At 67.8% G+C, this 81332-nt stretch carries 86 protein-coding genes, 1 tRNA gene and 1 pseudogene; 54 read left to right on the top strand and 34 right to left on the bottom strand.

Features of this window, described 5'->3' with window-relative positions:
* Window positions 1-71 precede the first annotated feature (71 nt).
* Window positions 72-350 (top strand): annotated as a pseudogene (locus tag BM113_RS22610) (carboxypeptidase-like regulatory domain-containing protein); the annotation flags it as partial.
* 12 nt (window positions 351-362) lie between these two features.
* On the opposite strand, the gene BM113_RS22605 reads toward BM113_RS22610, so the two are convergent.
* On the bottom strand, window positions 363-500 hold the full coding sequence (locus tag BM113_RS22605) for a hypothetical protein (RefSeq protein ID WP_245757989.1): 138 nt from the start codon (window positions 498-500) through the stop codon (window positions 363-365).
* A gap of 123 nt (window positions 501-623) precedes the next feature.
* Here BM113_RS22605 and BM113_RS22600 point away from each other — a divergent pair, with 123 nt between their 5' ends.
* The 9 genes from BM113_RS22600 to BM113_RS06580 all read left to right on the top strand — a co-directional run bounded on the left by BM113_RS22600 (window position 624) and on the right by BM113_RS06580 (window position 8261).
* Window positions 624-1052: a carboxypeptidase-like regulatory domain-containing protein gene (locus BM113_RS22600; RefSeq protein ID WP_245757988.1), complete on the top strand. Its 429-nt coding sequence runs from the start codon at window positions 624-626 to the stop codon at window positions 1050-1052.
* Window positions 1053-1119: 67 nt separating this feature from the next.
* Complete coding sequence (locus BM113_RS06615; protein ID WP_089786424.1) at window positions 1120-2100, top strand: isocitrate/isopropylmalate dehydrogenase family protein; 981 nt, start codon at window positions 1120-1122, stop codon at window positions 2098-2100.
* Between the two features lie 238 nt (window positions 2101-2338).
* Window positions 2339-3112, top strand: coding sequence for an HTH-type transcriptional regulator GlpR (gene glpR, locus BM113_RS06610; RefSeq protein ID WP_089786422.1), 774 nt, complete (start codon window positions 2339-2341; stop codon window positions 3110-3112).
* The gene (gene pfkB, locus BM113_RS06605) at window positions 3102-4028 is read left to right on the top strand and encodes a 1-phosphofructokinase (protein ID WP_089786421.1); all 927 of its coding nucleotides are present in this window, start codon (window positions 3102-3104) and stop codon (window positions 4026-4028) included. The genes glpR and pfkB overlap by 11 nt, the downstream gene beginning before the upstream one ends.
* A gap of 106 nt (window positions 4029-4134) precedes the next feature.
* A complete protein-coding gene (locus BM113_RS06600; protein ID WP_089786418.1) occupies window positions 4135-5289 on the top strand; it encodes a PTS fructose transporter subunit IIC in 1155 nt (384 codons plus the stop codon).
* 72 nt (window positions 5290-5361) lie between these two features.
* Window positions 5362-5826 carry a PTS sugar transporter subunit IIA gene (locus BM113_RS06595; protein WP_089786416.1) on the top strand — a complete coding sequence of 155 codons (465 nt, stop codon included), beginning with the start codon at window positions 5362-5364 and terminating at the stop codon, window positions 5824-5826.
* Entirely contained in the window at window positions 5826-6098 is a 273-nt protein-coding gene (gene ptsH1, locus BM113_RS06590; RefSeq protein WP_089786415.1) for a phosphocarrier protein HPr, read from the top strand. The genes BM113_RS06595 and ptsH1 overlap by 1 nt, the downstream gene beginning before the upstream one ends.
* Window positions 6099-6102: 4 nt before the next feature.
* Window positions 6103-7833, top strand: coding sequence for a phosphoenolpyruvate--protein phosphotransferase (gene ptsP / locus BM113_RS06585; protein WP_089786413.1), 1731 nt, complete (start codon window positions 6103-6105; stop codon window positions 7831-7833).
* Window positions 7830-8261 carry a PTS fructose transporter subunit IIB gene (locus BM113_RS06580; RefSeq protein WP_089786412.1) on the top strand — a complete coding sequence of 144 codons (432 nt, stop codon included), beginning with the start codon at window positions 7830-7832 and terminating at the stop codon, window positions 8259-8261. The genes ptsP and BM113_RS06580 overlap by 4 nt, the downstream gene beginning before the upstream one ends.
* A gap of 168 nt (window positions 8262-8429) precedes the next feature.
* Here BM113_RS06580 and BM113_RS06575 read toward each other — a convergent pair whose 3' ends face one another.
* Together BM113_RS06575 and BM113_RS06570 are read right to left on the bottom strand one after the other, a co-directional pair.
* A complete protein-coding gene (locus BM113_RS06575) occupies window positions 8430-9428 on the bottom strand; it encodes an FIG domain-containing protein (RefSeq protein WP_089786410.1) in 999 nt (332 codons plus the stop codon).
* Window positions 9425-10207, bottom strand: a complete 783-nt coding sequence (locus BM113_RS06570) for a class I fructose-bisphosphate aldolase (RefSeq protein ID WP_089786408.1) — start codon at window positions 10205-10207, stop codon at window positions 9425-9427. Before BM113_RS06570 ends, BM113_RS06575 begins: the two co-directional genes overlap by 4 nt.
* Before the next feature lie 175 nt (window positions 10208-10382).
* Between BM113_RS06570 and BM113_RS06565 the strand changes: the two genes are divergently transcribed.
* The gene (locus tag BM113_RS06565; protein WP_089786407.1) at window positions 10383-11453 is read left to right on the top strand and encodes an alpha/beta hydrolase; all 1071 of its coding nucleotides are present in this window, start codon (window positions 10383-10385) and stop codon (window positions 11451-11453) included.
* Here BM113_RS06565 and dph5 read toward each other — a convergent pair.
* Both dph5 and BM113_RS06555 read right to left on the bottom strand, forming a co-directional pair.
* Complete coding sequence (gene dph5, locus BM113_RS06560) at window positions 11450-12238, bottom strand: diphthine synthase (RefSeq protein ID WP_089786405.1); 789 nt, start codon at window positions 12236-12238, stop codon at window positions 11450-11452. The two genes, BM113_RS06565 and dph5, sit on opposite strands and share 4 nt — an antisense overlap.
* 57 nt (window positions 12239-12295) lie before the next feature.
* Window positions 12296-12721, bottom strand: a complete 426-nt coding sequence (locus BM113_RS06555; RefSeq protein ID WP_089786403.1) for a Rieske (2Fe-2S) protein — start codon at window positions 12719-12721, stop codon at window positions 12296-12298.
* A gap of 136 nt (window positions 12722-12857) precedes the next feature.
* On the opposite strand from BM113_RS06555, the gene BM113_RS06550 reads away from it, so the two are divergent.
* From BM113_RS06550 to BM113_RS06540, 3 genes are all read left to right on the top strand, one after another.
* Window positions 12858-13844, top strand: a complete 987-nt coding sequence (locus tag BM113_RS06550; protein ID WP_089786402.1) for a class I SAM-dependent methyltransferase — start codon at window positions 12858-12860, stop codon at window positions 13842-13844.
* 84 nt (window positions 13845-13928) lie between these two features.
* A tRNA-Thr gene (locus tag BM113_RS06545) sits at window positions 13929-14002 on the top strand.
* Window positions 14003-14681: 679 nt separating this feature from the next.
* Complete coding sequence (locus BM113_RS06540) at window positions 14682-14948, top strand: hypothetical protein (RefSeq protein WP_089786401.1); 267 nt, start codon at window positions 14682-14684, stop codon at window positions 14946-14948.
* A gap of 682 nt (window positions 14949-15630) precedes the next feature.
* Here BM113_RS06540 and BM113_RS06535 read toward each other — a convergent pair.
* Window positions 15631-16080 carry a universal stress protein gene (locus BM113_RS06535; RefSeq protein WP_089786399.1) on the bottom strand — a complete coding sequence of 150 codons (450 nt, stop codon included), beginning with the start codon at window positions 16078-16080 and terminating at the stop codon, window positions 15631-15633.
* 584 nt (window positions 16081-16664) lie between these two features.
* Between BM113_RS06535 and BM113_RS06530 the strand changes: the two genes are divergently transcribed.
* Together BM113_RS06530 and BM113_RS06525 are read left to right on the top strand one after the other, a co-directional pair.
* Window positions 16665-17063: a DUF5789 family protein gene (locus BM113_RS06530; RefSeq protein WP_089786397.1), complete on the top strand. Its 399-nt coding sequence runs from the start codon at window positions 16665-16667 to the stop codon at window positions 17061-17063.
* 132 nt (window positions 17064-17195) lie between these two features.
* On the top strand, window positions 17196-17807 hold the full coding sequence (locus BM113_RS06525; protein ID WP_089786395.1) for a translation initiation factor IF-2 subunit beta: 612 nt from the start codon (window positions 17196-17198) through the stop codon (window positions 17805-17807).
* Between the two features lie 132 nt (window positions 17808-17939).
* Here BM113_RS06525 and BM113_RS06520 read toward each other — a convergent pair whose 3' ends face one another.
* Complete coding sequence (locus BM113_RS06520; protein WP_089786393.1) at window positions 17940-18488, bottom strand: helix-turn-helix transcriptional regulator; 549 nt, start codon at window positions 18486-18488, stop codon at window positions 17940-17942.
* A 148-nt stretch (window positions 18489-18636) separates the two neighbouring features.
* Here BM113_RS06520 and BM113_RS06515 point away from each other — a divergent pair, with 148 nt between their 5' ends.
* From BM113_RS06515 to BM113_RS06470, 10 genes are all read left to right on the top strand, one after another.
* Window positions 18637-19842 (top strand): M24 family metallopeptidase, encoded by a 1206-nt coding sequence (locus BM113_RS06515; RefSeq protein ID WP_089786392.1) that lies wholly within the window; start codon window positions 18637-18639, stop codon window positions 19840-19842.
* 82 nt (window positions 19843-19924) lie between these two features.
* Window positions 19925-20575 (top strand): HAD family hydrolase, encoded by a 651-nt coding sequence (locus tag BM113_RS06510; RefSeq protein ID WP_089786390.1) that lies wholly within the window; start codon window positions 19925-19927, stop codon window positions 20573-20575.
* Window positions 20550-21581 (top strand): adenosylcobinamide-phosphate synthase CbiB, encoded by a 1032-nt coding sequence (cbiB, locus tag BM113_RS06505; RefSeq protein WP_089786388.1) that lies wholly within the window; start codon window positions 20550-20552, stop codon window positions 21579-21581. The genes BM113_RS06510 and cbiB overlap by 26 nt, the downstream gene beginning before the upstream one ends.
* Entirely contained in the window at window positions 21578-22336 is a 759-nt protein-coding gene (cobS, locus tag BM113_RS06500) for an adenosylcobinamide-GDP ribazoletransferase (RefSeq protein WP_089786386.1), read from the top strand. Before cbiB ends, cobS begins: the two co-directional genes overlap by 4 nt.
* The gene (locus BM113_RS06495) at window positions 22336-22962 is read left to right on the top strand and encodes an NTP transferase domain-containing protein (RefSeq protein WP_089786385.1); all 627 of its coding nucleotides are present in this window, start codon (window positions 22336-22338) and stop codon (window positions 22960-22962) included. The genes cobS and BM113_RS06495 overlap by 1 nt, the downstream gene beginning before the upstream one ends.
* 1 nt (window position 22963) lies before the next feature.
* The gene (gene cobT, locus BM113_RS06490) at window positions 22964-24157 is read left to right on the top strand and encodes a nicotinate mononucleotide-dependent phosphoribosyltransferase CobT (RefSeq protein ID WP_089786383.1); all 1194 of its coding nucleotides are present in this window, start codon (window positions 22964-22966) and stop codon (window positions 24155-24157) included.
* Window positions 24154-25200: a threonine-phosphate decarboxylase CobD gene (gene cobD, locus BM113_RS06485; protein ID WP_177209109.1), complete on the top strand. Its 1047-nt coding sequence runs from the start codon at window positions 24154-24156 to the stop codon at window positions 25198-25200. Before cobT ends, cobD begins: the two co-directional genes overlap by 4 nt.
* Window positions 25197-26054 (top strand): adenosylcobinamide amidohydrolase, encoded by an 858-nt coding sequence (locus BM113_RS06480; RefSeq protein WP_089786379.1) that lies wholly within the window; start codon window positions 25197-25199, stop codon window positions 26052-26054. Before cobD ends, BM113_RS06480 begins: the two co-directional genes overlap by 4 nt.
* Window positions 26055-26117: 63 nt before the next feature.
* Window positions 26118-26531, top strand: coding sequence for a DUF8009 family protein (locus tag BM113_RS06475; RefSeq protein ID WP_089786377.1), 414 nt, complete (start codon window positions 26118-26120; stop codon window positions 26529-26531).
* A 99-nt stretch (window positions 26532-26630) separates the two neighbouring features.
* On the top strand, window positions 26631-26843 hold the full coding sequence (locus BM113_RS06470) for a hypothetical protein (RefSeq protein ID WP_089786376.1): 213 nt from the start codon (window positions 26631-26633) through the stop codon (window positions 26841-26843).
* 15 nt (window positions 26844-26858) lie between these two features.
* On the opposite strand, the gene BM113_RS06465 is transcribed toward BM113_RS06470, so the two are convergent.
* Complete coding sequence (locus BM113_RS06465; protein ID WP_089786374.1) at window positions 26859-27392, bottom strand: nucleoside-triphosphatase; 534 nt, start codon at window positions 27390-27392, stop codon at window positions 26859-26861.
* A gap of 107 nt (window positions 27393-27499) precedes the next feature.
* On the opposite strand from BM113_RS06465, the gene BM113_RS06460 reads away from it, so the two are divergent.
* Complete coding sequence (locus BM113_RS06460; RefSeq protein ID WP_089786372.1) at window positions 27500-28543, top strand: amidohydrolase family protein; 1044 nt, start codon at window positions 27500-27502, stop codon at window positions 28541-28543.
* A gap of 64 nt (window positions 28544-28607) precedes the next feature.
* Here the strand turns inward: BM113_RS06460 and BM113_RS06455 are convergent, their stop codons facing one another.
* Together BM113_RS06455 and BM113_RS06450 are read right to left on the bottom strand one after the other, a co-directional pair.
* Entirely contained in the window at window positions 28608-28811 is a 204-nt protein-coding gene (locus BM113_RS06455) for a hypothetical protein (protein ID WP_089786371.1), read from the bottom strand.
* Window positions 28812-28990: 179 nt separating this feature from the next.
* Window positions 28991-29881, bottom strand: a complete 891-nt coding sequence (locus BM113_RS06450) for a sulfurtransferase (RefSeq protein WP_089786369.1) — start codon at window positions 29879-29881, stop codon at window positions 28991-28993.
* 109 nt (window positions 29882-29990) lie between these two features.
* On the opposite strand from BM113_RS06450, the gene BM113_RS06445 reads away from it, so the two are divergent.
* Complete coding sequence (locus BM113_RS06445) at window positions 29991-30719, top strand: fumarylacetoacetate hydrolase family protein (RefSeq protein ID WP_089786367.1); 729 nt, start codon at window positions 29991-29993, stop codon at window positions 30717-30719.
* A 64-nt stretch (window positions 30720-30783) separates the two neighbouring features.
* Here BM113_RS06445 and BM113_RS06440 read toward each other — a convergent pair whose 3' ends face one another.
* Complete coding sequence (locus BM113_RS06440; RefSeq protein WP_089786365.1) at window positions 30784-32259, bottom strand: glutamate-cysteine ligase family protein; 1476 nt, start codon at window positions 32257-32259, stop codon at window positions 30784-30786.
* A gap of 712 nt (window positions 32260-32971) precedes the next feature.
* On the opposite strand from BM113_RS06440, the gene BM113_RS06430 reads away from it, so the two are divergent.
* From BM113_RS06430 to BM113_RS06415, 4 genes are all read left to right on the top strand, one after another.
* Complete coding sequence (locus BM113_RS06430) at window positions 32972-34315, top strand: YncE family protein (protein WP_089786363.1); 1344 nt, start codon at window positions 32972-32974, stop codon at window positions 34313-34315.
* 82 nt (window positions 34316-34397) lie between these two features.
* Entirely contained in the window at window positions 34398-34910 is a 513-nt protein-coding gene (locus tag BM113_RS06425; RefSeq protein ID WP_029601533.1) for a YkgJ family cysteine cluster protein, read from the top strand.
* A gap of 83 nt (window positions 34911-34993) precedes the next feature.
* On the top strand, window positions 34994-35278 hold the full coding sequence (locus BM113_RS06420) for a translation initiation factor eIF-1A (RefSeq protein ID WP_076738713.1): 285 nt from the start codon (window positions 34994-34996) through the stop codon (window positions 35276-35278).
* 157 nt (window positions 35279-35435) lie between these two features.
* A complete protein-coding gene (locus tag BM113_RS06415; RefSeq protein WP_089786361.1) occupies window positions 35436-37346 on the top strand; it encodes a DUF2339 domain-containing protein in 1911 nt (636 codons plus the stop codon).
* A 16-nt stretch (window positions 37347-37362) separates the two neighbouring features.
* Here the strand turns inward: BM113_RS06415 and BM113_RS06410 are convergent, their stop codons facing one another.
* Together BM113_RS06410 and BM113_RS06405 are read right to left on the bottom strand one after the other, a co-directional pair.
* A complete protein-coding gene (locus tag BM113_RS06410) occupies window positions 37363-38088 on the bottom strand; it encodes an SDR family oxidoreductase (protein ID WP_089786359.1) in 726 nt (241 codons plus the stop codon).
* Between the two features lie 140 nt (window positions 38089-38228).
* Entirely contained in the window at window positions 38229-40103 is a 1875-nt protein-coding gene (locus BM113_RS06405; protein WP_089786357.1) for a formate/nitrite transporter family protein, read from the bottom strand.
* A 201-nt stretch (window positions 40104-40304) separates the two neighbouring features.
* On the opposite strand from BM113_RS06405, the gene BM113_RS06400 reads away from it, so the two are divergent.
* From BM113_RS06400 to cruF, 3 genes are read left to right on the top strand one after another with little or no spacing between them, the layout of a single operon-like run.
* Entirely contained in the window at window positions 40305-41840 is a 1536-nt protein-coding gene (locus tag BM113_RS06400) for a phytoene desaturase family protein (RefSeq protein WP_089786355.1), read from the top strand.
* A gap of 14 nt (window positions 41841-41854) precedes the next feature.
* Entirely contained in the window at window positions 41855-42775 is a 921-nt protein-coding gene (locus tag BM113_RS06395; protein ID WP_089786353.1) for a prenyltransferase, read from the top strand.
* Window positions 42768-43712, top strand: a complete 945-nt coding sequence (gene cruF / locus BM113_RS06390) for a bisanhydrobacterioruberin hydratase (protein WP_089786351.1) — start codon at window positions 42768-42770, stop codon at window positions 43710-43712. Before BM113_RS06395 ends, cruF begins: the two co-directional genes overlap by 8 nt.
* A 54-nt stretch (window positions 43713-43766) precedes the next feature.
* On the opposite strand, the gene BM113_RS06385 is transcribed toward cruF, so the two are convergent.
* Both BM113_RS06385 and BM113_RS06380 read right to left on the bottom strand, forming a co-directional pair.
* A complete protein-coding gene (locus BM113_RS06385; protein ID WP_089786349.1) occupies window positions 43767-44729 on the bottom strand; it encodes a phytoene/squalene synthase family protein in 963 nt (320 codons plus the stop codon).
* A gap of 63 nt (window positions 44730-44792) precedes the next feature.
* On the bottom strand, window positions 44793-46427 hold the full coding sequence (locus tag BM113_RS06380) for a bacterio-opsin activator domain-containing protein (RefSeq protein WP_089786348.1): 1635 nt from the start codon (window positions 46425-46427) through the stop codon (window positions 44793-44795).
* Between the two features lie 226 nt (window positions 46428-46653).
* Here BM113_RS06380 and BM113_RS06375 point away from each other — a divergent pair, with 226 nt between their 5' ends.
* On the top strand, window positions 46654-47412 hold the full coding sequence (locus BM113_RS06375; RefSeq protein WP_089786346.1) for a glucose 1-dehydrogenase: 759 nt from the start codon (window positions 46654-46656) through the stop codon (window positions 47410-47412).
* 45 nt (window positions 47413-47457) lie between these two features.
* Here BM113_RS06375 and BM113_RS06370 read toward each other — a convergent pair whose 3' ends face one another.
* Complete coding sequence (locus tag BM113_RS06370; RefSeq protein ID WP_007143140.1) at window positions 47458-48690, bottom strand: ornithine cyclodeaminase, nickel-pincer nucleotide-dependent; 1233 nt, start codon at window positions 48688-48690, stop codon at window positions 47458-47460.
* A 234-nt stretch (window positions 48691-48924) separates the two neighbouring features.
* Between BM113_RS06370 and BM113_RS06365 the strand changes: the two genes are divergently transcribed.
* The 5 genes from BM113_RS06365 (at window position 48925) to BM113_RS06350 (ending at window position 51644) form a co-directional block, all read left to right on the top strand.
* A complete protein-coding gene (locus tag BM113_RS06365; RefSeq protein ID WP_029601532.1) occupies window positions 48925-49557 on the top strand; it encodes an HTH domain-containing protein in 633 nt (210 codons plus the stop codon).
* Between the two features lie 118 nt (window positions 49558-49675).
* Window positions 49676-49843: a hypothetical protein gene (locus BM113_RS22240; protein WP_007143138.1), complete on the top strand. Its 168-nt coding sequence runs from the start codon at window positions 49676-49678 to the stop codon at window positions 49841-49843.
* A 150-nt stretch (window positions 49844-49993) separates the two neighbouring features.
* A complete protein-coding gene (msrB, locus tag BM113_RS06360) occupies window positions 49994-50425 on the top strand; it encodes a peptide-methionine (R)-S-oxide reductase MsrB (RefSeq protein ID WP_007143137.1) in 432 nt (143 codons plus the stop codon).
* Between the two features lie 66 nt (window positions 50426-50491).
* On the top strand, window positions 50492-50698 hold the full coding sequence (locus tag BM113_RS06355) for a DUF2196 domain-containing protein (RefSeq protein ID WP_007143136.1): 207 nt from the start codon (window positions 50492-50494) through the stop codon (window positions 50696-50698).
* A gap of 79 nt (window positions 50699-50777) precedes the next feature.
* Entirely contained in the window at window positions 50778-51644 is an 867-nt protein-coding gene (locus tag BM113_RS06350; protein WP_089786344.1) for a YihY/virulence factor BrkB family protein, read from the top strand.
* A 99-nt stretch (window positions 51645-51743) separates the two neighbouring features.
* On the opposite strand, the gene BM113_RS06345 is transcribed toward BM113_RS06350, so the two are convergent.
* The 4 genes from BM113_RS06345 to BM113_RS06330 all read right to left on the bottom strand — a co-directional run bounded on the left by BM113_RS06345 (window position 51744) and on the right by BM113_RS06330 (window position 55375).
* The gene (locus tag BM113_RS06345; protein WP_089786342.1) at window positions 51744-52616 is read right to left on the bottom strand and encodes an ABC transporter permease; all 873 of its coding nucleotides are present in this window, start codon (window positions 52614-52616) and stop codon (window positions 51744-51746) included.
* On the bottom strand, window positions 52613-53545 hold the full coding sequence (locus tag BM113_RS06340) for an ABC transporter ATP-binding protein (RefSeq protein ID WP_089786340.1): 933 nt from the start codon (window positions 53543-53545) through the stop codon (window positions 52613-52615). Before BM113_RS06340 ends, BM113_RS06345 begins: the two co-directional genes overlap by 4 nt.
* A 115-nt stretch (window positions 53546-53660) precedes the next feature.
* Window positions 53661-54563, bottom strand: a complete 903-nt coding sequence (locus tag BM113_RS06335; protein WP_089786338.1) for an ArsR/SmtB family transcription factor — start codon at window positions 54561-54563, stop codon at window positions 53661-53663.
* Between the two features lie 155 nt (window positions 54564-54718).
* Complete coding sequence (locus BM113_RS06330) at window positions 54719-55375, bottom strand: helix-hairpin-helix domain-containing protein (protein ID WP_089786336.1); 657 nt, start codon at window positions 55373-55375, stop codon at window positions 54719-54721.
* A 97-nt stretch (window positions 55376-55472) separates the two neighbouring features.
* Here BM113_RS06330 and BM113_RS06325 point away from each other — a divergent pair, with 97 nt between their 5' ends.
* Together BM113_RS06325 and BM113_RS21810 are read left to right on the top strand one after the other, a co-directional pair.
* On the top strand, window positions 55473-58370 hold the full coding sequence (locus tag BM113_RS06325) for a bacterio-opsin activator domain-containing protein (protein WP_089786334.1): 2898 nt from the start codon (window positions 55473-55475) through the stop codon (window positions 58368-58370).
* Between the two features lie 101 nt (window positions 58371-58471).
* Window positions 58472-58612 (top strand): rubrerythrin-like domain-containing protein, encoded by a 141-nt coding sequence (locus BM113_RS21810; protein ID WP_007139951.1) that lies wholly within the window; start codon window positions 58472-58474, stop codon window positions 58610-58612.
* Between the two features lie 96 nt (window positions 58613-58708).
* Here the strand turns inward: BM113_RS21810 and BM113_RS06320 are convergent, their stop codons facing one another.
* A complete protein-coding gene (locus BM113_RS06320) occupies window positions 58709-59344 on the bottom strand; it encodes a phosphoribosyltransferase (RefSeq protein ID WP_089786333.1) in 636 nt (211 codons plus the stop codon).
* A gap of 108 nt (window positions 59345-59452) precedes the next feature.
* Between BM113_RS06320 and BM113_RS06315 the strand changes: the two genes are divergently transcribed.
* The 3 genes from BM113_RS06315 to BM113_RS06305 all read left to right on the top strand — a co-directional run bounded on the left by BM113_RS06315 (window position 59453) and on the right by BM113_RS06305 (window position 61796).
* Window positions 59453-60229, top strand: a complete 777-nt coding sequence (locus BM113_RS06315; protein WP_089786331.1) for an NAD(P)H-hydrate dehydratase — start codon at window positions 59453-59455, stop codon at window positions 60227-60229.
* Window positions 60230-60295: 66 nt separating this feature from the next.
* Window positions 60296-61417 carry a pyridoxal-phosphate-dependent aminotransferase family protein gene (locus BM113_RS06310; RefSeq protein ID WP_089786329.1) on the top strand — a complete coding sequence of 374 codons (1122 nt, stop codon included), beginning with the start codon at window positions 60296-60298 and terminating at the stop codon, window positions 61415-61417.
* Between the two features lie 91 nt (window positions 61418-61508).
* The gene (locus tag BM113_RS06305; RefSeq protein ID WP_089786327.1) at window positions 61509-61796 is read left to right on the top strand and encodes a hypothetical protein; all 288 of its coding nucleotides are present in this window, start codon (window positions 61509-61511) and stop codon (window positions 61794-61796) included.
* Between the two features lie 214 nt (window positions 61797-62010).
* Here BM113_RS06305 and BM113_RS06300 read toward each other — a convergent pair whose 3' ends face one another.
* The 3 genes from BM113_RS06300 to BM113_RS06295 form a co-directional block, all read right to left on the bottom strand.
* Window positions 62011-62829, bottom strand: a complete 819-nt coding sequence (locus BM113_RS06300) for a TrmB family transcriptional regulator (RefSeq protein WP_089786325.1) — start codon at window positions 62827-62829, stop codon at window positions 62011-62013.
* A 308-nt stretch (window positions 62830-63137) separates the two neighbouring features.
* A complete protein-coding gene (locus BM113_RS22940; RefSeq protein WP_177209108.1) occupies window positions 63138-63284 on the bottom strand; it encodes a hypothetical protein in 147 nt (48 codons plus the stop codon).
* A gap of 301 nt (window positions 63285-63585) precedes the next feature.
* Window positions 63586-64356 carry a class I SAM-dependent methyltransferase gene (locus BM113_RS06295; protein WP_089786324.1) on the bottom strand — a complete coding sequence of 257 codons (771 nt, stop codon included), beginning with the start codon at window positions 64354-64356 and terminating at the stop codon, window positions 63586-63588.
* A gap of 231 nt (window positions 64357-64587) precedes the next feature.
* On the opposite strand from BM113_RS06295, the gene BM113_RS06290 reads away from it, so the two are divergent.
* Window positions 64588-65784: a redox-regulated ATPase YchF gene (locus BM113_RS06290; RefSeq protein ID WP_089786322.1), complete on the top strand. Its 1197-nt coding sequence runs from the start codon at window positions 64588-64590 to the stop codon at window positions 65782-65784.
* 61 nt (window positions 65785-65845) lie between these two features.
* On the opposite strand, the gene BM113_RS06285 is transcribed toward BM113_RS06290, so the two are convergent.
* Window positions 65846-66064 carry a DUF8007 family protein gene (locus tag BM113_RS06285; protein WP_089786320.1) on the bottom strand — a complete coding sequence of 73 codons (219 nt, stop codon included), beginning with the start codon at window positions 66062-66064 and terminating at the stop codon, window positions 65846-65848.
* Between the two features lie 138 nt (window positions 66065-66202).
* Complete coding sequence (locus BM113_RS06280) at window positions 66203-67495, bottom strand: MFS transporter (RefSeq protein WP_089786318.1); 1293 nt, start codon at window positions 67493-67495, stop codon at window positions 66203-66205.
* Between the two features lie 758 nt (window positions 67496-68253).
* Here BM113_RS06280 and BM113_RS06275 point away from each other — a divergent pair.
* Together BM113_RS06275 and BM113_RS06270 are read left to right on the top strand one after the other, a co-directional pair.
* Complete coding sequence (locus BM113_RS06275) at window positions 68254-68679, top strand: hypothetical protein (protein WP_245757986.1); 426 nt, start codon at window positions 68254-68256, stop codon at window positions 68677-68679.
* A 182-nt stretch (window positions 68680-68861) separates the two neighbouring features.
* Window positions 68862-69629, top strand: a complete 768-nt coding sequence (locus BM113_RS06270) for a DUF8052 family protein (protein ID WP_089786317.1) — start codon at window positions 68862-68864, stop codon at window positions 69627-69629.
* A gap of 36 nt (window positions 69630-69665) precedes the next feature.
* Here BM113_RS06270 and BM113_RS06265 read toward each other — a convergent pair whose 3' ends face one another.
* From BM113_RS06265 to BM113_RS06255, 3 genes are all read right to left on the bottom strand, one after another.
* Complete coding sequence (locus tag BM113_RS06265; protein ID WP_089786315.1) at window positions 69666-71510, bottom strand: carbon starvation CstA family protein; 1845 nt, start codon at window positions 71508-71510, stop codon at window positions 69666-69668.
* Window positions 71511-71631: 121 nt separating this feature from the next.
* Window positions 71632-72594 carry an ArsA family ATPase gene (locus BM113_RS06260; RefSeq protein WP_089786313.1) on the bottom strand — a complete coding sequence of 321 codons (963 nt, stop codon included), beginning with the start codon at window positions 72592-72594 and terminating at the stop codon, window positions 71632-71634.
* Window positions 72594-72890, bottom strand: a complete 297-nt coding sequence (locus tag BM113_RS06255; protein ID WP_007139966.1) for a DUF7990 family protein — start codon at window positions 72888-72890, stop codon at window positions 72594-72596. Before BM113_RS06255 ends, BM113_RS06260 begins: the two co-directional genes overlap by 1 nt.
* A 357-nt stretch (window positions 72891-73247) precedes the next feature.
* Between BM113_RS06255 and BM113_RS06250 the strand changes: the two genes are divergently transcribed.
* Window positions 73248-74015 (top strand): bacteriorhodopsin, encoded by a 768-nt coding sequence (locus BM113_RS06250; protein ID WP_089786312.1) that lies wholly within the window; start codon window positions 73248-73250, stop codon window positions 74013-74015.
* Between the two features lie 50 nt (window positions 74016-74065).
* Window positions 74066-75334: a CobW family GTP-binding protein gene (locus BM113_RS06245; RefSeq protein ID WP_089786310.1), complete on the top strand. Its 1269-nt coding sequence runs from the start codon at window positions 74066-74068 to the stop codon at window positions 75332-75334.
* A 35-nt stretch (window positions 75335-75369) separates the two neighbouring features.
* Here BM113_RS06245 and BM113_RS06240 read toward each other — a convergent pair whose 3' ends face one another.
* Window positions 75370-75831, bottom strand: a complete 462-nt coding sequence (locus BM113_RS06240; RefSeq protein ID WP_089786308.1) for a polyketide cyclase — start codon at window positions 75829-75831, stop codon at window positions 75370-75372.
* A gap of 108 nt (window positions 75832-75939) precedes the next feature.
* Between BM113_RS06240 and BM113_RS06235 the strand changes: the two genes are divergently transcribed.
* Together BM113_RS06235 and BM113_RS06230 are read left to right on the top strand one after the other, a co-directional pair.
* Window positions 75940-76182: a DUF8107 family protein gene (locus tag BM113_RS06235; protein ID WP_089786306.1), complete on the top strand. Its 243-nt coding sequence runs from the start codon at window positions 75940-75942 to the stop codon at window positions 76180-76182.
* 84 nt (window positions 76183-76266) lie between these two features.
* Window positions 76267-77928: a spermidine synthase gene (locus BM113_RS06230; RefSeq protein ID WP_089786304.1), complete on the top strand. Its 1662-nt coding sequence runs from the start codon at window positions 76267-76269 to the stop codon at window positions 77926-77928.
* Here the strand turns inward: BM113_RS06230 and BM113_RS06225 are convergent.
* Both BM113_RS06225 and BM113_RS06220 read right to left on the bottom strand, forming a co-directional pair.
* Window positions 77925-78140, bottom strand: coding sequence for a hypothetical protein (locus BM113_RS06225; protein ID WP_089786302.1), 216 nt, complete (start codon window positions 78138-78140; stop codon window positions 77925-77927). The genes BM113_RS06230 and BM113_RS06225 overlap by 4 nt on opposite strands.
* Window positions 78141-78224: 84 nt before the next feature.
* Window positions 78225-78647: a universal stress protein gene (locus BM113_RS06220; RefSeq protein WP_089786300.1), complete on the bottom strand. Its 423-nt coding sequence runs from the start codon at window positions 78645-78647 to the stop codon at window positions 78225-78227.
* A 244-nt stretch (window positions 78648-78891) separates the two neighbouring features.
* Here BM113_RS06220 and BM113_RS06215 point away from each other — a divergent pair, with 244 nt between their 5' ends.
* On the top strand, window positions 78892-79395 hold the full coding sequence (locus BM113_RS06215; RefSeq protein ID WP_089786465.1) for a hypothetical protein: 504 nt from the start codon (window positions 78892-78894) through the stop codon (window positions 79393-79395).
* 92 nt (window positions 79396-79487) lie between these two features.
* Here the strand turns inward: BM113_RS06215 and BM113_RS06210 are convergent, their stop codons facing one another.
* Together BM113_RS06210 and BM113_RS06205 are read right to left on the bottom strand one after the other, a co-directional pair.
* Window positions 79488-80063 carry a gamma carbonic anhydrase family protein gene (locus BM113_RS06210; RefSeq protein ID WP_089786298.1) on the bottom strand — a complete coding sequence of 192 codons (576 nt, stop codon included), beginning with the start codon at window positions 80061-80063 and terminating at the stop codon, window positions 79488-79490.
* Between the two features lie 69 nt (window positions 80064-80132).
* Window positions 80133-81095, bottom strand: a complete 963-nt coding sequence (locus BM113_RS06205; protein ID WP_089786297.1) for a TIGR03885 family FMN-dependent LLM class oxidoreductase — start codon at window positions 81093-81095, stop codon at window positions 80133-80135.
* Window positions 81096-81332: the final 237 nt, after the last annotated feature.

Raw genomic sequence — 81332 nt, 5'->3', positions numbered from 1 at the left:
CGAGGATATCGATTTCCATAGACAGAATCGAATTCCTCGGCTTCATCCTTCTAAGCTAGTGATATCGGCGGATTAGATCGCTATTCAACAGAGCAGACGAAACCGACACTCGCTTCGGATCGGGGTTCGTCGACGCGCTCGCGGCGGTCGACGCGGCCGGCGACCACGCCCGCGTTTCCGGAACCGTCGCGGACGCGACCACGGGCGACGCCCTCGAGGGCGCGACCGTCGAACTCGTCGCCGGGGACGGGACGACCGTCGAGACGAAAACGGACGCCGAGGGACGCTTCGAGCGGTACGGCCTCGAGCCAGGCGAGTACGAGGTCGCGGTCGAGAAGTCCGGGTACGAGAGCGCACGACAGTCACTCACCCTCGCGGCCGACGAGCGGGCCGACCTCGAGATCGACCTGGCGGGCGCGGGCGCGATCGACGCCCGTCTCGCGGACGCCCACTTCGAGACCGGGATCGGGAACGCGACGGTTCGCGCGAACGGGAGCCACGGAGCGTATCCGGGAGCGCACCTCGAGAGCAGTAACGGCACCTACCGGATCGCGGACGTCCCGGCGGGCGAGTCCTACGCGGTCGACCTCCGCGCGGAGGGATACGAGGACGCGACGCTGACAGTGTCGGTTCCCGAGAGCGGACCGGGAAAGGAGACGACGGTCGAGGAGTCGGTCACCCTGCAGGGTGACGCGACCCTCGAGGTGACCGTCGAACGCGAGGAGGGCGGGCCGATCCCGGACGCTACGGTCGTCCTCGAGCGCGACGACGGCGCGACGTTCGAACTCGACGAGCGGACGGACGAGGACGGTACGGTGGCGACGCCGATCCCGGGCACCCGCGACGCCTACACGGTCGAAGCCGCCGCGGAGGGGTTCGTGACGACCGCCGTCGAGACCGAACCCCTCGAGAGCGGCGCGAGTGCGTCCGTGACCGTGACACTCTCCGAGTCGCTCCTCGCGGTTCCCGGCTTCGGTGGCGTCACAGCGGCGGTCGCGCTCGCGGTCGCGACGGTCGCCCTTCTGGCGAGGGGCCACCTCGGGCGGAAATAGCGCCGCGCGCACACGCAAAGATGACGCGACCGATACCCTCTTTTCAGCGCCGCGTCGATGGGTGGGTATGACTCACGATATCGCCGTCATCCCGGGCGACGGGATCGGCAAAGAGGTGACGCCCGCGGCCGTCGAGGTACTCGAGGCCCTCGAGATCGACTTCGAGTTTCACGAGGCCGAAGCGGGCGACGCAGTGCAGGCGGAGACCGGAGAGGCACTGCCCGAGGAGACCTACGACCTCGCGGCGTCGGCCGACGCGACGCTGTTCGGCGCGGCCGGGGACACCGCCGCGGACGTGATCCTCCCGCTTCGGGAGGCCGTCGACTCGTTCGTCAACGTGCGTCCGGCGACGGCCTACCCCGGCGTCGACGCGGTGCGACCCGAGACCGACCTGGTTTTCCTGCGGGAGAACACGGAGGGCGTCTACGCGGGCCACGAGGATCGGTTGAGCGACGACGTGTCGACGCTGACCCGCGTCGTCACGGAGTCGGCCTCGCGACGGCTCGCCGAGTTCGCCTGCGACTTCGTCGCTGACCGCGACGCCGACGGGTTCACCGTCGTCCACAAGGCCAACGTCATGCGGGAGACGGACGGCCGTTTCCGGGACGCCATCGCGGACGTCGCCGACGAACACGGCGTCGAAACCGACGAGGTGCTGATGGACGCCTTCGCGACGCGGGTCTGTCTGGACCCCGATCAGTTCGACGTCGTCGTCTGTCCCAACCTCGCCGGCGACGTGCTCTCGGACCTCGCTGCAGGACTGGTGGGTGGACTCGGGCTGTTGCCTTCGGCCAATATCGGGCCCGAGCGCGCGCTGTTCGAACCCGTCCACGGCACCGCACCCGACATCGCCGGCGAGGGGGTCGCCAACCCGGCCGCGACCATCCTCTCCGCGGCGATGCTCGTCGAGTACCTCGGCTACGACGAGGCAGGGATGGCCATCCGAGAGGCCGTCGAGACGACCCTCGAGGAGGGTCCCAGAACTCCCGACCTGGGCGGCGACGCCTCGACCGAAGACGTGACGGCGGCGATCGTCGACCGCCTGTAGTGCTCGATCGCTCCGCGAGGCTTTCGTTTTCGTCGTCGGCTCCGTTCTCGTGTGCGGGTTCGTTCGCGGCGGCTGAGCGTCCGAAATCGTCCGACAGAACCCGGTGCCGACCGACAGTCCGGGCGGCTCTGAGCGATCGGCTACAAATCCGGTGGTGTTCGATCAGAAACGATCAAAAAGGGCCGGATAAACAAATAAAAGCGATCAGAACACATGCTGTAACGAAGGAGACCACCCCATGTTACCGGAACAGCGGAAGCGAACGATCGTCGAACTCGTCTCGGATCGGGACGGCTGCTCGGTCGAGGAGTTAGCCGAGGAACTCGACGTCTCGAAGGCCACGATCCGGCGGGACCTCGACGACCTCGAGGAGGAACGACTCGTCGAACGCTCCCACGGCGGCGCGGTGCCCGTCACCGCGGTCGGCCGCGAGGAGACGTACGTCCAGAAGGAAGTCCAGAACCTGGATTCGAAGGTCGCTATCGGGTCCCGGGCCGCGACGGAGATCCACGACGGACAGGTCGTGTTCTTCGACTCCGGAACCACGACGATGCAGGTCGCCAGACAGGCACCGACCGACGCGTCGTTCATTCCGGTGACGAACTCGCCGTTGCTCGCGCTCGAGTTGGGAACCGAGGGCACCGAGGTCAAACTCACCGGCGGCACGCTCCGTCACCGGACCCGTGCGCTCGTCGGCCCGAGCGCGGAACAGTTCCTGGAACGGACGAACTTCGATCTCCTCTTTCTGGGGACGAACGCGATCGACGCCGACGGCGCGCTGACGACGCCGAACGAGGACGAGGCGAGCATGAAAGAACGCATGGTCGAACGGGCCGAACGGGTCGTGCTCGTCGCCGACCGGACCAAGTTCGGCGAGCGGAGTTTCGTCCAGTTCGCCTCCCTGGAGGACGTCGACGTCCTGGTGACCGACGCCGAGCCGACCGGCGACCTCGCGGAGGCGTGTACGGCCGCGGACGTGACCGTCGGCGTGGAGGTACCCGATGATCGCTAGCGTCACCCTCAACCCGGCGATCGACTACACGGTCGCCCTCTCGGAGCCGTTGACGTCCGGCGAGGTGGCCAGGGCGTCGGACCATCGCTACGACGCGGGAGGCAAGGGGATCAACGTCTCGAAGTACCTGGTCGAACTCGACGTCGGGACCGTCGCGACCGGCATCGCGGGCGGTTTCCTCGGCCGCTATCTGCTCGACGAACTCTCGAGCCAGGGGATCAGGGCCGATTTCGTCGAGATCGACGGGCAGACGCGACTGAACACGACGATTCTCGACGGCAGCGGGACCGAGAACGGCAACGGCGAGTACAAGATCAACCAGAACGGGCCGGAGGTGCCCGGCTTCGCCATCGACGAGGTCGTCGACGTCCTCCGCGCACACGAACCGGAGACGGTCGTCGTCGCGGGGAGCCTCCCCGTCGGACTCGGCCCCGAGACGATCGACCTCCTCGCCGAGGCCGGGCCCTGGGAGACGGTCGTCGACGTCGACGGGCCGACGCTCAGGGCGCTCGAGGAACCGTACGCACTCTGCAAGCCGAACGCGGAGGAACTCGCGGCCGCGACCGATCGGCGGATCGACGGGCCACGGTCCGCACTGACGGCCGCTCAAGAGCTTCGCGATACCGGGTTCGAGCGCGTGGTCGCGTCGCTGGGCGGCGACGGGGCGGTGATGGTGACTCCGGAACGGGAACTCTACGCGCCCGCACCGGACACCGAGGTCGTCGACACGGTCGGCGCGGGCGACGCACTCCTATCCGGCGTCCTCGCCTCGCGCGCCGCGGGCGAGCCGGACGCGGAGGCGCTCCGGTCGGGGATCGCCGTCGCGTCACGCGTCGTCTCGGTCTCGGGGACGCGTGCCCCCTCGCTGACCGGCGTTCGTGACGATCGCGAATCGATCTCGGTCTCGGCGTACTAGGCGGTTTTCGTTCGGACGAAAATACTGCGTCGAATATGCAGAAACAAACATATTCAAAAATATTTTTGCACTATGCTGTGATAGCTTCTCACAGGGGCAGACACCAATGAAAGACAATGCGGAAAGCCGACTGCGCACACACGTGACGTCGGTGAAGGAGGACCTGATGACCGGCGTATCGTTCATGATCCCGTTCGTGACGATCGGGGGGATCTTCCTCGCGCTGGGGTTCATGATCGCCGAACTCCCGTTCACCGCGGGTGATACGGAGACAGTCTTCGAGGAAACCGGGTCGCTCGCCTGGTACATGGCCGAGATCGGCGTCCTCGGGTTGACGATCATGATCCCCATACTGGGGGCGTACATCGCGTACGCGATCGCGGACAAACCCGGACTCGCACCCGGTTTCATCCTCTCGTACGCGATTCAGCAGGAACAGATCATCGAGGCAGCGGGGCAGATCGTCGGCTTCCAGGCCGACGGTGCCGTCGCCGGCTTCCTGGGAGCGATCGTCGCCGGTCTGCTGGCCGGGTACGTCGCACGCTGGATGAAGAACTGGTCGGTGCCGTCGTTCATCAAGCCGATGATGCCGGTGCTCGTCATCCCGGTGGTGACGACCGCGCTTCTCGCGCCGCTGGTCATCCTCGGACTCGGCGTGCCGATCGCCATCCTCGACGACGCGCTGACGACCATGCTGGAAGGCATGGAGGGATCGAACGCCATCCTGCTCGGACTCGTCCTGGGTGCGATGATGGCCTTCGACATGGGCGGTCCGGTCAACAAGGTCGCCTACGTCTTCGGCGTCGCGCTGATCGGCGAGGGCATCTACGAGCCGATGGCCGCGATCATGATCGCCGGTATGGTCCCGCCGCTGGGACTCGCGCTGTCGAACTTCATCGCGCCGCACAAGTACTCCGAGGAGATGTACGAGAACGCGAAAGCGGCCGTCCCGCTCGGTCTCTCCTTTATTACGGAGGGGGCCATTCCCTACGCCGCGGCCGATCCGCTGCGGGTCATTCCGTCGATCATGGCCGGTAGTGCGACCGCCGCCGCGACCGCCCTCTGGCTGGGCGTCACCATGCCCGCACCACACGGCGGCATCTTCGTGGTGATCCTCTCGAACCAGGCGCTGCTTTTCCTGGCCTGTCTCGCGCTCGGGACCCTGGTCACCGCGACGATCGTGACGCTGCTCAAGCCGGACTACGAGGACGCCGCGGTCACGACCGATACGGACACGGAGACCACCCAGCCAACCGACTGATCGACGACTCACCATCTATCCGACGATCGGCAACAGACAACTGACTCATACCTACCCACGTAATCCATGAATATGGACGAACCTTCCATCGACGCCGTACTGTCGCCCGAACTGATTACTCTCGAGGAGCCGCCCGCCGAGAAAGACGCCTGTATCGAGTTCATGCTCGACCGGGCCGTCGAGGCCGGACGGGTATCCGACCGCGAAACCGCGCTCGAGGCGCTGTTCGAACGCGAAGCCGAGACGACGACCGGCGTCGGGAAGGGGATCGGCATCCCGCACGCGAAAACCGACGCCGTCTCCCGGCCGACGATCGTGTTCGCGCGGTCGTCCGAGGGCGTCGACTTCGACGCGATGGACGGCGAGCCCGCAACCTTGCTGTTCATGCTGCTCGTCCCCGCCGAGGGCGGCGAGGAGCACCTCGAGTTGCTGAGCTCCCTCTCGCGGGCGCTGATGCACGACGAGGTCCGCGAGGACCTCCACGAGGCGGAGTCGAAGGCGGCGATCGAGGAGACGATAACGGAGGCGGTCGCGTGATGGATCGCGTCGTCACCGTCGTTCCCGAGGACGGCCTGCACGCGCGGCCGGCCGCGGAGTTCGTCGAGACGGCCGGCGAGTACGACGCCGACGTCCAGGTCGGCCCCGTCGACGGCGACCCGGTCGACGCCGCGAGCATGCTCGCGGTCACGAGCCTCGGCGTCGCCAGCGGCGACGACGTCGAACTCGTCGCGGAGGGGGAAGACGCCGAAGCGGCGCTCGACGCCCTCGAGGAGGTCCTCTCGACGCCGGAAGCCGAATCAGCGACCTGAGACCATGGGCACGAACGAAACCACGACGCGGACGTTCGACGGGACGGGGGTCGTGCCGCTGGCCGGCGTCGGAACCGTGATCTGGTACGATCCCGGCGCCGAACTGGAGCTCGGCGAGCCGCCGGAAGCCGAGGACGTCGATCCGTCGGCGGAACGCGAACGGTTCGCGGACGCCCGCGATAGCGCGCGGACGGAACTCGAGCGCGAGCGCGACCAGATCGCGGAGCGAGTCGGCGAGGAGGAGGCCGCCGTCTTCGACGCGCACCTCCAGTTCGTCGACGATCCGCAGATCACCGACGGCGTCGAGGACGCGATCGACGACGGGTTCCCCGCCGAACACGCGGTCGAGCGGGCCTTCGAGGAGCCGATCGAGCGGTTCGAAGGGATGGACGGCATGATGGCCGAGCGGGCCGACGACCTGCGGGACGTCCGCGACCGCCTCCTGCGGCTGCTGACCGGCGGCGACCGCGTCGACCTCGCGGCGCTGCCGGAGGGGTCGGTGTTGCTCGCCGACCGCCTCACCCCCAGCGACACCGCGCAACTCGATCCCGAGCGGGTGGCCGGGTTCGCGACCGCCGAGGGGGGCCGGACCTCCCACGCGGCGATCTTCGCCCGGTCGCTCGGCATTCCTGCGGTCGTCGGCGTCGGCGACGACCTCCGCTCGATCGACGCGGAGGCGTCCGTCCTCGTCGACGGCACCGAGGGCACGGTCGTCGTCGACCCCGACGAGGAGCAGCGCGAACGTGCCGCCGAGGGACGGGCCGTCGAGATCCGCGAGGACGCGGTGACCACCGCCGACGGCGAGCCGGTGGAAGTCGCCGCCAACGTCGGCACGCTGGCGGAACTGGACGGTGCGGTCCGCCAGGGGGCCGACGGGATCGGCCTCTTCCGGACCGAGTTCCTCTTTCTCGACCGGGAAGCGCCGCCGGACGAGGACGAACAGCTCGAGGTCTACGCGGAGGCGCTCGACGCCTTCCCCGACGGTCGAGTCGTCGTCCGGACGCTCGACATCGGCGGCGACAAACCGATCCCGTACCTCGACCTGCCCGAGGAGGAGAACCCGTTCCTCGGCGAACGGGGGATCCGCCGGTCGCTCGGGCCGGACAGGGACCTCTTCGAGACGCAACTCAGGGCCCTGCTCCGTGCGGGGGCCGTCGGCGAGGGGACGCTGTCGGTCATGTTCCCCATGATCGCGACGGTTCCCGAACTCGAGGCGGCGCTCGACCGGGTCGACGCGGTCGCCGACGACCTCGAGTCGGAGGGGGTCGCCTACGAGAAACCGGAACTCGGCCTGATGATCGAGACACCAAGCGCCGCGTTCCTGGCGGGCGAACTCGCCGAACGGGTCGACTTCCTCAGCATCGGGACGAACGACCTCACGCAGTACGTGATGGCGGCCGACCGCCAGAACGACCGCGACTCGGTCGCGGGCCTCCACGACCCGTGCGAGCCGGGCGTACTCCGGGCGATCGAACGGACGGTGGAGGCCGGCCACGCGGGCGACGCGTGGGTCGGGATGTGCGGCGAGATGGCCGGCGACCCCGACCTGACGGCACTGCTCGTCGGTCTCGGGCTAGACGAACTCAGCCTGAGCGCGGTCACGATCCCCGAGGTGAAAGCGACCGTCGCCGAACTCGAGACCGACGACGCGGAAGCGCTCGCCGACCGTGCCACGGAGGCGACCACGAGAACTACGGTCAGCGAACTCGTAGCCGACACCGATACAGACACATGAAATTCGTCGCAGTCACCGCATGTCCGACGGGTATCGCACACAGCCAGATGGCAGCCGAGAACTTAGAGCAGGTGGCCGAGGAGAACGGCCACGAGATCAAGGTCGAGGTCCAGGGCGCCATGGGCCAGGAGAACGAACTCTCGAGCGACGACGTCGCGGCGGCCGACGCCGCGATCATCGCCGCGGACACATCCGTCAGCCGGGATCGGTTCGAAGGTGTACCGGTCGTCAAGGGGACGGTGAAAGACGCCGTCAACGACGGGGGCGGCCTGCTGGAACGGGCGATCGAGGAGGCCGGCGGCGACGCGGACGTGACCGACGCTTCCACCGACGCCGCCGACTCGGAATCCCCCTCGAGTCAACCGGCGAAACGCGGCGGCGATCCGTCGAAGGGACTGTTCGCTCGTCTCAAACGGCTCTTCTCCTGAACCGCCCGGTCCGGAGATCCCTTTCGAACGCGAACCGTCGACCGCCGTTTTCGAACCGATAGCACAGCGACCACGGTCGACCCGGGCCCCGGTCGACGATCGAAGACGGGACTCGGCGGACTCGAACCCGAACCGACACTCGGCGTCGCAAGCGGTGAGGGGAGGAAACTACTGTTCCGAAAGCGTCGCCGCCACGCGGTCGATCGGCTCCGGGGAGCCCACGAAGACGGGAACCCGTTCGTGGAGCCCGTCCGGCGATCGCTCGAGCAGGGGGCCCTCGTCGTCGATCGCCCGGCCGCCGGCGGCTTCGACGACGTGGGCGATCGGGTTCGCCTCGTACTGGAGCCGCAGGACGCCGTCCGGGCGACGATCCGAACCCGGGTAACAGAGCACGCCGCCGTGTTCGAGCAACGCTGCGACGTCGGCGACGGCGGCACCGGAGTACCGGAGCCGTCGGGTCGCCCGCAGATCGTCGAGGCGTTCAAGCAGGGACGGCGGGAGGTCGGCTCGGCGACCCGAGAAGCCACAGATCTCCGCGTGTTCGTCAGCCTCGCCTTCGTCGCCGGTCTCGTGGGACGGTCCGTCGCCCTCCTCGAGACCAGCGTCGTCGGTTCCAGCCTCGTCCGCGGCGGGGAGCGAGACCGGACGCGGATCGGTCCGTTCCCCGTCGGCGACGGTGTACCTCGCCACGTCGTCGTCCGCCGCGACCGTCATCGCGACGTACGGCCCGAAGACGACGATGACGCTCGCCACCAGCTCCGTCCCAGGTGCCGGAAGCGTCGCGTCGGCGTCGTAGATCCCGAGCACCGCACCGACGGCGTTGTTCGAGGCGAGGTTTCCGGAGCCGTCGAGCGGATCGATCGCGATCCCGTATCCCGTCCCGCAGTCGCGCACCGCGGACCGTTCCTCGCTCGCGTACGCACCGACGGCCTCGAGGGGCTCGAGGGCCTCGCGGAACCGGTCGTCGAGCCAGCGGTCGGCCGTCGACTGGTCGTCGCCGGTCGGGTTCGCGGCGTTGGCCTCGGCCCCTGTCGTCGATCGGAACTCGCGTCGGTACAACTCCGGAAGGGCCGCGGCCGCGTCGGACGCGACGGTCGCCACCCGGTCCAGAACCCGCTCACAGTCGGGTCCGAGCCCGAGCGCGGCGGACGGCTCCCCGCCGGTCATAGCGCCCCGTCGGCCGAGGCCCCCTCGAAGATCACCTGCTCGAGGGCGTCGAGGATCCGCTCGGGGTCGTCGCGCTGCCAGACGTTTCGGCCGACGGCGAGGCCGCCGGCGCCCGCATCGATCGCCGCCTCGACGGTCGACAGGAACTCGTAGTCGCTCGTCTTCGAGCCGCCGCTGAGGACGACCCGGACGTCACCGGCGGCCTCGACCGCGTGTGCCAGCGCCTCGGGGCTGCGGGGATACTTCACCTTCACGAGGTCCGAGCCCAGCTCGAGGCCGATGCGTGCGGCGTAGGCGATGACCTCGGGTTTCCGATGTGCCTTGATCGCCTGCCCGCGCGGGTACGACCACATGGCCACCGGGAGGTCGTGGTCGCGCGCTCGCTCCTGGACCGCGCGGAACTCCTCGAACATCTCCGGCTCGCGGTTCGTACCGGGGTAGACCGTGTAGCCGATCGCGTCCGCGCCGACCTCGACCGCGCTTTCGACGGACCAGGTCCGGGGCGAGTACGGTTCGCCCTCCCACAGGCTCGAGGTGCCGTTACACTTCGCGAGCAGCGGGACGTCGTCTTCGTAGGACGGGTAGTAGGTCTCGGCTAGCCCCTTCTGGACCGCCAGCGCGGTGACCGCGTCGTGGGTCGCCATCTCGAAGACGGTCTCCGGATCGAGCCGCTCCTCGACGCCGTCGAACGCCGACGGCCCGTGCTCGAGGCCGTGGTCGTGGGCGAGAATCAGCGATTTGCCGTCCCGATCGATCGCGGTGTCGTCGAACGGTTGCATGGTTCGTGGTTTCCGGTGGCGTGATGAATTACTTTCGAATATGTTTGTTTCTGATCGTATTGTCTGGTTACTACTTCGGTTTACGCACAAACGTAAACGAGACGGGGGGCCGGCGGGACGTCAGCGACTGCAGTCACCACTGAAAGCTATTTTCGACGACGTGATAGGGAGTGGTATGGCTCGCGACGATACCCTCGCCGGCGTCGAGTCGCGGACGATCGAGACCGACCGCCTCGAGACCCACCTCCTCGAGTCGGGGTCGCCCGACGGCGACGGCGAACCGATCGTCTTCCTGCACGGTAACGTCTCCTCCTCACGCTTTTTCGAGGACGTACTCGTCGACCTCCCGAGCCGTCACTACGCGGTCGCACCCGACCTGCGCGGCTACGGCGACACCGAGACGAAACCCGTCGACGCGACGAACGGGCTTGGCGACTTCGAGGCCGACCTGCGGGCGCTGTTGCCGGAACTGGACCTCGAGCCCCCGCTGACGCTCGTCGGCTGGTCGAACGGCGGCGGGATCGCGATGCGGTACGCGATCGACAACCCCGAAGCGGTCCGACGGCTTGTCCTCGTCAACCCGCTGTCGCCGTACGGGTTCGGCGGCACGAAGGACCTCGAGGGGACGCCCTGTTTCGACGACTACGCGGGCTCGGGCGGCGGGATCGGCAACGACGAGTTCGTGGCCGGCCTCGCGAACCGCGACCGCGGGGAGGAAGGCGAGGCCAGCCCGCGGAAGATCCTCCGGACCTACTACGTCGACCCGACCCACGAGTTCGACGAGGAACGCGAGGAGTCGTACCTGACGGGGATGCTCGATACGGCCACCGGCGAGAAGAACTACCCGGGATCGGCGGTCGAGAGCGACAACTGGCCGGGGGTCGCCCCCGGCGAGACGGGCGTGAACAACGCGATCTCGCCGAAGTACTGCGATCTCTCGGCGATCACGGAGGTCGATCCCGAGGAGAAACCGCCCGTGCTGTGGATCCGCGGCGACTCGGACCAGATCGTCTCCAACGAGTCGCTTTTCGACCTCGGCACGCTCGGACGGATGGGACAGGTCCCCGACTGGCCCGGCGAGGACGTCTTCCCGCCGCAACCGATGGTCGACCAGACCCGTGCGGTCCTCGAGGAGTACGCGGACGTCGGCGGCGAGTTCGAGGAAGTCGTCTTCGACAACACCGGCCACGCCCCGCACGTCGAGGTCCCCAGCGACTTCATGCGGGAACTCCAGTCGGTGCTTTAGGCGATCTCGAGGTCTTCGCGGTCCGCGCCGGCGAGTTCGACCAGCGCGTCGGCCTCGAGCGGGTGACAGTCGCCGGGTACGACGAGCAGGTGCAACGGATCGCCGAACTCGCGGTCGGCGAGTTCGGTCATCGTGCCCGCCTCGACGAGCGGATCGGGGCTGCCGGCGCGGGCGACGACCACGCCCACCGTGTCGGGGTACTCCTCGGAGAGCAAGTCAGCGCCGACGTCGGCGGTCATGTACTCGTCGTCGTCGGTGAGTTCGTGGCCGACCTTGATGTCGAGGTAGACCACCGTGTGGAGGCCGTCCTCGCGGTTCGCCTCGAGCGTGTCCGTGACGCTCCCCGGGAGGCCGTCGGCCCCGTGGGCGTACGGGAACGGAAGGGTCGTCGCCTTGCCGAACCGGTAGTTCTGCAGCCCCGTGAGCGAACTGGCGGCCGTCTGGGCGGTGATCCCGTGGATCACGCGCGTCTCGATCCCGCGGTCGCGGGCCCGCAGGCGGAGGTCGACGTGTGTCGTCGAGATCATCGTATCGCCCGCCGTGAGGAAGGCGACGTCCTCGCTCGCGGCCGCCTCGAGCACGTCGTCGGGCTCCTGCTCGACGCCCGCGCGGTCCCGGACCTCGATCTCGACGCCGTGGTGGGCCTCGAGGTCCTCGATCGTCGTGCCGATCAGCTCGCTGGTGTAGAACTCGGCGTAGACGCGGTCGGCGTTTCGCAGCGCCTCCCGGCCCTCGACGGTGATCGAGCGTTCGTCGTAGAGGCCGAGGCCGATGAACGTGAGCATACCGGTGACTGGGGGCCGCGGTACTTCAGGTGACGGATTCGGTCCGTCGCCGGCCGGTCAAAACGAGATGTGGGAGGTCGAGTCCGGCCCGTCGTCCCCGTCTTCGCCGCCCCCGCCGGTCCCTCCCTTACGGAGGTAATCGAAGCCGTCGTCGGTCAGGTAGACCGTGCCGTCCTCGACCTCGACGTCGACGGAGGGCAGCGTCGTGTCCGCTGCGGGGCCGTTGTCGCAGTCGCCCGAACAGGTGTCGAACATCGAGCCGTGGCGGGGACAGATGAGTTCGCCGTTCCGGATCGGCGCGCCCCGTCCGGTGTCGAACGGCTGTGCCTCGTGGGTACAGCGGTTGATCCAGGCCGCCACGCCGTCCTCGCAGGGGACGAGGATGACCTCCTCGTCCTCGCCGTTCCGATCGCGTGCCGTGAACAGCCACGACCCCTCCTCGTGGACCGTCTCCACCGACGTGAGTCGCATCCGAGCGCCCATAGCGGTAGCTTCCGCTCGAGGCAAGAAAACGTTCCGCCGGGGCACCTCTCGAGTCGGGACCGCGGTGTATAGCGAACCCGGCGAAGCGGACCGGCCGAAACGTCACCGTTACGGCGTCCCGCCGGCGACTACCGGTATGGAAGTCCCGTGCGTCCGCGTGCCCCGCGAGGAGGGCGAGGAGACGCGTCACCGGCTCGCCGAGGAGGACCTGATCGACGACGACTACGAGATCGACGTCGAGGACGGCTCGCTGTACATTCCGGTTACCGATCCTGGAGCGGTCGACGACGACCTCGAGGTCGTCGCCCGGGCCGCCGAGGAACGCGACGATCAGGTCATGCCCGCCGACCTCCTCGAGTTCGATCCCTCCTACGAGCGCCTGGGGAAGGCCGTCCTGCTGGACGAGGACGACCCCGACCGCGCCGAGGCGATCGCGGACGCCGTCCTCGAGTCGGACCTGCCGGTCGAGACGGTGCTGAACAAGGCCTCGAAAGTCAAAGGCGAGACCCGCGTCCGGGACTGGGAACTGTTGGCCGGCGAGGACACCCAGGTCGTCCACCGCGAGTACGGTTGCGAGTTCGCCCTCGACCTCGCGGAGGTCTACTTCTCGCCGCGGCTCGCGACCGAACGGCACCGCGTCGTCGAACAAGTCGTCGCGGGCGAGCACGCGTTCGACATGTTCGCCGGCGTCGGCCCCTTCGTCGTCCCGTTCGCGAACCGCGGCGCGGAGGTCGTCGGCGTCGACGTCAACCCCGACGCGATCGAGTACCTCGAGGAGAACGCGCGGCGCAACGGGGTCGCGGACCGCGTGACCGCGATCAACGGCGACGTCCGCGAGGTGGCCGCCGGCGGGGAGTACGCGGACTGGGCCGACCGGATCGTCATGAACCTCCCCCACAGCGCCGACGAGTTCCTCGAGTCGGCGGTCCGGCTCGCGGGCGACGACTGCGTCCTCCACTACTACGACATCCAGCACGAGGACGACCCCTTCGGCCCGGGCGAGCGAGCGATCCGCGAGGCCGCCGAGCCGGAGTACGACGTGACCGTCGAAACCCGGCATACGGTCCGGTCGTACGCCCCACACGAGCTGAACGTCTGTCTGGACGTGCGACTCGAGCGGTAGCCCGGCAACCACGTAACGACGTCCCACGACGGATTCGATTCGCAACCCTTATTGCCCGTATCGGTCCTACGAATGAGTGCACGCGCCGGTGTAGCTCAGACTGGCAGAGCGAATCCTTCGTAAGGATTAGGTCGAGGGTTCAAATCCCTCCACCGGCTTGCTTTTGTGACGTATTTTCAGCAGGAGCGAAGCAACCCGTGACGGATTTGAACCAGACCACGAGTGAGCAACGCGACTAAAGTAGGCGTAGTTCACTCCCTCAACAGAGTTCGATCACATTCCGTCCGACTGGTCAGGCTATTGGGAGTGAGACGGGTTACTGTCCGTCAGTTCCGGCCCAACCTCCGCCCGAGTCGCGGTTGCGCCAGTACATCGGGACAGCAATCCGTTTGAGTTTGTGAAAGAGGGTGTTTCCAATGGTAGCAAGGAACTTCTGAACCTGAATACGCTGATAGTGTTTTACGTTCGCTGCGACGGATAGTCCACCCAAGAGAGGGTAGAGGATGGAAGAAGCGACCCACGAAGACGTCAAGCAAGCGATCCAGCAACTCGAGCGGGAGAAAGAAAGCGAAGAGACGGGCTTCGATTACGCTGACGATATCATCGTTGCGGACGGGTAGTGGCTCCGACCGCGAATAGCCGATCGAACTCATAGCCGAGGGAGATAGCCACAGGGCCCGCTTGGTGGGCTTCCGATGACCGGGGCAACGTAGTCCTGCTCAAGGAGCAAGCCGAGAGAGTCACCGTTCGTCATTCCTGTACGCGACAGTTATCCGCCCCAGCTATTCGGAGTTGCAAGGGGTGTTTAAGCTACTTCCGTTCCAACCTCCAGTTGTCATGTCGACATCCAACTATCGCCGAATCGACATCGACCTCGAGAGCGACCTCGGGATGGACGTTCCCCCCGGGGAGCCAGCCCGAGCGAGCCTGGAACTCGCCTACGAGGAGGACGGCGGCCGAACGGTCACGCTCGAGCACGGCGAAGACGAGTGGATCCTCGAGTTCGACGAAAACGGTCGGTGTGTCGATCGTGACCCGCCTGCCCGCCAGATGCCCGGCTGGGTGTCGGAAGCCGTCGAACTGGTCAAAGGCGAGCTTCGGTGACCACGATCTCACTCCTCGACGCCCGCGACCGTTTCGAGTTCACCCGCGGCGAGTGCTTCGTCGAGGAGTGCTCTCCGCTGTCGGTGATCTCGAGTCGCTCGCACACCTCGAGAACCCGATATTCGCCGTCGCTCGAGGCGACTCAGGAAAGGGGTGCCCGTAATGGAGTGGGTGATCGGGAAGCGTGGTGGTGGACGGGCACGTAATGGCAGGGTGTCACGTAGCGGACGGCATCAATCGGGAAACGAGTGATACCCCCAATCCCTGCCTGTTCGGCAATTACCCTGCTGTTGTAGTAAGTTTATTGGCCATTTGGGGGCCGCTCGCGACGACTGTCGGCGGTGAACCGTGGCCGAACCGTACGCTCGAGTACCGGCCCGTGTTCGGGAGGAAAGCCGCCGGCCGAATCCGGCGGCCGGTCGAACGATCTCGAACATCGTCACAGGGTAACGAGGAATCCGTGGTGGGCGTGTGACGGGTGTGGGCAGGGGTGGTCACGTCATGTGTCGGACGGATCGGTCACGCTGACTGAACCCCCAATCTCCCTGCCGGTTGTTGGTTGGAACCATCCGGTGGTAAAGCTACTGGCCAACGTGTACGAACGCTTCCGGGGAATCACCGTGCGTGGCGGTTGTGACTCGAACAATCGGATCGACACAGTGGTCGACCGCGAACCGACGGTCTACTCGTCGTCCATCAGGGTGACCACGGGGCAGTCGGCGTTCAACAGCACCTGCTGTGTCGTGTTTCCGAACAGTGCTTTACCCGTCGGCGAGAGCCGGCGGCCGCCGATGACCAGATACCGAGGCTCGAGCGACTCCGCCCGGGAGAGGATACTTTCGGTGACGTCCCCGACGCGCCCCTCCGGCTGGATCCTGTCGAGGTCGACGTCGTCGACGCTCTCGAGGACGATCTTCCTCGCGAACTCCTTGGCGCTGTCTTCCTCCTGGCTGATAGAGAGGCCCTGCATACCGGGAATTCCCTCCAGTGATTCTTTGTGTGCGGTATATTCCTCGTTCGGGATCGCGTGGAACGGGACGAGCGTGTCGTCGTAGGCCGCAGCGAGGTCGTAGGCGGTTTCGGCGACGTCTTTCGCGCGTTCGCTTTCGTCTACGGCAGCAAGTATTACCATATCGAGATACTGTCTTGCCTCCTACAAGTAGCTGTACCCTGTTCTCGTCGCCCTGGAAGCGGCCGAGGGACGTGATCGGACGAGAACGGGCAGTTGCAGGGCCGAGACATGGCAGCGCCGCTCTCGAGCGACCGGAGCGACCCTGGGAAAGAGGTAGCCGTCGGGCAACGCGCCACCTACCAGGGTCGGTGTTCAGTTGGTACTCCGGACACAAAAACTGTCGCTGGACAGTGTGCAAGCCAGTCAAAGGGCTGTGGGGACGGATCACGGGCTGACGTGGCGGGATCGGCCCTCGAGTTCGGCTGTCGACTCCCGTAGCCGTCGCCGGACGAACCTGCGTCTCCACTCGAGAACGCGGGAGAAACGAGGCCAGCGGTAGCTGGTAGGAGGATGGTGATGGTGATGGTGTGGTGGTTCCGCTACCGCCGGCAGCCGTATATCCCCGTCCGTCCGGATAAGTCAGTGGACGGGGGCAAACGACGGATACGGCGCTTCGAGGTCGAAGGCCGGCAGGCGACCGACGTCGGCGACTCCCGGCAAGCGCCGGCCAGTTCCTTTTCCGCCGGGTCAGGGAACTCACGCCCATGAGCGGTAACGATTCAGGTCGCGAGCGGGACCGAGACCGAGCACAGGACCGTGCCGAGCAGCGGAAATCGGCCCGTGCCGAACAGACCGAATCGATCCTCGAGGAGGTCGAGTCCCACCTCGGCGAACTCGAGTATCCGATCACCAGCGAGGAGATCGCCGCCGAGTACGGCAACGAGCCGATCGACATGCCAAACGAGACGGAGTCGCTGGGCAGCGTCTTCGACCGGCTCGCCGGCGAACAGTACGACTCGCCCGAAGAAGTACGTGAGGCGGTCTACGGCGAGATCACGGGCGAGGCCGGCGACCACCACGAGGCCAACCCCGAACGCGACCTGGGAGAACTCGACGAGGAAAAGCAGGGGTCGCTGGGCGAGAGCGGCAGCAGTACGTACTGACCGTTCGGACGACGGGGCGGTTTCCGCCCTCGAGTCAGTATTTCCCTCGCGAGCGGACGGGCCACAACCGCTCGCGGGCGGGCGGACAGTGATAGCAGAACCGATTTACGTTCCCATCGTCTTCGTTCGCGTATGGATTACGAATCGAGTCTCGACCGAGCGATGGAAGACGTCCCCGACATCGGGGGCGACGAACAGCGGTTACAGATCCCGGACGCCGAGGTGCAGAAAGACGGCGCGTTCACCCGGTTCAAGAACGTCGACGATATCGCCGACGTCCTTTCGCGCGAGACCGAGCACCTCCACCGGTTCATCCAGCGCGAACTCGGGACCAGCGGCAAACTCGACGACGGCCGTGCCCGGTACAACGGGACCTTCTCCCAGCAGGACTTCGACGCCGCCGTCGACGCCTACGTCGACGAGTACGTCCTGTGTTCGGAGTGTGGCCTCCCGGACACCCGCCTCGTCCGCGAGGACCGTACCCCGATGCTGCGCTGTGACGCCTGTGGGGCCTTCCGCCCGGTCACGAAACGCTCGACGAGCAGCGGGCAGGAACAGCAGGCAGAAGCCGTCGAAGAGGGCGAAACGTACACCGTCGAGATCACCGGCACCGGCCGCAAGGGCGACGGCGTCGCCGAGAAAGGCGAGTACACGATCTTCGTCCCCGGCGCGGAGGAAGGGGACGTGGTCGACATCTACATCAAGAACATCTCGGGCAACCTGGCGTTCGCGCGCCTGGACTGATCGGCCTGAGACGGACGGCGCCCCGCGCCGTCGGTCGGATTGCGGGTCCGGAATCGCGATCACGACTCGGTTCCTTTTCTCTCCACGGGTCGACCGCCGATCCGCGACCGACGACTCGCCGGGACCGCCGACTCACTGGCCCCGCTCGTACGACGGCAGTTCGACCCCCGGGAGACAGACGATCTTTCGTCGGTCACGTTCGTACCGACGGATCACGCCCTCCTCTTCCAGGTCCGAGAGGAGTCGACTGATCGTCGACGGCGACCAGCCGTAGGTCTCGACGAACCGCCGCTGAGGTACCCAGCCGTCGTTTTCCTCGAGGACGAGGCGAACGTACTCGGCCGGCGAGAGGCCGTACTCGAGGATTTCGCCGCGGCTGGTGGGAGCGCTCTCGGGGTCGAGCACGGCAGCGGTCCCGGCCGGAACTTCGGCGTCGTCGGTAGAATCGTCGGAGTTCGGGTCAGGGTCGGGGTCGGGATCGGGGTCGGGGTCCGGGTCAGTCCCATCCGAGGATTCGGCCGTGTCGGTTCCAGTGTCGTCGGGCCGTCCACCAGCACCGAGATAGTCCCCGAGACCGAGCCGTTTCACGAGACGCGCGAGGACCGACGCGACACCCACGGGACGGGACAACCTCGGTCGCAGTTCGGTCGAGCGGGCGGGCAGCGACAGTCGATCGAACATACGGGATACCACCCATGGCGTCCGGAAAGGGCTATGCACAAATCCGTCCAAAGGGGGCGGAGATCCGGCGGTCGCGAGCGGATCGAAAACCGGCAGTGCCCGGCACCGTCCTGAACGCTTTTGGTCCCCCTCCGTCCTCGTTACTCGTATGTCCACACAGCTTCCGGCCGAGGAGTTCCACCGGCGCCTCGAGTCAGTCCGCGACCGACTCGCCGAGACCGACGCCGACGCGGGCGTCTGGTTCGGCGCGACGAGCATCGAGTATCTCACCGGCTTCGACCACATCCAGACCGAACGGCCCGTAGTCCTCGCGGTCACCGACGAACGGGTCGAGATCACGGTCCCGCGACTCGAGGTCGAACGCGTCGAGCCGAACCCGCGGATCGACGCCGTCCACCACTACCGGGACTACCCCGGTGGCGAGCCGATCCGGACTGCAGTCGGGATGCTCGAGGACCTCGGCGCGGAGAGCGTTGCGGCCGACGCTGACGGCGCACCGGGGACGATGGGCTACCAGGGGCCGGCGCTGTCGGAGTTCCTCGAGGTCGAGAGCCAGAACTGGGTGAGCCGAATGCGCTGGGAGAAATCCGACGCCGAACTGGACCTGATCCGCGAATCGGCCAAGTGGGCCAACCTCGGACACCGCTACCTCGCGGACCACACCGAGCCCGGGGCCCACCCGGCGACGGTGAGCCAGCGCGCGTCGATGGAGGCCTCGCGGGCGATGCTCGACACCCTCGGTGACCAGTACGTCGCGCGCACCCGTGGCGACGGGCCGGTCCATGCGGGCTACATCACGGGCGAGCAGACCCGGCTTCCGCACGGCCATACCGCGAACCGGCGGCTCGAGGAGGGCGACGTCCTCGTGACTGGCGCGAGCGCGAACGTCGACGGCTACTACTCCGAACTCGAGCGGACGATGTTCGTCGGCGAACCGAGCGACGAGCAGGTCCACTACTTCGAACTCATGAAGGAGGCCCAGGAGATCGCGATCGACGAACTCGGGCCGGGGGTCCCGATCGCGGCCGTCGACCGCGCGGTCGAGGCGTACTTCGAGGAGCAGGGCGTCGCCGACCTCGCCCAGCACCACGTCGGCCACAACATCGGCATGGGCGGCCACGAGCCGCCGTACATCGACGAGGGCTGGGGCGACCACTGCGAGAGCGAACACACGGAGTACGACGAGGAGGACGCCCTGATGCAACCCGGCCACGTCTGGACGATCGAACCGGGCATCTACACCGACACCTACGGCTACCGCCACTCCGATACGATCGCCGTCACCGAGGACGGGATCGAGTGGCTCACCTACTATCCGCGCGACCTCGAGTCGAACGTCGTTCGCCTCGAGTAACGCGAATCGACCCTCGCAGTTCGCCGGCGGCGGACCGGGGCGAACCGCGAACCTAAAGTTCAGTTGCGCTAGTCACACGTACGTGGCAGTTTCGTTCGATCTCTTCGGCACGCTCGTGTCCGCCGACACTCCCGACGATCCCGCCGCGGCCGTCGCCGACGCCCTGGCGGACCGCGGCGTCGACGTCCCGGACGACTGGAGCGACGCCTACCGCGAACCCCACGTCGACGCGCCCGAGGGTGCCGAGGTGCCGCTGCACGCCCACGTCGCCCGCGCGCTCGCGAGTCGGGGCGTCCACCCTTCCGGCAACGTCCCGCGGCGGGCGGTCGTCTCGGCGTTCGACCCCGCCGTCGAAACCCGGGACGGCGCGCGGGAGGCTCTCGAGGCCGCCCGGGAGCACGGCCCCGTCGCCCTCTGTTCGAACTGCAGCGTCCCCGAACTCGTCGGCCGGACGCTCGTCAGGTCCGACTTCTCGCGCGACGACTTCGACGCCGTCGTCTCGAGCGTCGCCTGTGGCTGGCGCAAACCGTCTCCGGAGATCTTCGAGCAGACGGCGGACGAACTCGGCGTCGCCCCCGAGGAATTGATCCACGTCGGCGACGACCCGCGAACCGACGGCGGGATCGAGGGAGTCGGCGGCCGGGCGATCGTCCTGGAGGAGACGCCGCTCGCGGCGGTTCCCGACCGACTCGCGGAGCTGCTCGAGGATGACTCGAGCGGGGGGGCGGGGTGACGCGGCCGTGACGGTGACGACGGTCGTGGTCGCGTTCGCGCTCGCGTTCGTCCTCGATCCGCTGGTCGGGGAGCCGCCGACCGCCGCCCATCCGGTCGCCTGGTTCGGGAAGCTCGTGGGTGCGCTCGACCGGGAGTGGACCGACTCGCCGACCGGCCAGCGACTGGTCGGCGTCGGGATCGCGCTGTTCGCGCCGCTGGTTCCCGCGGCCGTCGCCGCCGGTGTCGTCCTGGGGGCGGGCCGGTTCCACCCGCTCGCCGGCGCGGCCGTCGCCGGCCTCGTCCTCTTTACCGCGACCAGCCTGCGCTCGCTGCTCGAGTTGACCGGGGAAGTCCTCGCGGCCACGGAGGGCGGGGCCGAGGCCGAGGGTGACCTCGAGACCGCGCGGGAACGCGTTCGCGGACTGGTCGGCCGGGACACGTCGGCGCTCTCGCCGGCGGAACTCCGGAGCGCCGCGGTCGAGAGCGCCGCGGAGAACCTCTCCGACGGCCTGATCGCGACCCTGCTCCCCTTCGCCGTCCTCGCGCCGCTGTCGCTGCCCGCGGCGGCCGCGGCAGCCGCGTGGGTCAAGGGCGTCAACACGCTCGACTCGATGCTCGGCTACCCGTCGAAGCCGATCGGCACGGCGAGCGCCCGCCTCGACGACCTCGTCATGTGGGTCCCGGCCCGGGTTACCGCGGCCGCGATCGCCGTCGCCGGGGCCGACCCGCTCGCCGTCGCTCGCGCTCGAGCGGACGCCCGCCGGCCGGCCTCGCCCAACTCCGGGTGGCCGATGGCAACCCTCGCTCACGTCCTCGAGGTTCGGCTGCGAAAACGCGACGCGTACGACCTGCACGCCGAGGCCGATCTGCCGACGCTCGAGGACGGCCGGCGGGCCGTCGCGCTCGTCCGGCGGGCAGCGCTCGTCGCGGTGCTGGTCGCCGTCGCCCTCGCCGTGGCGGTCGGTGTGGCGCTCGCGGCCGGCCTGGAACCGGGAGCGGCGCTGCCGGAGGTGGGTCGCCCGTGATCCGCCGCTGGATCGGCGCGGTCCGGGGCGCGCTGGGCTTCCTGACGCGCCTGCCGGTCCCCCACCGGGACGGCGACTGGGAGTCCTTCCGGACGACGCCCGCGGCCTTCCCTATCGTCGGTCTCGCGGCAGGCGTGCTCGCGGCCGTCCCGCTGCTCGCCGCCGGACGGCTCGCCGGACCGACCGTCGCGCTTGGCTACCTGCTGGCCGTCTACGCCGTGACTGGGATCCACCACCTCGACGGCGTCGCGGACCTGGGCGACGCCCTCGTCGTCCACGGCGGCCGCGAGCGCCGCCGCGAGGTGCTGAAGGACACCACGACCGGCGTCGGGGCCGTCCTCGCCGTGGCGCTGGTCGTCGTCGCGCTCGGCCTCGGCGCGCTCGGCCTCGCGGGCCTCCCCGCGACGGCCGCCGTCGGCGTCGCGATCGGCGCCGAGGTCGGGACGAAACTCGGGATGACCGCGATGGCCTGTTTCGGCGCGGCGAGCTACGAGGGGATGGGCCGGCAGTTCACGGAGGGCTCGAGTCCCAGTGCGTTCGTCCTTCCGGCGGGCGTCGTCCTCGCGGCCGCGGCGCTTGGCTGGCCCCGGCCCGGCGCGATCGCCGTCCCGGCCGCGGTCGCCGGCATCTCCCTCCCCTGGTACTGGGCGACCCGGAACCTGGGCGGCATCAACGGCGATATCTTCGGCGCGGCCAACGAGATCGGACGCGTCGCCGGCGTCCACGCGGGGGTGATCGCGTGGACGCTCTTGTGATGTGCGGCGGGAAGGGGACCCGCCTCGAGAGCCGCCACGAGAAGCCCCTGCACCCGATCGCGGGGGAGCCCATGATCGACCGCGTCGTCGCCGCGCTGGCCGAAAGCGAGATCGAGACGATCCACGCCGCGGTCTCGCCGAACGCCCCCGGGACGCGAGCCCACCTCGAGGACGACGACCGCGCCCGGACCGTGGAGACGCCCGGCGACGGCTACGTGGCGGACCTCCTCGCGGCCCTGGAGACGCCCGAGGTCTCCGCGCCGGTACTGTCGGTCGCGGCCGACCTGCCGCTGCTCGCGCCCGGGGCCGTCGACCGCGTCCTCGCAGTCCACGAGGGCGACGGCTCGCTGACGGTCCCCGTGCCCGTCGCGCTCAAGCGGCGGCTCGGCGTCGGCGTCGATTCGCGACTCGAGGCGGCGCCGCACCTCGCGCCGACCGGGGTCAACGGTGTCGGCGATGCCGATTCGGACTCGAACTCGACCTCGACCTCGAACACGAATTCGAACCAGAACGATACCATGCACGTCAGCTACGACCCCCGACTCGCGGTCAACGTGAACCGGCTCGAAGACGCCCGCGTCGCCGAATCCCTCCTCGAGGAGGGGTTCGACCGGGAGGTGCGCTGAGATGCGCGTCCTCCTCGCTGCCGGGACGACCGAGACGGCCCTGATCGACGGCATCAGCGCCGCCGGCGCGTCGCCGGAGCTGATGGCCCACACGCCGCCCGCCGACGCCGAGATCCTCGAGTACGGCCGGCCGACGGCCGCGCCCGTGACGCCCGTGAGCCCGAGCGGCTGTCCGACGCCGGCAGCGATCACCCGGGCCGTCCGCGAGGTCGTCGGCTTCGACGCGACCGTGATCGACGCCGGCCTCGCCGAGCCGACCGGGGCGGCGACCGTCGACCTCGGCGTCGATCCGGGGGCCGACATCCGCGAACCGGCGGCCGTGCCGGACGCCGCGGCGATCTACGACCGCGCACACGGTTTCGGCTCGAGCCTGCCGGACGACCGGATAGTGATCGGCGAGACGGTTCCCGGCGGAACGACGACCGCCCTCGCCGCCCTCACGGCCCTCGGCGAGCCCGCGACCGTCTCCTCCTCGCTGCCCGAGAACCCGATCGACCGCAAACGGCGGGTCGTCGACGAGGCTCTGTCCGCCAGCGACCTCGTGGCCGGCGATTGCGAGGGGGACCCGCTCGCGGCGATCCGAGCCGTCGGCGACCCCGTGCAGCCGACGGTCGCCGGGATCGCGACCGGTGCCGCCGAATCCGGTGCCGACGTGACGCTTGCCGGCGGCACACAGATGGTCGCCGTCGCGGCGCTGCTCCGGCACGCGGGCGTCGACGCGACGCTTACGGTCGCGACGACCTCGTTCGTCGCCGAGTCGGCCGACGGCCTCGAGGGGACCTGCGATCGCCTCGACTGTGACCTGACCGTGACCGATCCCGGTTTCGACCGGCGCGAGCACAGGGCGATGGAGCGGTACTGCGCCGGTGAGGCCAAGGAGGGCGTCGCGATGGGCGGGGCGCTCTCGCTGGTCCCGGAAGGGCGGATGCCGGCGGTTCGAGACCGGGTCGAGACGGTGTGCTCGCGGCTGGGGATCGGTGAAGGCGACGAAAACAAAAACGGAGACGAGGCGAACGGTCGCACCGGCCAGGGTGACCGATTCGGACGTGATGATCGGTTCGAACGTGACGACCGATTCGGACGTGATGATCGGTTCGAACGTGACGACCGATTCGAACGTGACGACCGGTTCGAACGTGACGACCGATTCGAACGCGACAGCCCGACCCGGGACGATCCGGAGGAACGATCGTGAACCCCGACGCAATGGGCCGTGTCGAGCGGGTTCCCCACGGCGGCGAACCCGACCGCGACCTGCTCGACTTCTCGGCCAACACCAATCCCCGAACGCCGGACGGCGTCCGGGACGTCTACGCGGACGCCTTCGAGGACGCGCGTCGCTACCCCGACGACGACTACCCCGACTTCCGCGCGGCCGCGGCCGCGTTCGTCGGCTGCGAGCCCGAGCACGTGATCCCGACGGCAGGCGGGCTGGCGGCGATCCGGCTGGCCCTCGAGTGCGAACTCGAGCCCGGCGACGCGGCGCTGGTTCCCTACCCGAGTTTCGGCGAGTACGCCCGGGAAATCCGGTTGCAGGGCGCCAGCCCGCAGTTCGTCCGCTCCGACGACCTGCTCGAGGTCCGCACTCCCCTGCTCGAGGGTATCGACCTCGCGGTCGTCTGCACGCCGAACAACCCGACCGGCGAGGCTGCCGACCCGGACGCCCTCGCCGCACTTGCCGATCGCTGTGCGGACGCCGGAACGACGCTGCTGGTCGACGAGGCGTTCCTCGGGTTCACCGAGTTGCCGTCGGCCGCGACGTTCACCGGCGACCACGTCATCGTCGCCCGCTCGCTCACCAAACTGTTCGGGCTGCCCGGGCTGCGGGCCGGCTTCGCGGTCGCCCGCGGCGAGCGCAGGGACGCCCTCGAGACGGCCAGGCGCGCCTGGTCGCTGGGGACGCCGGCAGCCCGGGTCGGCGCGTACTGCCTGCGTCAGGCGGATTTCGTCGCCGAGACCCGCGAGCGGGTCGCCCGCGAGCGCGACCGACTGACCCGCGCCCTGGAGGGACGGTTCGACGTCGTCCCCTCCGACGCCCCGTATCTGCTGTGTGACGTCGGCGATCGGTCGGTCGGAAACCTGCTCGCGTCGACCCGCGAGCAGGGGGTCGCCGTCCGCGACGCGCGGACGTTCCGCGGCCTGGACTCGCATATCCGGGTCGCGGTCAAGGATCGGGCGGCGAACGATCGTTTGCTCGAGGCGCTCGGCGTCGGCGACGAGGAGGAAGAGAACCGATGACCGGGGAACCGGACCCCGACGCGCTCGAGGCCGACTACGAGGCGATCCGGCGCGACGGGGTGTTGCGGGTTACCCGGTCCGGGACGGACGCGCCGACGGAGTGGCTCTCGACCGGGTGGCACGGCGGCCGGAAACGCGCCGACTGCGCGTACAACGTCTCCGTCCCCGAGGGATGGGAGCGGACCGACCTCGAGCGCTACGTCGGCGAACGGCTGGACCGCGCGGGGGTCGACGCGCCGGACGCCGCGGATCGCGGTCCCGTCCTGCTCACCGGCGTCGACATGGCGGACGCCCGCGGGGCCCGCTGTGGGCCGGTCACCGCCTACGCGACCGCCGGCATCTCGAACCCGGCGGCGCTGCCCATCGGCGAGGCCCTCGAGGCGAGCGAGTCGGATCCCGACGGGGAGTCGCTGCCCGACCCGCTCGAGGCCCGCACCGAGTCGCCGGAGCCGGGAACGGTCAACGTCCTCGTCGGGACCACGCGAACGCTCGCCCCCGGCGCGCTGGCGAACCTGGTCGCGGTCGCCGCGGAGGCGAAGGCCGCGACGTTGCTCGCCGAAGCCGGGTTCCCGGGGACGACGACCGACGCGGTCGTCGTCGGCCACGATCCGACCGGCGACCCACGGTCGTTCTCCGGCAGCGCCACCGAGGTCGGCGCGGCGACGCGGGCCTGCGTCCGCGAGGCCGTCGGCGCGTCGCTCGAGGCCCACTACGCGGACCGGGACGAGACGCTTCCGGACTCGAGCGAGGACGCGATTTACGGCGTCTCGACGGACGCCCGGGCGGCCGTGTTTCGACCGAACGCGGAAGAGCCGCCGGGAGCGGAGCCCGACATCTCGGGCGACCGGTCGTAGCTCCGCCCTTCCCGCCCCGGCCGTGCGCGCCAATTATACCCATCCAACCACAACCTCTCGGCGATGGCCGACGACGACCCGTCCGCGATCCAGTCGATCGCTATCTCCCCCGACGACGCCGTCGACGCCTACGTCTACACGCGGGAGAATCCCGGCGAAGCCGTCCTCCGGATCACGCCGCCGTTCCACGGCCGCATGCGGGCCCGGATCCACGTTTACCGGGTCGACGACGCACACGTCACCGGCGCGGTCCACGTGTCGGCGGCCGAGGTGATCGAAGACGACGTCCTCGAGGAGTACCCCCAACTCGAGGGGGAACTCGAGTCGGTCGACGACGCGGAGGCCGAGCGGCTCCGCAAGCGCCACGCGGAGGCCGTCGAGGAGTGGCAGGAGCGGGCGGCCGAAGCGATCGTCGACGCCGTCGCACTCGAGGTCGACGGCGAGCGCCGCGAGGTCGAGGTCAAGCCGCTCGGTTGATCCGTCCCCTGGGTCCCGGCCGAGACCCGACGCGTTCTCGCACTTTCACTTTCACTCCGGACGGATCGGTTTGACGTACTGTCCGCCGAATCGAACGGTATGGCACTCATCGTAGACGCGACCGGCGATCCGAACGCGGCCGACGACCGACCCGCGGACGTCGACGGGAACGCCGACCCGGACCGGCGACGGATCGACGTCACCGATCTCCGCGCCGACGGCATCGAGGAGTTCGTCGCGGAGAGCGTCGACACCGACCGCGTCTCCCTCGAGCACCGCGGCCACCGGACGTACCTGGTTCTCGAGGAGTAACCGGAAGACTGTGCGTCACGACGGCTCGAACGCTCGCTCGGCGAGCCGCCGCGGTAACTCGTCGCGCGTCCCGGGCTCGACTGCGAACGTCTCGACGTCCGGGCGGGACTTGACCTCGCCGAGCGGTCCCGCCGTCCCGTCCGCGACCGCGGCGACGGTCGGGACCGACGCGTCGAGCGCCCGTTCCGTCGCCGTTCGAAAGCGGTCGCTCTCGAGTTGCATCGGCGCGATCTCGTCGATCACGACGCAGTCCGCGTCCCCGCTCTCGATCGCCGACTCGAGCGTTCCCGCGAGGCGATCGATCGCCGCGACGTCGACCCCGTACTTGCCGACCTGGGGCCCGTCGTACTCGACGTGGGCCATCACCGCCCGCGCGTCGCCGCCGATCGCGACGATCTCGAACCCGACGCGGTCGCCCTCCTCGCGGATCTCGGGCGCGGCCAGGCCGCGAACGCGGAGGCCGCGGTCGCGGAGCCGATCGGTCGTTCGCTCGAGGGCGGTCGTCTTGCCGCTGCGAGGGGGACCCGTCACGAGCGCGTTGTTGGGCACGGCCGACGCTACGATCGAGGCGGCCCTCAGTACTTCGGCCCGCCGATCGGTCGGAACGGCGACCGGTCCCCCCGTCGACTTTCACCCGGCGCGTGGGACGGAGCGGTATGGTTCGTCCGTCGGACGGAAATCGTTCGCCCGCGGTCGATCGCTCGAGTCCGACCCGACGGCGGTTTCTCGCCGGAACCGCGGCCGGGACTGCAGGAAGCCTCGGACCCGTCGGCTCGGTCGGTACGGCCGATGTCGGGGAGTCGTCGGGTCGAGAACCGGGAGCCTCGCCCGGAGAGGCCGGGACCGACGACGTCCAAGACCTGCCGCTCGTCGACGCCCACACCCACCTGATCCCGGTAGAGACGCTGGACAGGTCCCCTCTCTCGGCCGACGACCTCGTCGCGTGGCTGGACGAGAACGGGGTCGACCGCGCGGTCGTCCTCGCGCTGGACTCGCCCGAGAGCTACCCCGTCCAGGCGCCGAGCTGGTGGGTGCTCGAGGAGGTCGCGGCCCACCCGGATCGCCTGATTCCGTTCTGTACGGTCGATCCGCGTACGCTCGTCTACGAGGACGATTTCGGGGCCGTGACGGACCTGCTCGACCGATACATCGACCGCGGGGCGCGCGGCTTCGGCGAACTCAAGGCCGGCCTGCCGATCGACGACGCTCGACTCGAGACGATCTACGAGCGCTGTGCCGACCGGGGGCTGCCAATCCTCTTTCACACCGACGAGAAGGCGATGACCGACGAGGTGGGACTCCCGCGTCTCGAGGACGTGGTGGCCTCGTACCCGGAGGTGGACTTCCTCGCCCACGCTCACGGCTGGTGGGCCCACGTCTCGGCGGACGTCGGAGCGGACGACCTGAGCGAGTACCCGACGGGAGCGATCGAGCCCGGGGGTCGTGTCCCGGAACTGCTCGCCGAGTACGACAACCTCTACGGCGACCTGTCGGGACTCTCGGGGTGGAACGCCCTCTCCCGCGACGAGGAGTACGCACAGTCGTTCCTCGAGGACCATCACGAGCACCTGGTCTTCGGGACCGACTACCTCGCCCCCGGGCAGGAGGTGCCGCAGTTCGACCTCTTCGAGCGGTTCGACCTCGACCGCGAGGCCTGGGCGAACCTCCGCTCTCGCAACCTCGAGAGCGTGTTACGGTGAGACGGGCCGCTATCGGTCGGTTCCCGGTCGGTTCCAGTACCGTGTAACGCGTGCTCGACGGCGATCAGCGGAGCCGTCGGGAGAGCCGGATCAGGATCGATACCGCGGTCCCCAGGCCGGGGATCCGCGAGGAGAGCGCTGCCGCTCCGAGCAGCGCCGCGCCGCTCTTTCGCCGCCCCTTCGACAACTCCATCGACGCGTCCAGCACCGTCGTGGCGAGGCTCAGATGTTCCAGCAGATCGGACCAGCCGTCAGCGTTCGTCGACATACCCGAGGGAAGGGGAACGGACGGAAAACGCCCGCGGCTTGCGCTGGCCGGCGGACGCGGGGCCGCTCCCGTCGGTGGGTTCGCGGCTGATCGGTCTCGAGGACTCGATTAGTCCTCCCTCGGCGTGATCACGGCCCACTCCGCCCGCCGCTCGAACGCTCGAGAGCCCGGCACTCCGTTCAGTCACCGGACCCTTTCTCGATCGGCGCGCGGATCAGATTCCCCCACTCCGTCCAGGAGCCGTCGTAGTTGTGCACGTCCTCGTAGCCGAGCAACTCGTGGAGCGTGAACCAGGCGATCGCCGACCGCTCGCCGACCCGACAGTAGGTGACGACGGATTCGTCGCCGTCGATCCCCGCGTCGGCGTACATCTCCTCGAGTTCGTCGGGATCCTTGAACCGGCCGTCGTCGCGCAGGTTCGTCTTGACCGGCACGTTCGACGCGCCGGGGATGTGCCCGCCCCGCTGGGCGGTCTCCTGTAGTCCCTCGGGGGCGATGATCTCGCCGGAGAACTCCTCCGGCGAGCGGACGTCGACCATCGGGATGCCGGCCTCGCGGGCCTGATCGACGTCGTCCTTGTACGCGCGGATGCTCTCGAAGGGGCCCCTCGCAGTATACTCCTGGGAGGGGAAATCGGGCGCCTCGTCGGTCAGCGGATACTCCTCGTTCACCCAGTAATCTTTCCCGCCATCGAGGACCCGGGCGTCCTCGTGGCCGTAGTACTTGAACTCCCAGTAGGCGAACAGCGCGAACCAGTTGGGGATCCAGCCGTCGCCGTAGAAGACGACCGTCGAGTCCTCGCCGATGCCGTGCTCGCCGACGACTTCCTCGAAGTCGTCTTTCTTGAGGATGTCGCGTTGCTCCTGGTCCGAGAGGTCCTCGTCCCACTGGAGCCCGATCGCGCCCGGGGCGTGGCCCTCCTCGTACCGCGAGGGGAAATCGCCCTCGTCGGGCGATTCGGGGCTGTTGACCTCGACGAGCCGATAGTCGGGATCGTCCGACTGGAACTCCTCGAGGTGGTCTTCGACCCAGTCCGCCGAAACCAGGACGTCGCTGTCGTGTGCCGTCATGCATTCGGTCGGGCCACGAGAGGGCACAAATAGCTAACAGTCCACATGGGTTGGTGGCTCCGGTCCGGACCGGCACCGATAACACCCTCGAGCGACGACCGACTCGCCAATGCGACTCGCGCGACTCCTGACCCCCGACGGACCGGTTTCGGGACGCTACGAGGACGGCACGGTTCACGCCGACGACGGCACCTACGAGGTCGGCGTCGACGGCCGACTCCTGCCGCCCTGCGAGCCGTCGGCGCTGTACTGCGTCGGCCGCAACTTCGCCGAAACCCTAGAGCAGATGGAGTACGAGCGCCCGGAGGAGCCGGACTTCTTCATCAAGCCGCCGGCGTCGTTGCTGGGCCACGAGCAGCCGATCCCCTACCCCGAATTCACCGACGAACTGACTTACGCAGGCGAACTCGCCGCGGTTATCGATCGGCGCTGTCGCGACGTCCCGGAGGACGAGGTCCCCGAGGTCGTCCGTGGTTACACGATCATGAACGACGTCGACGCCCTCGACCAGCAGGGTCGGACCGCGCGCAAGGCCTTCGACGGCTCCGGCCCGCTCGGCCCCTGGCTCGAGACCGACCTCGATCCACGGGAGATCGATATGCACACCGACGTCGCGGGCGAGCGCCGCCAGGAGGCCAACACCGAACTGATGCTGTTCGATCCCTACGAGATCGTCTCCTACCTTTCGCGGCGATTCATCCTCCGACCGGGCGACGTCGTCGCTTTCGGCAGCCCTGCCAACCCGGGGCTGGTCGAACCCGGCGACACCGTCGAGATCACCTACGAGGGCGTGGGAACGCTCCGGAATACTGTGGTCGACGGGAACGGGAGCGACTGACGGCGAGGGGTCGGATGGCTGGATCGAACTCGGCCCGACGGTCGGGGAAACGTATCGGGGCCGGCTACTCGAGCCAGTCGATGAACGGGCCCTTCGCGTCGGCCCGGCGGAAATATTCCCGCTGCGTCTCTTCGATCGCGGTTGCGATATCGGCACCCTCGTCGATTCGGGCCCGGGTCCGGCGACGCTTCCACGTACTGGGTACCGCACCCGTTTCCCAGCGTGCTTCGATCGGTTCGAGCAGGTCGTCGATCCGGGCGTTCCCGAACCCCCGGTCGCGAAGCCCTCGGCGTGCGAGGGAAAACACCTCGTCGTAGACCACGGCGGGATCGGAAACCCGGGTTCCGTCGGAATCGACCCAGGCCAGGTCAGCGTCGAAACCGTCGCGCGCCGCGGCGTATAGCGACTCCCTGGCGGCAGTCCAGGGCAGTTCCTCGAGCGGGTGATCCGTTACGACGATCCCGTGAACGAGACCGACGACCAGTGCATGCAAGCCGATCACGTCGGCGACGGCGGGTTGTGCGGGCAGAGGACGGTATTCGATCCGCGGTCCCTCGGACCCCAGGATCGGGCGGACCCACCGCCAGCAGGTCCCCTGCTTGTGCAACAGTTCCCAGTGTTCCTCGACGAACCCGTCACGGGGTCCGGTTTCCGTCCACTCGCGGAGGTACGGTGCACACCGCCGGTCGGCGACCAACCGGTCGATCACGTCGACCGGCCGTTCGATATCTCGGGGGAGTCGAACTTTCCCAGGTTCGGTGACGTTCATCGCCTCGAAGACCGGAATCCGTAATTCCTCGAGGCCCTCGAGAACGGTCTCGGCATCGACGTCGTCGTAGAGTCCGGGCGGAAGGAACGGTGCGTTCGTCGAGAGCGCAAGGACCGGGCCGGCCGTTCGCAGTGCGGCGTTGAAATACTGTGGGAACGCATCGGTCGGGACCTGGAGGTGAACCTGCATCGAGGTGCCGAGCGACTCGACGAGGATCGTCGGAAACTCCCGCCGACAGCCGGGAACGTCGAGTTCGACCGGTCCGTGTTCGGTGATGTCGGCGTCGAGCGCGTAGTACCGTGCCCTGGGGGCCATGTTCGCCGGACGCACCACGCCGCCGTCTTCGATACGTGCCGTCAGGTACGAAATCGCACCATCGGGCGGCGGAATCGTCCACATACCGTCGGTAACGAACCGTTGTTCGGCTTCCGCGAAGGCTCGCTGTACCTCGGTTAACTGCGTCCTGAGTGCCCCCCGCTGTTCGTCGAGTCCACCGGGGTCGAATTTCGTCGCTGGCGTGTTCAGTTCGGCGTTGTGTCGTCCGAGTTCGCGCTCACAGACGCCATCGAATGCCGACTCTGGAGCCTCGGCGAGTCGGCCCTCCTCGTCGACGGCGTATCCCTCCAACTCGAGTCCGACGCGGAACTCCCCCTCGAACCGACCGTTCGCGAACGCCGTGCGAAGCGACGCCGCCTGGACCGCGACCCGCCGCTCGAACGTTTCGTGAGTTTTCGTCCGTCGTGTCGCCTGGACGATGTCTGCGGCGTCCATCGTGTTGTCATGCTGTTTGCTAACACATACCTCTTCCTTACGTTACGGTACCGGACTGTTCAGTCGAGACGAACCGACGGATGCGGCGGTGGAATCGCTACTTCGAGAGAGGTGAGTGGAGACCAGGGCCTTCGACGTCCGGTTTTCGTCCGGTACAGTCCACTCGAGAAGGGTATCGGCCAGCGGTCGTCTCCCACCTTCGCGTCGATGACCTCGTGGCCGAACGTCGTCGAGCACGTACTCGTCACGTCGTCGGAGGACGCACCCGGGATGAGGAACGCCGGAAGATCCGACGTTTCGAAGCGTTTGGGCCCCGGTCGTTCGTCGTATTCGTCGCTACGGCGAGCGTACCGCTCACGACGCCGAACGGACATCGACCGTTCCTTATATGTTAAAAGCTACCTAGGACTAGTTTCCGGAAAGGCATATATGAGTGTAGTTACCAAGGTTGGCTATGACACGGACGATGAAAGACGTTTCGCACACACCGCCGTACGGAAAAGCACCGACTGACGTTTGGAAACGAGGGATAGAGGAGGAAGAATAGGAACCGCTGGAGGGTACTGGCCCGCAGGCAGTGAAATCGGGCAGCAGTGCTGACAGCTTCTCGAGACGAGTCGGGATACTAATCGAGGGCCCCGGAACTCCTCGGAGACGATCGGTGGTCGGTCTTTTAGTGTGCGGACGTGGTTCGGGAAACCGGTCGTCCCGCATGGATCGACGACGGTTCGCGGACGCGGCGTGCGGAGAGACCGAGGGCGACGACGATACCGGCCCCGAGATGCCGACCCGCCGGAACCCGTTCGAGGACGGCCTGAACCGCCGTCGCTTCGTGCGTTCGTCGGCCGCCGTCGGTTCGACTACCGCGCTTGCCGGCTGTTTCGGCGCCGAGGAGGGCAGCGGCGGCGACGGCGAACCGACGGTCTACGTCTTCAACAACGGGGATCGGACGATCACCGTGATCGACGCCGAGCGAGACGAGGCAGTCGCCACGCACCACATCGATACGACCGCCTCGTTTCCGGCCAACCAGTACGGCACCAGCGCGGAGTCGGGGTACGACGTGCTCTGGCTCAACGTCACCGGCGGCGTGCGGGCGCTCGAGGCCCGCTCGCTCGAGGACGTCGCCGCGGTCGGGACCGGGGCCGGACCGAACTACCCCAACCTGACCCCTGACGAGCAGCACCTGATCGTCGCCGCCGGCGGGTCGACGTCGATCGATCCGGAGCCCGACCCCGACGAGCCCGAAACCCACGGGGTCTTCCGGATCGACGCAGACCGCGAGAGCGAGACCTTCGGCGAGGTGACCGGCCGGATCGAGACCGGGTACACCGGCCCCTGCGACGTCTCCCTCGAGCCGTCGGGCGAGTACGCCTACGTTCCCGAGATCGCCGACGAGACCCTCCGGGTGGTCCGGACGGAGCCGTTCGAGACCGTCGCGGAAATCGACGTCGGCGATCCGGTCGGCGACGGACAGGTACTGCCGTTCATGTGTACGGCGTCGTTCGCCGGCGACGTATTGCTGGTCGAAAACGGCGAGGGCACCCTGGGTTCCGACCCGGAGGTCCCCCGGGAGGGGTCCGAGAGTATCTGGGACGTTTCGACGCCTGACGAACCGAAGGAGGTCGCACGGATCACCCGTGCCGACGGTCTGCCGGCGATGCCGATCACGAGCGAGATCGCTCCTGACGGCGAGGCCGGCTACCTGTTCACGCCCGACGCCGGGAGCGTGACGGTGATCGACCTCGAGGAGCGGGCGGTCGACCGGGAACTCGACGTCGGCGGCGAGGCGATATCGGGTGCGTGGGGTCCCTTCCGGGAGAAACTGTACGTGCCGGTCCAGACGGCGAATCAGGTCGCCGTCGTCGATCACGAGCGCCGCGAGGTCGTGGCCACGATCGAGGCCGGCGAAGCGCCGACCGGAGCCGTGGGCGGAACGGTTCGCCCCGAGGTGACGCCCCAGTCGCGACTCCGGGCCTCGCTCGCCGCGCTCGGCCTCGAGTTCGGGCGACGGGAGGCGACGTACTGTCCCGAATCGAACTGTTACTGCGGGTGACGGCGGCCCGCTGGAGGCCCGGACTCGGCTGCGACCGTCCCGGTGAGAAAGGCACTTCCGGACGCGGCGCTTTCCGGTGGACGTGAGCACCGAGGTCCCCCACCGCGTCGAAGTCTACCCCGACCGCGAGGTCGTCGTCGAGTTCGATCCGGACCTCACCTTCGAGTGCGTCGACGACTGTACCTGGTGCTGTCACCACGGCGTCCTCCTGTACGACCGGGACCTCCTCGAACTCGCCCAGCGGGCCAACCTCGCCGAGAACACGACCGACTTCCGCGGCGAAAAGTTCGTCACCCGCGAGGCGAAGGACCGCGAGGACCACGTCGCCGAGGACGGCTGTGCCTGCGCCTTCCTGCGGGAGGACGGGCTCTGTTCGCTGCACCTCGAGGAGGACTGGAAACCCACGCGGTGTTCGGTCTTCCCGCTCGCCGTCTGGCGCGAGGACGGCGACCTCCACGTCGACATTCGGGACTCGGCCCACGATCACTGCGACGGGCTGAACGTCAGCGAGCGGAAAGTGGTGGACAACCTCGAGGCGTTCCTCCCGGAACTCCTCTGGGACCTGGAAAACCCGGATTCGGACCGCGAGCTGTGACCGGCGGCCCTCGGCCGTCGTCCAATGGGTCGTGCTACCACGGCTCTCCAACCATTTAAACGTCCTCCGCTCGTAGGTAGACTGTGACAGAAGACTCCGGGCGACGGAACCTCCGTATGCCCAACAGCGACGAAGTATTCGCCGTCGTAACCGAACACCTCGGCGGGAACCACGTGCAACTGCGCTGCGAAGACGGCGAGGAACGACTCGGCCGCATTCCGGGGCGCATGAAATACCGGACCTGGATCGAGCAGGACGACATCGTCGTCGCCGAACCCTGGGACTGGCAGGACGAGAAAGCCACCATCGAGTGGCGCTACACCAGCCAGGACGCCGATCAGCTCCGCCGCGAAGGCCACATCGACTGATATTCTCGAGCCCGCGGTAGATTGATGCGGGAGTTCTTTCCTCGACTGGAGACGCCAGTCCGTGCGCAAGCAGTCGCGGGCGTCGCCGACGAGTCGTTACCGAGCGAGCAACTGCACCCCCTGATTTATGTTACGAGCGTGAGACGACTCACGCAGCATGGCCGACGACGAGGACCTCCGTCGCGAGGTCCGCCGACTCCGCGAGGACGTCGACTCGCTGCGTCGCCGCCTCGAGTCCCTCGAGCGGGCGGTCGAGCGGGACGCGACCGACTCGTCGGGCGAGAGTGAACCGATCGGCTCGATCGAACGGGACGAAACGGTCGAGTCCGACGCGATCACGCCCTCCGACGCCGAGTCGGCGGCCGTAAGCGAAGGCGGGCGCGAGGAACCCGCCGATCCGTCGGGACGGGAGTCGACGACCGATTCCGCCGACTCGACGTCGACTCGAGACTGGGAACTCGCCGTCGGCGTTCGCTGGCTCGGGCTCGCGGGCGCCGCGGCGCTCGTGATCGGCGTCGCCTTCTTCGTCCAGTTGGCGATCGAGATCGGACTGCTCGGCCCGCTCGGCCGCGTCGCCGTCGGCGCGGCCGGCGGGCTCGCGCTGTTCGCGGGCGGCCGCTACGCCGCGACCCGGAAGGGATACGTCCGGTGGGGCCGGATCGCCGCCGGCGCTGGCCTCGCGGTCGCATACTTCAGCATCTACGCGTCGTACGGCTTCGAGAGCTACCGCGAGGCGATCGGGACGCCGCTGTGGGTCGTCCTCGCCGCGCTGACGGCGCTGGTCGGTGCGACCGCCGTCGTGTCGGTCCGGGACCGCGCGCCGCTGGTCGTCGGCGAGGCGTTCCTGCTGGGGTACGTCACCGCGGCGATAAGCACCGACGCCGCGACGCTCGTTGCGACGCCCGCGTACGTCCTGTTGCTCGCCGGCGGCCTGGTCGCCGTCGCGAGCGTCACCCGCTGGAGTCGTCCCGTCCTCTCGAGTACGTTCGCCTCCTACGGCGTCCTCCTGCTGTGGCTCGCCGATGTCGATCCGCCGGCCGCTGCCATCGCGGTCGTCTCCGTCGCGACCCTCGTCGTCTATCTCGCCGGGAGCTACGTCCTCCGGGGCGCGAGCGTCGACCGCCTCGAGACGCGACGGTACCGGGCCCAACTGGTCGCGATCACGGCCGTCGCCGCGGGCTTCGGCGCCGTGTTGCTCGAGATCGCCGTCCGCGACTGGAACGCCGACGCCGCCGGACTCGGCCCCGCCGTCGTCGCCGTCCTGCTCGCGGGGACCTACGCCGTCACCGACCGGCGACCGGTGCGACCCGACGGCACCGCAGCGGCCGGAACGGTCGTCTTCCTCGCGCTCGGCGTCGCAATGGCGGTGGAGACGTTCGCGACGACGGTCGGCGCGCTCGTGCTCGTCTGTCTCGGGATCACAGCAGCGGAGACGCTCGAGGAGCCCGGATTCCGGTTCGGGAGCCACGTCGTGGCCGGCGCGACGGTCCTCAAACTGCTCGCCGTCGACGCGGACGAGTTGCCGGCCTTCGACGCGGCCGACCCGGTCGCGACGCTGACCGGCCGCCCGGTCGCGTTCGCGCTCGCCGTCGCGGTCTTCTACGGGCTGGCGTGGTGGGTCGCGTCCCGGCCGACTGTCGAAGACGACAGCCGATACGTCCCGCCGCTCGAGGGGGTGTACGCGACCGTCGCCACCGGACTGGCCGCCGTCGTTCTCGCCCTCGAGTTCTCCGGCGTGGGAGTGTCGATCGCCTGGGTCCTGCTGGGCCTGGCCCTGCTCGCCGCGGGCTTCGCGCTCGAGGTTCGCGGCCTCCGGGCGCTGGCTATCGGCGTCTTCGGCCTCGCTACGACGAAGGTATTCCTGCTGGACACGCGAGACCTGGATACCGTCGCCAGGACGCTGTCGTTTCTCGTCCTCGGAGTCGTCCTGCTGATCGCCTCCTACGCCTACGCGCGGTCCCGGTCGGACGTGAGCGTAACGCCGAACGCGGTGAGCGACGCCCTCGGGATCGGGAGCGACGGGCCGACCCCAGAGGGCGATCCCGGCGGAAGCGACGACGAGAACTGATCGACTTGCGACCCCGTCACCGCGTCGCGCGTTTCCACTCGGCGAGGCCGAGCACGTTCCCGTCCAGGACGTCCCGGTCCGCGTCGGTCGCCCCCCAGACGAACATCCCGGCGACGTCCTCGGGGTCGCGGCCGCCACCGCCCGAGAGGGCCGTCGCGACCTGTCCCGGGTCCAGACAGCCGACCGTGTACTGGGTGTCGGCGGCGAACCCCCGGGCGACCGCCTCCGCGGTCGCCTTCGAGATCGCGTAGGAACCGTATCCGGGCTTGGGGTCGCGGGCGATCGCTCCCGTCGGGACGAGCACCCGTGCTCCGTCGTTCAAGTGCGGCAGAGACTCGCGGATCGTCGCGAACACGCCGCGCCCGTTGATCTGCCAGTGGTCGTCGAGCGCGGTGTACGACTCCTCGTCGGTCGGCGTCTCGCCCGCGTCGCCGTGGTAGACGCCCGCCGCGGCGACCACGACGTCGATCCCGCTCGAGTCGCCCGTCCGCGAGGCGGTCTCGACGAGTCGCTCGACGTCGTACTCGTCGCGGACGTCCGTCCGGAGCCCCGCGGCGGCCGCGCCGGATCGGTCGGCCGATTCCAGTCGATCCTCGAGCGCCGTAACGGTCTCGGAGACGTCGGATTCGTCTCGAGCGCCGATCACGACCGTCGCGCCCGCCTCGGCGAACGCGAGGGCGACGGCGCGGCCGATTCCGCGGGTGCCGCCGGTGACGACGGCCGTCGTTTCTTGCAGTTCCATACAGCCCCTACGCGGGCGAACGACAGGAAGGCATCGGCTCGAGCGCGGAGTCGAGACCGCCTCGAGCGACAGAGGGAGCCATCGATCGCGACGAATCGAGAGAAAACCGAGGGAGGGGGCGTCGAAAACCGGAAACGCCGTTATCGGCCGAACAATCGCCTGATGATGCTGCGGCCCGTCGGTCGCTCCGCGAGCATCACCGAGCAGTCGACGTCGTTGATGACGTCGAAGTGCAGCGAACTGGTGACGAGTCGCGAGAGCAGTCCCCGCTCGGTCGCGCCGATCAGGATCAGGGTCTCGTCGTCGGCCTCGCGACAGATCGCCTCTTCGACGTTGCCGGAATCGTCGACGATCAGGTTCGCCCCGTGCAGATCGTGTTCGGCGGCCCACTCCTCGATGAACTCTTCGCCCCTCTCGCGGGCCGTGGGGTCGCCGACGACGTGCAACAGCGAGACCTCGGTGCCGATGGTCTCGGTGAGCGTCCGCGCGACTTCGGCGCTGAGATCGGAGTCCGGGCCGCCCGCGGTCGGCAGGAGAACCCGCGAGATGTCGGTCCCACGATCCTTGAACACGAGCAGGTCGCTTGGGAACTCCTTGGTCAGTTCGCTGAGCGGCCGGTCGAGACGTGCGCTGTCCCACGGCGTCTCGGACCCCCAGCCCATCAGGACGAGGTCCGCGTGTTGTCGCTTTGCCGTGTCGAAGATCTCCTCGACCGAGCGGTGGGTGACGATCGTCGACGTGTCGTAGTCGATGTCGGTGTAGGCGAACGACTCCGTGAGATCCTCGAGTCGGCGCTCCGATTCGGAGACGATGCGGGCGCGCTGTCTGTCGGTGCCCGTCGCGGACGGTTTGTCCGGCGTCTGGACGACGTGGACCAGGTGGACCGTCGCGGACTCGTGGGACGCCGCGAACATCGAGGCGAGTTCGACGAGTTTCCCTTCGGTCCGCGGGTTCGCGATGGGGACCATGATTCGGTACGTCTCCTCGTCCTCCGCCCGCTCTTCGGCGGTGTCGATCACCGGGACGTACGACCGTCCGGCCCACCCGCCGAAGGCCCACTCGCGGACCGAGAGCCGGCGCTCGATCCCCTCGAACCGGGCGGACTCGAGTCGCTGCTCGCTTGTCTGGTAGTAGTTGACGATCGTGACGAGCACGATACCGCCGAGCGTGTTCCCCAGTAGAACCGGGAGGACGAAATCAGTCATCCCGACGAGGAAGGCGAGTTCGCCCGCGAAGACCAGATAGAGCATCTCGGTGAACGAGACGACGACGTGGAACAGGTTGCCAAGTGGAATCGCGAGGAACGCGAGGTAGACCACGACGAGCCGGGAGATCGTGTCCCGGGAGGCGAAGGTGACCCAGACGACGCCGGCGACGATCAGGCCGGCGAAGGCGGCCTTGAAGAACAGGTCCCACCAGGGTGTCTCGATGCCGTGCTGGGCGATGCTCATCGCCGCGGCCGCGGCGTCGTCGTCGAACACGCCGCCCCAGGTCAGCGCGGCCGCACCGAAGGCACCGCCGGCGAAGTTACCGGTAAGGACGATAACCCAGTGACGAAGCAGCGCCGGCAGACTGGCCAGTCGCTCGATCGTCAGCGCGACGGGCGGAAGCGTATTCTCCGTGTAGAGCTGGTACCCGCCGATGATGATGTAGATGAACCCGAGCGGGTAAAGCAGCGAACTGACGATCGGATCGCCGTCGGTCGCGCCGTACATCGACGCGTACAGCAGGAACGTGATCGTGATCGCGAACCCGGCGGCGAGGCCGCTGAAGAAGAGTTCGCGGTTGCCGGAGGTGACCTCCTCGTCGGCCGCCGCGACGATCCGCTGGAAGACCTCGTCGGAGGAGAACCGGTCGCGAACGACCGATCCGACTGCGGGCGCGCCACTACGGGACCGCTCGACCGCATCACGGACCTCTTCCGTCTCGTCGCTCGGCTCCGGCTTCCCGGGGCGTTCCGCGGGCGGCCCCGAGTCGCGTATCCGCTCTCGCTCTTCGGATTCGGGATTGGCCATTAGTGGGGTACAGTCAGTAGACGAACTAATGGTTTGGTATCTTCGTCGGTCGATTCCTCGGCGTACTCCCTCGAGTAGATGCGTACGAGCGTCGCCTTCTGTCTTGGCCCTGCCCTTGCTACCGTCTCCCGATCCGCAGAGCGTCGATCCCTACGCAAATATGCCGTACGTTTATCCCTACGCCGACAGTCACGACGAGACATGCAAGCGCTGGCCGGTGAATCAGTCGTCGTGATCGGCGGCGGGATCGGGGGACTCTCGACCGCCTGTTACCTCGCCGACGCGGGTGCCGACGTGCGCGTCATCGAAAAGAACGAGCAACTCGGCGGGCGGGCGAGCCGACTCGAGATCGAGGGGTTCCGGTTCGATATGGGCCCCTCGTGGTACCTGATGCCCGACGTGTTCGAGCGGTTCTTCGGGGACTTCGATCGAACGCCGTCGGACTACTACCGGCTCACCCAACTGGATCCCCACTACCGGATCTTCTTCAAGGATAGCGCGGAACGGGGTTCCGCGGACGATACGAGCGAGCCAGGCTCGCGAGCACACGGGGATCGGGTCGACGTGACGCCGGACCTCGAGCGGACGAAGGAGATCTTCGAGGAGTACGAGGACGGAGCGGGAGAGACGTTAGAGCGGTACCTCGAGAAGTCCAGGGAGAACTACGAGGTGGGGATGAAACACTTCGTCTACGAGGACCGGTCCCGGCTCCGGGACTACCTCGACCTCGACGTGGCCCGGCAGGCCCGCGGGCTCACGCTGCTGGGGTCGATGCAGGACCACGTCGAGAACTACTTCGACCACCCGAAGCTCCAGCAGATCATGCAGTACACGCTGGTGTTCCTCGGTGGGTCGCCGAAGAACACGCCGGCGCTGTACAACCTGATGAGCCACGTCGACTTCAACCTCGGCGTCTGGTACCCCGAGGGCGGGATGAAAAGCGTCGTCGACGGCATCGCCGACCTCGGCCGGGAACTGGGCGTCGAGTACGACACCGGCCGGCCGGCGACGGCCATCAAGGGCCGCGAGGGGGCGTTCCTCGTCGAGACCCCCGAGGGACAGCTCCGCCCGGACCTGGTCGTCAGCAACACCGACTACGCCCACACCGAACAGGACCTGCTCAAACCCGAACAGCGCGGCTACGATGCCGACTACTGGGAGTCCCGGACGTACGCGCCGTCGGCGTTCCTGCTGTATCTCGGCGTCGAGGGGGACGTCGACGAACTGGCTCACCACACGCTCGTGCTCCCGACCGACTGGGAGGACCACTTCGACAGCATCTTCGAGGAACCCGCCTGGCCCGACGATCCGGCTTACTACCTCTGTGTCCCCTCGGAAACCGACGACGACGTCGCCCCGGAGGGCCACAGCAACCTGTTCGTCCTCGTCCCGATCGCGCCGGGCCTCGAGGACACCCCCGAGATCCGCGACCAGTATCGAGACGAGATTCTCGCCGACATCGCGGAACACACCGGGACGGACATCCGCGACCGGATCGTCGTCGAGGAGCGGTTCTGTATCGACGACTTCGCCAGCCGGTACAACAGCTACGACGGGACGGCGCTCGGGCTGGCTCATACGCTCCGCCAGACGGCACTGTTCCGGCCGCCACACCGCTCGAAGGAGGTCGACGGGCTCTACTTCGTCGGCGGTGACACGACGCCGGGGATCGGCGTTCCGATGTGTCTCATCAGCGGCGAACTGACAGCGGAAAAGATTCTCGAGGATCGGGGGTGACAACGGTACTAGCAATGGGCGAGAACGCGTCGACGCGAGGGGGCGATGGAGACGGAACCGGAGCCGGAGCCGAGGGCAAGTCCGACCAGCGGGACGGGCTCGCCCACCGACTCCGTTACCTGCTGGTCCTCTCGCGGCCGCGATTCTGGCTCTACCTCGCCGGTCCCGTACTGGTCGGGGTCGCCTACGCGGCCGAGGCACGCGCCGACCTGTTCGCGCCGGCGGCGGTCGTCCTGTTCGCGTACTTCCTGCTCCCGGCGAACGTCTTCCTCTACGGGATCAACGACGTCTACGACCGCGAGATCGACACGGAGAACCCGAAAAAGGAGGACAAGGAGGCCCGGTACCGGGGACAGGGGTACGTCCCCGCCGCGGTCGGCCTCTGTGCCGCCCTGCCGTTGCTGTTCGTTCCCGTCGTTCCGGCGCCAGCCTGGCCCTGGATCGTCGTCTTCCTCGCCCTGGGTGCGGCCTACAGCGCGCCGCCGGTCCGGTTCAAGACGACGCCGCTGCTCGACTCGGTCTCGAACGGGCTCTACATCGCGCCCGGCGCGGCGGCCTACGCGGCCGTCGCCGGCACCCAGCCGCCCGCACTCGCCGTCGTCGGCGGCTGGCTGTGGGCCATGGGGATGCACACGTTCTCGGCGATTCCCGACATCGAGCCCGACCGTGCGGCCGGGATTCGAACGACGGCCACGATGCTCGGCGAACGTCGCACGTACGCCTACTGCGGCGCGTGCTGGCTGGCAAGCGCCCTCGCGTTCGGCGCGATCGACTACCGACTGGGAGCCGTCATGGTCGTCTACCCCGCACTCGTCGCCGTGCTGGCCGGCTCGAGCGTCCCCGTCGATCGGGCCTACTGGTGGTTTCCGGCGATCAACACCGTCGTCGGCACTGCCTTGACGATGGGTGCCCTCTGGAGGCTCGTCAATGGATAGGTCGAACGCCCGCACTCGAGAGTACGAGGGGAGCCGGGACCGCGAACGTGAACGTGAACGTGAACGGAAACGGGAGCGGGAACAGGAACAGGAGCGGACGGACCGACGCGCAACCGTTCAGCGACGCCTCGAGGCGCTCATCCGCGAGAACCGGTTCACGATCGCGGTCGTCTTCCCCGTCGTCGGCGCGCTGTCGCTCGTCGCGAGCGCCGAGGGCCTTCTGCCCGAGCCGCTGGCGTACAACCCGCTGTTGTTACTGTTCGGCACCGCCGTCATGCGCTCGCCGCTGCTGGTCGGGATCCTGCCGCGGATCGATCGCCGCGCGCTGGCCGCACTCGGCCTCCTGACGGCGTACACGTACGCGATCGAGATCGTCGGCGTGGCGACCGACTGGCCGTACGGGGCATTCGAGTACGCGATCCAGCTGGGACCGATGCTGTTCGATACGGTCCCGGTCGCGCTCCCGCTGTTTTTCATCCCGCTCGTTTTGAACGGCTACCTGCTGGCGCTGCTGGTGCTCGGCGACTGGAGCGGAACCCCCCTCGTGCGGATCCCGGCCGCGATCCTCGCCGTCGTCGCCATCGACGTCGTCCTCGATCCGGCCGCCGTCGCGATCGGGTTCTGGAGTTTCGAGTCCGGCGGCTTCTACGGCGTCCCGCTCTCGAACTACGGGGGCTGGGTGCTCTCGGGTACCGTCGCCGTCGCGCTCGTCGACCTCGCGTTCGACCGGACGGCGCTGCTCGCCCGGGTTCGCGAGTGCGAGTTCATGCTGGACGACCTGGTGAGCTTCGTGTTGCTCTGGGGGTCGATCAATCTCCTCTACGGCAACTGGATCGCTGCAGGGGTCGCCGGCCTGTTCTGTCTCGGCCTGTTCAGGACCGACCGGTACGACCGGGAGATGGTGCTGGCGGCGCTTCCGTCCCGGTACGGCACCTGAAAAAGGCGGTCAACGTCGACGACGGACTCGAGTGTGGCGCTCGACGAAGCGACGCTACCGCGTCGGGACCCCGTCCCCGGGCTCCGGACCGCGGTGGTCGGGTCCGGGGTCGGCCGTCGGCACCGCGGATACCCGCTGGAACACCGCCTCCGGATCGCGGTTCCAGTGCCAGTGCCAGCGGGTCTTCGCGAGACACCACAGCTTCCGGGCCGTCGACAGCGACGGTTCTTCGGTAAGGACGTCGTAGTCCTGTGCCCGGATGAGCGAGTGGTGCTCGGCGTACAACACCGCCGCCAGCAACACCGGTAGCTGGCAGTCCTCGGGGAGATACCGGATCCCGGCGACGCCCTCGCGGTACAGTTCCTCAGTCCGCTCGAGTTCGTCCTCCATCGCCGCCGCGAACGCCGGGGAGTACTCGAAGTTCTCGATCTCCTCGGGAGATACCCCGTGCTCGCGAAGCGTCTCGAGGGGGAGGTAGATGCGGTCGCGTTCGACGATGTCCTCCCGGACGTCCCGGAGGAAGTTGGTCAGCTGGAAGGCCTCGCCGAGTTTGATCGCGTGAGGGAGCGCAGCCTCCTCCATCTCGGGGTCGAGGTCCATGATCGCGGTCATCATCACGCCGACCGCCGCGGCCGACCCCCGCATGTACGCCTCGAGGTCGTCGTAGGTCTCGTATCGGCTCCGGGTGATGTCGGTGACCATCGCGTCGACGAACTCCTCGACCTCCTCGTCGGCGATGTCGTGGCGCTCCCGGAGTTCACAGAAGGCTTCCAGAACCGGATCGTCCGCTGGCTCCTCGCCCAGCGCCTGGGCGCGCAACTTCTCGAGTTCCGCCCGTTGCTCTTCCCGAGGGGTATCCGCGGCGTCGTCGACGACCTCGTCCGCGATCCGGAAAAACGCGTAGAGAACGTGAGTCGAGTGACGAACGCGCTCGGGGAGGAACCGCGTCGCGAGGTAGAACGTTTTTCCGGTCCGTCTCTGTATCGCCTTCCCTCTCTCGATGTGTTCCTGTCTCATTTATGATTGGTAGCGTCCGGTGACTGCGTGGTGTTTTCTGTACGACAGGAACGTATAAAATACCTAGCCCTCACTAGTGGGGTCCACGGCGAACAGTTCCTCGAGCAATTTTCGCTGTGCGGCGCGGAGGTGCTGGTGATACGTCGACCGGGAAACACCCATGGATTCCGCCAGTTCTTCGCCCGAGACCCCCCGTGGCCACTCGAAATAGTCGGCGTAGAAGGCCTTTCTGAGGGCCATCTCCTGGCGATCGGTGAGTTTCGAGTCGAGTTCGGCCGCGACGTCCCGTAGCGTCCGCGTCGGGCGATCCGATTCACGGTAGCTGATCAGTTCCGTCCGCTCGTACCGCTCTTCGAGGAGGTCGTAGACCGACCGGGCCGACTGGCCGTTGGGCAGTTGCAGCGCCAGGTCGGCGACCCTGTCGTCGGGTGCGGCATCGAACCGCTGGATCACGCCCCCGTGATCGGCGAGCGCGGTGACGACACCGTCGGACAGCGCCAGTTCCAGCAGGGTGCCGTCCTCGTACTCCGAGAGGATCGTCGCGTCCTCGATCCCGTCCAGGTCGGCAGCGACCGCTTCGACCCCTCCGGTACAGTCGACGTAGAAGACCGCGAGCGCGGTTCCCTCCTTGTCGTAGGTCAGTCCGCGGTAGGTCACCGACGCCCCGAGTTCGGTCGCAAGCGCCGTCACGAACAGCGACGGATCCTCGATTGTCGCCTCGAGTTCGACGATCGTCTCGGTAGTGAGCATCCGCCGGGCCTCGATCGCGTTCATCGCCGTCGAGACGGTCCCGGCAAGCGACTCGAGGACGAGCAGTTCCCGCTCGTCGAAGGCGTCGGCGTCCTCGGCGAACACTACGAGCACGCCGTAGGTGACGTCGCCGTACTCGAGCGGGATCGCGGCGACCGATCGGAACAGATCGCCCGCGCCGGTCGGCCACCAGTGATCGGCGTGATCGAACTCGGCGACGTCCTGGATGGCCCGCGGTTCGCCCTCCCTGAGCGCCTGCACCGCGGGATGGCTCTCGTCGGAGGAGAGGACGAGTTCGTCGTTCTCCAGTGGCACCTCCCTGTGGCCGGCCCACTCGCGGGGCGAGACGCGCCTGGTGGTGACGTCGACGCGGCCGATCCAGGCGAGCACGTACGGATCGGTGTCCGCGAGTTCCCGACAGACGCCGTGTTCGATCTCACTGCGACTCTCCGCGCCCACGGCGGCGTCGGTGACGTCGCGGACGAGGCCGTCGATTCGCTCGAGGACGTGCTCGAGGTTGCGCTGTTGCTCGCGCAGGCGCTCGAGGGCCGCCTCGGCGTCGAGTTCCGCGAGTTTTCGGTCGGTGATGTCGAGGTGGACGACCGAGACCCGCACGTCGCCGTCGACGGTGAACCGGCTGGCTCGCATCAGGAACCACTGTTTCTCCTCGGGCGTGTGGCAGGGGTACTCCATGGAGAACGTCTCCCGTTCGCCCTCCAGAACCGCTTCGAGCCCCTCGACTGCCCGGCGGGCGTGTTCGTCGTCCCCCTCCTCGTCGCCCATCTCGGCGGTCGCGACGTAATTGACGCCGACGTGGTTGTCGTCGTCGGGGTTGAACTCCCGCCACGACTGGTTCGTCAACAGGATTCGGCCCGTCGAGTCGAGGACGGCCACCGTGAGCGGGAGCGTCTCGAGCGTAGCTTCGGCGAGGTCGTCCCGGGTTCCCATCATTCGACCCGTAGAACGTAGACGACAATAACAGGTAGGGACGTCCGGGTGCCAACTATCCGCCGTCCGCCGCCGACCGACGGGCGCTGCCGTCCTCTGTTGCTGAGAATCGATGCGTGTTTCTTGGTGTCACGACCCGTGTTCCGAGACGGCCGCCCGTATCGCATCGCTCGCGTCGGGAGGTCACTCGCGAGCGGACCGCTCGCGGAGGATTAGGATTACCAGCATGAACGGACTCAACGACGGAGTCGCCATCGTCACCGGCGGCGGCTCCGGTATCGGACGGGCAACGGCAGCACGATTCGCAACCGAGGGAACGAGCGTCGTCGTCGCCGACGTCGACGTGGAGGGAGGCGAAGAGACCGTCTCCCGTATCGAAGCCGACGGCGGCGAGGCGACGTTCGTCGAGTGCGACGTGACGGACGGCGACGAGGTCGCCGCCGCGGTCGAGACGGCCGTCGACAGCTACGGCGGCCTCGACTTCGCGTTCAACAACGCCGGCATCGAAGGCGAAAGCGCCCCCTCGAGCGAACAGTCGCTGTCGAACTGGAATCGTGTGATAGAGATCAACCTCTCCGGCGTCTTTCACGGGCTCCGTGAGGAGATCCCGGCGATGCTCGAGGACGGGGGCGGCGCGATCGTCAACACGGCGTCGATCGCCGGCATCCTCGGGTTCCCGAACCTCACTCCGTACGTCGCGAGCAAGCACGGGGTCGTCGGGCTGACGAAGACGGCAGCGATCGAGTTCGGCGCCGAGGACCTCCGGGTGAACGCGGTGTGTCCGGGCGTCATCGAGACGCCGATGGTCGAGCGTTCACAGGAGGAAAACCCGGAGAGCATGGAGCAAACGATCGCCGCGACGCCGATGGACCGGCTGGGCCAGCCCGAGGAGATCGCCGGCGCGGTCGCGTGGCTGTGTTCCGACGACGCCTCGTTCGTCACCGGCGAATCACTGGTCGTCGACGGCGGCTTCTCCGTCCAGTGACCGCCCAGGGGGCTCGAGCCCCCGTCAGGTCGATCGTTTCTCCGACTATTCGGACTCGAGCAGTTCGTCGCGCAGCATCGGGATGAACGCGCCGATGTCGGTGACCATTCCGATCGCCTGTGCGCTGCCCCGGTCGATCAACTGGGTGACGGTCGCGGGGTTGATGTCGACGCAGACGGTCTTGGTCGTCGACGGGAGGCAGTTCCCGACCGCCACGGAGTGCAACAGCGTCGAGAGCATCAACACGAGGTCGGCCTCGTGGGCCTGCTCGCGGATCGCGTTCTGGGCCTCGATCGCGTCGGTGATCGTGTCGGGCAGCGGGCCGTCGTCGCGGATCGACCCCGCCAGCACGAACGGGACGTCGTTGTCGACACACTCGTACATCACGCCCTCGTCGACGATCCCCTCCGCGACGGCCTCCTCGATGCCGCCGGCGCGGACGATCTCGCTGATCGTGTAGATGTGGTGTTTGTGTCCCTCGCGGGGGTGTTCCAGGCTCTCGGTGTCGACACCCAGCGAGGTGCCGTAGAGGTCCCGCTCCAGGTCGTGGACGGCGAAGCCGTTCCCCGCGCTGATGCCGTCGACGTACCCTTCCCGGACCAGTTCCGCGAGCGCATCACGGCCGCCCGAGTGAACGATCGCCGGGCCACAGACCGCGAGCACGTTGCCGCCGTCCTCGCGGACCGAGCGCATCTCGTCGGCGATCTCCTCGATGAGCGACTCGGAGGGACGCTCGCTCGAGATGCCGCCCTGCATGAACCCGAACGAGCCGCCGCCGTCGCGGGGGCGCTCTGGCGGTTCGACCCTGATCCCGGTGTCACCGGTGACGACGAGGTCGCCCTCCTCGACGGCGTTGAGGACGACGGTCCGGACGCGGGGGTCGTCGGCCGGTCCCTCGACGACCAGTGCACAGTCCATCTCCGGGTCCTCGACCGCGAGCCACTCGCCGTCGACCCGGACGTAGGTCGGGTGGTTCGTCGTCGAGTAGAATCCCGGCGGGACGACCCCGTCGGCCGGCGCGGCCTCGAGCGTCGCGTCCCGCGGGTCCGCGACGGTCGCGCCGTTCTGATTGAGTTCGTGGAGGATCGCCTTCAGGTCGGCCTCGTTCTCGGCCATCACCCGCATCCGGCAGTAGCTCTCGTCGTGTTTGCGGCGGCCGACCTCGAACTCCTCGACCTCGAACTCGCCGCCCATGTCCATTACGATCCCGAAACTGGTCCCCATCGTTCCCGAGTCGATGATGTGTCCCTCGAGTTCGACGGTACGCGCAACTGTCATTGATCGTCGTTGGCGACGGGGGACCGTCAATGTGTGCGTCTCGATCCCGGCCCGTCACCCGCGCCGGGAGCCTCGCGGGTTCGGCCGGCGGTATCGGCATTCCTTACCGGATTCCTCCCGCCACCGGAACGGCGGAACCGCAAGCGGGCACAGGGACACGTTTCACCTCCGTGGACTGATACGCTGGACAATACTTTTGTGCGGGGTCGTTGACTCCCTCCACGGAGATCAGCCGTGGCACCACCCAGATCCGGTCCGACGACCGTCGAGTTGTGGATCCGTTCGTTCGCGCCGGTTTCGACCGGTCCCACGCAGGAACGTGCGATCGAGCGCGTCGACGCGATCGAACGGGATTCCGACCGTGAGATCGAGACGGCCGTTCGCGTCTGGGGGAAAGAGATCGAGCGCGGTCCCGAGACCAGTGCCGGCCCCGGAACCGATGGCGTCCGCATCCCGCAACTCGAGCGTATCGATCGACGGCTCGATGCGTTCGAGGAGTGGGCAAACCGGACCGATCGGCGGCTAAAGCCGTTCTTCCGGCCTCGAACCGTCGAATCGACGATCACCGGAGAGTCCCGGGAAGTCTGGCGACTGCCGACGATCGCGCTCGCCGAGTTCGTGGACGGCGATCTGATCCACGTCGCCCCCTGTACGGACGGCCGGCGAACGATCGACGTATTCGATCGTCTCGAGGCGCTCGAGGCCACCGGCGAGACGGACGCGGATCCGGACGACTCGGTGCTACGGTACGACGATGCGGCGACGAACGCGGCGGCCGAGACCGACGGATCGATCTCCGAGCGACCGCCGGACGGCGACGGATCGGTCGATCGGCAACTCGAGCCGTCCTCGTCCGGCCGACGATAAGACCCTGTCACACGCTCGTCGTTGTCGGACGGCCGCGACTCGCGGCCGCCCGTACCCGCTCCCCGGGAGACGGGAACCGGGACCAACCTATATGATAGTCAATGGCATAACGTCACGTATGGCCAACGAACCAGCTCACGTCAAGCGGACGCGATCGCGCTGTCGCAACTGCGGGTTCGAGGCGCCCAGCGGGGACGACGAGTGGCTCCGCCTCGAGGTCCCGAAACTGGGACGGATGACCCAGTGTCCCAAGTGCGAGAGTACCGACGTCATCACGGGACGCTGAGGCGTCGGTCCGACCGCCGATCGCGGACGAGCGCCGCGCCGCCGAGGTTCGGATGCTTCGTTTTCGAGCGACAGTAACCGCCCTCCAGATCGATCCTCCGTCGACTCGAGCGCGGACAGACTCTTTAGCGTGTCGCCCGTAGCCGGTATCATGGATCGAGACACGTCCGAGACCGGCCGCACCGGCGGCCGGGACGACGACCTCCCCGAAAGCGACGCCGAGTGGCGCGAGGAACTCAGCGAGGAGGAGTACCGCGTTCTCCGGGAGGCCGGCACCGAACAGCCCTTCAGCGGCGAGTACGTCGATCACAAGGACGACGGGAGCTACGCCTGCGCCGGCTGTGGCGCGGAACTGTTCGACTCGGAGACGAAGTTCGACTCCGGCTGTGGGTGGCCCAGTTTCTACGACGCCGACGACGACCGCATCGAGACCCGCCTCGACACCAGCCACGGCATGCGCCGGACCGAGGTCCTCTGTGCCGAGTGCGGCGGCCACCTCGGCCACGTCTTCGAGGACGGCCCCGAACCGACGGGCAAGCGCTACTGCATCAACTCGGTCGCCCTCGAGTTCGAAGACGAGTAGGCCCGCCGGAGCCGGGACGCGACTGCAGGCACCACGCTTTTCGACGCTACCGGCGGACCGCCGGACATGTCCAACGAACGACCGACCGCCGAGGAGCTACGCCAGGGGATCACCGTCGAGGTCGTCCAGGGCGACCAGGACGTCGAGTCCGAGGACCGCGAACCCGTCGTCGGCGAGGTCGGGACGGTCTACGAGGACACGCCCGAGGGGCCCGAGGTCGAACTGAAAAACGGCGTCGTCGGCCACGTCCAGTCGATCGTTCACGAGGAGTAGGACCTCCTTTTCGCGCCGAGTCGGACCGCCGCTGCCGGCCAAAGCTACTTCCTTCGCGTTGTCGAGGACGTCATACGCGATGTCCGCGCCGGACTCGAGCCCGCGTCTCCGGACCCTCCTGCGTGACGTCACCGCCGTCGCCCGCGAGCGGGGGATCAGCGTCAAATCCGCCGGCCTCGCCTACCACGCGTTCAACACCCTCGTCCCGCTTGTCATCCTGGTACTCGTTGGGGTCAGCCTCGTCGACGCCCTCGAGCCGCTGGTCGACCTGCTCGAGAGGGCGACGGGGCTCGAGGGTGCGGTGACCGACGGCGAGGTCGGCGAGGTGGCGGGAGCCGACGTCGCCCGGTTACGGGCGGGGCTGCTCGCGTTCGTGGTCCTGGTCTGGAGCGCCGCGCGGCTGTTCCAGGCGGTCAACAGCGCCTTCACCGACGTCTACGGCTCGCGGAAAAAGGCATCCTACGTGGACAACGCGGCGAGGGTGACGCTCGTAACGGCGCTGAACGCCGTCCTCCTCGCGGCGACGGTCGCCGTCGGGGTCACGCTCGTGGGCGTCCTCGGCGTAAGCGTCTCCGTGATCGTCGGCGGGTTCGCGGCGACGGCCCTCACCAGCGTTACCCTGTTCGGACTGCTCGTTGCGCTTTTCCTCCCGATGTACTACCTCTTTCCCGTGCCGGACGTCTCGGTCGGGGAGGTACTGCCGGGGACGGTCTTCGCCGCGGGTTCGTGGACCGCGCTCGCGCTCGGGTTCCGGCTCTACGTCACAGCCTCCGAGACCGTCGCCCTGTTCGGGATCGCCGGGGCCGTCCTGCTGATCCTGACCTGGGTCTACCTGGGTGGCCTCTGTCTCCTGCTGGGGGCCGTCCTCAATGCCGTGCTGGCCGGCCGCGTCGAGCCCGAGGACGAGTGGGTGCCGATGCGGGAGGCGTGGTCGAAGTACGCGTGACGTCGACCTGACGCGGCTCATACGGATTGCTGTAACTGTTTACCGGTGCAACCGCAGGACGGTCGCGGTTACGCCGGTACTGACTTACAGCAGTCCGTATCAGAGGTCGGCGTCCCCGAAGCGGTAGTAGCCGACGAGAAACGGGACCACCAGCCAGAGCGCGAGGACGACGATGCCGATTTCGGGCGACGCGTAGAGCGGCTCGGCCGCCGCGGGGTCCGCCTCGACGCCGACGCCGGCACCCCCGGGGTCCGCGTTCGCGGCGTCGGCCAGATCCGGCAGGAGGGCGACGACCGTCGTGAAGTACGCCGACGACGGCGACACCTGCATGAGCGGGAAGAGCCAGTCGGGAATCGTCTCCGGGATCGAGAACCCCTCGAGAACGTAGAGGATCCCCATCGGAATGGCGTCCCACAGTAACTCGAAGACGACGAAGAAACCGAGCGCGTACGTCGTCGCCCGGGACGTCGACCCCGTCGTCCCCGAGATACCGACCACGATGCTCGCGTAGATCGCGGCGAACGCCAGCGTCGCGACCACGAACGTCGACAGCGCCGGGACGTCGACCTCGCCGAGCAGGGCCGCTCCGACGCCGAGTCCGACCACGAGCCCGATCGCCAGCCCGAACGCGAGGACTGCCGCACGGCCGACGACTTTCCCGACGAAGACGTCCAGGCGCGTCGTCGGCAGCGATAGCAGGAGCTTGATGCTACCGAGTTCCCGCTCGCCGGCGAGCGATTTGTAGCACACGACGATCGCCGCCAGCGGGACGAACAGTCCGACGAGTCCGATCGTGAAGAAGATCAGTCCGCCGAGGGTCGCCCCCTCCGGGGAACCGAGCAGTTCGGGGGCCTCGACGTAGGCGTACGTCGAGAGCACCGAGGCCAGCACGAACACTGTGACCAGCGCCCACAGTGCCCGCGACTGGACGGCGTCCCGGAAATCCTTCTTCGCGATGGTCGACCAGGTCATGCCTCCACCTCCTGCTCCCGTTCCCGGGGCTCGTTCGTGTATCGGACGAACAGGTCCTCGAGCGAGGACTCGACCACCGAGAAGTCCTGTACCGGGACCACGTCGGCGTCGATCGCATGGAGAACGGCGAACTTGGAGACCCCGTCGACGGTCACCCGGAGTCGATCCTCGTCGATCGAGGCCGTTCCGACGCCCTCGAGCCCGGCAACCTCCTCGACGACCCCCTCGTCGAGCGACCGAGTGTAGACGTACAGCGTCTCGCCCGTCTCGGAGGCGTCCCGAAGCCCGTCGATCGTATCGACGGCGACGAGCCGGCCGTCGTCGATGATGGCGACGCGGTCGCAGACGGCCTCGACCTGTTCCATGACGTGGCTCGAGAAGAAGACGGTCGTGCCGCGGGCGTTCTCCTCGCGGATGATCTCGCGCATCTCGCGGGCCCCGTTCGGATCCAGGCCCGTGGAGGGTTCGTCGAGGATCAGCAGGTCCGGTTCGCCGACCAGCGCCATCGCGAGGACGAGCCGCTGGGTCATCCCCTTCGAGTAGCCGCCGGCCTTGCGGTCGGCGGCGTCGGCGATCCGGACCCGCTCGAGCAGCGCCGTCGGATCGTCGTCGGCGCCTTTCATCTCGATGGCGAACTCGAGGTGTTGCCGGCCGGTGAGCCGGTCGTAGACGTGGAACGCGTCCGGGAGGACGCCGGTCCGACGGCGGACGGCCTCGCCCTCCCGCTGGGCGTCGTGGCCCAGCACGGTCACGGTCCCGTCGGTCGGCCGGATGAAATCGAGCAGGACGTCGATCGTCGTCGACTTGCCCGCGCCGTTCGGGCCGAGAAAGCCGAAGATCTCCCCCTCCTCGACGACGAGGTCGAGGTCGTCGACGGCGAGTACGTCGCCGAACCGCTTGGTCAGCCCGTCGATCTCAATCGCCGCCATCGTCGCCCCTCCGTGGCTTCGCGGTTTCCCGTGGCTTCGGTACGCGGAACATGGATTCCTTTAGATCACGATCCACGATAAGTATTGTTATATAAATTACATATTGACAGCGTCGTTACTCAAATTCCATTGAGCCAGTTCGCTCTACCGGCGTGACGGAGCCCGTCCCGCCGACCTCGAGCCGAAGCGTCTCGTCCCCCATCGCGAACGTGACGATTCCCTCGAACGGCTCGAGCGAGACTATTTCGCTCGTCACGCGGCCCGAGACGACGTACTCGAAGAACTCCCACAGCGGCAGGTCGAACAACTCCACGCCGTGTCGCCACAGGTATCCGACGGTCTCGGGATGGAACGCGGCGGGTACCTCGACCGGGAACGAGAGTACGAGGTTGCATTCGCGACACGTACTGACGGATAGATGGTACGTACGGTCGTCGTGGCTGTGGGTCTCGACGCCGGTGTCTACCAGCCCGTAACACTCGGGACAGACGTTGCGCCGAATCATGACGTACGACCCCCATATTCGACTGCCGAAACTCGAGACGATCTCGGGCGGCGTCCGCTCCCTGGCCTGACTCCGCGGGAAGAAGTCGGTCAGAAGCCGCGATTCACAGGCCTCACAGCGGACGACGAACCGTTCGTCCTCGAGCGTCGCGAGAAGGGCCGATTCCTCGCAGAAGACGCACGCACCGGAGACCGGTTCGTCCTCGAACTCGGTGGTCCCCTCGTAGAGCCCCGAAAGCACCGCACGAACGATCTTGTCGCCGCCGTACGTGAGTCGGTAGCCGTCGTCGTCCTCCGCGACGAACTGGCCGACGAGTCGCTCGAGATGATACGAGAACTGCGAGGAACTCCCGATATCGACCGCGTTGTACAGCTCCGTAAACGACATGTGATTCCCCTGACTCCGGGGTTTGCGTTCGCGCTCGGCCAGCACGAGCAGTATTTCGAGCCGTTGTCGATTACCGAGCGACGCGAGGGCGTCGACCACCCGCTCGTCGATCTCTCCTGTCGTCATCGTCTACCGATTAGACGTCCGACTGTAAAGTCCCGCTCGAGGTCGCGTGGACGTCCCGACGTGGATCGACCCGGTACTGAACGGGAGCCACGAGCCATCCGACGATCCGTGGCCGGTTTCCGAAACGCGGGCAGCAACCTCCGACGCGACTCCCATCACGTACTGTCGTCGCGAACCGCCGCGTAGATCGTCCGCGCCCGCGTCTCGCCGATCCCCTCGATCTCCGTGAGCTCGGCGAGATCGGCCTCGAGCAGCGCCTCGACGGTCGGATACCGCTCGTACAGCGTCGCCGCGAGCTGTGGGCCGATCCCCTCGATGCAGCCGTACATTCGTTTCGTCGTCGGCTCGCGGCTGCTCGCGATGGCCCCAGTCGGCAAGGGACGACTCGAGGGGTCCTCCACGTGCTTGCGGCCGAGCCGAACCGCGAAGTCGACGAGGCCGTCCAGATCGCCACAGGGGACGACCGGGACTCCGTGGCGGGCCGTGATCGAGGCCATCGACCCCCGGATCGACGCGGGCGAGACGCCCGTTCGCAGCGTCTCGAAGTCGCGGAACTCGCCCTCCACCAGGACGTAGGCGTGATCGTAGGCGGCGGCGAGCCGTTCGACCTGATCCTCGAGGGCGGGGCCGGACCGCCCCATCGCCGTCGAGACGTAGTCGCGCGGGGTCTTGCGCTCGACGCCGACGGAGCCGATCACGAGGTCGCCGGCCGAGAGCCGATCGACGGCGACCTCGGTCACGTCGGGGTGGTCGCGGACCGCGGCTGCGACGCCCGCGGGTTCGCGGTCGTCGACGGTGGTGGCGACACGCATGCGTTCGACGGGGGTACGGCCTCGAGCGAAGTACGGGTGTCGGTCGTCGGGGGGCGAACCGATGGGTTCTATCACCGCGGGATAGTATTGGGAACGAATGGCTGGCGAACGATCGGACGACGTCGTGGTGGTCGTCGATCCCGAGGGCGCGAGCGCGTTCCCCGCGGAGTTCGGCACCGCGGACGACGTACCGGGCGAACCGCTCGTGGCTCGGACGGCCGACGAGGCGCTCGAGGCCGTCGCCGAACGTCGTGTCGAGTGCGTGGTGACTCCTCAGGAACTGCCGGACGCGAGCGGGCTCGCCCTGCTCGACCGGATCCGCGACGCGGATCGGGACTGTCCGGTCGTCCTCGCGCCCGAGGACGGCGACGAGGCGCTCGCGAGCGCGGCGATCGCCGCCGGCGTCGAGGAGTACGTCCCCCGGAGCGGCGACGGAGACGGTGACAGGGACGGTGACGGGGACCGCGAGGTGCTGCGTGCGGCCCTCGAGCGCGCGATCGATACCGCCCGCGAACGGCGGCGACGAACCGAGGACGCCCGCGGGTTCCGGGCGGTGTTCGACGACCCCGACACCGCCGCCTGGCTCCTCGAGCCCGACGGTCGGGTTCGACGCGCCAACGAGGCCGCCCTCGCGTCGGCGGAGCGTGCTGACGGCGTATGCGGGCGGCGCTTCCGCGACCTCGAACGGTGGCAACCCGTCGAGGACGGCTCGGTCGCGGTCGAAAACGCCGTCGAGCGTGCCGCCGCTGGCGAGGTCGTAACGCGCGAACTGACGCTTGAAGCGGCCGACGGCGGCCCGCAGCGGCTCGAGATCACGATCCGGCCCGTCCGTGACGCGTCGGGAACGGTCACCTCACTGCTCGCGCGAGCGACCGACGTCACCGAACGCGCCCGACTCGAGGCGGAGTTGCGCGAGTCCGAGGAGCTCCACCGGGTGACGCTGAACAACATGACCGACACCGTCCTCATCACGGACGACGACGGGGCGTTCACCTACGTCTGCCCCAACGTCAACTTCATCTTCGGCTACACCGACGAGGAGATCTACGAGATGGGGACGATCGAGGAACTGCTCGGCCCCGACCTCTTCGACCGCGAGGAACTCGCCGAGGAGGGGGTGCTCACGAACATCGAGTGTACCGCGACCGACAGGGCCGGTCGCGAGCACACGCTGCTGGTCAACGTCCGCGAGGTCTCGATCCAGGGCGGAACGACCCTCTACAGCTGTCGCGACGTCACCGAGCGTAAGCGCCGCGAGGAGGCGCTCACCGCGTTACACCGGACCGCGCGGGAACTGCTGTACGCCGAGACCGAACGCGAGATCGCGAACGTCGTCGTCGAGGACGCGACGGACGTCCTCGACTGCGAGGCGACGGGAGCCTACCTCTTCGACACGGACGAGAACCGCCTGCAGCCGGTCGCCGGTTCGCCGGCCCTCGAGTCGCTGCACGGCCCGCTGCCGACCCGGCGGGCGACCGACGACAGCGTCGCGGGCGCGGTCTTCCTCGAGGGCGAGAGCCGGTTCTACGACGACCTCCACGAGGCGTCCGAACTCTCGGACCCGACGACGGGCCTCCGTAGCGCCGCCTTCGTCCCGCTGGGCGATCACGGCGTCTTCCTCGCGGGCTCGTCGGCCGTCGGCGCGTTCGACCCCGTCTCGCGGGAACTGACCGACCTGCTGGCCGCGACCGCCGAGGCCGCGCTCGACCGCGTCGAACGCGAGCGGACCCTGCGGGAGCGCGACCGGGAGCTCAAGCGGCGGAACCGCCAGCTCAGCCGGATCAACCGGATCAACGAGATCATCCGCGAGATCGACGCCGCGCTGGTCGAGGCCGAGACCCGCGAGGAGATCGAACGCGCCGTCTGCGAGCGGCTCACGGCCGCCGACCGCTTCTCGTTCGCCTGGATCGCGGCCACGGACGGCGACCCGCTCGAGGCCCGCGCTCACGGGGGTACCGACCGGGGCCGGGATTACCTGGACAGCGTCTCGCTGTCGCCGTCCGACGGGACGACCGAACCGGCCGTGCGGACGGCCCGGACGGGCGAGGTGTCCGTCGTCCCCAACGTCGCCGACGACCTGCGGGACCACCCCTGGCGCTCCGAGGCGCTGACGCGGGACTACCAGTCGGCCGTCGGCGTCCCGATCGCCTACGACGAGTTCGCCTACGGCGTGTTGACCGTCTACGCCGACCGGCCCGACGCGTTCGACGACGTCACCCGGACCGTCCTCGAGGAACTCGGCGAGACCATCGCCTCCGCCATCGCGGCCGTCGAACGCAAGCGGGCGCTGCTGTCGAACGCGAGCACCCGCCTCGAGTTCGACGTCCGCGACGAGAGCTTCGTCCTCCTGCGACTCGCCCGACAGGCGGACTGTACGCTGTCGTTCGACGGTGGGCTCCGACAGCGGGAGAACGGGGTCGCGGTCTTTGCGACCGTCGAGGGCGCGTCCGCCGAAGCGGTGGCGACGGTCGCTGCGGACCTCGTCGCCGTCGACCGAGTGCAGGTGATCGGCGATGGGGCCGACGAGGCGGGCGACGGCGGAACGGTCCTCCTCGAACTCTCCCCGCCGTTTCTCGCCTTGCAACTGGCCGATCACGGAGCCGTGTTGCGCCGCGTCGAGGCGACCCCCGACAGCGCCCACGTCGTCGTCGACGTCCCCGACAGCGTCGACGCGAAGGGGAGCGCAGACGTCGTCTCGTCGGCGTTCGACGACGTCGAGTTGCGATCGAAGCGGACCGTCGACCGGTCGACGCCACGGGACCTGCGGTCGGAACTGCTCGAGCGCCTGACCGACCGACAACTCGAGGTCGTCCAGCTCGCCTACTACGGCGGCTACTTCGAGTCGCCGCGCGAGCGGTCCGGCGAGGAGATCGCGGACGCGCTCGACATCTCCCCGGCGGCGTTTTACCGCCACAACCGGACCGTCCAGCGGAAGCTCTTCTCGATGCTGTTCGAGGAACTCGGCGTTCCCGCGACGGCACGAGGGGTTGAATAGTGAACCCCGCTCCCTCCGCTGGGGCTAGTTATGTGACGAACACGCTATTCTTAATATCCCTATTATTCCTAAATCGTCCGTCGCCGGCCCCCCGATCCACTATGAAAGACGTGCAACTCGATCCGACCGAGGAATCGACCTACGAGTGTTTCAACTGCGGCACAGTCGTCACCGCGGTCGCGCCGGGAGAGTGCCCGGATTGCGGAACGGAAATGCGGAACCGCGGTACACCGATCGAATAACCGCGGTCCCGTGCGGGTCCGTTCGCGTCCGACGCCCGCCTCGGCGACCATCGCGTCTCCCCCTCCTCCTCCTCTCCGACCGCTCGAGCGGCGGTGCTAGCCGTCGCCCTCGAGGTACTCGATCGCCTCCTGGTCGGTCACCTGGCCGAAGTCCCGGTAGAACTGGCCGACGGCCCGGAAGTTCTCCGGCGTCCTGAGCGCGATCACCTCGTCCGCTTCGTCCTCGAGTTCGGCGATCGAACGCGGCGATCCGACGGGGACCGCCAGCGCGACGAACGCGGCATCCGCTTCCCGGACCTGCCGAAGGCAGGCGTTCGCCGTCGCCCCGGTCGCGACCCCGTCGTCGACGACCACCACGCGCTCGCCCTCGAGGTCCGGCAGCTCCTCCCTGTCGCGGTACCGGTCCGCCTTTTTGCGGGCGTTCTCGGCCTCCTCCTCGCGGATCTCCTCGAGGTACGTCTCGGAGACGTCCAGCCGATCGACGAGACCGTCGTTGTACCAGACGCTGCCGTCGCTGGCGACGGCCCCGAGGGCGAGTTCGGGGTTGTTCGGCGCGCCCATCTTCCGGGCGACCACGACGTCCAGGTCGGCCCCGAGCGCGTCCGCGACGGGCCGCGCCACGGGTAACGCCCCGCGGGGAATGCCGAGAACGACGTCCGCCTCGAGTCCCTGGCGCTCGAGTTCCGCTGCGAGCCGTTCGCCGGCGTCGGTTCTGTCGTCGAAGGCAGTCATGGGCGTTCCTACGACGGCCACGTACTATGTTTTGTCGTGGCATGCGACGGTACGGTCGCCGGAACACGCCTGCCGAACCCCTACACGGCCCGCCTCTGGACGGGACGTATGGGACGCCTCCAGCGAACGCTGTCGAACGTGTCCGACGATTCGGGGGCCGACAGCGGCCGCGTTGCCGTCGTCGGCGGCAGCATCGACTATCCGAACCAGCCCGCGCTCGTCGGCCGGGCCGCGCTTCGTACCGGTTCGGATCACGTCCGGACGCTCGTCGCGGAACCGATCTACGACGTCGTCGCGGGCCACTCGCCGAACCTGCTGGCGAGTTACTACCCCGGCGAGCGGTTCGGCTCGGAGGCCCACGAGCGCACCCGCGAGGTCGCCGCGTGGGCCGACGCGCTGGTCATCGGGCCGGGGCTGGTCGACGCCGAACCCGATGCTGTCTGCGAGACGATCGACGCGGTCGACCTCCCCGTCGTCGTCGACGCGCTCGCGATCGAACCCGCCCTCGAGGCCGACCTCTCGAACGCCGTCCTCACGCCAAGCGGCTCGGAGGACGATCCGCTCGAAGAAACCTACGGCTCGCTCGAGGCCGTTACGGAGGAGACGGGCGCGGTCATCACGCTGACCGGCGACGTGGACGAGATCATCGCGGACGGGGACCGCCAGCACAACGCGACGGGAACGTCGGCGCTGACCGTCGCGGGGACGGGCGATACGCTCGCGGGAATCACCGCCTCCCTGCTGGGCCAGGGGATGGACCGCGAGGAAGCGGCGGAGCTGGGGGCCTGGATCCTCGGCAAGAGCGGCGAACTCGCGACGGCCGAGTACGGGCCGGGCGTCGTCGCGACGGACGTCATCGACCGGATCCCGGACACCATCCGGTAGGGGAAGTACGGACGACGGGGCCGCCGGTGTCGTGGATTTATGCCGCCACGGAACCCGGATACCGCTATGAGCGACTACCGCGACCGATTCCGGATGACCCCCGGTCCGACCGAGGTCCCCGACGCCGTCCGCGAGCGGATGGCCGAACCGATGCCGAACCCCGACGTCGAACCGGAGTTCGTCGACTTCTACCGCGAGTTGACCGAGAAACTCGAGACCGTCTACGGCGCGGGCCGGAACGGTGCCGACGGCCGAGTCGAGTCGGACGCGGCCGTCCTGGCCGGCGAGGGCATCCTCGGCCTCGAGGCCGCGGTCGCCTCGCTCGTCGAGGAGGGCGATGCGGTGCTCTGTCTCTCGAACGGGCTCTACGGCGACGGGTTCGCCGACTTCGTCGACGCCCACGGGGGCGAGCCGGTCACCTGCGAGGGGCCGTGGCGGGAGACGCTCGACCGGGACGCGGTCGCGACCGCGATCGAGCGCGCGGCCGACGCGGGCATCGAGTTCGACGTCGCGACGATGGTCCACTGCGAGACGCCGACGGGAACGCTCAACGACCTCGAGCCGATCCTGGACCTGCTCGACGAGTACGACATCGTCTCGGTCGTCGACGCCGTCTCCTCGCTCGGCGGGACGCCCGTGCCGACCGACCGGATCGACGTCTGCCTCGGCGCGAGCCAGAAGTGTTTCAGCGCGCCGCCGGGGCTGACGACCTGTGCGATCAGCGACCGGGCCTGGGAGCGCATCGAGGCCGTCGAAACCCCGGAGTACTACCTGGACCTCGAGCCCTGGCGGACCGCGGTCGACGACGAGTGGTTCCCCTACTCGCACGCGACCGCGAACCTCTACGGGCTCGATGCCGCCCTCGATCTGCTGCTCGAGGAGGGGCTCGATTCGGTCTTCGACCGCCACGAGGAGGCCGCCCGGGTCTGTCGGGAGCGCGCCGCCGAACTGGGCCTCGAGACCTACCCCGAGAGCGAGGCCGACTGCTCGCCGACGGTCACCGCCCTCGAGGTCGACGGGAACGCCCGCGAGCTACAGGAAACGCTGCGCGAGGAACACGACGTCGTCCTCGCGACGGGGCTGGGCGACCTCGAGGACGACGTCCTCCGGATCGGGCACATGGGCCACAACGCACGTGTCGATCGCGTCGAACGGACGATGGACGTGCTCGCCGACGTCCTCGCGTAACCGGGGGAGACGTGACCGCCGAGGCCGTGCCCGGCCGCGGCCGGAACCTGCAGGTGGAACCGTTTCCCCCGCGACGGCGATACCTGTGGGTATGTCCAGTCCCGACGAGGAACCGACGCAGAAGCCGACGACCGACAGAACGGAGGCGGAACGAGGGAACAAATGGATGGGACGCAACTGGCTCGGCATCGCCGCCGTCTCCATCCTCGGGCTGGTGTTGCTCGTCGTCGCGATGTTGCAGGCCACCGGCCTCGTCGGCGTGTTCGCGCCGGTCGCCGAGAGCGAAACCCAGCAGTGGGCGGCCTTCGGCGTGCTGGTGTTGATCTGGGTCGCGCTCGCGGGCTGGAGCTGGACCGGGATCTCGAAGTCGAATCAGTAACCGTTCCGTCGTCCCGCCGTCGGACCCGGTCCGGCGATTCGAACGACCGGGGACCGTTTCTTCGATCCGTGGATCGTACTGCGTATCGCAGACGTCCGCCACTCCCCGCGTACTGTTGGACGGAACTACGTGAAGCCGATCGTTCCCCTGGCGTCGTCACCGTTGGCGACGCCGAATTCACCATCGACTTCGTATTGACATCTGTCCGACAGTATCACTTCGTCGGATCACCGGTCGCCGGCAATCCGGACGAGATCAGTCGACGGAGAAGGACGACGACTCCGTTCTCGAGCCCGGTGGCATAGACTGCCTGCTCGCTCTCCGCGCCGTCGGCACTCTTCGGATAGTACGAGCCGATCAGCAGCGTTTCCCGGTCGACGAGCAGGATCCGGCTGATCGCTACTTCGTGGTCGGCCCACGGCCCGGTGAGCCAGTCCAGTCCGGTCTCGAACGTGGTGACGTTCGGGAGTTCCGCCCCCAGTCGCGACGTGATCTCTTCGGTCTCCCCGCCGAGTACGATCGAGATCTCGTCTTCCACCGCGTCGTGGAGTCGGTCGAAGAGCGCGTCCGACAGGAGCGCTTCGTCCACGACGAGCAGTGCGACCTCGGACTCCGCGTCGTCGATGAGATCGAGCGTTCGAGAATCGATCGCGTCGTTGCCCGCCAGCGACCACACTTCCTGGACCTGGTCGTTGTCCGACTCGGATTCGCGGTGCTCGATCGTCTCGAGATACGTCTCGAGCGTTTCGATCCGGTCGGAGTATTTCTGACGAAGGGTCCGGGTAGCCTCGGCGATACTGACCGCACGGTACTGCTGGGGACTCGAGTGCTGGACTTCGACGAGCCCCTGCGATTCCAGGACCCGAATGGCGTCGTACACCCGCGTCCGTGGCACTTCGGAGATCTCGTGAACCTCCTTGGCCGTTCCGCTCGAAAGCTGCGTCAACGCCAGAAAACATCGTGCTTCGTACTCCTGTAGTCCGAGTTCTTGCAACAGACTCACCGCCTCGCTGGTAGTCGTATCCTGTGTCATGGCCCAACCACGTGTCCGGCGATCCGAACGTGCCAGCTATCGCCCCTGGAGGGGAAAAGGTTCCTGTTTTCCGGTTTCGATGGATTGAATTCGCCGGGTTCAGCCCGTAGAGAGTTTTCACTCGGATTATCACACAAACTACTTGAGGCTGGGACGGATCCGTCAGAGTGGTGTGCCCCGTTACGGCCCAACCACGATGGGGCATACCATTCTCTCCGACGACGAAGCGGCGTCGATACTGTAGAACTGGATCGCTCTTCGTCGGCACGAACCCGGAAAGGAACTCTCTCCGCCGGACCGGACCGCTGTCAATCGTCGCGTTCGTTCAAAAACTCGAGGAGCGGCCGGATCTCGTCGAACTCCGGACCCTTCGTGATGACCGCGGCCTCTCGATCCCACTCGATGTAACCGTAATCGACCAGTTTGGGGAGATGAACGTGGCGTTTCTCGATCATCGCTTCGTCCCTTTCGGGGATGTCCCACGGGACGTTGGACAGATTCGATGGATCCTGCGGGTTGTGATCCAGCAGTGAAAACAGTATTTTGCGTCTCTGTCCGTGAGCTAACGCATCGAATGCCTTTTCATTCATCTGTCATCCTCCGATAGTCCTATTTGGATAGCAACACGATTAAAGAGGCGAGGTTTTCACGCGCTACTGTTGTTGTGATTAACTGAGTGAACGCCTGGGTAGCGGAACTCAGCCGTACTGACTGGCTCGATACTCGACCGAGGGGGCCGACCTTCGGATCCCCTTCTTATCGCACGACCGCCCAGAAGCGAACGCTCTGTGGTACCTTCCACAGGATTTCCGGAAGGTCCAGGTCCTCTGGATCGTTCGCCTCGAACTTTTGATGGCGATGTTCGACGAGTCGCCGAACGTCGAACCCGGCGTCGACGAGGGCGTTGTGGAGGTCGGCGACGGTGCGGTCGAAGACGACCAGGTCCGACTCGTACTCCTCGTCGATCGCGATCTCCCGGCGGCCGGTATCGAAGTAGCTCCGCTCGAGGGTGGCCGCCTCGGGATCGAGGATTTCGTGGAGCGGGTGAGGGACGCTGAGCACGAGGACGCCGCCTTCGCACAGGACGCGACGCGCCTCGCGGAGCGCCTCCTCGAGGTCCGCCATCATCTGGAAGACCGCTTCGGAGGAGGCAACGTCGAAGCGGTCGTCAGGTAGCGGCAGGTTCGTGACGTCCCCCTGGACGAACTGCGCGTCGACGCCGTAGAACGCCCGTAACTGCCTCGCGTGTCGCAGTTGTTCGCCGGAGAAATCGACGCCGACGACGGTCTCGGCCCCGAGGTCGGCGGTTCCGACGCTGCCCTGCCCGCCGCCACACCCCAGTTCGACGTAGTCTTTCCCCTCGACGGTCTCGAGAACCTCGGGCTGTGGGCCACCCGGGGCGTCGGGGGCGAACGGGGACGGGGCCGGCGGCAACTCCCCGTCGGCCGTGTTGGCGTTCCACCGGGCCTGGAAATCGTCGCTCCACTCGTTCCACAGCCGTCGGTTCTCCCGCCGGTTGTCGGACATGATAGGCGATCGGTTAGTACCCCTCGTTGATATGTTTCGGTGTGACAACCGTTCGCTCGCCGTCGGAGAGGGCGCCTCGAGCACGTCGACACGGGTCCTCGGCGGAGTTTTCGGCGACGATCGATCGCTCACAGTACCGTAACGACGCCTCGATCCGTCGCGATACGTTTTCTCATGCCACTCCGGCCCGGGAAGGAAACCGGTTTAATCCGATCTCACCTGCAACGACCAATGAGTACGTACCGGATCGGACTCGTCGGCAAACCCTCCGTCGGCAAGTCCTCCTTCTTCAACGCGGCGACGATGAACGACGTGCCCGAAGGGGCCTACCCGTTCACGACCATCGACCCCAGCGTGGGCGAAGCCTACGTCCGCGTCGACTGTGCGGCCCCCGAGTTCGACGAGGAGTGTACCCCGTCGGTCGGCTACTGCGACGACGGGACCCGGTTCGTCCCGACCAAACTCGTCGACGTGGCCGGCCTCATCCCGGGCGCACACGAGGGCGCAGGCCTGGGCAACCAGTTCCTGACCGACCTGAACGAGACGGACGTACTCGTCCACGTCGTCGACTTCTCGGGGGAGACCGACCTCGAGGGCGAACCGACCGAGGGCCACGACCCCCGCGAGGACATCGACTTCCTCGAGGAGGAACTCGACCAGTGGTACCTCGACGTCTTGGAGAAGGGGATCGAGCGCTACGAGTCGGGCTACACGACCGAGGACGACGACATCGAGGAGGAACTCGCCGAGCAGATGAGCGCGTTCCGGACGAACGAAGACGAGATCAAGCGCCTGATCCGCCGGGTCGACGTCGGCTTCGACCCCGGCGAGTGGGACGACGAGGACGAACTCGAACTCGCCCGCGAGATCCGCAAGGAGACCAAGCCGATCGTCATCGCGGCGAACAAGATGGACCTCCCCGAGGCCCAGGACAACTACGAGGAGATCACGGCCGATCCCGACTACGATCACCTCACGTTCGTCCCCTGTAGCGCCCACGCCGAGAAGGCGCTCAAATCCGCCGACAAGGCCGGCGTCGTGGACTACCGGCCCGGCGACGCCGACTTCGAGATCGTCGGCGACGTCTCGGACGACCAGCAGCAGGGGCTGGAACAGATCCGCGAGTTTCTGGGCGAGTACGGCGCGACCGGCGTCCAGGCGGCGCTCGAGACCGCGCTGTTCGACGTGCTTGGCGTCACGCCCGTCTTCCCGGGCGGTGCGAACGGCCTAGGCAACGAACGCGGCGAGGTGTTGCCCGACTGTTACCTGATCCCGCCGGAGTCGACCGCGGAGGACTTCGCGTACAGCCTCCACTCGGACATCGGCGACGGCTTCCTTCACGCGATCGACTGTCGGACGAACCGCCAGCTCGGAAAAGACTACACGGTCGAACCCCGGGACGTGATCGAAGTCGTCACGACGAACTGAGAACGCGACGGCTCGAGCGGGCAGTCGTCGCCGTTCGATGCTCGAGCGGGACGCCGGATCGCTATCGGTCCCAGGTGAACCGGTCGATGGCGTCGTTGAGCCGACTCGAGACCCCCGACAACCACGCGCCGGGCGCGACCGTCCGAAGTTCGTCGGCGTCGACTTCGATGCGGGCTTCGCCGAACGGATCCGGTTCTTCGTCATCCTCGTGGCCGGAGCGTGCCACGTCGACCGCCGTCGACATGGAACAGCGACCGCAGGCTTCCCGTTTCTCACCCATGGTGGTTTCTCGCATAGAGGTACGGAGCCGATCCCCTTAACGCTCCCGCCGACCGGTTCGACGGGTCGAGTGCGCCGAAGGGGTGGAGCAGGCGATCGGAGGCGGTACCGGCTCTCCGAGTACCGGAAGCTCCCCCTGCTACTCCGTCGGTTCGTCCGTCTCGAGTTCCAGACCGAAGTCGCTCGGCGTAGCCGCGTCGACGGGGGGAAGCCGTCGAAGTCGCGGACGGAACAGGACGTAGACGGCCGTAAAGCCGAAGCCGCTCGCGGCCAGCGCCATGGTCGTCGTCGTCCCCAGCGACTCGGCGATGACGCCGCCGACGAGCGAGCCCAGCGGAAGCGTCGCTCCGGACGCCGTTCCCTTCGTCGCGGAGACTCGACCGAGCAGGTCGGGTGGGAACACGCGCTGGTTCAGCGTCGCCGAAAGCACGCCCGATGCGCCGGAGGGCACCCACGCGAGACCGAACAGAACGATCGTGGCCGCTGGGGAGGGGGCAACGACCGCTGCGACCCAGCACCCCGCGCCCACCGCCTGCGAGGCGAGGACCGTTCCGTAGGGGACGCCTTCGACGTACGGACCGACGATCGAACCGACGAGGCGACCGATACCGAGCGCCCCGAGTAGCAGGCCGTAGGCAGCGGGTCCGCCCAGACCATCGCCGAACGCAGGGAGAATCGCCAGCGTCACGCCGGTCGTGAAGTTCGCGACGGCGGTCGTCAGCATCAACTCGATGAAGGCGGTTCCCCGGAGGACGTCGATACCAGCCCGGAGATCCGATCGATACGACCGGAGTACCGATTCGATCGACGGTGCAGCGTCGTCGACGTCGACGGCGTCCCGGTCGGCGGGGGTCCCGATCGTGATGCCGGCGAACAGCAGTGCAGCGACGGCGAACGTGATCGAGTCGGCCAGGAACAGCGTCGTCGCCCCGAACAGGGCGATGAAGACGCCCCCGAGGGCATCGAACACCATGTCCAGTCCGAGCGTCACCGTCGCCAGGGCCGAATTGGCGTCGGAAAGCCGTTCCTCGGCGACGATCCGCGGGAGGAGGGCGGACTCCATCGGCGACATCAGCAGCGTCGCGAGCATGAGGACCGGTGCGACGGCGAACAGTACACCGAGGCTCAGGTGTCCAGTCGCTGCTGTAAGCGGCAGGGCGAGCACGACGAGGCCCTGGACCACCTGCGATCCGACGAGGATGGACCTGAGCGGCAGCCGATCGACGAGCGGCCCGGCGAGTATCTGCAACAGCCACGGAAGCAGCAGTATCGCGTTCAACGCCCCCGTGACGAGACTCGAGCCGCTCAGTTCGAACGCGAGCCAGAGGACGGCGACCGTATAGAGGCTATCGCCGGCGTTCGTGACGAACTGCCCGGCGAAGAACCGCCGGAACTTACGATTACGCCACAGCGAGCGCTCGCCGGCGATCACCGCGGCTCACCCCCGTCGAGCGCCGCCGAATTCTCGAGTGGTGCCTGCGAGTGGTTCGGTTTCGATTCGAGTGCGAGTACGCGATCGTAGTCGTGGTCGTGGTCGTACGAGCCCCGGCGATACACCGGAGACTCGGCGAATGTCGGCATGTGCGTGTGCGTTGTCGAGAGGAACTGCAGCTACCGAGGAGGTAGCGAAACGGACCCGAATGCTGCTGCTATCGGGCCCGCTCGGCCGCCGGCGGCGAACGGGGATCGAACACCGGACGAACCGTAATCCGGCAGATCATAGAACCACTCGTCAGTACAAACTGATGGATCAGTTATATATGTGTTGATTCGTGAGATCGCCTCGCACGGATTACGGATTGCTGTCCTGTACCGGCGCAACCGCGACCCGAGAGCGGGTGCGCCGGAACTGACGGACAGTAACCCGTATCACTCCTCGATCCGAGACGCGGGGGTTGGAGCTGCCATCCAAAGAGTGATTTCACCTTGCACTGCGCTTTATGACGGTCCGAATACTCGATTCAGGCGATGAAACGGAGAACGTTACTCGGTGCCGTCGGAACGGTCCCGGTCGCGACTGCAGGATGTGTGGCCTCCCCCGCCATCAGTTCGGAGCAGGACGATACCAGTTCGAAAACGAAAGGTACCGACGAAAGGACGGTTGTTGAGCACGTTGCCACCGGAGTCACCAGACCGGATTGTACGAAAAGGTCGAAACCGGTCGAAATCGAGAGAAGCGGTGACACCGAAGTGTTCGAGACCGCAGAAACCGTCCCGTACCCGGATCGACCCACCGCGTTCGCTCGCGACGAAATCCTCGCCTACGTCCAGGCGTTCGAAGAGGCATACGTACGGAAGGACGCGTTGTGCGGTCCCGACGGGTCCGGACACGTTTTCGATATCTCCTACAGCGTGCTGGAACGCGAGACGTTCGATCGGGACGACGACATCGTCTCCGTCTTTCTCCTCCGGATCGGCGCAGCGACCACGGGAAGCGACGGGACCGGAACCGTCTGGCAATCGGACGTTGCGCCCGGCGGTGTCGTGTACGCGGTCGACGAGACCGGGGTCGCTCGAGTCCCCCTCCCCGAAGCGGATCGGAGGAACCGGGACGAGTTCGAATCGACCGCCCCCGATCCGCTCGAGAACGGAACGCTCGTCGCTGCTTTCGGCTGAGGGAGGCCGCTCCGAGACGGGCAAGGTGTGCCGGCGGTCGGGGTCAGGGGGTGTCCGCCCGACCCCGAGCGGGGCCGCCCGACGGACTTTTGGTCTGGCCGTGGTATTCATCCACACAAGCGAGCGCGAGGACGGGGAGACGGGACGACCGCTCCCATCGGAACGGACGAAAACTCGAGACTATGGCACACGGGAACGACGAGATCGACACCGGGGAGGCGACAGGGAGCACGAACGACGCGACCGGGACGGCGACCCGGCCGGGCGGCGATCGAACCGGTGATGGCGGGGACGGCGGAGACCGCGGGGACGACCTCCCCGACCTCCCGCCCGAGGTTCGGGAGGCCGTCCCCGACTGGGACGACGAGTACTTCGACCGAGTCGCCGACCGACTCATGCACGCGTACGACCTCGAGAAGGACGTCCGCGTGGATCCCGCGGTCGGCGGAGCCGGCCCCCGTGGCCGTGGACCCCGGCACGAGGACCGGTTCGCCATGCGCGGCGAACTCCGCGTCGAGAGCAGCAAACACATGTTCCACCCGTCGGTCCAGTACGCGAACCACCACATGCGGGAGTTCCTCTACGCCGACCGCCGGGCGAGCGTCTCGGTCGCCGACATCGAGGAACTGGTCGAACTGGGCCACGAACTGGCCGACCAGCGGGTCGAACCGAACGACGAGCACCGGGCGACCGAGTTCACCTTCGTGCTCGTCGTCCCCGAGATACCCGCGGACGTCCGCTCGTTCGTCGACGGCTTCAAAGAACGGACCCTGCTCCGCTTTGGCTTCCACGGCCACTACGAGATCCACTGTTGTGTCGTCGCGCCGGACCGCGAGGAGATCGTCGCGAGCGACCGGACCGAGATCGACGGGGCGTTCGCCCTGTGGGAGGACCTCGAAGACGGTGACGGCGGGCTGCTCGCCCGCGTTCGCGGGCTCGTCTCGTTGTAGCGTAACGCGGGGAAAAACCGAATCGGGTCGGCGCTGTCAGTCGTCGTCCGTTCCGACCGCCGGTTCGTCGGTCCTCAGCAGGTTATCGCGCGCCGACTGGACGTTGTCGTAGCCCATCTTGATGATCGACAGCGCGAGCCAGACAAGCACCAGCGCCAGCACCAGTCGCATCGCGCTCGAGCCCATCTCGAGGGCCGTGGCCTCGGCCATCCACTCGCTGCTGAGGAACGTCCGCTGGAGGTTCTCGACGAACGCCAGCCACAGCAGGCCACAGATGGTGATGAACGTCATCACGATGACCGGCACGCCCGTAGTCAGTAGCTGCTTGGTGTCCTTCCAGTTGGCCAGCCAGACCGTCGCAGCCAGCAGGGCCAGCGCGGCCAGTAGCTGGTTCGAAGCACCGAACAGGGGCCACAGCTGTTCCCACTGTCCGCTCGAGACCAGTAGGAACGCCGCGAGCGTCGCGATACCGGTGTTGACGTACTTGTTCGCAGCGGTCTCCTCGACTGGGGTTTCGGGCGTCCCGACCAGTTCCTCGACCATGTACCGCCCCAGTCGCAGGGCAGTGTCGAGACTCGTCAGCAGGAAGCTGACGAACACCAGCGCCATGAACACCTCCCCGGTGAGCAGCGGGATTCCGAAGCTCGTGAGGATGAGGCCGCCACCCTCCGCGAAGTTCGGCAGTGCCGCACCGATGCCGCTGACGCCGCTTTCGGTGACCGCGATCACCGAAACGGCAGAGAGCGCGGTCGCCGCGAGCAGGCCCTCGGCGAGCATCCCGCCGTAGCCGATCGTCCGTGCGTCGCTTTCCTTGTTGAGCTGTTTCGCGGTCGTCCCGGAGGAGACCAGCGAGTGGAAGCCGCTGATCGTCCCGCAGGCGATCGTGATGAAAAGCAGCGGGAAAAGCGGCATCGCGACGTCGATCAGCGGGCCGCCCATGAAGCTCGTGTAGGCGGGCACCTCGATCTGGAGTGCGCTCGCGCCGCCCTCGGTCGTCCCCAGGATCGTGCCGACGACGATCGCGAGCAGGGTCCCGCCGACCCCCGTGTAGAGGAGGAACGACGAGAGGTAGTCCCGGGGCTGGAGCAACACCCACACCGGGAGGACGCTCGCGAGCGCGGCGTAGACGAGCGACACGATGATCCACATCGCCGTGTTCGCGCCGAACAGGCCCGCGCCCGGCACCCACTCGCCGCTGCCCGACAGCAACACGAACGCCTCGTCGGCGAAGCCGCTCGGCTCGTACAGCGCCACGGGGAACTGCAGGCCCGCCCAGACGCTACCGAAGATGCCGGCGACGAAGAGGAGGGTCCCGACCGAGAGCGGTAGGTCCAGTTGGTAGAGCCAGACCCCGAAGACCACCGCCAGCCCGATGTAGATCAGGCTCGCGGTCGCCGCCTGGGGGTAGGCGTCCAGAATTATCGCCACCAGCAGGGCGAACACCGCCACCACGAGGATGATCACGAGGAAGGCAAACAGGAGGAACATGTTCTTCCCCCGCCTGCCGATGTACTCCCCGATGATGAACCCGATCGACTTGCCCTCGTGACGCACGCTCGAGGACAGCGCCATGAAGTCGTGGACGGCACCCATCAGCGGGTTACCGATGGCGACCCACAGCACCGCCGGGACCCAGCCCCAGATGAACGCCGCCGTGATCGGGCCGGCGATCGGCGCGCCGCCCGCGATACTCGAGAAGTGATGCCCCAACAACACCGGTTTCTTCGCCGGTACGTACTCCTGCCCGTCTTGATACTTGTGCGCCGGCGTGTCCCGCGAGTCGTCGAGTTCGACGAACTGTGAGAGGTATCGTCCGTACCCGACGTACCCGGCGGAGAACAACCCGACCACAAGGACCACGATCCATATTACCCCTGTCATGGATTCCCACTCGGGGGATCAGCGTATAGGTATATAAATCATGTGGGATGTGGCCGACCAACACGCCCCAGAAGGTGTAACGCGGCGAGCAAATACGAGGACGGGATCGGGGTCGGCCCGGCTACGCCTCCACCGAGACCTCGATGGCGAGGTCCTCGGCGACCTCGTCCAGCCGATCCGCGCGGATTTCCTCGACGCGGCTCTCGATTTCCGCGACGACGGGCGGGTCGAGTTCCGTTCGCGCGGTCTCGAGGCGCTCGCGTTCGGTCTCGACGCGGGCACGGAGGTATCGGGCACCCCTGCCTTCCTCGTCGGGGTCGGGGGACGGGGTGAGCCGGTTGGCGACCAGTCCCCGCACCGCGAGGTCCTGTTCGGCCAGTCGGTCGATGGCGCGGCCGGTCTCCCGGATCGACAGCGAATCCGGGTTGAACACCAGGTAGAACGACGCCTCCTCGCGCAGCGTCTCCCCGGCGTACTCGAAGAACTCCTTGCGCTCCTGGAGGTGGGCGAGGACGGGGTCGCCCTCGAGGACCCGTCGGGGTTCCCGGTCGCCGAGGGCGGCGCGCTCGTAGAGGTCGATGCTCTGGCGGCGCTTGGCCATCAGCCGGTCGATCCACCCCTCGAGGTAGTCCGGCAGCGAGAGCAGTCGCAGGGTGCCGCCGGTCGGCGAGGTGTCGAAGACGATCCGGTCGTACCCGTCGTTCTCGCGCATTACCTCGACGAACCGGTCGAACAGCGCGGCCTCGTACGCGCCGGGCGTGCCGTGGGCCATCTCGATCTGTCTGTCGACCTCGTTGACCATCGCCGCAGACACCTGGTCCGAGAGTTTCCGTTTGACGTCGGTGAGGTGGCGCGAGACCTCCTCCTCGGGATCGATCTCCATCGCCGACAGGCCCTCGACGTCGGCCACCGATCGGGGCTCGTCGGCGAACGACTGGTCGAAGAGGTCGCTCAGGGAGTGGGCCGGATCGGTCGACACCACGAGCGTCTCGAGGCCCGACTCCGCGCACTTGTAGGCGTACGTCGCCGAGACGGTCGTCTTGCCGACGCCGCCTTTCCCCCCGAAGAAGACGTGTCGGTCCATCAGAAGTGGTACTGGCGGCCCTTGCTCTCGACGATCGTGCTCCGGTCCCACAGCCGCCGCTCCCAGGCCTCGAACTCGTCCTCGAGGTACGGCAGCAGTTCCGACGTGTAGTAGGAGACGGGCGACGGAACCCCGAAGGCGTCGGGGAAACACGCGAGCATGAACGCGTCCTCGAGGTCTTCGGCTTCCGACTCGATCTTCTCGTAGGCCGGATGGGTGATCATCCCGTGGTAGAGCCCCCGGAGCCACTCCTCGAGCGCGGTGCGGAACGCGTCGATCCGCTCGGCAAGTGTCATCAGTCATCATGCTCGTCGGCGGGGACAAAAAGATGTCGCGTCCCGCGGCCGACCCCGGTCGCGGGCGGCGACGAGCCGTCGGGCCGCGCTCCCGGAATGTCGGCAACAATAGTTTTGTACGGCCGTTCGGGTGCTAGAGATACGAAGGGGGCAGCGCGACCGCCGCGGAGCCGGGTCGACAGGACGGCTCGGCGACCAACGGCCGCGCCGCATCGCTTTCGGGAGACAGGAGGATACGATGATCGACGACCCGCGACACGAACGGCTGCATCGGACGGGCGATCGAACGACGCGGAGACGGGGGCCGGGATCGACGGCCAGCGCGAGCGCCGAACTCCCCGACCGGGGTGATGGACAGTGATCTCACACGCGACGATCTACCTCGTCTCGAGTGCACTGCTCGGCCTGGGCGCGGTCGGCCTGCTGGTTGCGACGCGACGCCTCGAGCCGTCGGTCCGCCGGTACGGCTACGCGACCGTGCTCGCCTGCGGGGCCATGAGCGTGACCTACCTGCTCATGCGGGCGGAGATCGGTACCGTCACGACGAACGAAGAATCGGTCGTCAGGTTCGTCGGCTACACGGTCGCCTGGGCGGGGATCAGCTACGTACTCGGGGCCGTCGCCGACGCGGGGCCGAAACGAACGGTCGCCGTCTTCGCGTGTAGCATGGGCACCCTCTGGGCGACGTTCGCGAGCTGGATCCTGAGCGGGACGGCGGGGTCGATCGCCTCGCTGGTGATCCTCGCCTCGTTCGTCGGCCTCGTTTCCCTGCTCGTCGGCCCGGTCGCGCGGTCGGCCGCGAGCGTCGACGAGCGCCGGACGCTGCTCTACCGGAAACTCGAGTACCTCGTGTTGCTCGCCTGGGCGGGGCTGATCGTCCTCGGCATCGTCTCGGAGCAGAACCTCGCGCTGACCGACAGTTTCGTCGGGCAAATCGGCGCGACGTACGTCGACCTGGTGCTGTTGCTCGGGTTCGGCGGACTCGTGCTCCGGAACGTCGCCGCGCTCGAGAAGACCGCGGCGTCGACGACGCTGCTCCCGTTCTTCGGCGGCGGAAGTGGCGGGACTGGTGACGAACCCGGGACCGCCAACAGGAACCCGGACCCGGGCGAACCGGCCGACTGACCTCGCCGCGACGCAACGCTTCTTACCCCTCGAGCGACAACCCGTTCGGTATGTCACCGACGAGCACGACCCCCGTCACCGTCCTCTCGGGCGGGCTCGGAGCCGGCAAGACGACGCTGCTCAACCACCTGCTGTCGAACGCCGGGGACCGGGACATCGCCGTCCTGGTCAACGACATGGGCGCGGTCAACGTCGACGCGGAACTCGTCGCCGAGGGCTCGGACCTCGAGGTCGACGGGGGCGTGGCCGAACTCTCGAACGGCTGTATCTGCTGTGAACTCCAGGAAGACCTCGAGACGGCGGTCGTCCGACTGGCCCGCGACCGCGAGTTCGACCACCTGATCGTCGAGTCCTCCGGCATCTCGGAGCCGGAGCCCGTGGCCCGGCTGTTCACGACGACCTCGCGCGTGGCCGCGCTCTACGAGGTCGACGCCCTCGTGACAGTCCTCGATACCCGGCGGTTCCTGGACGCGTTTGCGGGCGAGGGGACGCCCGAACGCCGCGGCGAGGGGGAAAGGGAGGCCGACCGTCCCCTCTCGGACCTGTGGATCGAACAGGTCGAGGTCGCGAACGTCGTCCTGCTGAACAAGGCCGATCTCTGCGACGAGGCGGAACTCGAGGAGGCCGAGGCGCTGGTCGAGGCGCTCCAGCCGTCCGCGGAGATCCGTCGAACGGAGTTTTCGGCGGTCGATCCCGACGACCTCCTCGGCGTGGACCTGTTCGACCCGGATCGACTGGGCGAGTTGGCGGGCTGGCATCGGGAACTCGAGGCCGACGACGGTCACCACGATCACGGCGGTGGGGGACACGATCACGAGCACGAGCACGACCACGAGCACGAGCACGACCACGAGCACGAGCACCGCCACCCCGACGAGGTCTACGGCGTCGACTCCTTCGTCTTCCGGCGGCGCCGTCCCTTCCACCCCGGACGGTTCGCCGCCTTCCTCCGGGACCTCCCCGCGGGCGTCGTCCGATCGAAAGGGCTCGTCTGGCTCGCCGGCAGCGACGTGCGGGTCGACGTCTCGCAGGCCGGCCCCTCCGTGCGAGCGACCGTCCGTGGCCCGTGGATCGCGGCCCTTCCGGAACTCGACCGGGAACTGTACCGGTCGAACCGACCCGACCTCGAGTGGCACGACGAGCACGGCGACCGGCGGACCGAATTCGTCGTCATCGGGGGCGAGTACGACGAGGAACGGCTCCGGGAACGCATGGAGGAGTGTCTGGTCACCGACGAGGAGTGGGGCCGCGCGACCGACCTCGAGGCCGAGCCGTTCCCGACCGAGGAGGGCGAGGAGGCGACGATCAGGGCGCCGTAGCGCCGTCGGTCCCGTGTTCGTCCTACCGCCGGCAGCTACGAGAACGCCTCTTCGGCCGCCCCGAGTGCACGGTTCAGCTCCCCTTTCCGCTTCCAAGCCGCGATGCGGTCGCCGAACGGCAGCGGTGCGGCGAGCGAGACCGACGAGCGGATCCGCAGTTCCGTTCGTCTCCCGTCCGCCGCCGGCTCGAGTTCGATCCACGTCTCCATGTGGTCGAACGGACCGCGCTCGCCCTCCTGAGTGTAGTAGATCGTTCCGCTCCGGTTCTCGAAGCGCAACGGGAGTTGCATTCCGGGGCCGCTGGCGACGACGATCGTTGAGTCCGTGTCTTCCTCCCCGATCGCGTTCACGTCACCATCCACGTCCCGCTCGTCTGCCGGCTCCACCGCCGCGACGTCGAAACTCCCCTCGGCCTCGACGATCCTGGCCGGCTCGAGCCACGCCCGGAGTTCCCGCTCGGTCGCGTCGATCGTCCGTGATACCGAAACCTCCCGCATACCGTCACGTTCGCGCGGTTCGACGTAAAGATCGGGGACACCCGGCACGACGGGCACGGAACTGAGGCCACGGAAATCCCTAAGTGCTCACCGCACGCGTATCGACGCATGGCCGGCTCCGACCGTGGAGGAGATCGACGCCAGGATCGGGAGGGGTTCCGGGAGGGGCTCGAGTCCTCGAGCGGCGATCCGCGGGTCGTGCTCGTGCTCAACGCAGTACTGTCGGCGACGTTCGCCTGGCTGCTCGTCTGGGCAGCCGACCTGATCGGTGCGGTTGCACTGACGACGAGGAACGTGGCCGTCGTCGCCATCGGGCTGTTCGTGCTCGCGCTCGTGGTCGCCGAGAGCTGACTCGCCGGCTCGGACCCGATCCCGGGACCTGGAGACGGAAGCGAGGCGACAGGTACTCACGGACGGACGCCGTCGATTCCGCTGATGGACGGGCGAACGATCCGATCGTATCGGCCGAGCAAACCCGAACTGGCGGTCTTCGTCTCCGGCGTCGCCAGCATGGGACTGGAGATCCTGGCCGTCCGGATCGTCGCTCCCCAGTTCGGCAGCCACATCTACACCGTCGGGGGCATTCTGACGGTCTTCCTCGTCGCGTTGAGCCTTGGGTACTGGCAGGGTGGCAAGCGGGCGGCGACGGCGACCAATCGCGAGATGGCCTGGATCCTGCTCGGGACCGCGGTCTACGTCGCTGTCGTGGTCTACGCCAGCGACCTCCTGTTGACCTACACGTCGACGCTCGCGCTCCCGCCGCGGTACGCCTCCCTACCTTCAGTGATTCTCCTCTTCGGCCCGCCGACCTACCTGCTCGGGTTCATCAGCCCCTACGCCGCCGAACTCTCGGCGAAGGTCGGCACCGGCGAGGCGTCGGGCCACGTCTACGCGCTCGGCACTATCGGGAGCATCGTCGGCTCGGCCGCAACCACGTTCGTCCTCATTCCCGCCCTGACCGTCGACCGGATCGGTGTCCTGTTCGGGCTGGCCCTCGTCGCCACCGCGCTCGCGATTTCGCTCCCGCGTCCCTCGCGCCGGACCCTAGCCGCGATCGGTGCCGTCTCCGTGTTGCTCGTCGCCGCCGTCGGCGGCCCGGCCGTCTACGACTACCGCGGCGACGTCGTCCACGAGACGGAGACGCCCTACCAGCACCTCGAGATCGTCGACGACGGCGACGTCCGGACGATGTACCTCGACGGCGCGAGACACAGCGCGATGGACCTGAACGACCCCGACCGGCACGTCTTCACCTACACGCGGTACTTCCATCTGCCGATGTTGCTTGCCGACGATCCCGACGACGTGGACAGGGTGCTGTTTATCGGCGGCGGGGGCTACACCGGCCCACAGGACTTCGAGGAGCGGTACGACGTCACCGTCGACGTCGTCGAGATCGATCCCGACGTGACCGACGCCGCGAGCGAGTACTTCGGCCTCGAGCACGAGACGAACGACGACCTCGAGGTCCACACGGGGGATGGCCGGCAGTACCTCCAGCGGACAGACGAGACCTACGACGTGATCGTACTGGACGCCTACAAGCAAGAGCAGGTCCCGTTCCACCTGACGACGGTCGAGTTCATGGAACTCGTCTCCGACCGGCTTGCCGACGACGGAATCTTCCACGCGAACGTCATCGCCTCGCCCAGCGGCGCGGGCTCTGCGTTCTACCGCGCCCAGCACAAGACCATGGCGGAGGTCTTCCCGGAGACGTACGCGTTCCGCACTTCCGACACGGACGCCATACAGAACGTCCAGCTGGTAGCAACGAACGGGGAGGGGGCCGTCTCGACGGCGGAACTCGAGCAGCGTGAGCAGCGGCGCGATCTCGGCGTCGACCTCGAGGACGCGGTCGCCAACCGTCTGCCGGAGCCGGAGACGGCCGATGCGCCGGTGTTGCGCGACGACCGCGGCGGCGTCGAGGGCCTGCTGGACCCGATGCTGGGCCAGCGGTACGTCATCGAGGAGTCGAGCGAGTCCGGCGGGCCGGGCGAGCAACGCGAGCGCATCGAGCCAGTCCGCCCGGGTGAACCCGCCGTGGCCGCCGTACCGGCCGAAATCGAGCGATCGAGCGCGGCCGGCGACCGAGCCTAGCGGTAGACGTCCCGGTACTCTTCGGCGAACTCCCGGAGCCCGATTCTGGCCGCGCGCCTCGAGCGGAAGCCGAAGCCGAGCGTCTCGCAGTCCTCGCGGTCGCACTCCCAGCGGAACGTCTCCGAAGACGGGTCCCGCGTGACGGTCGTCTCGGCGTTACAGCGCGGACAGGTCCACCCCCACCGGACGTCGCCGGCGTAGCGTCGAGCCATGCTGGTCGCGTCGTTCGGCCTCACTGCGGAAGTGAGCCGGACTTCACGCGTGATCGCTTTAAGCCCCGGCGCGAACCCGCCGCCTCACTCCGCCTCGCTCCCGGTGACGACCACTGGTCGGTCGGTGTTTAGCACGACCGACTGCGTGACGCTGCCGAACAGCGCCTTCCCGACCGGCGACCGTTTCCGACCGCCGAGGACGATCGAATCGACGTCGTGGGCCTCGGCCGCGTCCAAAATGTCCGAAGCGGCATCCCCGCTGTCCTCGAACAGCGTCGTCTCGACGTCGGCCTCCTCGAGGCGGTCCCGCGCGGTCCGGATCGAGCCGATCCGGTCGACCGACTTGGGCGCGTCGAACTCGTCGGGGACGTCGCCGGTCTCCTCGTCGAAGACGAAAAGCAGGTACGCCTCGACGCGCTCGGCGGCGTCGGGAAGCGACGCGACGTAGTCGGCCTGGGCGAGGGCCCGTTCTTCGCTGGTGTCGATCGGTATCAGTACGCGATACATGTCCGACAGTTCGCGTAGCGTGACAATAAAATCGACTCCCGGTTTCGCCGGTATCGCGCGTTCGCTCTCCGGCCCCGACGGTGGCGGGTCCGGCACCGGGTCGATCCGGGCCCGCCCCTCGAACGCGTCTGGGGAACGGCTCGGATCGGAAACCCGGTCTCGAGTGAATAGTACGACGAGCGTATAAAGCGTACACTCGGACAGGCCAACCACTATCCCTCCGTCGTAGCGAGTGACCGTCGAGATGCAACTCGAGGAGTCCGCCGAACGGGCGCGCGACTGGAGCGGGACGGTTCCGACGGCGTTCGACGCCAGGGTAATCGGACTCGTCCTCGCGACGGCCGCGCTCGCCGCGTCGGTGAACGTACCCTACGGCGGGGTTTCGATGGCCGCGGTCGCGTTCGCGGTACTGACCGCCGGCGGGATCGGTGTCCACCTGCTGGGCGAACGCAAGCTACGGCGACTCACACACGGACTGGTCGAGCGCTGGACTGCGGCCGGCGGAACGGTGGAGGGCGTCACCCGGACGGGTGACGGGATGCGAACGGAGTGGATCGTCCACACCCCCGACGGCGACGTGACCGTCGGTGGGATCCCGCTCGTGCCGATGGCGCGTCTCTCCGTCGAGTGGCAGGGCGTCGGCGACACGATGGACGCCGACGAGGCCGAGGAGAACGTGGATCGACTCGCGGCGACGCTGTACGAGGAGATCTTCGAGATCGGCGCGTCCGCGGAGCAGACCCGCTAAGAGCCGCTCCTCATACGGATTGCTGTACCGATTTACCGGCGCAACCGCCGCCCGGGTCGCGGTTGCGCCGGAAATGACTTCCAGTAACCGTATCAGTCGTGTCGACCGCCGGTCTCCCGACTGCTCCCGTCGCCGCTTCTCCCACCCTCGCCGTCGAACAGTTCGCCGTGTCGCTGCGCCAGGTTCGTGTACTCCCCCGAGGAGTACTCCTCGAACACCGTCTCGGGGTCGATGCCGGTCTCCTCGAGCGGCGTGACTTCCGCCGGGACCCCCCGGACGAACGACTCCGGCGGGACCTCGTAGCCGTCGGGGACGACGGTACCCGCGGCGACGATGCTACCCGCGCCGATCGTGGCGTCCGCGTTTACCGTCGCGTTGAATCCCACGAGTGCACCCTCCTCGACGGTCGCCTCGTTGAGTACCGCGCCGTGGCCGATCATCACCCGATCCGCGACGGCGCTCGCGTGCAGGGTCGCGTTGTCGCCGACGTGGGTTCCCCGACCGATCCGGACGGGTTCGACGTCGCCCCGGAGCACGACGCCGGGCCAGACGCTCGCGTCCGCCGCGACCGTGACGTCGCCGACGACGACCGCGTCGCGACTGACCGACGCATCCGCGTGGATCTCGGGCCTCGATTCCTCGAACGCGTAGGTTCTGCTGTCGACCATGTCAGAACGAACCACGATCAGCCTAATAAGTCTCGGTCGCCGTTCGTCGCCGTCGTCGACCGCCGATCGCTACAGTTCCGGAAGCACCGACTCACCGAAGTCCTCGACGAACCGCCGTTGCTCCCGGTTGACGTTGTGCAACAGGAGGCGATCCACCCCGAGTTCGAGGTCCCGCTCGAGCCACCGGCGGTGCTCCTCGAGGTCCGCGGAGACGCGGACGTTGTCCGCCACCTGCTCTCGGCTGATCTCCTCGCCGAGTTCGTCGAACTCCGCGGGCGCCCGCAGTTCCTGGGTGACCGGCCCCGGCACGCAGTTGGTCCGCCACTGGTCGTAGGCACCCTCGAGCGCGGCCTCCTCGTCGGCGTCGTAGGAGAGTTGCACCTTCAGGTAGACGTCGCCGTCCGGGGATCCCTCCCGGAACGCCTCGATGCGATCCTCGAGTGCCTCCCGGTCGGGCGTCCCGATGGTAATCAGGCCGTCGGTCCACCCGCGGCGGCCGAGCCAGCGGGCGGTCTCCTCGGACAGCGCCGCGCCGATCAGCGGCGGGGCCGTCTCGGGTCGGGTGTGGAGTCGCGCACGTTCGACGGTGATCCGCCCGTGGTGGGTGACCTCCTCGCCGTCCCAGAGCCGGCGCATGACCTCGGCCGACTCCTCGAGACGGGCGTTCCGCTCGTCCTTGACGGGCCAGTCGGTGCCCGTGATCCCCTCGTTGAGCAACTGGCCGCTGCCGATCGCCAGCCAGAAGCGACCGGGGTAGCTCTCCCGCAGCGTCGCGGCCGCCTGGGCGACGATCGCTGGGTGGTACCGGTAGCCCGGCGCGTTGACCGTGCCGAAAGACAGCGAGGTCCGTTCCATCGCCGAGCCGAGCCACGACCAGACGAATCCGGACTCGCCCTGGCGCTCGCTCCAGGGATGGAAGTGGTCCGACGCCAGTGCGTGGTCGAAGCCGCTCTGCTCGGCGAGTTCGACCAGGTCCAGCAGTTCGGATGGCGCGAACTGTTCGTGGGATGCGTGGTAGCCGATTTCCGTCATTGTGGTCTCCGGTCGCTCTCGCGTCCGCGTTCTCCCTCCCCACACTTCGTCGCTCGCCCGGAATGCGTAAGCAGGGAGCGGCCGACGGCGTTCCGCTCGAGGGGAGCCCGTGCTACCGATCCCGAGTGGTCCTGGCCCCCACCCATATGACAGCACACCTATAGTGTAGCCTAGATATTGTGTTTTCTCGGGATCGATCGACCCTCGAACAGATCCCCTCCCGTAAGAGGCTATTTT

The sequence above is a fragment of the Natronobacterium haloterrestre genome, assembly GCF_900112205.1.
GTDB classification, from domain to species: Archaea; Halobacteriota; Halobacteria; order Halobacteriales; family Natrialbaceae; genus Natronobacterium; species Natronobacterium haloterrestre.
This window is presented reverse-complemented; position numbering and strand designations above follow the sequence as displayed.

Bases quoted from the DNA above. Each gene is read 5' to 3' on its own strand.
- BM113_RS06615 (WP_089786424.1), top strand. From the start codon at position 1,120: ATGACTCACGATATCGCCGTCATCCCGGGCGACGGGATCGGCAAAGAG.
- glpR (WP_089786422.1), top strand. From the start codon at position 2,339: ATGTTACCGGAACAGCGGAAGCGAACGATCGTCGAACTCGTCTCGGAT.
- pfkB (WP_089786421.1), top strand. From the start codon at position 3,102: ATGATCGCTAGCGTCACCCTCAACCCGGCGATCGACTACACGGTCGCC.
- BM113_RS06600 (WP_089786418.1), top strand. From the start codon at position 4,135: ATGAAAGACAATGCGGAAAGCCGACTGCGCACACACGTGACGTCGGTG.
- BM113_RS06595 (WP_089786416.1), top strand. From the start codon at position 5,362: ATGGACGAACCTTCCATCGACGCCGTACTGTCGCCCGAACTGATTACT.
- ptsH1 (WP_089786415.1), top strand. From the start codon at position 5,826: ATGGATCGCGTCGTCACCGTCGTTCCCGAGGACGGCCTGCACGCGCGG.
- ptsP (WP_089786413.1), top strand. From the start codon at position 6,103: ATGGGCACGAACGAAACCACGACGCGGACGTTCGACGGGACGGGGGTC.
- BM113_RS06580 (WP_089786412.1), top strand. From the start codon at position 7,830: ATGAAATTCGTCGCAGTCACCGCATGTCCGACGGGTATCGCACACAGC.
- BM113_RS06575 (WP_089786410.1), bottom strand. From the start codon at position 9,428: ATGACCGGCGGGGAGCCGTCCGCCGCGCTCGGGCTCGGACCCGACTGT.
- BM113_RS06570 (WP_089786408.1), bottom strand. From the start codon at position 10,207: ATGCAACCGTTCGACGACACCGCGATCGATCGGGACGGCAAATCGCTG.
- BM113_RS06565 (WP_089786407.1), top strand. From the start codon at position 10,383: ATGGCTCGCGACGATACCCTCGCCGGCGTCGAGTCGCGGACGATCGAG.
- dph5 (WP_089786405.1), bottom strand. From the start codon at position 12,238: ATGCTCACGTTCATCGGCCTCGGCCTCTACGACGAACGCTCGATCACC.
- BM113_RS06555 (WP_089786403.1), bottom strand. From the start codon at position 12,721: ATGGGCGCTCGGATGCGACTCACGTCGGTGGAGACGGTCCACGAGGAG.
- BM113_RS06550 (WP_089786402.1), top strand. From the start codon at position 12,858: ATGGAAGTCCCGTGCGTCCGCGTGCCCCGCGAGGAGGGCGAGGAGACG.
- BM113_RS06540 (WP_089786401.1), top strand. From the start codon at position 14,682: ATGTCGACATCCAACTATCGCCGAATCGACATCGACCTCGAGAGCGAC.
- BM113_RS06535 (WP_089786399.1), bottom strand. From the start codon at position 16,080: ATGGTAATACTTGCTGCCGTAGACGAAAGCGAACGCGCGAAAGACGTC.
- BM113_RS06530 (WP_089786397.1), top strand. From the start codon at position 16,665: ATGAGCGGTAACGATTCAGGTCGCGAGCGGGACCGAGACCGAGCACAG.
- BM113_RS06525 (WP_089786395.1), top strand. From the start codon at position 17,196: ATGGATTACGAATCGAGTCTCGACCGAGCGATGGAAGACGTCCCCGAC.
- BM113_RS06520 (WP_089786393.1), bottom strand. From the start codon at position 18,488: ATGTTCGATCGACTGTCGCTGCCCGCCCGCTCGACCGAACTGCGACCG.
- BM113_RS06515 (WP_089786392.1), top strand. From the start codon at position 18,637: ATGTCCACACAGCTTCCGGCCGAGGAGTTCCACCGGCGCCTCGAGTCA.
- cbiB (WP_089786388.1), top strand. From the start codon at position 20,550: ATGACTCGAGCGGGGGGGCGGGGTGACGCGGCCGTGACGGTGACGACG.
- BM113_RS06495 (WP_089786385.1), top strand. From the start codon at position 22,336: ATGTGCGGCGGGAAGGGGACCCGCCTCGAGAGCCGCCACGAGAAGCCC.
- cobT (WP_089786383.1), top strand. From the start codon at position 22,964: ATGCGCGTCCTCCTCGCTGCCGGGACGACCGAGACGGCCCTGATCGAC.
- BM113_RS06480 (WP_089786379.1), top strand. From the start codon at position 25,197: ATGACCGGGGAACCGGACCCCGACGCGCTCGAGGCCGACTACGAGGCG.
- BM113_RS06475 (WP_089786377.1), top strand. From the start codon at position 26,118: ATGGCCGACGACGACCCGTCCGCGATCCAGTCGATCGCTATCTCCCCC.
- BM113_RS06470 (WP_089786376.1), top strand. From the start codon at position 26,631: ATGGCACTCATCGTAGACGCGACCGGCGATCCGAACGCGGCCGACGAC.
- BM113_RS06460 (WP_089786372.1), top strand. From the start codon at position 27,500: ATGGTTCGTCCGTCGGACGGAAATCGTTCGCCCGCGGTCGATCGCTCG.
- BM113_RS06455 (WP_089786371.1), bottom strand. From the start codon at position 28,811: ATGTCGACGAACGCTGACGGCTGGTCCGATCTGCTGGAACATCTGAGC.
- BM113_RS06450 (WP_089786369.1), bottom strand. From the start codon at position 29,881: ATGACGGCACACGACAGCGACGTCCTGGTTTCGGCGGACTGGGTCGAA.
- BM113_RS06445 (WP_089786367.1), top strand. From the start codon at position 29,991: ATGCGACTCGCGCGACTCCTGACCCCCGACGGACCGGTTTCGGGACGC.
- BM113_RS06440 (WP_089786365.1), bottom strand. From the start codon at position 32,259: ATGGACGCCGCAGACATCGTCCAGGCGACACGACGGACGAAAACTCAC.
- BM113_RS06430 (WP_089786363.1), top strand. From the start codon at position 32,972: ATGGATCGACGACGGTTCGCGGACGCGGCGTGCGGAGAGACCGAGGGC.
- BM113_RS06415 (WP_089786361.1), top strand. From the start codon at position 35,436: ATGGCCGACGACGAGGACCTCCGTCGCGAGGTCCGCCGACTCCGCGAG.
- BM113_RS06410 (WP_089786359.1), bottom strand. From the start codon at position 38,088: ATGGAACTGCAAGAAACGACGGCCGTCGTCACCGGCGGCACCCGCGGA.
- BM113_RS06405 (WP_089786357.1), bottom strand. From the start codon at position 40,103: ATGGCCAATCCCGAATCCGAAGAGCGAGAGCGGATACGCGACTCGGGG.
- BM113_RS06400 (WP_089786355.1), top strand. From the start codon at position 40,305: ATGCAAGCGCTGGCCGGTGAATCAGTCGTCGTGATCGGCGGCGGGATC.
- BM113_RS06395 (WP_089786353.1), top strand. From the start codon at position 41,855: ATGGGCGAGAACGCGTCGACGCGAGGGGGCGATGGAGACGGAACCGGA.
- cruF (WP_089786351.1), top strand. From the start codon at position 42,768: ATGGATAGGTCGAACGCCCGCACTCGAGAGTACGAGGGGAGCCGGGAC.
- BM113_RS06385 (WP_089786349.1), bottom strand. From the start codon at position 44,729: ATGAGACAGGAACACATCGAGAGAGGGAAGGCGATACAGAGACGGACC.
- BM113_RS06380 (WP_089786348.1), bottom strand. From the start codon at position 46,427: ATGGGAACCCGGGACGACCTCGCCGAAGCTACGCTCGAGACGCTCCCG.
- BM113_RS06375 (WP_089786346.1), top strand. From the start codon at position 46,654: ATGAACGGACTCAACGACGGAGTCGCCATCGTCACCGGCGGCGGCTCC.
- BM113_RS06370 (WP_007143140.1), bottom strand. From the start codon at position 48,690: ATGACAGTTGCGCGTACCGTCGAACTCGAGGGACACATCATCGACTCG.
- BM113_RS22240 (WP_007143138.1), top strand. From the start codon at position 49,676: ATGGCCAACGAACCAGCTCACGTCAAGCGGACGCGATCGCGCTGTCGC.
- msrB (WP_007143137.1), top strand. From the start codon at position 49,994: ATGGATCGAGACACGTCCGAGACCGGCCGCACCGGCGGCCGGGACGAC.
- BM113_RS06355 (WP_007143136.1), top strand. From the start codon at position 50,492: ATGTCCAACGAACGACCGACCGCCGAGGAGCTACGCCAGGGGATCACC.
- BM113_RS06350 (WP_089786344.1), top strand. From the start codon at position 50,778: ATGTCCGCGCCGGACTCGAGCCCGCGTCTCCGGACCCTCCTGCGTGAC.
- BM113_RS06345 (WP_089786342.1), bottom strand. From the start codon at position 52,616: ATGACCTGGTCGACCATCGCGAAGAAGGATTTCCGGGACGCCGTCCAG.
- BM113_RS06340 (WP_089786340.1), bottom strand. From the start codon at position 53,545: ATGGCGGCGATTGAGATCGACGGGCTGACCAAGCGGTTCGGCGACGTA.
- BM113_RS06335 (WP_089786338.1), bottom strand. From the start codon at position 54,563: ATGACGACAGGAGAGATCGACGAGCGGGTGGTCGACGCCCTCGCGTCG.
- BM113_RS06330 (WP_089786336.1), bottom strand. From the start codon at position 55,375: ATGCGTGTCGCCACCACCGTCGACGACCGCGAACCCGCGGGCGTCGCA.
- BM113_RS06325 (WP_089786334.1), top strand. From the start codon at position 55,473: ATGGCTGGCGAACGATCGGACGACGTCGTGGTGGTCGTCGATCCCGAG.
- BM113_RS21810 (WP_007139951.1), top strand. From the start codon at position 58,472: ATGAAAGACGTGCAACTCGATCCGACCGAGGAATCGACCTACGAGTGT.
- BM113_RS06320 (WP_089786333.1), bottom strand. From the start codon at position 59,344: ATGACTGCCTTCGACGACAGAACCGACGCCGGCGAACGGCTCGCAGCG.
- BM113_RS06315 (WP_089786331.1), top strand. From the start codon at position 59,453: ATGGGACGCCTCCAGCGAACGCTGTCGAACGTGTCCGACGATTCGGGG.
- BM113_RS06310 (WP_089786329.1), top strand. From the start codon at position 60,296: ATGAGCGACTACCGCGACCGATTCCGGATGACCCCCGGTCCGACCGAG.
- BM113_RS06305 (WP_089786327.1), top strand. From the start codon at position 61,509: ATGTCCAGTCCCGACGAGGAACCGACGCAGAAGCCGACGACCGACAGA.
- BM113_RS06300 (WP_089786325.1), bottom strand. From the start codon at position 62,829: ATGACACAGGATACGACTACCAGCGAGGCGGTGAGTCTGTTGCAAGAA.
- BM113_RS22940 (WP_177209108.1), bottom strand. From the start codon at position 63,284: ATGATCGAGAAACGCCACGTTCATCTCCCCAAACTGGTCGATTACGGT.
- BM113_RS06295 (WP_089786324.1), bottom strand. From the start codon at position 64,356: ATGTCCGACAACCGGCGGGAGAACCGACGGCTGTGGAACGAGTGGAGC.
- BM113_RS06290 (WP_089786322.1), top strand. From the start codon at position 64,588: ATGAGTACGTACCGGATCGGACTCGTCGGCAAACCCTCCGTCGGCAAG.
- BM113_RS06285 (WP_089786320.1), bottom strand. From the start codon at position 66,064: ATGGGTGAGAAACGGGAAGCCTGCGGTCGCTGTTCCATGTCGACGGCG.
- BM113_RS06270 (WP_089786317.1), top strand. From the start codon at position 68,862: ATGGCACACGGGAACGACGAGATCGACACCGGGGAGGCGACAGGGAGC.
- BM113_RS06265 (WP_089786315.1), bottom strand. From the start codon at position 71,510: ATGACAGGGGTAATATGGATCGTGGTCCTTGTGGTCGGGTTGTTCTCC.
- BM113_RS06260 (WP_089786313.1), bottom strand. From the start codon at position 72,594: ATGGACCGACACGTCTTCTTCGGGGGGAAAGGCGGCGTCGGCAAGACG.
- BM113_RS06255 (WP_007139966.1), bottom strand. From the start codon at position 72,890: ATGACACTTGCCGAGCGGATCGACGCGTTCCGCACCGCGCTCGAGGAG.
- BM113_RS06245 (WP_089786310.1), top strand. From the start codon at position 74,066: ATGTCACCGACGAGCACGACCCCCGTCACCGTCCTCTCGGGCGGGCTC.
- BM113_RS06240 (WP_089786308.1), bottom strand. From the start codon at position 75,831: ATGCGGGAGGTTTCGGTATCACGGACGATCGACGCGACCGAGCGGGAA.
- BM113_RS06235 (WP_089786306.1), top strand. From the start codon at position 75,940: ATGGCCGGCTCCGACCGTGGAGGAGATCGACGCCAGGATCGGGAGGGG.
- BM113_RS06230 (WP_089786304.1), top strand. From the start codon at position 76,267: ATGGACGGGCGAACGATCCGATCGTATCGGCCGAGCAAACCCGAACTG.
- BM113_RS06225 (WP_089786302.1), bottom strand. From the start codon at position 78,140: ATGGCTCGACGCTACGCCGGCGACGTCCGGTGGGGGTGGACCTGTCCG.
- BM113_RS06220 (WP_089786300.1), bottom strand. From the start codon at position 78,647: ATGTATCGCGTACTGATACCGATCGACACCAGCGAAGAACGGGCCCTC.
- BM113_RS06215 (WP_089786465.1), top strand. From the start codon at position 78,892: ATGCAACTCGAGGAGTCCGCCGAACGGGCGCGCGACTGGAGCGGGACG.
- BM113_RS06210 (WP_089786298.1), bottom strand. From the start codon at position 80,063: ATGGTCGACAGCAGAACCTACGCGTTCGAGGAATCGAGGCCCGAGATC.
- BM113_RS06205 (WP_089786297.1), bottom strand. From the start codon at position 81,095: ATGACGGAAATCGGCTACCACGCATCCCACGAACAGTTCGCGCCATCC.